Source organism: Actinoplanes sp. 13, assembly GCF_056134165.1.
Genome location: NZ_JBVYOQ010000005.1, coordinates 336,582 through 449,451, shown reverse-complemented (window position 1 = coordinate 449,451; position 112,870 = coordinate 336,582). Strand labels below are relative to the sequence as shown.

General features: G+C 70.3%; 103 protein-coding genes and 4 pseudogenes (2 of these 107 only partly in view). 46 read left to right on the top strand and 61 right to left on the bottom strand.

Going from position 1 to position 112,870, the window contains the following annotated elements; genetic code table 11:
* Nucleotides 1-876, bottom strand: the 5' portion of a protein-coding gene (locus tag AC0NH5_RS14600; RefSeq protein ID WP_474403763.1) for an NAD(P)H-binding protein. It extends 18 nt beyond the left edge of the window; only the first 876 of its 894 coding nucleotides appear in the window; it begins with the start codon at nt 874-876; the stop codon falls past the left edge of the window.
* A 668-nt stretch (nt 877-1,544) separates the two neighbouring features.
* Here AC0NH5_RS14600 and AC0NH5_RS14595 point away from each other — a divergent pair.
* From AC0NH5_RS14595 to AC0NH5_RS14580, 4 genes are all read left to right on the top strand, one after another.
* Nucleotides 1,545-2,201, top strand: a complete 657-nt coding sequence (locus tag AC0NH5_RS14595) for a hypothetical protein (protein WP_474403762.1) — start codon at nt 1,545-1,547, stop codon at nt 2,199-2,201.
* A gap of 535 nt (nt 2,202-2,736) precedes the next feature.
* Nucleotides 2,737-3,471 (top strand): hypothetical protein, encoded by a 735-nt coding sequence (locus AC0NH5_RS14590; RefSeq protein ID WP_474403760.1) that lies wholly within the window; start codon nt 2,737-2,739, stop codon nt 3,469-3,471.
* A gap of 411 nt (nt 3,472-3,882) precedes the next feature.
* The gene (locus AC0NH5_RS14585; protein ID WP_474403758.1) at nt 3,883-4,584 is read left to right on the top strand and encodes a hypothetical protein; all 702 of its coding nucleotides are present in this window, start codon (nt 3,883-3,885) and stop codon (nt 4,582-4,584) included.
* Nucleotides 4,585-4,697: 113 nt separating this feature from the next.
* On the top strand, nt 4,698-5,039 hold the full coding sequence (locus AC0NH5_RS14580; RefSeq protein WP_474403756.1) for a hypothetical protein: 342 nt from the start codon (nt 4,698-4,700) through the stop codon (nt 5,037-5,039).
* Nucleotides 5,040-5,155: 116 nt separating this feature from the next.
* Here the strand turns inward: AC0NH5_RS14580 and AC0NH5_RS14575 are convergent, their stop codons facing one another.
* Nucleotides 5,156-5,695: a hypothetical protein gene (locus AC0NH5_RS14575; protein WP_474403754.1), complete on the bottom strand. Its 540-nt coding sequence runs from the start codon at nt 5,693-5,695 to the stop codon at nt 5,156-5,158.
* A 144-nt stretch (nt 5,696-5,839) separates the two neighbouring features.
* The gene (locus AC0NH5_RS14570) at nt 5,840-6,499 is read right to left on the bottom strand and encodes an SMI1/KNR4 family protein (protein WP_474403786.1); all 660 of its coding nucleotides are present in this window, start codon (nt 6,497-6,499) and stop codon (nt 5,840-5,842) included.
* Nucleotides 6,500-6,650: 151 nt separating this feature from the next.
* On the opposite strand from AC0NH5_RS14570, the gene AC0NH5_RS14565 reads away from it, so the two are divergent.
* Nucleotides 6,651-7,532 (top strand): hypothetical protein, encoded by an 882-nt coding sequence (locus tag AC0NH5_RS14565; protein WP_474403752.1) that lies wholly within the window; start codon nt 6,651-6,653, stop codon nt 7,530-7,532.
* A 144-nt stretch (nt 7,533-7,676) separates the two neighbouring features.
* On the opposite strand, the gene AC0NH5_RS14560 is transcribed toward AC0NH5_RS14565, so the two are convergent.
* The 3 genes from AC0NH5_RS14560 to AC0NH5_RS14550 are packed head-to-tail and all read right to left on the bottom strand — an operon-like array spanning nt 7,677 to nt 9,757.
* The gene (locus AC0NH5_RS14560; protein WP_474403750.1) at nt 7,677-8,192 is read right to left on the bottom strand and encodes a transposase; all 516 of its coding nucleotides are present in this window, start codon (nt 8,190-8,192) and stop codon (nt 7,677-7,679) included.
* 19 nt (nt 8,193-8,211) lie between these two features.
* On the bottom strand, nt 8,212-8,769 hold the full coding sequence (locus AC0NH5_RS14555; RefSeq protein WP_474403748.1) for an IS110 family transposase: 558 nt from the start codon (nt 8,767-8,769) through the stop codon (nt 8,212-8,214).
* Complete coding sequence (locus AC0NH5_RS14550) at nt 8,729-9,757, bottom strand: ATP-dependent DNA ligase (protein ID WP_474403746.1); 1,029 nt, start codon at nt 9,755-9,757, stop codon at nt 8,729-8,731. The genes AC0NH5_RS14555 and AC0NH5_RS14550 overlap by 41 nt, the downstream gene beginning before the upstream one ends.
* A gap of 67 nt (nt 9,758-9,824) precedes the next feature.
* Between AC0NH5_RS14550 and AC0NH5_RS14545 the strand changes: the two genes are divergently transcribed.
* Both AC0NH5_RS14545 and AC0NH5_RS14540 read left to right on the top strand, forming a co-directional pair.
* Complete coding sequence (locus tag AC0NH5_RS14545) at nt 9,825-11,150, top strand: hypothetical protein (RefSeq protein ID WP_474403744.1); 1,326 nt, start codon at nt 9,825-9,827, stop codon at nt 11,148-11,150.
* A gap of 709 nt (nt 11,151-11,859) precedes the next feature.
* Complete coding sequence (locus AC0NH5_RS14540) at nt 11,860-12,624, top strand: DUF6042 family protein (protein ID WP_474403743.1); 765 nt, start codon at nt 11,860-11,862, stop codon at nt 12,622-12,624.
* Nucleotides 12,625-12,703: 79 nt separating this feature from the next.
* On the opposite strand, the gene AC0NH5_RS14535 is transcribed toward AC0NH5_RS14540, so the two are convergent.
* The 5 genes and pseudogenes from AC0NH5_RS14535 to AC0NH5_RS14515 form a co-directional block, all read right to left on the bottom strand.
* A complete protein-coding gene (locus tag AC0NH5_RS14535) occupies nt 12,704-13,708 on the bottom strand; it encodes a hypothetical protein (protein WP_474403740.1) in 1,005 nt (334 codons plus the stop codon).
* Nucleotides 13,705-14,262: an RNA polymerase sigma factor gene (locus AC0NH5_RS14530; protein WP_474403738.1), complete on the bottom strand. Its 558-nt coding sequence runs from the start codon at nt 14,260-14,262 to the stop codon at nt 13,705-13,707. The genes AC0NH5_RS14535 and AC0NH5_RS14530 overlap by 4 nt, the downstream gene beginning before the upstream one ends.
* A 524-nt stretch (nt 14,263-14,786) precedes the next feature.
* Nucleotides 14,787-14,984 (bottom strand): annotated as a pseudogene (locus AC0NH5_RS14525) (tyrosine-type recombinase/integrase); the annotation flags it as partial.
* Nucleotides 14,985-15,104: 120 nt separating this feature from the next.
* Nucleotides 15,105-16,337: a tyrosine-type recombinase/integrase gene (locus AC0NH5_RS14520; protein ID WP_474403736.1), complete on the bottom strand. Its 1,233-nt coding sequence runs from the start codon at nt 16,335-16,337 to the stop codon at nt 15,105-15,107.
* Complete coding sequence (locus AC0NH5_RS14515) at nt 16,334-17,626, bottom strand: pentapeptide repeat-containing protein (RefSeq protein ID WP_474403734.1); 1,293 nt, start codon at nt 17,624-17,626, stop codon at nt 16,334-16,336. Before AC0NH5_RS14515 ends, AC0NH5_RS14520 begins: the two co-directional genes overlap by 4 nt.
* A 109-nt stretch (nt 17,627-17,735) precedes the next feature.
* Here AC0NH5_RS14515 and AC0NH5_RS14510 point away from each other — a divergent pair, with 109 nt between their 5' ends.
* Nucleotides 17,736-18,824 (top strand): hypothetical protein, encoded by a 1,089-nt coding sequence (locus AC0NH5_RS14510; protein WP_474403732.1) that lies wholly within the window; start codon nt 17,736-17,738, stop codon nt 18,822-18,824.
* 403 nt (nt 18,825-19,227) lie between these two features.
* Nucleotides 19,228-19,521 (top strand): hypothetical protein, encoded by a 294-nt coding sequence (locus tag AC0NH5_RS14505; protein ID WP_474403730.1) that lies wholly within the window; start codon nt 19,228-19,230, stop codon nt 19,519-19,521.
* 133 nt (nt 19,522-19,654) lie between these two features.
* Here AC0NH5_RS14505 and AC0NH5_RS14500 read toward each other — a convergent pair whose 3' ends face one another.
* The 3 genes from AC0NH5_RS14500 to AC0NH5_RS14490 form a co-directional block, all read right to left on the bottom strand.
* The gene (locus AC0NH5_RS14500) at nt 19,655-22,654 is read right to left on the bottom strand and encodes a tetratricopeptide repeat protein (RefSeq protein ID WP_474403727.1); all 3,000 of its coding nucleotides are present in this window, start codon (nt 22,652-22,654) and stop codon (nt 19,655-19,657) included.
* 221 nt (nt 22,655-22,875) lie between these two features.
* Complete coding sequence (locus AC0NH5_RS14495; protein WP_474403725.1) at nt 22,876-23,373, bottom strand: WapI family immunity protein; 498 nt, start codon at nt 23,371-23,373, stop codon at nt 22,876-22,878.
* A 67-nt stretch (nt 23,374-23,440) separates the two neighbouring features.
* Nucleotides 23,441-24,418 carry a hypothetical protein gene (locus AC0NH5_RS14490; protein ID WP_474403723.1) on the bottom strand — a complete coding sequence of 326 codons (978 nt, stop codon included), beginning with the start codon at nt 24,416-24,418 and terminating at the stop codon, nt 23,441-23,443.
* 236 nt (nt 24,419-24,654) lie between these two features.
* Here AC0NH5_RS14490 and AC0NH5_RS14485 point away from each other — a divergent pair.
* Nucleotides 24,655-25,197 (top strand): annotated as a pseudogene (locus tag AC0NH5_RS14485) (transposase family protein); the annotation flags it as partial.
* A pseudogene (locus AC0NH5_RS14480) lies at nt 25,178-25,315 on the top strand (transposase); the annotation flags it as partial. The pseudogenes AC0NH5_RS14485 and AC0NH5_RS14480, both read left to right, overlap by 20 nt.
* On the opposite strand, the gene AC0NH5_RS14475 reads toward AC0NH5_RS14480, so the two are convergent.
* The 3 genes from AC0NH5_RS14475 to AC0NH5_RS14465 all read right to left on the bottom strand — a co-directional run bounded on the left by AC0NH5_RS14475 (nt 25,316) and on the right by AC0NH5_RS14465 (nt 30,402).
* Nucleotides 25,316-25,522, bottom strand: coding sequence for a hypothetical protein (locus AC0NH5_RS14475; protein WP_474403788.1), 207 nt, complete (start codon nt 25,520-25,522; stop codon nt 25,316-25,318). It abuts the pseudogene before it with no gap.
* Nucleotides 25,523-25,739: 217 nt separating this feature from the next.
* Complete coding sequence (locus AC0NH5_RS14470; protein WP_474403721.1) at nt 25,740-26,498, bottom strand: YfbU family protein; 759 nt, start codon at nt 26,496-26,498, stop codon at nt 25,740-25,742.
* 223 nt (nt 26,499-26,721) lie between these two features.
* On the bottom strand, nt 26,722-30,402 hold the full coding sequence (locus AC0NH5_RS14465; protein ID WP_474403719.1) for a WD40 repeat domain-containing protein: 3,681 nt from the start codon (nt 30,400-30,402) through the stop codon (nt 26,722-26,724).
* 143 nt (nt 30,403-30,545) lie between these two features.
* Between AC0NH5_RS14465 and AC0NH5_RS14460 the strand changes: the two genes are divergently transcribed.
* Complete coding sequence (locus AC0NH5_RS14460; protein ID WP_474403717.1) at nt 30,546-30,926, top strand: hypothetical protein; 381 nt, start codon at nt 30,546-30,548, stop codon at nt 30,924-30,926.
* Between the two features lie 216 nt (nt 30,927-31,142).
* Nucleotides 31,143-31,220: pseudogene (locus tag AC0NH5_RS14455) on the top strand (helix-turn-helix domain-containing protein); the annotation flags it as partial.
* Here the strand turns inward: AC0NH5_RS14455 and AC0NH5_RS14450 are convergent.
* The 4 genes from AC0NH5_RS14450 to AC0NH5_RS14435 all read right to left on the bottom strand — a co-directional run bounded on the left by AC0NH5_RS14450 (nt 31,190) and on the right by AC0NH5_RS14435 (nt 34,569).
* The gene (locus AC0NH5_RS14450) at nt 31,190-32,086 is read right to left on the bottom strand and encodes a hypothetical protein (RefSeq protein ID WP_474403715.1); all 897 of its coding nucleotides are present in this window, start codon (nt 32,084-32,086) and stop codon (nt 31,190-31,192) included. The pseudogene AC0NH5_RS14455 and the gene AC0NH5_RS14450 sit on opposite strands and share 31 nt — an antisense overlap.
* Before the next feature lie 75 nt (nt 32,087-32,161).
* Nucleotides 32,162-32,407, bottom strand: a complete 246-nt coding sequence (locus AC0NH5_RS14445; protein ID WP_474403712.1) for a TniQ family protein — start codon at nt 32,405-32,407, stop codon at nt 32,162-32,164.
* A gap of 84 nt (nt 32,408-32,491) precedes the next feature.
* On the bottom strand, nt 32,492-33,298 hold the full coding sequence (locus tag AC0NH5_RS14440) for a DUF4158 domain-containing protein (RefSeq protein WP_474403710.1): 807 nt from the start codon (nt 33,296-33,298) through the stop codon (nt 32,492-32,494).
* A gap of 821 nt (nt 33,299-34,119) precedes the next feature.
* On the bottom strand, nt 34,120-34,569 hold the full coding sequence (locus AC0NH5_RS14435) for a WD40 repeat domain-containing protein (protein WP_474403708.1): 450 nt from the start codon (nt 34,567-34,569) through the stop codon (nt 34,120-34,122).
* A gap of 17 nt (nt 34,570-34,586) precedes the next feature.
* Here AC0NH5_RS14435 and AC0NH5_RS14430 point away from each other — a divergent pair, with 17 nt between their 5' ends.
* Together AC0NH5_RS14430 and AC0NH5_RS14425 are read left to right on the top strand one after the other, a co-directional pair.
* Complete coding sequence (locus tag AC0NH5_RS14430; RefSeq protein ID WP_474403707.1) at nt 34,587-36,491, top strand: hypothetical protein; 1,905 nt, start codon at nt 34,587-34,589, stop codon at nt 36,489-36,491.
* A complete protein-coding gene (locus AC0NH5_RS14425) occupies nt 36,488-36,967 on the top strand; it encodes a hypothetical protein (RefSeq protein WP_474403705.1) in 480 nt (159 codons plus the stop codon). The genes AC0NH5_RS14430 and AC0NH5_RS14425 overlap by 4 nt, the downstream gene beginning before the upstream one ends.
* A gap of 135 nt (nt 36,968-37,102) precedes the next feature.
* On the opposite strand, the gene AC0NH5_RS14420 is transcribed toward AC0NH5_RS14425, so the two are convergent.
* The 3 genes from AC0NH5_RS14420 to AC0NH5_RS14410 all read right to left on the bottom strand — a co-directional run bounded on the left by AC0NH5_RS14420 (nt 37,103) and on the right by AC0NH5_RS14410 (nt 40,311).
* On the bottom strand, nt 37,103-37,564 hold the full coding sequence (locus AC0NH5_RS14420; RefSeq protein ID WP_474403703.1) for a hypothetical protein: 462 nt from the start codon (nt 37,562-37,564) through the stop codon (nt 37,103-37,105).
* A gap of 76 nt (nt 37,565-37,640) precedes the next feature.
* Complete coding sequence (locus tag AC0NH5_RS14415; RefSeq protein ID WP_474403701.1) at nt 37,641-37,886, bottom strand: hypothetical protein; 246 nt, start codon at nt 37,884-37,886, stop codon at nt 37,641-37,643.
* 904 nt (nt 37,887-38,790) lie between these two features.
* A complete protein-coding gene (locus AC0NH5_RS14410) occupies nt 38,791-40,311 on the bottom strand; it encodes a hypothetical protein (protein ID WP_474403699.1) in 1,521 nt (506 codons plus the stop codon).
* Nucleotides 40,312-40,839: 528 nt separating this feature from the next.
* Here AC0NH5_RS14410 and AC0NH5_RS14405 point away from each other — a divergent pair.
* A complete protein-coding gene (locus AC0NH5_RS14405) occupies nt 40,840-41,070 on the top strand; it encodes a hypothetical protein (protein ID WP_474403697.1) in 231 nt (76 codons plus the stop codon).
* A gap of 740 nt (nt 41,071-41,810) precedes the next feature.
* Here AC0NH5_RS14405 and AC0NH5_RS14400 read toward each other — a convergent pair.
* From AC0NH5_RS14400 to AC0NH5_RS14380, 5 genes are all read right to left on the bottom strand, one after another.
* On the bottom strand, nt 41,811-42,701 hold the full coding sequence (locus AC0NH5_RS14400) for an RNA polymerase sigma factor (protein WP_474403695.1): 891 nt from the start codon (nt 42,699-42,701) through the stop codon (nt 41,811-41,813).
* Nucleotides 42,698-42,892: a hypothetical protein gene (locus AC0NH5_RS14395; protein ID WP_474403693.1), complete on the bottom strand. Its 195-nt coding sequence runs from the start codon at nt 42,890-42,892 to the stop codon at nt 42,698-42,700. The genes AC0NH5_RS14400 and AC0NH5_RS14395 overlap by 4 nt, the downstream gene beginning before the upstream one ends.
* 593 nt (nt 42,893-43,485) lie before the next feature.
* Complete coding sequence (locus tag AC0NH5_RS14390) at nt 43,486-43,986, bottom strand: hypothetical protein (RefSeq protein ID WP_474403691.1); 501 nt, start codon at nt 43,984-43,986, stop codon at nt 43,486-43,488.
* Nucleotides 43,987-44,038: 52 nt separating this feature from the next.
* A complete protein-coding gene (locus AC0NH5_RS14385; RefSeq protein WP_474403689.1) occupies nt 44,039-44,797 on the bottom strand; it encodes a hypothetical protein in 759 nt (252 codons plus the stop codon).
* Between the two features lie 311 nt (nt 44,798-45,108).
* Nucleotides 45,109-48,912, bottom strand: coding sequence for a hypothetical protein (locus AC0NH5_RS14380; protein WP_474403687.1), 3,804 nt, complete (start codon nt 48,910-48,912; stop codon nt 45,109-45,111).
* 98 nt (nt 48,913-49,010) lie between these two features.
* Between AC0NH5_RS14380 and AC0NH5_RS14375 the strand changes: the two genes are divergently transcribed.
* The gene (locus AC0NH5_RS14375; RefSeq protein ID WP_474403685.1) at nt 49,011-49,151 is read left to right on the top strand and encodes a hypothetical protein; all 141 of its coding nucleotides are present in this window, start codon (nt 49,011-49,013) and stop codon (nt 49,149-49,151) included.
* Nucleotides 49,152-49,339: 188 nt separating this feature from the next.
* A complete protein-coding gene (locus AC0NH5_RS14370) occupies nt 49,340-49,594 on the top strand; it encodes a hypothetical protein (protein ID WP_474403683.1) in 255 nt (84 codons plus the stop codon).
* 67 nt (nt 49,595-49,661) lie between these two features.
* On the opposite strand, the gene AC0NH5_RS14365 is transcribed toward AC0NH5_RS14370, so the two are convergent.
* Nucleotides 49,662-49,967 (bottom strand): hypothetical protein, encoded by a 306-nt coding sequence (locus AC0NH5_RS14365; RefSeq protein WP_474403681.1) that lies wholly within the window; start codon nt 49,965-49,967, stop codon nt 49,662-49,664.
* 114 nt (nt 49,968-50,081) lie between these two features.
* Between AC0NH5_RS14365 and AC0NH5_RS14360 the strand changes: the two genes are divergently transcribed.
* Nucleotides 50,082-51,416: an AI-2E family transporter gene (locus AC0NH5_RS14360; RefSeq protein WP_474403678.1), complete on the top strand. Its 1,335-nt coding sequence runs from the start codon at nt 50,082-50,084 to the stop codon at nt 51,414-51,416.
* A gap of 7 nt (nt 51,417-51,423) precedes the next feature.
* Here AC0NH5_RS14360 and AC0NH5_RS14355 read toward each other — a convergent pair whose 3' ends face one another.
* Nucleotides 51,424-52,974 (bottom strand): beta-N-acetylhexosaminidase, encoded by a 1,551-nt coding sequence (locus AC0NH5_RS14355; RefSeq protein WP_474403676.1) that lies wholly within the window; start codon nt 52,972-52,974, stop codon nt 51,424-51,426.
* A 58-nt stretch (nt 52,975-53,032) separates the two neighbouring features.
* Nucleotides 53,033-53,335: a hypothetical protein gene (locus AC0NH5_RS14350; RefSeq protein WP_474403674.1), complete on the bottom strand. Its 303-nt coding sequence runs from the start codon at nt 53,333-53,335 to the stop codon at nt 53,033-53,035.
* Nucleotides 53,336-53,441: 106 nt separating this feature from the next.
* Here AC0NH5_RS14350 and AC0NH5_RS14345 point away from each other — a divergent pair, with 106 nt between their 5' ends.
* Both AC0NH5_RS14345 and AC0NH5_RS14340 read left to right on the top strand, forming a co-directional pair.
* On the top strand, nt 53,442-55,742 hold the full coding sequence (locus AC0NH5_RS14345) for a putative bifunctional diguanylate cyclase/phosphodiesterase (RefSeq protein ID WP_474403672.1): 2,301 nt from the start codon (nt 53,442-53,444) through the stop codon (nt 55,740-55,742).
* A gap of 118 nt (nt 55,743-55,860) precedes the next feature.
* Complete coding sequence (locus AC0NH5_RS14340) at nt 55,861-56,232, top strand: hypothetical protein (RefSeq protein WP_474403670.1); 372 nt, start codon at nt 55,861-55,863, stop codon at nt 56,230-56,232.
* Between the two features lie 33 nt (nt 56,233-56,265).
* On the opposite strand, the gene AC0NH5_RS14335 is transcribed toward AC0NH5_RS14340, so the two are convergent.
* Complete coding sequence (locus AC0NH5_RS14335) at nt 56,266-57,279, bottom strand: zinc-dependent alcohol dehydrogenase (protein ID WP_474403668.1); 1,014 nt, start codon at nt 57,277-57,279, stop codon at nt 56,266-56,268.
* Nucleotides 57,279-58,166 (bottom strand): SMP-30/gluconolactonase/LRE family protein, encoded by an 888-nt coding sequence (locus AC0NH5_RS14330; RefSeq protein ID WP_474403666.1) that lies wholly within the window; start codon nt 58,164-58,166, stop codon nt 57,279-57,281. The genes AC0NH5_RS14335 and AC0NH5_RS14330 overlap by 1 nt, the downstream gene beginning before the upstream one ends.
* 95 nt (nt 58,167-58,261) lie before the next feature.
* Here AC0NH5_RS14330 and AC0NH5_RS14325 point away from each other — a divergent pair, with 95 nt between their 5' ends.
* Together AC0NH5_RS14325 and AC0NH5_RS14320 are read left to right on the top strand one after the other, a co-directional pair.
* Nucleotides 58,262-59,977, top strand: coding sequence for an IlvD/Edd family dehydratase (locus tag AC0NH5_RS14325; RefSeq protein ID WP_474403665.1), 1,716 nt, complete (start codon nt 58,262-58,264; stop codon nt 59,975-59,977).
* Nucleotides 59,978-60,092: 115 nt separating this feature from the next.
* A complete protein-coding gene (locus AC0NH5_RS14320) occupies nt 60,093-60,836 on the top strand; it encodes an SDR family NAD(P)-dependent oxidoreductase (protein WP_474403663.1) in 744 nt (247 codons plus the stop codon).
* A 110-nt stretch (nt 60,837-60,946) separates the two neighbouring features.
* Here AC0NH5_RS14320 and AC0NH5_RS14315 read toward each other — a convergent pair whose 3' ends face one another.
* The 4 genes from AC0NH5_RS14315 to AC0NH5_RS14300 form a co-directional block, all read right to left on the bottom strand.
* Nucleotides 60,947-61,072 carry a hypothetical protein gene (locus AC0NH5_RS14315; protein ID WP_474403660.1) on the bottom strand — a complete coding sequence of 42 codons (126 nt, stop codon included), beginning with the start codon at nt 61,070-61,072 and terminating at the stop codon, nt 60,947-60,949.
* 34 nt (nt 61,073-61,106) lie between these two features.
* Nucleotides 61,107-62,276 carry a cellulose binding domain-containing protein gene (locus AC0NH5_RS14310; RefSeq protein WP_474403658.1) on the bottom strand — a complete coding sequence of 390 codons (1,170 nt, stop codon included), beginning with the start codon at nt 62,274-62,276 and terminating at the stop codon, nt 61,107-61,109.
* Nucleotides 62,277-62,339: 63 nt separating this feature from the next.
* On the bottom strand, nt 62,340-63,407 hold the full coding sequence (locus tag AC0NH5_RS14305) for an FAD-dependent oxidoreductase (RefSeq protein ID WP_474403656.1): 1,068 nt from the start codon (nt 63,405-63,407) through the stop codon (nt 62,340-62,342).
* A gap of 160 nt (nt 63,408-63,567) precedes the next feature.
* Complete coding sequence (locus AC0NH5_RS14300; protein WP_474403654.1) at nt 63,568-64,539, bottom strand: phosphotransferase family protein; 972 nt, start codon at nt 64,537-64,539, stop codon at nt 63,568-63,570.
* A gap of 114 nt (nt 64,540-64,653) precedes the next feature.
* On the opposite strand from AC0NH5_RS14300, the gene AC0NH5_RS14295 reads away from it, so the two are divergent.
* Nucleotides 64,654-65,343 (top strand): PilZ domain-containing protein, encoded by a 690-nt coding sequence (locus AC0NH5_RS14295; protein WP_474403653.1) that lies wholly within the window; start codon nt 64,654-64,656, stop codon nt 65,341-65,343.
* Here the strand turns inward: AC0NH5_RS14295 and AC0NH5_RS14290 are convergent.
* Nucleotides 65,309-68,059: an ATP-binding protein gene (locus AC0NH5_RS14290; RefSeq protein WP_474403651.1), complete on the bottom strand. Its 2,751-nt coding sequence runs from the start codon at nt 68,057-68,059 to the stop codon at nt 65,309-65,311. The two genes, AC0NH5_RS14295 and AC0NH5_RS14290, sit on opposite strands and share 35 nt — an antisense overlap.
* Before the next feature lie 117 nt (nt 68,060-68,176).
* Here AC0NH5_RS14290 and AC0NH5_RS14285 point away from each other — a divergent pair, with 117 nt between their 5' ends.
* Nucleotides 68,177-69,553 carry an MFS transporter gene (locus tag AC0NH5_RS14285; protein ID WP_474403649.1) on the top strand — a complete coding sequence of 459 codons (1,377 nt, stop codon included), beginning with the start codon at nt 68,177-68,179 and terminating at the stop codon, nt 69,551-69,553.
* Between the two features lie 354 nt (nt 69,554-69,907).
* Nucleotides 69,908-70,600: a S1 RNA-binding domain-containing protein gene (locus AC0NH5_RS14280; protein WP_474403647.1), complete on the top strand. Its 693-nt coding sequence runs from the start codon at nt 69,908-69,910 to the stop codon at nt 70,598-70,600.
* Between the two features lie 21 nt (nt 70,601-70,621).
* On the opposite strand, the gene AC0NH5_RS14275 is transcribed toward AC0NH5_RS14280, so the two are convergent.
* Complete coding sequence (locus tag AC0NH5_RS14275) at nt 70,622-70,933, bottom strand: hypothetical protein (RefSeq protein WP_474403645.1); 312 nt, start codon at nt 70,931-70,933, stop codon at nt 70,622-70,624.
* Nucleotides 70,934-71,104: 171 nt separating this feature from the next.
* Here AC0NH5_RS14275 and AC0NH5_RS14270 point away from each other — a divergent pair, with 171 nt between their 5' ends.
* Nucleotides 71,105-73,009: a discoidin domain-containing protein gene (locus AC0NH5_RS14270; protein WP_474403643.1), complete on the top strand. Its 1,905-nt coding sequence runs from the start codon at nt 71,105-71,107 to the stop codon at nt 73,007-73,009.
* A 75-nt stretch (nt 73,010-73,084) separates the two neighbouring features.
* Here the strand turns inward: AC0NH5_RS14270 and AC0NH5_RS14265 are convergent, their stop codons facing one another.
* On the bottom strand, nt 73,085-73,918 hold the full coding sequence (locus tag AC0NH5_RS14265; RefSeq protein WP_474403641.1) for an NmrA family NAD(P)-binding protein: 834 nt from the start codon (nt 73,916-73,918) through the stop codon (nt 73,085-73,087).
* Between the two features lie 170 nt (nt 73,919-74,088).
* On the opposite strand from AC0NH5_RS14265, the gene AC0NH5_RS14260 reads away from it, so the two are divergent.
* Together AC0NH5_RS14260 and AC0NH5_RS14255 are read left to right on the top strand one after the other, a co-directional pair.
* Nucleotides 74,089-74,652, top strand: a complete 564-nt coding sequence (locus AC0NH5_RS14260; RefSeq protein ID WP_474403639.1) for a dihydrofolate reductase family protein — start codon at nt 74,089-74,091, stop codon at nt 74,650-74,652.
* A gap of 102 nt (nt 74,653-74,754) precedes the next feature.
* Nucleotides 74,755-75,957: an MFS transporter gene (locus AC0NH5_RS14255; RefSeq protein WP_474403637.1), complete on the top strand. Its 1,203-nt coding sequence runs from the start codon at nt 74,755-74,757 to the stop codon at nt 75,955-75,957.
* A 46-nt stretch (nt 75,958-76,003) separates the two neighbouring features.
* On the opposite strand, the gene AC0NH5_RS14250 is transcribed toward AC0NH5_RS14255, so the two are convergent.
* On the bottom strand, nt 76,004-76,915 hold the full coding sequence (locus AC0NH5_RS14250) for a LysR family transcriptional regulator (protein ID WP_474403635.1): 912 nt from the start codon (nt 76,913-76,915) through the stop codon (nt 76,004-76,006).
* A 78-nt stretch (nt 76,916-76,993) separates the two neighbouring features.
* Here AC0NH5_RS14250 and AC0NH5_RS14245 point away from each other — a divergent pair, with 78 nt between their 5' ends.
* From AC0NH5_RS14245 to AC0NH5_RS14230, 4 genes are all read left to right on the top strand, one after another.
* A complete protein-coding gene (locus AC0NH5_RS14245; protein WP_474403633.1) occupies nt 76,994-77,401 on the top strand; it encodes a RidA family protein in 408 nt (135 codons plus the stop codon).
* Between the two features lie 83 nt (nt 77,402-77,484).
* The gene (locus tag AC0NH5_RS14240) at nt 77,485-78,918 is read left to right on the top strand and encodes an SMI1/KNR4 family protein (protein ID WP_474403631.1); all 1,434 of its coding nucleotides are present in this window, start codon (nt 77,485-77,487) and stop codon (nt 78,916-78,918) included.
* A gap of 68 nt (nt 78,919-78,986) precedes the next feature.
* Nucleotides 78,987-80,033, top strand: coding sequence for a glucose 1-dehydrogenase (locus AC0NH5_RS14235; RefSeq protein WP_474403629.1), 1,047 nt, complete (start codon nt 78,987-78,989; stop codon nt 80,031-80,033).
* A 7-nt stretch (nt 80,034-80,040) separates the two neighbouring features.
* Nucleotides 80,041-80,334 carry a hypothetical protein gene (locus tag AC0NH5_RS14230; RefSeq protein WP_474403627.1) on the top strand — a complete coding sequence of 98 codons (294 nt, stop codon included), beginning with the start codon at nt 80,041-80,043 and terminating at the stop codon, nt 80,332-80,334.
* Here the strand turns inward: AC0NH5_RS14230 and AC0NH5_RS14225 are convergent.
* The 4 genes from AC0NH5_RS14225 to AC0NH5_RS14210 form a co-directional block, all read right to left on the bottom strand.
* Nucleotides 80,256-81,479, bottom strand: coding sequence for an McrC family protein (locus AC0NH5_RS14225; RefSeq protein WP_474403625.1), 1,224 nt, complete (start codon nt 81,477-81,479; stop codon nt 80,256-80,258). The two genes, AC0NH5_RS14230 and AC0NH5_RS14225, sit on opposite strands and share 79 nt — an antisense overlap.
* Nucleotides 81,476-83,626 carry an McrB family protein gene (locus AC0NH5_RS14220; protein WP_474403623.1) on the bottom strand — a complete coding sequence of 717 codons (2,151 nt, stop codon included), beginning with the start codon at nt 83,624-83,626 and terminating at the stop codon, nt 81,476-81,478. The genes AC0NH5_RS14225 and AC0NH5_RS14220 overlap by 4 nt, the downstream gene beginning before the upstream one ends.
* A 19-nt stretch (nt 83,627-83,645) precedes the next feature.
* A complete protein-coding gene (locus AC0NH5_RS14215) occupies nt 83,646-84,872 on the bottom strand; it encodes a serpin family protein (protein ID WP_474403621.1) in 1,227 nt (408 codons plus the stop codon).
* Between the two features lie 74 nt (nt 84,873-84,946).
* Complete coding sequence (locus AC0NH5_RS14210) at nt 84,947-85,804, bottom strand: alpha/beta fold hydrolase (RefSeq protein ID WP_474403619.1); 858 nt, start codon at nt 85,802-85,804, stop codon at nt 84,947-84,949.
* Nucleotides 85,805-86,027: 223 nt separating this feature from the next.
* Between AC0NH5_RS14210 and AC0NH5_RS14205 the strand changes: the two genes are divergently transcribed.
* Genes AC0NH5_RS14205 through AC0NH5_RS14190 form a run of 4 tightly spaced genes read left to right on the top strand, consistent with a single transcriptional unit; the run spans nt 86,028 to nt 89,680 of the window.
* Nucleotides 86,028-87,425, top strand: coding sequence for a family 43 glycosylhydrolase (locus AC0NH5_RS14205; RefSeq protein ID WP_474403617.1), 1,398 nt, complete (start codon nt 86,028-86,030; stop codon nt 87,423-87,425).
* A gap of 35 nt (nt 87,426-87,460) precedes the next feature.
* Nucleotides 87,461-88,858 carry a glycoside hydrolase family 43 protein gene (locus tag AC0NH5_RS14200; RefSeq protein WP_474403615.1) on the top strand — a complete coding sequence of 466 codons (1,398 nt, stop codon included), beginning with the start codon at nt 87,461-87,463 and terminating at the stop codon, nt 88,856-88,858.
* Nucleotides 88,858-89,133 carry a hypothetical protein gene (locus tag AC0NH5_RS14195; protein ID WP_474403613.1) on the top strand — a complete coding sequence of 92 codons (276 nt, stop codon included), beginning with the start codon at nt 88,858-88,860 and terminating at the stop codon, nt 89,131-89,133. Before AC0NH5_RS14200 ends, AC0NH5_RS14195 begins: the two co-directional genes overlap by 1 nt.
* A complete protein-coding gene (locus AC0NH5_RS14190; protein ID WP_474403611.1) occupies nt 89,123-89,680 on the top strand; it encodes a hypothetical protein in 558 nt (185 codons plus the stop codon). The genes AC0NH5_RS14195 and AC0NH5_RS14190 overlap by 11 nt, the downstream gene beginning before the upstream one ends.
* Nucleotides 89,681-89,773: 93 nt before the next feature.
* Here AC0NH5_RS14190 and AC0NH5_RS14185 read toward each other — a convergent pair whose 3' ends face one another.
* Both AC0NH5_RS14185 and AC0NH5_RS14180 read right to left on the bottom strand, forming a co-directional pair.
* Nucleotides 89,774-90,835, bottom strand: coding sequence for a sensor histidine kinase (locus AC0NH5_RS14185; protein WP_474403609.1), 1,062 nt, complete (start codon nt 90,833-90,835; stop codon nt 89,774-89,776).
* Between the two features lie 4 nt (nt 90,836-90,839).
* The gene (locus AC0NH5_RS14180) at nt 90,840-91,499 is read right to left on the bottom strand and encodes a response regulator transcription factor (RefSeq protein ID WP_474403607.1); all 660 of its coding nucleotides are present in this window, start codon (nt 91,497-91,499) and stop codon (nt 90,840-90,842) included.
* 95 nt (nt 91,500-91,594) lie between these two features.
* Here AC0NH5_RS14180 and AC0NH5_RS14175 point away from each other — a divergent pair, with 95 nt between their 5' ends.
* The 3 genes from AC0NH5_RS14175 (at nt 91,595) to AC0NH5_RS14165 (ending at nt 96,203) form a co-directional block, all read left to right on the top strand.
* Entirely contained in the window at nt 91,595-92,794 is a 1,200-nt protein-coding gene (locus AC0NH5_RS14175; protein ID WP_474403605.1) for a mannosyltransferase family protein, read from the top strand.
* A gap of 86 nt (nt 92,795-92,880) precedes the next feature.
* Nucleotides 92,881-95,919 carry a glycoside hydrolase family 9 protein gene (locus AC0NH5_RS14170; protein WP_474403603.1) on the top strand — a complete coding sequence of 1,013 codons (3,039 nt, stop codon included), beginning with the start codon at nt 92,881-92,883 and terminating at the stop codon, nt 95,917-95,919.
* Between the two features lie 77 nt (nt 95,920-95,996).
* Nucleotides 95,997-96,203, top strand: a complete 207-nt coding sequence (locus AC0NH5_RS14165; protein ID WP_474403601.1) for a DUF1737 domain-containing protein — start codon at nt 95,997-95,999, stop codon at nt 96,201-96,203.
* Between the two features lie 50 nt (nt 96,204-96,253).
* Here the strand turns inward: AC0NH5_RS14165 and AC0NH5_RS14160 are convergent, their stop codons facing one another.
* On the bottom strand, nt 96,254-96,637 hold the full coding sequence (locus AC0NH5_RS14160) for a hypothetical protein (protein ID WP_474403599.1): 384 nt from the start codon (nt 96,635-96,637) through the stop codon (nt 96,254-96,256).
* Nucleotides 96,634-97,173 (bottom strand): PadR family transcriptional regulator, encoded by a 540-nt coding sequence (locus AC0NH5_RS14155; RefSeq protein WP_474403597.1) that lies wholly within the window; start codon nt 97,171-97,173, stop codon nt 96,634-96,636. The genes AC0NH5_RS14160 and AC0NH5_RS14155 overlap by 4 nt, the downstream gene beginning before the upstream one ends.
* A 171-nt stretch (nt 97,174-97,344) precedes the next feature.
* On the opposite strand from AC0NH5_RS14155, the gene AC0NH5_RS14150 reads away from it, so the two are divergent.
* Nucleotides 97,345-98,037 carry a hypothetical protein gene (locus AC0NH5_RS14150; protein ID WP_474403595.1) on the top strand — a complete coding sequence of 231 codons (693 nt, stop codon included), beginning with the start codon at nt 97,345-97,347 and terminating at the stop codon, nt 98,035-98,037.
* 37 nt (nt 98,038-98,074) lie between these two features.
* On the opposite strand, the gene AC0NH5_RS14145 is transcribed toward AC0NH5_RS14150, so the two are convergent.
* The gene (locus AC0NH5_RS14145) at nt 98,075-99,124 is read right to left on the bottom strand and encodes a hypothetical protein (RefSeq protein WP_474403593.1); all 1,050 of its coding nucleotides are present in this window, start codon (nt 99,122-99,124) and stop codon (nt 98,075-98,077) included.
* A 24-nt stretch (nt 99,125-99,148) separates the two neighbouring features.
* Nucleotides 99,149-100,177 (bottom strand): LCP family protein, encoded by a 1,029-nt coding sequence (locus AC0NH5_RS14140; RefSeq protein ID WP_474403784.1) that lies wholly within the window; start codon nt 100,175-100,177, stop codon nt 99,149-99,151.
* Between the two features lie 94 nt (nt 100,178-100,271).
* Between AC0NH5_RS14140 and AC0NH5_RS14135 the strand changes: the two genes are divergently transcribed.
* Together AC0NH5_RS14135 and AC0NH5_RS14130 are read left to right on the top strand one after the other, a co-directional pair.
* Nucleotides 100,272-101,030, top strand: coding sequence for an RlpA-like double-psi beta-barrel domain-containing protein (locus AC0NH5_RS14135; RefSeq protein ID WP_474403591.1), 759 nt, complete (start codon nt 100,272-100,274; stop codon nt 101,028-101,030).
* Between the two features lie 167 nt (nt 101,031-101,197).
* Nucleotides 101,198-101,788: a hypothetical protein gene (locus AC0NH5_RS14130; RefSeq protein ID WP_474403589.1), complete on the top strand. Its 591-nt coding sequence runs from the start codon at nt 101,198-101,200 to the stop codon at nt 101,786-101,788.
* 4 nt (nt 101,789-101,792) lie between these two features.
* Here AC0NH5_RS14130 and AC0NH5_RS14125 read toward each other — a convergent pair whose 3' ends face one another.
* Nucleotides 101,793-102,194 (bottom strand): hypothetical protein, encoded by a 402-nt coding sequence (locus AC0NH5_RS14125; RefSeq protein ID WP_474403587.1) that lies wholly within the window; start codon nt 102,192-102,194, stop codon nt 101,793-101,795.
* Between the two features lie 52 nt (nt 102,195-102,246).
* Here AC0NH5_RS14125 and AC0NH5_RS14120 point away from each other — a divergent pair, with 52 nt between their 5' ends.
* Nucleotides 102,247-102,681, top strand: a complete 435-nt coding sequence (locus AC0NH5_RS14120; RefSeq protein WP_474403585.1) for a MarR family winged helix-turn-helix transcriptional regulator — start codon at nt 102,247-102,249, stop codon at nt 102,679-102,681.
* 81 nt (nt 102,682-102,762) lie between these two features.
* Here the strand turns inward: AC0NH5_RS14120 and AC0NH5_RS14115 are convergent, their stop codons facing one another.
* The 5 genes from AC0NH5_RS14115 to AC0NH5_RS14095 all read right to left on the bottom strand — a co-directional run bounded on the left by AC0NH5_RS14115 (nt 102,763) and on the right by AC0NH5_RS14095 (nt 107,442).
* The gene (locus tag AC0NH5_RS14115) at nt 102,763-103,416 is read right to left on the bottom strand and encodes a lysophospholipid acyltransferase family protein (RefSeq protein WP_474403583.1); all 654 of its coding nucleotides are present in this window, start codon (nt 103,414-103,416) and stop codon (nt 102,763-102,765) included.
* A 145-nt stretch (nt 103,417-103,561) separates the two neighbouring features.
* Complete coding sequence (locus AC0NH5_RS14110; protein ID WP_474403581.1) at nt 103,562-103,759, bottom strand: hypothetical protein; 198 nt, start codon at nt 103,757-103,759, stop codon at nt 103,562-103,564.
* Nucleotides 103,760-103,863: 104 nt separating this feature from the next.
* A complete protein-coding gene (locus tag AC0NH5_RS14105) occupies nt 103,864-104,553 on the bottom strand; it encodes a nucleotidyltransferase family protein (RefSeq protein WP_474403579.1) in 690 nt (229 codons plus the stop codon).
* Nucleotides 104,534-107,281: an ATP-binding protein gene (locus AC0NH5_RS14100; RefSeq protein ID WP_474403578.1), complete on the bottom strand. Its 2,748-nt coding sequence runs from the start codon at nt 107,279-107,281 to the stop codon at nt 104,534-104,536. The genes AC0NH5_RS14105 and AC0NH5_RS14100 overlap by 20 nt, the downstream gene beginning before the upstream one ends.
* A complete protein-coding gene (locus tag AC0NH5_RS14095) occupies nt 107,248-107,442 on the bottom strand; it encodes a hypothetical protein (protein WP_474403576.1) in 195 nt (64 codons plus the stop codon). Before AC0NH5_RS14095 ends, AC0NH5_RS14100 begins: the two co-directional genes overlap by 34 nt.
* Nucleotides 107,443-107,694: 252 nt before the next feature.
* On the opposite strand from AC0NH5_RS14095, the gene AC0NH5_RS14090 reads away from it, so the two are divergent.
* Nucleotides 107,695-109,314, top strand: coding sequence for a GGDEF domain-containing protein (locus AC0NH5_RS14090; RefSeq protein ID WP_474403574.1), 1,620 nt, complete (start codon nt 107,695-107,697; stop codon nt 109,312-109,314).
* Nucleotides 109,315-109,443: 129 nt separating this feature from the next.
* Here AC0NH5_RS14090 and AC0NH5_RS14085 read toward each other — a convergent pair whose 3' ends face one another.
* On the bottom strand, nt 109,444-110,286 hold the full coding sequence (locus tag AC0NH5_RS14085; protein WP_474403572.1) for a helix-turn-helix transcriptional regulator: 843 nt from the start codon (nt 110,284-110,286) through the stop codon (nt 109,444-109,446).
* A gap of 102 nt (nt 110,287-110,388) precedes the next feature.
* On the opposite strand from AC0NH5_RS14085, the gene AC0NH5_RS14080 reads away from it, so the two are divergent.
* The gene (locus AC0NH5_RS14080) at nt 110,389-111,384 is read left to right on the top strand and encodes an aldo/keto reductase (RefSeq protein ID WP_474403570.1); all 996 of its coding nucleotides are present in this window, start codon (nt 110,389-110,391) and stop codon (nt 111,382-111,384) included.
* 149 nt (nt 111,385-111,533) lie between these two features.
* Here AC0NH5_RS14080 and AC0NH5_RS14075 read toward each other — a convergent pair whose 3' ends face one another.
* Nucleotides 111,534-112,694, bottom strand: coding sequence for an ROK family transcriptional regulator (locus tag AC0NH5_RS14075; protein WP_474403782.1), 1,161 nt, complete (start codon nt 112,692-112,694; stop codon nt 111,534-111,536).
* A 106-nt stretch (nt 112,695-112,800) separates the two neighbouring features.
* A protein-coding gene (locus AC0NH5_RS14070; RefSeq protein ID WP_474403568.1) for a glycoside hydrolase family 36 protein crosses the window boundary here: on the bottom strand, nt 112,801-112,870 show its end. Its footprint extends 1,427 nt past the window's final position; 70 of the gene's 1,497 nt are visible here — the last part of the coding sequence; the start codon falls outside the window, past its right edge — the gene reads right to left on this strand; the stop codon is at nt 112,801-112,803.

Below are 112,870 nucleotides of genomic sequence, written 5' to 3'. Positions count from 1 at the left end.
CCGGAAGTCGGCGGCGTGGTCGTGGGCCCACTGGGCGAACGTGCGCGGTGCTCGACCCGTCACCCGCAGGTAGGTGTCCGTCGGCGGCAACGCACCCGTCCCGTCGACCGCGTCGGCGAGCAGCGCGATCATCCAGTCGGCGGTCTCCTCGTCGAGCCCGTCGCGTAGGCACTGCCGGCGCGCCTCGGCCGGATCGAGCTCCTCGAACCGCACCTGCACGCCGATGGCGGCACCGATCGCGGCGGCCTGCTCCGCCTGCGAGACCTTCACCGGGCCGGTAACGGTGTACGCGGCACCGACATGGTCGTCGGTCAGCAACGCCGCAACCGCCACGTCGGCGACGTCGGCCTCGTGAACCACCGGGTAGCCGGCGGCCGCGTACGGCCCGCGGACCACCCGTCCGGTTCGGATCTGGTCGGCCCACTGCAGCGCGTTGGCGGCCAACAGGCCCGGCCGCACATGAGTCCATTCAGCGCCGGATGCCTCCACCAGCAGTTCCAACCCGCGGTGTGCTTCCCGTTCCTCGGTGAGGTGCCGCCCGAGCGCGCCGTCGCCTCCGGTGCCGGGTGCGAACCCGGCCGCCGCCGCGGAGTGCACCACGAACCGGGTCACGCCGGCCTTGACCGCCTCATCGACGAACCCACGGTCGGTCGCGGCGTACACGAAGGGAAACAGGTATACCGACCGCACTGCGTCCAGCACCGCCGGCCACGTGTCGGGACGTTCGAAGTCTCCCTGGACCACCTCGACACCGTCCGGCAGCCGACCTGGCTGCGGCCGCCGGGTCATCGCCCGCACCGGCTGCCCGGCCTCGGCCAGTCGGGCCACCACCTGGCGACCCACGTTCCCGGTCGCTCCGGTTACTAGGATTGTCACGTTGCTCCTTCTCGAATACCTGGAGTGGGGCAATAGACCGCCGCCGCGAATCCACGGCCAAATGGCGCGGCGGCGGTCACCACGCAGGCTAGGGCGAAAATCGAAAAGTCGCACATCGTACATATGTACGATGTGCGAGCGTCGCAGTTCCAGTCGGGTCGCTGTTCCGGATGGCGCGGCACACCCACGCACGGCGTTTCGCCTCGGACGTCGACGCACCCGATCGCTCAACCTCGACCCCCGGGGATGAGGCAACCGCAGGCCAAGAACACCTGACCGCGCGAAACCCAGCCCCATTCACGCCCAGCGAGCATCCGGATCTGCCGCAGAGAACGCGCGTTGGGTCCCGTCGTCGCCCGTGCCCAGCGGGCTGGGCGGCACGCACCGTAGTGACCCTTCATGACGCCGAGACCGCGGACTAGGCCGTGTGAGAAATTTCAGCCTGCTTAATCCCGAAAAGCAAGAAGTACAGATAGAACGAAAGCAAATCGAGCGCTACCGTGTGGTTCTCGTACCCGGCTCGAGCGGCGGGTAGCGGATCTGTCGGACATTCGACTGCGCATGGCCATCTGGTGGCGCTAACGTTCCCGCCGAACCAGTCAGCGCGATTCGCACCCGGAGCGACCATGCCGAGAATCAAACAGAAATTGATTGCCCCAGGTAGTGACATGGAGGGCGTCCTGGCAGACGTGAGAACGAGGTTCGTCGCGCAGTTGGGGCAGCCGGATCAATGCGATTTCACCACATTCGAGAAGTGGCTGCAGGCCTATGCGGGTCCCGGCGGAAAACTGCTCGGAAATTGCAACATCCGAGCCGATGGGTTGGCGCCTCTGCTGACCAAGGCCGGCGAGAACTCCGGCTGGCTCAAAAGCATGATGAACGCGCCAGGAAAGCCCATCGATCAGAAGTGGGCCGCGGTCGCGACCGCCTTGAACAAGGGACGGGCCCTCATCATCGAAGGCAGAGGCACCGAGATCAGCGGAGACCAGAGCAACTTCGCGGACAGCAAGACATTCCATGCCTTCGTTCTGCTGCAGTCGATCGAGGACCGGGACGGGAAGAAGTGGTTCATCGGCTTCGACCCGGACGTCAGCGCGACGACCGAGACCCGGACGCTGTGGAACAGCTTGATCAGGGCTGCCTTCCGGACCGAGGACGAACAACTCGCCTCATGGAACGAGAAGGTCAGGGATCTGAACGGCAACGCGTTGCACGAAATCTTGACGAAAATGATTCTCGGCACGATGCCCAACGGGTTCGGGCCGTTGGTCAGAGCATACGCAATCGACAGGACGAGAGGCCTGGTGCCACCTTTCCGCGGCTGACTCATCCGATCCAGGCCCGGCGCCTCCGTATATCAGTACTCCAACGACGCGCAGGGCCCCGGCAAAGTCCTAAATGAGGCTGCGAACAAGATCTCGCCCCTGGTCCAGCGGAACCAGATGAACGCGAAGGAATCGGTGCGGTCGGCGGCTTGGGCGCACCTGGTCGGCCAGCCCACCCCCGCCACGCCGTGGGGCCGGCAGGGCGACGCGTGGCCGGTCAAGTACGTCGACACCGCAGTGGTCGCCGGCGGCGACGTCGCCGTGCAGGACTCCGTGGGCGGGCCGCCGGGCCGTGCACCGCCGCAACGAGCGCCGATAGGTTCCAGATGCGCCATCCTCCCCAGGATGACGCTCGGTCACCGTCGGCCAGACCGGAGGTGGGCTCTACGAACGCGCTCAACTGCCGAGGAGAGTTCGTGGAAGGCGACGGCGTGGAAATGAATCTCACTTATTTCCGCTCGCTTCTGACTCCCGAATTTCCCCTTGCGGAGGGATGGCACCATGACTTTTTCTACGCAGCCTTAAGGTGGCGGACATGGAAGATCTTGCAGCACACCGCTCATTGACGGAGCTGAACTTTACGCAGCAGCGCACTGTTCGCCGTTCACCACTCTTTACCAGGCTTCCTTTAGCCATCATATGCTTGCTGGCCGGGAATGCCGCTTGGGAGATTGTCCGCATGAACGCAACTGCGATCCAGTTCTCCGTCATGGAGCGGTCTACATCCTTCGCTTTGATGGGCGTCGGCGCCGGCCTCCTCTTGACGCGTCTTCAATGGGCCAGAGCGATGCGCCCTGCTCTAGGGATTGCGATCGACCCGGAGGATGACCGCACTCGGGAACGGACTAGCAGGTGGATACTTCGTGTCGTAAACGCGGGGCCCGGAGTACCTGTGATCGAGAACTTTGACTATTTCGTTTCATTTGAGGATGCTGACCACTTACCCAACGAAGAAGATTTCGTTGACTTCTTACAGTTAACTCGACTCTTTGAAAAAAGGGGATTGAGAAGCGAAGTCGACTATTATATTAAGTATCTGACACGTGGGGGCCCACTACCAGTGAGCACCTACGCGGCAGGGACTGAAGTTTGCTGGTTCAAGAAGAGTATCCTCTATGATATCAAACGCCTCGATATTCGAGTGCGGGTCATCGATATTGCAGGCGACACGCATGAGCGTGTCTTTCCTTGCAAGTATTTCCTCGAAGGCGTGATGGTTCCTGCTAGCGGTCCGAACAGGCGACGCTTCTTAAGAGGCAGAGTGCGCTAACTCTTCTGCCGCGATCCGCGTGAGGGCTTGGACAGGGACGCCTGAGCGGCCGGTAACTCGGGCCCCGCCGAGGCGGGGTTGATGCTCATGGGTGTATGGACGTGCTGAGCGGAGGGGTTCCCGGCTTGCGACTGATCTTCAGGGCCGGGTAGTCGTAGGTAGATACGTCTTCTACCTGCCATCTTGTTGCTTCGAGAATCGTGTGGAGCGCTTTCGTCATCGCAGAGACGGCCTGATTGATCGCGGTCTGCCGCGAGTCGCGCGTTACGGAGGGTGATGTCTGGGCAAGGTGTCGGCCAAGGCAAGCTCGTGTCGATGGGCAGTGCACCTTCATCCAAATGAAGCTTCTCCGATGAACATTGGCATATTGACAACTTGAAAATCGGAGCCGTTGCATCCACAATCGCCAGTATGGCGAACTTCGACAGAGAAGACTATAGCGTCTCCGACCATAACGATTCGGCGCATCCAGGTGAACCGTACGACGGCACAGGAGGGAAGGACTGGTATGACTCATCTGACATTATTACAGATCAGTACTCGTCAGACGTCCTGGGCGATTCATCGGAGGCTGCAGAACTGCCAGCTGGGTCCGAATATGGGCGGAACTCGGGGGTCGATGCACCGGATAGCATGAAGCCCGGTGATGCTGAACGCAATTGGCTTGAACAAGTGCGGGCCGCGTATCGGAGCGATCCGGACAATGCTGTCATAACGCGAATGCTCGATGAGGCCGCTGCGCGCTACTACAAGGCTAAGGCTGCGGACAAGAGCGACGCTGACGCGGTTAGCCTAGCTGCAGAAGAAAATGCCAGAATACTGGAATCTGACGATACTCCTGCAGAGATTAAGAATCATTTGGTTTTCAGTGCCATCGTGCTCGCGGTAGCCGTCCTGTCGGGCGCGGCAGCAGGGGCCGCGGGGGCCGTAATAGTTAAGGAAGTCATCTCCAAAGAGATCATCAAGGGTGCCATCGCAGGCCTCATCACGACTACGGCCGCTATCGCTACGGATCACATCTTCCAACGGTCCGCGCATGAAGCACCAAGGGCATCGCCGGAATCGGATGACTCTGCGGTGGGGCGCAGTGGAAAAACGCGACGGGCAGATTAGCGTGCTCCATCAAAAAAAACCGCCACCCACGCGCCTGCTGATGGGTCGGAGCACTAATAGCTATAAGGTGGCGCACTGAACTGCCGCGGACAAGTAGCGGTAGCCTCCCCGGCATGGGCCTTGATGTTGAGCTCTTCACCTTCGAGCAGGAGGGCACGAGCCCACGGCGACGCCGGACTGTCGAGATGGCGATGGTCGGCGACACACATTTCCGGTTCGCGCAGGCTGTGGAACGTACGCAGCACCGCGGGTTGACGCCATTGCTTGACCGTATTGACCTGTACGGAACTTTAGAACTCTCCTGGGACGAGATGCCACAGTTCCTGAGCGAGCTGGATCAGACGCTTGCCTCAGCCGTTGACGACGGGGAGCGTCAGGTGATCAAGGCGGTATATGGCCTTGCAGAACGATGCCGCGCTGGCCGGCATCTGGCTCTGCGGCTGGTCGGCGACTGAGCCCATCCGGCGGTGCAGCCTCACTGAATTGTCCGCACTCAACTGCCGCCGTCCGTTCGCGTTGTAGCCGGAATCCTCTCGGAGCTGCGGTGGCTCACGGTGGGTCCGGTTGACGATCACACCAGTCGTGGTTTTATGGCGAGCCAAGCGCGGAGCTCGTGGCTCAAGACTGGATCGTTGAGGTCGGCCAGGTGTAATTCGGCAGCGTTGATCAGACTCCTGGCGCGCCGCGAATCAAGCAGAGCCTGGCGTTCCAGGGCGCGGACGTTCTTCCGATCGGTCAGCAGCGCGACCTGGTCGATGGGGACGGCTATGGCGTCCAGACAAGCCCGAACCACGGTGTCCGCTGATGGCAGAGCCGACTCCGCCATTCCGGCGTCGCGCATCTGCGAAACAAAATACGCCATTCGCTCCGCGACCTCGCCCTGGCCGAGTGCGGCACGGGCCTGCACCAGCACCCACATCTTCAGCTGAGTCCATGCGGCGCGCTCCGCCGCCCGGTTCTCCCATCGCTCATCTATCAGCAGTAGCAGGTGCAACCACCAGTTCGGCTCCTCGCCCACGGCCTGACGCCGAACCAGCCATCGCCTGCGCTCATCCTCGTTCGACTGCAACAGCCGATCGAGGCCCGCGCCGGAGATCGTCTCGTCTCGCACCCCGCCAACAGTGACGCCACCGGCGACGGTAATCAAGGATGCGACATCCCGATTTGCCGCAGTCCGCGCGACCGACGAACTCGGTTGATGGCGCCACAGCGGTACTCCTGTACGCGGTGTTCAGCGGGCGCGCGCTATCGGACTTCAGTCAGCGTTATGCGCGCCGGGCATCGGCGATTGCCATGTGAAGCGGTCGTCCTCAACTCCAGCGTGCCAGCCGTTGATGGCGGTGCCGTTGTTCAACGCGTCGGCGATGACGGCCAGCATGTTGGTCACACTCGGCCAACGCGGGCCGTCGAACCATATGTCCTCCTTCCGGTGCTCGCCGACGCAGCCGTGCCGCAGTCCGGGACGCAGGTCGAGGAAGAGGTAGCCGCCACCGAGGCTGTCGGCGATGGGAAACCAGCTCGGCAACCATCGACTGTCGGCCGGCGTTCCTGCAGGTTCCTGATCCAGCACAGGGGTGTTGGGCCAGTCGCGGGCGCTGTCCGCCAACATCCGGTAACTGATTAGCGCGTCGGCGATCGGGGTCGGATGGTAGGCCACAGGGATCAGACTGGGATACGGGAAGACGGTGCCGTCGCTGAGCCGCCACCACGCCAGCTGATCAAGAGGCACGGCCCTGCCGGTGGCCACCTCGACAGCGCGGATGTCTTCCTCTACTGCCGGGCCCCGAAATGACGGGCGTTCCTGCGGGCAGTGCTGCTCGAACCAGCCGAGAATCGGATCCCAGGAGTGCTCCACGGTGTCAACCACAACCCCAGCATCTCCCGAACACCGCAACTCCACGGCGCTTTCGACCATCACAGCTCACAGCATGCAGGTATCTCGCTGGGCATACTCATTTGCCGCCTGTCGTATGCGGTGGTTGGGCGAAGTTCTCATGTTCGATACGGCTCGGTTTCGGTTGCCGACCGAGCGCGGGCTGCCCAGATCAGGCTGCCATCATGACGGGGTGACGTCGGTGCCGGAGAGCATGCCGTTTCGGTGGGATCTGATCACGCAGGACCAGTTGGGATCGTTGCTCGACGGCACCGCGACGCCCGACCTGTGGTTCCTCGACGATCTCGTGGCGTGTACCGGGAAGGTGCTTGCCCGCAGCCGGAACGGGGATATGTTCTTCGTGGGTAGGTCCTTGGACTCGATGTTCGACCTGCTCGGTGGCGTGTTCACCCGCCCGGCCGGGGTGCAACGGCTCTACCGGTTGCCGTTGTCATTTCAACGTCCGGGGATCAGATCTGGTCGGCGCTGGCGGCGTCGTCCGTTGACATCTGCTGAGGTCGAGCAGGGCCGCCGGTTCCTCAAGACGGTCGGATTGACGCCGTACGCGCTAGCGCGCCGGGACCGCCCGGCGGTCCTGGTCGATGTCGTTTACGAGGGCGAGACGTTTGCCGAGTTGTTCACGCTGATGCGGGACTGGATCGAGCAGGAACGCGAGCCGTGGCCGGTCATCCGGCGCAAGCTGTCCTTCGTTGGGGTCACCATCCGCCGCAAGACCAGTCCGAACACCGACCGGTGGCAGCAGCACGCCGCCTGGACACGGACGCTGCCCGCCTCCGCGGTGGCCAACGTGTCACTCGACCCGAGAGTCTGGTCGTACTTCCGGGATCACCAAGTGAAGCTGACCCGATCGTTACGCCCTGACCGATGGACCGCCGCAGCTGAAGGCCCCGGCCGAGACGAACGCACGCGGCAGGCACTCGGCGAGGCAGCGGCCCTGGTCGCCTACGGTCGCAGCCCGGCCGGCCGGCAAGCCGTCGCCCGCGCCATCGGCCGCGACCCCGCACTCAGCCAATCGTGGCTACGTACCCTCGTCACCAGCCTGACCATAGGGTGAGTTCCGGCTACGCGCCCGGCGCCGTCGGCATCTGAAGGACACGCGGAATTGCCGCCAGTGCGAGCGCTCGACGCACCGAGCGGTGTCACGTCGCGCAACCGTCAGGCTGCATCGGTTCATGCACGCTCGTGGCACCCCTCTGTGTCAAGAGGCGGCGGCGAGGTCTGTTCTAAGGTGGGTTTTGGCGGGTCCGGGAAGTGACTTCTCCGAAGTGTCGATCATGGGGTTAAGGTCGGCCGCGCTGGATTGCAGAGTCGCCCCCACGTGTCCTCCCGGGCCCGTTTCGATCCTTCTGGCATCGGCGACCATGCGCTTGTAGACGATGTCGGACAGTCGGCGTTTCAATGCCCGCATGGCTTCCATCGAGGTTTTGCCGTCGGTGAGTTTGCGCCGGTAGTACCGGCGGCCTTCGGTGTCACGACGTAGCTGGACGACCGCCATGATGTGCAGAGCGCGGTTGATGCGCCGGTTCCCGGCGCGGGAGAGCCGGTGGCGGTTCTGGTCGCCGGAGGACGCGTCGATGGGTGCGGTGCCGTTCCAGGATGCGAAGTGGGCGCGGCTGGCGAACCGGGTGATGTCACCGATGTCGCCGATCAGGCGGGCGGCGCCGGACGGACCGATCCCGGTCAGTTCCTGCAGCGTGCTGCCCGTCGAAGCCACCAGGTCGATGAGCTCGGCTTTAGCGTTTGATCTTCTTGTCGATCGTGACCAGCTCGTGGATCAGCTCGGAAGCCAGCCAGCGGCGGGTCTTGCCGACCACGTCGCGCGGCCGGACGGTGTTCAGCAGCGCGCGTGCCTGCTGAGCGGACAGGAACTTCTTCGCCCCGCCCGGCACCAACTCGAGCAGCAGGTGATGCAACCGGGACACGACCTCGGTGCGAGTCCGGCCGAGTTGGTCACGGCGATCGACGAGTAGCCGCAGCGCCACCGTGGTGTCATCGGCTTGGACCTGTCGCAGGCCCGGCGTGCGCAGCGCGGCCACGGCAACGCTGTGGGCGTCGACCGGGTCGGTCTTGCGGCCCTGGCCGGTGGCGAACACCCTGGCCCGTGCGGACAACTTCGTCGGGACGTCCACGACGGTCTCGCCGTCGGCGAGCAGCCGCTGGGCGACGTGCCGGCCGATGCCGTTGCAGCCCTCGACCGCCAGAAGCCCTCCGGGTCGTGGTGTGGCTAACCCGTCACCGCGGTAAGGTCGGTCAGGCGGCCAAGATCTCCCGGTCCCACAACGGCAGATCATCCGGCCGCAGATCGAGCCGGCAGCGCAGATGGCGCGTCAGGTGCCGCGCGCGCCCGTGTTCGTAGGCGACGTCGGCGCGCACCTCAGCGACCACCCGAGGATCGACCGGCAGGTAATGCACCGGGGTTCCGTTGCCCGGCAGACCGGTCCACCCGGCCGGCAGCGGTACGGGCCAGACCGGCCGACCGGTGACGGGCTGGAGCAACCCGGCCAGTTCCTGCTGCTGATCGACCGTCAGCCGCATCGTCCGAGCGATGTAGTGCAGCCGTTCCCGTTCGTCGAGACGGCCGAGCAGCAGCGACTGCGGCGCCGCCAGACTGCCGGTCACTCCGCCGACGATCGCCTCCGTGGTGACGTGGATTTTGCATTTTTGCCAGCCGGTCCGGCCAGGCACGTATCGGCTGCTCAGGGGCTTGACCACGACACCTTCCACGCCCACCGCGGCCCAGTCCCGCATCCAGGTGCGGGCTTCCTCAACGTCGGTGGTCTGCGGGCACACCGGCACCTGGGCCGGGCCGCCGGCGAGCAGTTGCTCGAGCTGAGCGCGTCGCTCGGCCAGCGGCCGGTCGAGCAGGATCTCATCGCCGACGGCGAGCAGGTCGAACGCCACGAGATGGGCCGGATGGGCAGCCACCTCGGCAGCCAGTCCTCGGCCCGCCGTGATACGCCGCTGCAGCGCCGTGAACCGGGTACGTCCGGTCTGCTCGTCCCAGACGATCAACTCGCCGTCGAGGACCGTGCCGACCGGTAACCCGGATAGACAGGCCACCAGGTCAGGGAAGTACCGGGAAAGATCACGGCCGGGCCGACTTTGCAAGATCACCCGGTGCGGGAGCACCCACGCGCAGCACCGGAATCCGTCCCACTTCGGCTCGAAGATCACGGACGGGTGACCCCGCTGGCCGCCCGGCTCCGGCAACTCGGCGATCGGTGCCGCCCGCATCGGGTCGACCGGAGGACACAACCGGGCCGAGGGAGATCGGCTCACTCCATGACGCTAGGACCCCGGACCGTCGTGAACAGGGGAAACAGCGAAACCGTCAGGAGCGGACCCGGTGCCGGGCCGGGTGCAGCGCATGGCGTGGGCGGGACCGGGCGTGCGCGTGTGCATGGGTCTGGTCGCAGGGCTTCGAGCGGGATCGGCAAGGATGCCATCCGTGGCCGATGTGACGTCGTTGTTCGCCCAGGACAGTCTGGGAAAGCTGCTGCTCGACCGGACGGAGAAGGTCACCAGCCAGCTGCAGAACTGGAACGCCGACGCCTTGCTGGCCACGCCCGAGGCCGACGCCGCAGCAACGCTCGTGGCTACCGGCTCGGTGACGTGCCCGGTCCTGCGGCGGGACGACGCCTGGATGCTGCCGCCCTCCGAGGGGGTGCAGATCTGGCACAACTTCCGTGGACCCGTCGAACGGCGGGTTCCCCAGCTGATCCTCGTCGTGCCGTTCACCGGGGAGCGCGAGGTCTTCCTGCTCACCGCTCAGACGTACGGCATGAACAAGCCCCAGGTGGTCCAGCTCGGGGAGCAGGAGCTGCATCTGGCGGTGGAGAACCCCGACCCTGACCCCGCGAAGGTGCGTGCCCACCTCGACGCCCAGATCGACGGCATTGAGCGCCAGCTGGCCTGGTCGCGTCAGCAGATCGACGAGCACAACGACCGCATCCGGCGTGAGGTCCCGGGCATAGTCGCCACCCGACGCCAGCAGCTGCTCGCGATCCGCCACACGCAGGCCGGCATCGGCTACCCCATCCGGCGCCGCCAGGACGCCGCCGCGCACGCCGTGCCGGTGCGCCGCCGCACGATGCGCCCGACCCGGCCCGCCGAGGCCGCCCCCGCTTTCCAGCCCGAACCGGTGCTGTTGCACAGCGACTACATGGACGCGCTGGCGGTCCTGCGCAGCGCCCGCAACGCGCTGGAACGCACGCCGGGCGTGGCAGCGAAACTCGGTGAAGAGGAGATCCGGAATCTCCTGCTGGTCAGCCTCAACGCGCAGTTCCAAGGTGACGCCGGCGGTGAACTGTTCAATGGGGTAGGCAAGACCGACATCCTGATCCGGGTCGAGGACCGCAACGTCTTCATCGGCGAGTGCAAGATCTGGGACGGGCTGGCGAGCCTGCAGCAGGCCCTGGAGCAGATCTTGAAGTACCTGGTGTGGCGCGACACCAAGGCCGCCATCCTGCTGTTCATCCGCACCCGCGACGTCACCGCGGTGATCGCCAAAGCGATCGCGGCGATCGAGCAGCACCCTCACTACAAACGGCGTGGGCCCGAGAACAGCGACGACCAGATCGACTTCGTCATGCACGCCACCGGCGACCCGCAGCGCGAGATCCACCTGGCACTGCTGCCGTTCGCGCTTCCCGGTTCCAAGGGCACTCGATAGCCCGCGGGCCGGAGCCGGACCCTGACGCGGGCAAGCCGTCGAACGGACCCACCCCATACCGCGGCCGGGCTCGACTGCGAGACCTCGACGCGACCTGCCCCGTTCTGCTCGCCAGCGGACCGACCGCACCAGCGAGTCGGCTCGACCCTGTGACGCCGGCGAACGGAGCTTCTGATCATGACAGCCTTGCGCCTGTACACCTGCCTCGACGTGGCTGTGCCTCACCTCAACCTCGCGGCCGGTCGGACAAACCTGTGGATCACAGCGCTCGCCGCTCCGATGCCCTTCGGATGCTCGCGGAGCAAGGAATCGTCTACCGAGAAGAAACCTTCGGCGGTCCGGTCGGACCCGGCCCGGCAGCCACCGGCGTCCAGCGCGCAGGCCTGGCCGGCCAGGCCGCGGTGTACGCCTATCCGGTGCCGTGGGCGCCGGGCAGCCCGGTGGTGCGCATCGACACGCCTTCGTCCAGGCTGGTGGTCGCGACCATGGGCGAGGTCATGCCTCATCTCACGAATCCGTGAGCACGACCGGCGTCCCCTCGCGGTGGAAACGGCTCGAAACGCCTGACTCGTGCACGTCGGTCAGGCGCGGCACCCGGCATACTCTGGGCGCGGCAATCGTCGCCCGAGTGGTGTTCAGCAGGTTCCGACCTGGGACACCGGCCTGGCCATGAACGGCCGGCTGCGAGTGGACGAGGCGAGGATTGCTGATGGACGGCGCGGTCAACAACGAGTGGTTCACCTGCGGATGGCATCAGCTGCTGCCGCGCCAGGCGTTCCCGCTGCACATGTTGGTCGCCTCGGCGACGGTGCACGACCTCGACGGCGGCTTGGACTCGCTACTCGAGCAGATGCAGTTCGGCGCCAACTGGAACATGCTCTACGGCGGACTGGACGCCACGCCGCTCTGGACCCTGCCCGAGGACAAGGACGACCAGGAGCAGATCGAACTCGACACCACCTGGCAAGACCGATTCACGACCACGATGCACGCCGCCGGAAAACCGCTGCCCACCACCGTGCGAGACCTTGCCAGACTCATGGCAGAACTCGGCGTCTTCCAGCGGGAGACGACTGAAACCGGGGAGCGGTGGCGGTCGCCCGACGTACTGCCAGTCCCGGAGGACGTCCTGCCACTAGCACCAGATCTTGCTGCCGAGCTCGGCAGCTTGCGGTGGAACGACCGGATCGAACCCTACGTCCAGGAACTCATCGGTTTCCTGATCGAACTCGACGAGCCAGCGGAGTTGGCCACGTCGATACAGCGGCTGGCACGTGCCACCGACCTCGACGAGGAATCGGTACGGCACGGACTCGCAGGGCTCGTCGGCGCCGGTGACCTCCGAGTCGTCCGGGGCGAAGGATCCCAGGAGACGACCGTGGACCCTGAACGGCTCCCCGAACACGCCCGCTGCCGCCTGCTAATCGACTGGGAACATTTTCACTCACATCGGATCGGGCTCCGCAAGGCGTAGGTCTGCTGGCGTAGGTCTGCTGTCCCAGCGCCAGCGGCATGTACGGCATCGTCTACGGCGGGGCGGGAAACCGGAGGTGTTATCCATGGCAGGGGGCCGCGTTCGTCGCCCGGCCTGGAGCCACCTTGAAAGAGGCGAGGATTTGAACCTCTGGTGGCAGGTTGGTGATGCCCTGCTGCTGCCACTCCGCCCGGTCATCGTAAAGACTCTGTATGACCTCCTTCGGGGCGCTGGCGAACTCGAAGATTCTGCCCAGTGTCACTGAGGGCGGATGGTCGCCGAGGTCGTCGAAGTACGACCACTTTCCGTTCGCGTCGGCCCCGAAATCGATCGGGGTCCGGGTCAGGAAGCGGCCTGGTGCCGCGGGCTTTCCCTCCGTCGTGCACGTCTCGCGGTCCAGCCGAACCATAAGAATGAGCTTTTCTCGGTCCGCAGCCGGACCGATGACCTGTCCTTGCAGGCTGAACGGGCCGGTGATCGGCTCCTTACCGCCGTTGATCTGCGTCGGGCAGAAGGTGAGATTCCCCGCCTTTCGCGGATTCGGCATGGCCATGCTTGAGGAAGCAGGCAGCGGACAGCTGGCAATCCCAGAAGGAGGTGCCTGGTCAGCGATAAAGCCGTCATGGAGCGCGTTCGGGAGGCGGCTGATAGCCACTTGAGCTATCCCTGCGGTAAGAGCTAGGACAGTTGCGCTGACTGCGACGGCTACCGCTGGATCCATCCGATGGAAGCGGCGCACGAACTTATAGGTGACTGCCGATGCGGCAACGGCGACGACGGCAATGCTCACGCCGACAAAATGGGCGACCTCCACAGGACCAGTACTGCCGCTGAGAGCCGCTGAGGTCCCCAAGCTGGCGATTATGGCCACCGAGAGCGTCGCCACCGCGACCAAGGCTGGCTGCAGGCGTCGCGTGAGCTTGCCGCGGCGACGAGGGCTACGTGTGCCAGCCCGGGACATCCGTCGGTGAAGATCGGCTAGGCCCTGCTGCGAGTCGTGATGTACGGCATCGAGGAGAACTTGCTCAGCACGATTGGCGGCAGCCCGGCCAGCAGCGTCGCCGTTGTCGTCACGGCTGTTCATGAGGCCCCCTCCGGTTGCCGTCCTGCTTCAGTGTCTACTTCGACGAATAGAGAACGAAAGCGTTCCCGGAGTCGTTCAGTAATGCCTCGGACGGTCGAAGCGGGTATGCCCAGATCATCGGCGATCTGGACTGCCGACTTGTCCTGAAGCCAGGCCAACACGGCTACGGCGCGTTCCTTGGCGTCAGGGATGTCGGTGATCGCACGGACGATGTCGAGTCCCATCACCTCGTCCTCCACATGGGTGAAGGCACCGCTGTCTGATCTACCCACGACAACTCGGATCAGTTCGCGCCACCGTGTACTGCGACGATAGTCATCGATGCTGCGCCGTACTGCGATCGTGCGTAGCAATGCCACCTGGTCCTTGTCGGGCAGACCAAGCCAGGCCTGGTTGTCCCGCTTCCAGAGCTCCAGAAAAGCTTCCTGAGTGAACTCCTCGGCGGTGTGGACGTTCTTGGTGACCATGACGACTGCGGTGAAGACCCGCGGATAGTTTCGGCCGTAGGCAGCCGTGAACAGGAGTTCTAGTTGGTCGTCGTCACCTTGGGCCACGAGGGGAGCCCTTCTCACCCGGCCGGGATTCGATGGCCTCGTCGGGTGTAGCTGCGGCGGCTTCGGGCTGCTCCGCGACCGTGACGTCAACGGACCAACCAGCACCGTGTCGGAAGAGGAGCCGCATGCCCACACCCCCGATCTTCAGGATCCGTTCAATACCCCGCAGCTGAATGAATAGGCGCAGCATGACGACTACGCCTTGGCCAAGGATCGCCAATGCGATCAGTGCCTGAGTCACCCACTCGGTAGTCAAGGGCCCTCCCCGTCCCGGACGTGCGCCTATGACTACTCATCGGACGGGCGGCCTAAAACGTCCATCGCGAGGACCACAAGTTGTGCATGCTTGCCCCCGATGTCCGACCGCAGCCTCCTGACCTGCATCGGGGCCCCTGCGTGTAGCCGGGAGCGCTCACCGGCTGACTGGCTCGTCCTGTGTCTGCTCCCCCGTGCGAGACGGCACCGAATGAGCGGCCGGCCGTCGATGCCTTCCGAGAGGCCGCCGTCGCTCTGCATAGCATCGTCTACGACATGGTCCGGCGGGCCCTGTCGGCAGCGACGAGGTGCGCGGGATCGTGCCGCAGTGCGTCGCGTTGATGCTGGTAGCGGCGTGTGGTTCGCGGGTCGGCATGGCCCATCGAGACCTGCACTCGGGTGAGCGGCGCTCCGAGATCGTCGGCTTGGGTCGCGTACGCGTGCCGCAACGAGTGCGGGGACACCCTCCGCCGGAGGACGAAGGGGGTGGCCCACCAGCCAGCGAAACGGACTGCCCTTGAGTACGGGAAGCCGCGCCATCGCACGATGCTCGATGTGTTCAGACGGGACGCTGGGTTCGGCCGGCGTCAGCCAGAGCCGGTTTCGGTGTCTCCCCGCCGCCGGCGGCTGGCACGGCGGGCGCCGAGCAAATGGCCGGGGTGGCGTTCCAGGTTGTGCCGGTCGCGGTCGTAGCGGCGGGTGGTGCGCGGGTCAGCGTGGCCCATGGCGTCCTGGACGTCTTCCAGGGGGATACCTGCGGCGCGAGCGCTGGTGGCGAAGGTATGCCGTAGCGAGTGCGGCGACAGCTGGCCGGCGGAGGCGATGCCTGCGGCTGCCGCGAGGCGGCGCAGGGTGGTGAACACCTGCGGTTCGCCAAGCCGGCCCGGCTCGCCGGCGGCGCCGGCGGTGGCGAACAGCGGTCCGGTCAGCGCGTCGACGGCGACGCTGGCTGCGGCGGCGCGGGCGGTCAGGTAGTCGTCGAGGGCTTCCAAGGTGTGCGCCGGCAGCGGCTGTTCACGTGTGCGGCCGCCTTTGCCGACGAAGGTCAGGGTACGGTGCCCGGCGTTGTAGCCGAGGTCGGCCATGTCCCGGCCGATGGCTTCGCCGACGCGCAGGCCGAGGTCGGCGAGCAGCCGGATCAGTGCCCGGTCGCGCAGCGCGGCTAGGTGCCGGGCGGAATACCAGCCGGTGAGGTCGGCCCGCCCGGCGGGGGAGCGCTGCTCGGCTTCGTTGTCGGCTTGGGCGAGGAGCCGGTCGACCTCGTCCTCGGTGAGCCCGACGGTGTTGGAGGTATGGGCGTTGACGGGCGGGCGTTGCACAGCGGCGACCGGGTTTCGCGCGGCTGCCCCGTCGGTGTTGGCGACCAGGTGGGTGTACCAGCTGGAGACGGAGGCGAGGGCTCGGGCGACCGTGCTGGCCGCAGCGAGCCGGCCGTCGGCACCGCGCCGTTCCCGCCAGACCCGGAACTGGGCCAGGTCAGTGGGCCGAGCGGTGAGCGGATCGAGACGCTCGGCCACGCACCAGTGCAGGTAGGTGGACAGGTCGCGGCGGTGCGCGACCGCGGTGTGCGCCGAGTTGCCCCAGGCTTGCAGGTTCCAGGCCACGGTGAGCCGGCGCACGCTGTACCGGGTGCCGTCGTCGGCGGGCAGTGCGGGCAGGTCGGCCGCCCAGGCGGCGATCTGCCGAGTCGCGACGGTCAACGCGTCGCCGGTCGCGGTCGCGGAGGACTGGATCGCGCGGGGCGGATTCCCGGGGCACCTGGACGGCGGGGCGACCTCAGCGGCCGGGTCCTGGCTGTCGGCGGGGTAGGGAGTGCTCATTCGCGGGGCTCCGGTTGGCGAGGATCCAGGTTCGGCGGAACCTGAGTACGGGCGTCCATGTCGGCGTAGCTGAGCTGCTCGATGGTCAGTCCGTGCACCGCACGCAGGTCGACATGCCGCAGCCGGGTGGCGACCAGACTGGTCCCGGTCAGATCGACACCGTCCAGCTTCGTCGCGGGCAGATCGGCGGGAGCAGCCGGATCGACCAGGTCGAGGGCGCTCAGGCCCTCGTCGGGGCCAAGGTAGGCGTCAGCCAGCTGGGAAAAGCGGACCTTCGCCGCGGTCAGGTCCGCGCCGGCCAGGGTGGCGCCGCGGAGCGAGCAGCCGCTCAGGTGGGCACTGTGCAGGTTGGCGCGGGTCAGATTGGCCTGGTCGAGATCGCACGACATCACGCTGGTGCGCGTCAGCACAGTGTCGCGGAGTTCCGCGTGCTCCAGAGCTGTCTCGACCAGCTGCGCGTGGCAGAGATCGGCGGCGTACAAACTGGCCCATCGCAGATCCGTCTCGACGACTTCGGCGTTTCTCAGGTCCGCCCGCGCGAGGTTGGCCTGCCGTAGGTCGGCGTGGTGCAGCACCGCCTCACGTAGATCGGCCTCGCTCAAGTTCGCCTTAGCGAGTCGCAGGCCGGTCAGGTCGGCATGGCTCAGGCGAGCCCGTGAGAGGTCGAGAGGGCGGGTTTCCTCCCGCTGAGGGCGGCGGCCGAGCACGGTGAGCGCGGCCTGGACGTCAGCGGCGGGCCGCTGACCGGCCCCGGTGGCGGGCGGCGGCACGTCCGGGGCGGGGGGCAGGTCGCGGGTCTGCTCCCGGATGAACGCTGCCAGCACCTCGAGCACGGTGTGATGGTCGCGTTCGGACTCGACCATCAGGTGCTCAAGAGCGTAGATGCCGCCGAGTCGTTCGGTGAGCTTGTCCGAGGCGAGCAAACCGATGGCCTTGGTGTAGCGGTCGGTGAGCTGGGCCCGGCGGGTCAGGTGGAAGGTACGCGCGGTGTATCCGGCGCCGGTGAGCAGCACCAGGCCACCGACACCGGCGAGCAGCACCTGCCGGGTGGCGTTGCGGGCATCGGCCTTGTCCTTGCCCTGTAGATGCTTGGCCGGCGTGGCCCACCAGGCGACCGGGCCGAGCAGCAGCACGAGCAGTCCGACCGCGGCGACGACAGCTAGTGGCGCCCACACCGCAGGACGTTGCGCGAGACGGGAGGACCGGCGTCCGGCCGCCAAGAGGGCGCTCAGCGACGTCCCTACCGCCGGGCTCGCCAGCAGGCGCCGAGCGAAACGCCGAATACTCATTGATACAGGATAACAGCCATTATCCTATGCCACTACGGCGAACACTTAAGAGTAACGGATATCGAATGACGGTTTTTCGATATCGTCGCATCGGAAATAGGATGACGACGTGACGATCTCCGAAACGCCTGCCGCCCGGCCCGGCCGTGCCGGGCGCCGCCCGGTCGGCGAGCGCCCCTGCGGCTACACCGCTTGCCCCGACCCGCTACCGGTGCACGACGGCAACGGCCGCCCGCCGCGCTACCACCTCGACGCGCGCTGGCCCGGCGGCAAGACCTGCAAGCAGATGGCCGCCGCCGCCCGCAAGGCCGCCCAGGACGCCGGCGTCAGCGCCCTGGTCGACCTGCTCGACGACCGCGCCGAAACCCTCCTGGAGGGCCTGGCGCCGCTGTCCGACGACCTCACCGAGGTCCTCGACGCGCTGCGCGACCTGCGCGCCGGCCTGCGCGACGAGGTCGCCGAGGCCGACCGGGCCCGCGCCGCCGCCGAGCAGGCCGCCCGCGACGCGTCCGAGCGGGCCGAGCAGGCCCTGCGCGGCCAGCGCGCTGCCGAGACCGACGCCGCCGCCGAGCGCCAGCGGGCCCGCGACGCCGAGACCCGCGCCCGGCAGGCCACCGCCGCGGCCGACGCCCGGGTCCGCGAAGCCACCGACCGGCTCGCCGTCGTCGAACGCGAACGCGGCGAGGCGATCGCCGCCCGCGCCTACGCCGACCAGCAGACCCAGGACGCCACCGGCCGGGCGGAGAGGGCCGAACAGGACGCACGCACCGGCCGCGAGACCGCCGACGGGCTGCGCGACCAGCTCACCGCCGCCCGGCAGGATCTGGCCGACACCCGGACCCGGGCGCAGACCGCCGAGCACGAGGCCGCCGGCCACCAGCGCGCCCTGACCGAACTGACCGAGCGCACCGAGCAGGCCGCCACCGACGCCGCGACCGCGCTGGCCGCCATGACCCGCGACCGTGACCAGGCCACGGCGGCGATCAACGCGCTGGGCCGGCGGCTGCGTCACCTGGAACAGCAGGCCGCCGCTGCCGCCGAGCGGGCCGACGGCCTGCAGCGTGAACGCGACGACGCCCGCGCGGCCGCGGACCGAGACCGGGAACGCGCGGACACCGCCGAGGCGCACCTGACCGCGTTCACCACCGCCCTGGCCGCCGGCCACTTCCGGGCCGACCCGCCCGGCGACCCGGCCTGATCCGTTCTCCCTGCGACCCTTTAGGCACACCGGAGAAGGGGAAGCGACCCGATGACCACGATGGGGGGCCCAGCGCGGCGCCGCCGGGCCGGCCGCGGCCGCCGTGCTCGCACAGCTGTCCCTGCCGTTCCTCAACCGCGACGCGGTCGCCGCCCTGCTCGACGTTGAGCCCAAAACCATCTCGCAATACCTGGCCGAGTCCCGGACTGGCGGCCGCTACGAACGGCACCCGTTCCCCGCCTCCGACGGCCGGCTCGGCCGCGCCCCCCTGGTGGCACCCCGGACGCGCCGACGAGATCCGCGACTGGGGATGCCCGACGGCCGGGCCAGGGCGCCGGCGGCGGCGGCCGCCCCCGGGTCCCATAGCTGAAGTCCTTGCGCCAGCCATCAGGAGGGCAGATCCATGGGTAACGCCGAGTTCGACCGTTTCCGGGAGCAGTTCGAGGCCATCCTGAACGAAAACCCGACCTACCGGGCGATGAAGCCGGTCGACATGAGCTGGCTGGTCGGCTACCTCCGAGTGGACCCTGCCACGGGCATCGCCCCGGGCACGCTCAACGCCGGTGCCAGGGTGAAGATGGTCAAGGTCGCCGATGTGCGCGGCGGGGTACGGGTGTCCGCCACCAACCCGTGGACCGGTAAGACCGTCGACTACACCGTCAAGGCCTCCGGCAGGAAGGTCACCGTCCGAGGCTAACCCCCACGGTCAGTCCGCGAGCTGCACCCCGCAGACGACACCCGATGCCGGGTAGACGCACCCGCATACGCGCCGGGACCGTTCCACTCCTCGAAGTGGAACGGTCCAGTTCCATGGAAGTGGAACGACAGCGTCACTGATTCTGGGTCAGCGCAGCGAAGTTCTCACGAACGACTTTGGTCGTCGGGTGGTCGGCGCCGAGCACCCGCCGGCAGCCGGTCATGGCCTGCTCGTACAGCGGAACGGCCCGGGCCAGGTCCCCGGCCGACCGGTAGGCGCCGGCGAGGTTGTTCATCGAGGTCAGCGTTTGCGGGTGGTCGTCGCCGAGCACCCGCCGGCAGCCGGTCAGGGCCTGCTCGTACAGCGGAACGGCCCGGGCCAGGTCCCCGGCGGACTCGTAGGCGCCGGCGAGGTTGTTCACCGTGGTCAGCGTGTCCGGGTGGTCCTCGCCGAGCACCCGCCGACGGTCCGCCAAGGCCCGCTCGAACGACGGAACGGCCCGGGCAAGATCTCCGGCCGCCCGGTAGGCGTAAGCGAGGTTGTTCATCGAGGTCAGCGTTTGCGGGTGGTCGTCGCCGAGCACCCGCCGGCAGTCGGTCAGGGCCTGCTCGTACAGCGGAACGGCCCGGGCCAGGTCCCCGGCGGACTCGTAGGCGCCGGCGAGGTTGTTCACCGTGGTCAGCGTGTCCGGGTGGTCCTCGCCGAGCACCCGCCGACGGTCCGCCAAAGCATGCTCGAACAACGGAACGGCCCGCGCCAGGTCCCCGGCCGACTCGTAGGCGCCGGCGAGGTTGTTCATCGAGGTCAGCGTTTGCGGGTGGTCGTCGCCGAGCACCCGCCGGCAGTCGGTCAGGGCCTGCTCGTACAGCGGAACGGCCCGGGCCAGGTCCCCGGCGGACTCGTAGGCGCCGGCGAGGTTGTTCACCGTGGTCAGCGTTTGCGGGTGGTCCTCGCCGAGCACCCGCCGGCGGTCCGCCAAGGCCCGCTCGAACGACGGAACGGCCCGGGCAAGATCTCCGGCCGCCCGGTAGGCGTAAGCGAGGTTGTTCATCGAGGTCAGCGTTTGCGGGTGGTCGTCGCCGAGCACCCGCCGGCAGCCGGTCAGGGCCTGCTCGTACAGCGGAACGGCCCGGGCCAGGTCCCCGGCCGACTCGTAGGCGCCGGCGAGGTTGTTCACCGAAGTCAGCGTGTCCGGGTGGTCCTCGCCGAACACCCGCCGACGGTCCGCCAAAGCATGCTCGAACAACGGAACGGCCCGCGCCAGGTCCCCGGCCGACTCGTAGGCGTAGGCGAGGTTGTTCACCGAGGTCAGCGTTTGCGGGTGGTCCTCGCCGAGCACCCGCCGACGGTCCGCCAGGGCCTGCTCGTACAGCGGAACGGCCCGCGCCAGGTCCCCGGCCGCCCGGTAGGCGTAAGCGAGGTTGTTCATCGAGGTCAGCGTTTGCGGGTGGTCCTCGCCGAGCACCCGCCGGCAGCCGGTCAGGGCCTGCTCGAACAGCGGAACAGCCCGGGCGATGGCGCCCTGCCCCTGGAGGAAGGCTGCTGCCTGGCTGTACAGACGGCCGGCCGTCGCGTCGTCGTCCAAGCCGCGACTGTGCTGGGCGAGGGCCTCGACATGTGGTGTCAGCAGCCGCCAGCGCGGCCAGTCGCCCGGCATCCGCCAGTCGTCCGGCATGGCGGCTTGTAACTGAGTGATCGCCTGAACGCGGGCGGCGCGGATGTCCTCCGCCCGCCGGTGCGGGTCGGAGGGCCGGTGCGGGCCTTCAGGGTCCGGGGTACGGGCAACCGCTTGCACCAGCCGGTGCACCGTCAACGCGTCCTCATCGACGCCGATCATGCTATACGCGGCGAGCCGGCCGATCGCCCGAACGACCGCCGGCGGGCTAGCCAAAGCGTCGAGCACGCTACGCGGGATGCCGTCCGCGGCGTACCAGGCCACGACCCGCAGGATCTCGCCCGCCAGCGGAGTGTCTGTCAGCCGGTCCAGGGTGACCCGCCACACCCGGGCAACCGTGAGTTCACCGTCACCCTCACCACCATGGGCGAACACGTCGGCGGGATAGTCCTTCAGCAGGTCCAGGTAGCCGTCCGGCGACAGGCCCGTCTCGGCCAGATACGACGCGGCCTGCTTCACTGCCAGCGGCAGACACCCCAGCTCCCGGCACACCCGGGCCAGCGCGGCATCGTCATGGTCGCGGCCGCCGTGCGCCAGGACCTGGCGCATCAACTCCACGGCGTCGTCCAGGTCGAGGACGTCCACGCTGACCGGTGTGGCGATACCCGCCCAGCCGGTGGAGCGCCGGCTGGTCACCAGCACCCGCCCGACACCCAGCCGCCTCACCACCGCGGCGACATCCTGCGGATCCTCGACGTTGTCCAGCACCAGTAGCCACCCATCATGCGACGCCAGCCACTGCACCGCCCGTTCCCGCAGCACCTCCAACGGCAGCCCCGCCGTCGCCGCAGGCTGCAACACGGTCGCGAACGCCGCCAGACCGGCGTCGATACCCGCCGGGGTATCCGCCTCGATCCACCACACCGGCCGGTACCGCGCCCGGTGCCGCCACGCCCACGCGGCCGCGAGGGTGCTCTTACCCACCCCACCCAACCCGTGGACCGCCTGTACCACCACGGTTCCCGGCCGCTCCAGCACCGCATCAAGCTGCGCCAACTGTGCGGAACGGCCCACGAACACCCCCGGAGATGGCACGTTGATCAGCCCGCCCGGCACTGGCACCGCCGCCGGCGCCGCCAGCTCCGGCGGCGCGGCCTGCTGCACGACGGTCGCACCGTCGCCGATCACCACCGGCCCCGCAATGGCCGCACCGTCCCCGGTCATCACCGGACCGTGCAGGGTCTGCGCGCTCACCGCACACTCCGCCGGTGCCGGTGCCGGTTCATCAGCGGCTGCCTGCCGGTCCCGGCGTTGCCGCACCAACGTGACCACGATGGTCAGCACAGCGACCACCGCGAACGCCCCGCCCATCAACCGCAGGTCATGCGCCCACCTCCACGACTCCGGAAGCAGGCCCGTGAAGACGTTCGTCAACGCCGCCAGCACGACGAACAAGAACGCCTCCAACAGCGGCAACCGCCACCACGGACGTCGATGCCCGCCATCAGGACCAGTCATCGATCCATCTTGGCCTAACCCGACCACCACCGCGCTGTTCGGCCCTTGAGTCTGGTGAGACCGCCAAATCAACCGTCGCGTATTCCGGGTTGCGGAGCCCACAGGCTCGGTGGCCTGGCTACTCTTTGTGGTCGCCGGGAGCGGACCAAGTGGCGCCCGACTTCGGCGGCGCGGCCGGTCGTGGTGAGGTGGTGATAGCCGGGCGCGGTAGCGCCGGGGAGTTAGTCGGTGCTCGCGAACGTCCGGCTGGGGAGAGCGTCCAGTTCCTGGGTCCAGGCTGTCGCGGCAGTGAGCAACTCGTCGGATCGCAGGCGCAGTTCAACGGTGTACTGCGCGGAATGCGAATTTTCGACACGCAACCAAGGCGGCGCGGCCTCGGCGGTGAACTCGACGTTGAGCACGAGTTCGTCGTCGCGGTGCGCAGCGACGGAGAAGCCAAGTACCGGTTCCATGAACGAGAGCGACGGTTCTACCTGCTCGCTGGGCACCGCTCGGCTTGACGTTCTCCAGTCCTGCGCAGCGTTGCGCAACCAGATTGCCAGCTCGCGGGCCTCTTCGATGAGTAGACAGGAATCGATGAAAAACCAGGCTTTATCGCCGAGGTTAACGGTGCCGTCGATGACCAGCCATCGGTCGTCCCAGGGCCCGGCGTCAGGCGGGAACTGCCAGCGCACCGGGCGTAGGCCCATGGTGACGCCGTCATTCCCCTCGATCAGCACACTGCGACTTTAGATCGTCTCCGTGCATGCCTGTCACAGCGGTATAGGGCGATGAACGGGGGCTGGACTAGCGACTTCCGTGATCGCCGGGCGCATAGCTGGACCAGGTTGTGCCGGCCTCGCGAGCAAGGCGGGTGGTGGTGACGTGGTGGTAGCCGAAGGCGGTGGCGACGACGGGCGCGGGCATGTCGAGCACGTGCTGGCGGATCGCGGCGGCGCGGCCCGCGGTGGCCGGGATGCCGAGAGCGTTGATGAGTGCGGACAGGCTGCGGGGGTGGATCGGTTGGCCGGCGCGGCGGCCGGGGAACAGCCAGCGTGATTCGCGGTTCGTGGCGGTGTTCATGTTGCCTCGGTGGGTGAGGTGCTCGATCACCAGGGTGGCGATTGGAGTGGGCATCGGGGATGGCGGGTCGCCGAGCCGTAGCAGGACCTGGTCGCCGTCTCGGATCACGTCGTCGATGGTGAGTCGGGTGATCCGGCTGACGGGCTGGGCGTAGAGCAGCAGGATCGCTGCGGCGGCCCGAGTGGATAGCAGGCCGTGTTGGCTGGTGAGGACTTGGCCGAGCAAAGCGAAGCGGTCGCGCTCGAGTAAGGGCGCGCCGCCGCGGCGGGCGGTCTTGAGCAGAGTGAACCGGCGGGTCAGCCGGGTCTTGGCCGACCATTGCAGGAACGCTCGGATGTTTGCGTGGTCGCTGACGGTGCGCTCAACGCACCAGGTCTCGACGTAGGCCGGGGTGCATTCGGGGAGCGTGAGGCCGTGGTGGGCGAGCCAGGTCAGGAGTGCGGTGGCCTGGAGGATCTGCTCGCCGGCGTAGCGGCGCCCGGCGGGAGTGATCGGCCGTTTCTCGGCGCGACCGCGGAGCCGGGGTAGGACGTGCCAGGTCGCGAAGCGGCGCAGGACTTGGGCGTGGTCGGGGTTGGTGATGCCGGCGAGGTGCTCGTGCAGCCATCGCTCGAGCAACAGGATCTGCTTGTCGACGCCGGGCAGTAGGCCGCAGGCCATGAGCAACTCGCGCAGGTGCGCCGCGGCGCACCACGGCTGCACGCCGTGGAATGCCTCGTGAGTCGGGCGCGGTTGAGCCGGAGACGTGCGGTCACTTCTCACCGACATTGATCACGGCAAACGACTGATCTTGGTGTCAGAACTCGCGAACATCCGGTGCTGTTTCTCGGTTCTGTCCCATGTAGCGTGATTGATCTTGCGATCGATGTTCGTCATGTTCGTTCGTTGAGTGACGGTGTGACGAGGTCATCGGCAAACTTCTGCCACATCTTGAGCAAGTGACGGTCGAGGGGATCACGGAGGCCGCCGAGGGCGTTCGCCTGTGGGCCGCAGTTCGGGGATCGAGATCGCGATGCCCTCGGTGCTCGGACTGGTCAGGGAGGGTGCACTCGCGGTATCAGCGGTTCCTGGCTGACCTTCCGATCGCAGGTCGGCTGGTGGAGCTATGCCTGACGGTTCGCCGATTCTTCTGCGACAACGTCGCCTGCGAGTCGAAGACATTCGTCGAGCAGGTCGAAGGGCTGACGCGTCGGCGAACTCGCAGCAGCGAGCCACTACGGGCGATGCTGACGTCGATCGGGTTGGCACTGGCCGGCCGCGCGGGAGTCCGGCTGGCCGCGAAAATTGGGATCCGGGCGAGCCGGAACAGTCTGCTTCGGCTGATCAGGGCACTTCCTGACCCGGTGCTTAGACCGGCGACGGTACTGGGAGTCGATGACTTCGCCATCCGGCGAGGTCAGAACTATGGCACCGTCCTGGTCGACTGCGAGTCCCGGCGAGTGATCGATCTGCTTCCCGGACGTGACGCGGCACCGCTCACCGCATGGCTGCACGGCCCACGAGACTCCGGAGGTCATCTGCCGGGATCGGGCAAGCGCCTATGCCGAGGCCGCCAAGACCGCAGCGCCTGGAGCGGTGCAGGTCGCTGACCGGTTCCACCTATGGCAGAACCTCGCGACCGCCGTCGATCGTCTCGCGAGACGTCACCGAGCCTGCCTCATCGAACAGCCCTGCATCGCGGCCGACGGCGATGCCGCGACGGCCACGGAGCCGATCGGCGCGATGGCACAACGCCGCAAGGCGAACCATGCTCTGGTCCACGAGCTGATCGCCCAGGGCGCCGGCTTCCGCCAGATCGCCCGCCATCTGGGCTGGAGCCGGGGGTTGAGGAACATCGGAACGGAAAGTAACGCTAACGATGATCTTGAGTCGGGAGAGCTCCGAGCGGACACGTTCGGGGTGAACCTCTACAACGCGGCCGGGTCCCTTCTCGAAAGGAGCCCGGCCGTTCGCGTGGATGGAGCCGGCCGACTGTCACACCTAGCTCGTGGTGGGCTGCGTCGGGGCTGCACACCCCAGTTGGTTACGGCCGGTGCGAAGGGTGCACGCGTGCCGCGGCGACCTGCTGCAACTCGTCGAGCGTCAGCAGGTAGTCGGAGCGGCCGAATCCGCGCTTGCGGCTGTCCATAACGCGGCGGAACTCGGCCAGCATCCGCGTGTAGACCTCGAGCATCAGCGAGTGCGAGTTGCCCTGGTCGTTCCGCTCGACCTGCGGCTTGAGTTCCGCCCAACGGTTGTCCCGCATCTGGTACTCGACGTAGGTCGCCATGTGACCTTCGAGCGCGTCGTTGTGGTCGAAGCCGCGGAAATCGAGCTCAAACGCCAACTCCTCGTTGACGGGCGTGCCGGCCTTGGCGAGGTGCTCGATGCTGAACGTGAGGATGCGGAACATCTGCAGGATGTCGGACACGCGGCCGCAGTCGCGCTTCGACAGCTCGGTGCGGAGGCCGGTGAACTCCATCGAGTACTCGGCGGCGAATCCCTCTTCGAGGATCATCGCGCGCTCTAGCTGATACTTCAGGTCACCGTCTTCCCCGTTCGCGTCTTCGGGCAGCACGCGCGCGAGGATGCGGTGCAGCAGCGAGAGCACCTGCCGATCGATGGTCCGCATGCTCTCGGGTGCGGGTTCATCGCCGCGCTTCGCCTCAGGCGTGTACACGGGCACGACCGCCGCCAGCAGTAGATTCCGAACGTATTCGCTGAGGGTGAGGCCTTCGCCGTCCGCCATTTCCTTGAGCTGATCGCGGACATGATCGTCCACCCGCACATTCAGAACAGCCATGCCGCTCTCCTCTGATACTGTATGACGCAACTCGTAATACCGTCATACAGTACAGCAGTGTTGCAGGATGATGCACATGTCAGTGCGGCCACCATCGATCGCAGCTGTCGATGTCCGCAGCCGTCTGCACGGATGTCCGCAGTCCTCTGCACTGATCAGATGGGACCGCTCGCCCTCCGTTCACCGGAATCTCGCCTGAGCCGCGGTACCGCCGACGACAGACTCATGCAGTGCAGGCGTCACTCACCGCACGGCATAGCTTGTCCATCGCTGACGTGGGTGTGGTGGCCGACACCGGCCATATACGTATGACGTGGTCCGCGCCGCCTGTAGCCAGCGTGTCGCCCTCTGGGCTGAAGGCGATTGCCTTCACGTCGTCGGAGTGACCGGTGAAGGTTGTCCGCAGCTGACCGGAGGCGATGTCCCAGAGTCGGGCGGTGTGGTCATCCCCGGCCGTCGCCAGGATGTCGCCGCTGGGGTGGAACGCGACTGCGCGTACCACGCCGGTATGGCCGTACAGAGTTGTTTGCAGACGCCCGGTCTCGGTGTCCCACAGGCGCACGGTGTTGTCGCTGCTCGCTGCGGCCAGTAGACGTCCGTCGGGTCGGAAGGCGAGCGCATTAACGACCATCGGCGCGGAGAACGTTCGCCGAGGTGTTTCAATGGCGGCGGTGGTGTTCCAGAGCACTACCGTGCCGTCCACGCTCGCAGTGGCGACGGTGCGCCCGTCCGGGTGGAATTTGATCGCAGTCAACCACCGGGTGTGGCCGGTAAGGGTGGCGCCGGGCGCGCCGGTACGGGTGTCCCACAGCTGTCCGTGGATGTTTCCGGTGCCCGCGACGGCCGAGCCATCAGGACTGAAGTCCAAGGCGTTCAGAGTCTCGGCCGGAAGCCATGCGCGCCGGGTCCGGGTGACGGCATCCCATAGCTCGAGCTGAGCGGTGTCACCGCTTACGGCGATCGTCCGTCCGTCGGCGCTGAAGGCGACCGCCGAAACGGCTTTGTTGTCGTCGTGGTCGAGTAGCACCTTCCCTTGTCGGCGAGTCAGGTCCCACAACCGCGCCGTCCGATCGTCGCCGGTCAGCAGCGTGCGCCCGTCAGGGCCGAAGGTCACCGCGTTCACCGCAGCGGTGTGTCCCGCCAGCGTCGCCTGGGGCAGCCCTGCGGTGGCGTCCCACAAGCGAACGATTCCGTGCGGCGAGCCGACGCTGGCAGCGGTGGTAGTGGCAAACATCCGGCCGTCAGGACTGAACGCGAAGCTCTCCACACCGGTGCCGGGCAGTATGAGACGCGTTCGGCGGGTCTCGGTGTCCCAAAGCCGAAGGGTCCCGTCGAGGTCTGCCAACGCCAGCGTGCGGCCGTCTGGGCTGTACTCCACGCTGCTTACTTCTGGGACGGTGGCCTGAATCCGTCCAGTGGCAAGGTCGTGCAGGCGGGCGGCGGTTCCGTCCGCGGTGGCGACGACGCGGCCATCGGGCGCGATCACTCCGCAGTAGGCGGCACCATCGACTACGCGGCTACCGGCCGGGCCCCAGAGGCGCACGACGTTATCCCAGCCGCCGGTGACGACGGTCTGCCCGTCCGGCGCGAAGGTCACGCAGTTGACGGCGTCGGTATGACCGTGCAGAACGCTACGGGCGCGTCCGTCCGCTGCGTTCCATAGGCGCACGACGCCGTCGATGCCACCGGTGGCGACCGTGCGTCCGTCCGGGCTGAACTGCACGGCGTTTCCCCCGGCCAACGTCGCTCGCACCTGCCTGGTCTCGACGTCCCATAGGTGCGCCGTGTCGCCCTGGGAGGTGGTGGCCAGAGTCCGCCCGTCCGGGCTGAACGCCAAGGACCATCCGGACGACTCCTGCTCCGGCAAGGACGCCACCACCTGGCGGGTCGGCACGTCCCACAGCAGTACGGCGTTCTTATCACTCACCGTGGCCAGGGTGCGGTTGTCGGGGCTGAACGCGAGCGGCGACCCGCCCAGCGCGCTATCCGTCAGCCGCGCGAGAAGCGGGGATTGCGCCGCCGCGTACAACGCCCCGGTGGCCTCGGCGGTGGCGCTGGTCCGGTAGGCGCGCGCGGCCAGCACGGATGCCTGGTCGGGGTCGATATTGAACTGAGCCGTGGACTGAGCGGCCAGCTGGCGCGACAACGCTGTGCGCTGCGCATCGACGGCGCTCTGCCGTTGCCACAGGGCGACCGTCGCGGCGGTCACGGCCACCGTCAGCAGGGCCGCGAGCACGGTGGTCAGGCGCCGGGCGCGCCGCATCGCGGCGCGCTGCGCGTGCTGCGAGGCGGTCAGGAACTCGGCGAGATGCCGAGGCAGCCGCCGCTGCCGGGACCAGTCCAGCCCCTCCGCGAGGTCTGTGCCGTGCAGTAGGTCACCGCTGTCGCGCCGCTGCGACCAGTTCGCGTACCGCTCGCCGGCGCGCCGCAGCCAGTCCTGGAACCGGTGATCCTGCGCGACCCAATCGCGCAGGACCACCCACTCGCGGATCAGCGCCTCGTGCACCAGTTCCGCGACGGGCACCCCGCCCGTCGTCCCCGTCGTCACGATCCGGTGATCAGTGAGCACCGCGAGCACTTCATCAATGTTGCCGTCGTCCGCGACAAGGTCGCGCAGGTCCGCCAGGGGCACCTGCTGTCGTGTGGCTGGAACGCGCCGCGTCTCGTCAGCCGGCCGGACCAGGGCGGTCAGGACCTCCCGGACGGTCGGCCACTGCTCGGACGGCAACCGTTCGACGGCGGAGTCACACCACGTGGCGACGGCCCCAGCTACACCGCCGACGCGCTGGTAGGCGTCGTGAGTGAGCAGGCCATCGCTGCGCCGCTGCCACAGCTGGCCGAGGGTGAGTTCGAGCAGCGGCAGAACGGTGATCGGGGCGCGGCGGAGCCAGCCCGCGTCGGGCTCTGCGCCCAGTACGTCGGTGATGATGCGCTCGGCCAGCCCGTCCTCACAGCGCAGACCTACCGCTTCGGCGGGCTTGAGGATGATCTCGCGTAGTTCATCGACGTCCACCGTCGCCGGCACGTTGATCAGGCCTGGCATCAGCGCTTGCAGCAAAATCGGCGCCTCGGAAGCGAGTCGAGGATAGAAGTCGTCACGTAATACCAGGACCACGGTCAGGCCCGGCGTGCCGATGGCCGCCGTCAGCGGTGCCAGCTCCCCGGTCGCGGACGCCGGGCGGGTCAGCGCCTCCTCAAGCTGATCCACGACCAGCATCAGGCGCGTCCCGTCCGGCTCGGCCGCCAACCGGGCCGCCACCGCGTCCGGAACTACGCCGGGCAGCCCGGCACGATCCAACTCGGCGCCGAGATCCTTGCCGGGACGCACCAACACCGGCACCCATCGGTCACTTCCCGGCACTGTCCCCGCGGCGAGCGCTGGCATCACTCCGGCCTGGACCAGTGATGTCTTGCCGGCTCCTGACGGGCCGAGGATGAGCAGCCCTTTGCGGTACGCGATGAGGCCGGCGAGGACGTCCCGGACCGCTCCACCACGGCCGTGGAACCAGGGGCTGTGCTCAGCGGCGAAGGCCTCCAGCCCGCGATAGGGGCACCGGTCCGTGCGCACGACGCGACGGCGCCCTGCTCGCAGAGCGGCCAGCTCCCGCGTCATCTGCACGTGCCACTCGCGCCACGGCCGCAGATCCGGGTCACCGGTCGCGCCGGTGTGCAGGGCACACGCCCAAACGAACGCCTCTACGAACTCCCACGTCGGGACTGACCGTCCGGTGAGCTTGTCCTGCAGCGTTCCCCGCGTATACGGGGAACCGACCTTTGCGGTCAGCCGTACGAGGTCACGTATCGACGGAGTACCGGAGTCGGCCTGCAAGCGGCGGAGCCGCTCGGCGAAAACTCGGACGGGATCAGCGTGGTTCTCGGCGTGGACAGAGCTGTCAGTTTCCACCTCGTTGACCCTCCTCACGGTGCCGCGGCGTTGCCTCCTGTCTGGATGTCGTCCGGGAACATCGCCGGACGGCAGCTCGGACAGGTGTTGTGGGCCTACCACATCGGATCCTCTGGCAGGACCTACACAGGGAGGCAATTGTCATGGCGTGGCGTCTAGTTGCTGGACGAAAGGTCACAGTCAAAGAGGGAGACGGCCCGGTAAACACGGGCATGCAGGTAATCCAGGGCGACACACTGATCTTCAACGCTTCCGGCTCAATCTGGGCGGGCGTCTGGTTCACAGGTGAGAACGGCCCAGAAGGTTGGAGTAACCGCGACGGAAACCGCAAGTTCCTCCTTCCTGGAGCGCACCCTTACCAACTGCTGGGATTGCTGGACAACGGTCACTTCGAGATCGGCCGGTCGTTGCGTCTGGATGAAACGGCCAACCAGGGTCTGCTCCGACTGGAGATCAACGACGATGTGCATGGGAACGGCCACGGCGCCTTCCAGTGCACGATCCAGCACTACCGCAACGACTGATCGGCAGTGAATCGGCGCAAATCGACTTCTTGTAATGGTCGACTAGCGCGGCGAGTTGTGGGCAGACCAGGGTCGGAACCTCAACCGAGGTTCCGACCCTCCCGCGTCACCGCACAATGCTCAACTGATGGAGGCTCAGGACCGCAGTGGACGCCGCCGTGAGCCTCCGAGCAGGCGCAGCAGCTACGCGACCGGGTCGCCGCCGGCGAGAAGAAATCCGCCCTTGCCCGGGAGTTCGGCATCAGCCGCGAGACGGTCTACAGCTACCTCCGCCCTGCAGCCATCGCCGGCTGACCAGAGCCGAGCACCCTGTCGAGCTCGACGGCGTCCGGCAGAAGGTCGGCCGGGACGCCGTTGTCCTGCAAGAAGGCGATCTCTCGTTCCCATACTTCCCGGCGGCCGCTGCCCATCGTGAGCAGCCCCAGAAGCTGCCGGGCACCACCGGGTACGGTCCTGGCCTCATTGAGCGCGGCCTCCGCCGCGACGGTGAGGTCGGGCCACGCGGTGCCGTGTGGCGCCAGCGGGTCACCGGCATACGCCCACCGCGGCGGAGCCGGTCGGATTGCGGGTTCGAGGACGCCGCGAGCGGTGATCCGGCCGTCGGCGGCCAACTGCAACGCGACCGCCGCGGCGTTCAGCATCGTCTCCTGGGCGGGCCACTCCATCTGCTCGTACGGCTTCCAGGTGCCCATACCGGCTCGGACCGGTTGCCCGACGGTCTCCCAGATCAGTTTCAGCATGCGGCCTCCGACCTGGCCGGCGGTGCTCGGTGACAGGCTCACCTCGTGCAGCAGCGTGCGCAGCAGCCGGAACCACACGCCGACGTGGACGTCGCGACCCGGCAGGTTGACCCTGCCGGTAAGCAGCGCCTGCCGGGTGTAGCGGTCCAGGGCAGCCAGCGGCTCGGCCACTGGCATCGGGTCCGGCGGCCGACCGTGCAAGGCGATCGCGATGTCGACGGTAACGGCGTCCTCCGGCCTGCAACCGTGCTCGCCGCAACTGACATCAGCGGAAGCCGGCCGACCAGCGCCCGGCCTCGACCAGGCAGCACGGCGCAGATCGGGCAGGTCCGGTTCATCCAATGCCGTGGCAGCCACGGCCCACGCCAGAACCGGTACCTGCTCAGCCCGTTCCCGGTACTGGCGCGGCGCGAGCAGCACCGAGTGAGCTCGGACGTAGTTGTCGAACGAGGCCTGCCGGTCCGGCGCGTCCAGGGTGTCCAGCAGCCACGGCCGCTAGCCGGCCAGCGTCGTCGCCTGGATCTGGGCGAGGTCGACGCCGGTCCGCTCGGCCAGCGCGGTGAGCATGGCCGCGGGCGGGTCGTGGTCAAGGTCGTCGGGCACGGTGAAGCCGACCAGGCCGAGGTTGTCGGCGAGCAGGCGGGCCACTGGCAGGTGGTAGAGCTCGGCGAGGCGGGCAAGCCACGACGACAGCGCTTCCAGCGGGCCGGGCGGCGGGTGCAGCGGCCACCGCGGTGTCACACCAGTTCCCGCTCGAACAGCCGGCGCCGCTCGGTGGGCCCGAGGTATGAGGCCAGCAGCAGGGTGCGCTGGTTGATGGCCTCCTCACCGGAGTCGATCGCCGCGATCGCGGCGTCGGTGAGTAGCCTGGTCAGCTCGCCGATCGTGCCCTCGCTGCGGGTCAGCAGGTAGAGCGCCATCTCCTCGGTCGCGATCGGCGACGGCCGGCGCAGCGGGAACGAGGCGGCGAAGCTGGCCAGCAGCGAACACGGGTGCCGGCGCACGTAACCTCTCCAGCTGCGAAACCCGGGAGCCGTCAGGCACGTCAAGCAGGTCCTCCAGCAGCCGGGCCTGATCAGCTGACACCAGGGCGGACAGCCGCTCGTGGAGCCGGTCGGTTGCCTGCGCCACCAGCCGGGCCAGGGTGCTCACCGCAGGGAGCAGCACCTTGCGCTCACGCAGCCAGCCCACCGCCGCGTCGAAGATCGCCTTCGGCCCGTCCCCGGTGGTCCACGCCCGGTCGTCGATCCAGCGCGCCAGGTCCGGCTCCGCCGCAGCGAAATCGGTGTATCCGTACACCCGGGCGATCTCGCGCTGGTGTTCGAACCGAGTCGGCCGGCGCCGCAGATACTCCTTGGCCACCGACGGATCAGCCGCACCGACCTGCGCCGCGACATAGTCGACCGCCTCGGTCGGCACATCCAGCGGATCCTCCAGGAACAGGCCCAACGCCCGGACCGTGGCCACCTGCAACCCGAACCCGATCCGGTTCTCGTCCCGCCGGCGCTCGACGATCAGATCCCGGTCCGCGTCGTCGAGAAAGAAGAGGCCTTCCAACTCCGTCGGCGTCAGCCCGGCCGGAAACCGGCAGTACGCCGCGGCCTGCTCATCGGTAAGGAACTCAACCGGCACAGGCCGAAACGGTAGAAGAGATCGAACATGATCGAAGCCGGGTTAACGGTCAGTCGATCACGACAACCGACGTACCCCGAACGTGTCGAGCCGGAGCCCCGACCCAAGATCATCCTTAGCGTTACTTTCCGTTCCGATGTTCCTCAACGGCCTGCTCGCACAGCTGTCCCTGCTGCGCGCCCGGTTCACCCCCTACCGAGAAGGCCGCCTGCGCCCCGGCGCGACGATCCGGCGGGGGACTAGCGATGGCCGGCCCGCCGACCGACCCGGCGCGGCGGTGAGGAGCTGGTCGTACTTCTCCAGCGACGGCGGGCCCGGGCGCCGGTCCGGAGCAAGCCGGGCCAGGGTGGCGTCGAGCGCCGCCTGGCCGTCACCGGATGGGTCCCTGAACCAGCAGGGCGGTCCAGTACGGGTCGCCGACGCCGTCCTCGTCGTCTTCCCAGACGTCAACGGCCCGGCCGGTCAGGTCCGTGATGACGGCCGCGGCCGCCGTCTGGGCAGCCAGGATTGTGCGGCGCCGCCGGGCCGCTTCGGGGCGGGTAGTCGTCGACGCCGCGGTGCTCGCCCTGGACCACTACACCTACCAAGGGCTGACTACCGGCCGGGTGGGTCCGCCGGCCGCGACGTTCACGTCGGTCGCTGGTTCCGGCTGCTGCGGACCCTGCTCGCCGAGGGTCGGCGAGGCGCCCTCGCAGGTCGGTGCCCTCTCGGAGACCGGGGTTTTCCGTGGGAGGGCGCCCGGGAGTGTCAATCAATCTCGAACGAGATTCCTTAACACCACACCGCATTGCGGAGTCCGCTCGTCGTGCACGCAAGGCCCATCAACGGGTTGCTGGACATACCGGCGAACTGGTGTTCGCCGACGGCAAATATCTCTCACGTTCGGTCGGGGTGAGGTCACGCCGTAACCGGTCGCAGATGAATGCGACCATCTCCGACGAAGTCATCCCGGCACCCACCCACACCCGCACCGTGTTGTCGGCGCTGGCGCTGGCCAGCTGTCTGCCGTCCGGGCTGTACGCCACGTCGTACACCGCGTCGGTGTGGCCGGTGAGGGTGCGGGAGGCACCGGTGGCCAGGTCCCACACCCGCACCGTGCCGTCGGCGCTCGCGCTGGCCAGCTGTCTGCCGTCCGGGCTGTACGCCACGTCGTACACCACGTTGGTGTGGCCGGTGAGGGTGCGGGAGGTGCCGGTGGCCAGGTCCCACACCCGCACCGTGCCGTCGCGGCCGGCGCTGGCCAGCTGGTTACCATCCGGGCTGTACGCCACCGCGGACGCCGCTGCCGGTGGTGCAGGCCGCCACCGAGGAGGGGAAGCCCGTCGCGGCGCTGGCCACCGCCGTGACCAGTCCGGCCGCCGCCGCCGAGATCCAGCGGTACGCCGTCGACCAGCTCGAGAAGCGCGGTGGTCAGCGGCCCTACGACCTGGTCGAATCGCTGATCCAGGAAGGCCAGCGCGAAAGCACCATCGTGGTGCTGCAGCTGACCGAGCTCACCGGCGCCGACGGCGACTACCACACCTGGCGCGGTTTTCAGGTCACCGGCAACAACCGCGCGTATGCCCGGCTGTTCGGCGTGTTCGGGATCAACCCGGCCGACCTGCTGATCGGTGTGCCGCAGCGACTGATCCCGCTGCCCGGCGAGGGCGAGAACACCCACGCGCGGATCATCTCGCTGGCCGAAATCTTGCGGCGGGTCAGCGCCAGGCTCAACGCCGAGTACGACGACCCCGACCGCGACCCGGAGGGCCGTGCCGCCCGTGCCGCCCGGCTCGCCGACGTCGAGGCCCGGGTCGTGGTCGGCGTGCAGGACCCAGCGCATCTGGAGGCCGCGCTGCGCGACCTCAACGTGCACGAGCACTTGCGCGGCCAGCTCGCCTACGACGACGAGGACCGCGCCCTGGGGCTGTGGTCGACGGTGGTCAAGGCGTACCAAACGGCCGGCCGGCTCGCTGCGGCGCTGGCCGCAGACATCACCAAGGGGCGGGTCAGCGCCGCCGATCTCGACGAGGCCGGTATCGCCGACGCGCTGGTCGGCGCCGGTCCGCTCGACCCGCTCGCCGTGCTGTTGACACCGGGTGAGCCAGCCACCGCGATGGCGCTGCGCGACATGGCGATCCGCTGCGCGACCACACTGATGTTCCCGCCGGTCAAGGAGCCCGACGAGCGCAAGAGCTACCAGCGGGTCGATACCGGCCAGGACTGGCCGATCGTGCGGCGCACCTTGCAGGAGGCCAGCTGGAGCCAGCAGAACGGGGCGAAGGCGGTGCGCCGCACCGAGGTGTGGGCGGCCGTCGTCGCGCAGCACTTCGTGCACCGCGGGAACCTGCTGGCGATGCGCGGCGCGTTCGGTGCGCGGGACGTGCAGTACGGCGTCAGTGCCGATGCGCGGAGCCTGACCAACCTGATCAACGCATGCCGCGACGGCGTCAAGGGTGCTTGGGAGACGCTGGTGCAGCGGCACCTGCTGCCCGGGCTGGTCAACGCCCCGGAGCCGTTCATCACCGCCGGGCAGGGGTCCGAGGTCGGACCTAAGCGCAAAGGTGTGCGGCGTACGCCCGCCAGCGCCGTTGACGCTCTCGTGCACGCGTACAAGGAGCCGAACGCGAAGGTCAGCCGAGAGCTGCTGATCGCGTTCGCGATCAAAGTGCTCGAGGCGCCGGACGCCACGACCGGGATCAAGGGGATGCCGGGCACCTTCTGGGCGCCCGGCCTTGACGGTGAGCCGCGGACCGGTGTGCTGGCCGACAAGAACTGGTTCGACGCGACGTTCCCGCCGCCGACCGGCGCCAAGCCCAAGCCGACTGACGGCGACACCGAAGACAGCGGCGGTGACCAGGACGACAACGGCGGCGACGCAGGTGCCGAGGGCGGGAGCCAGCCGCCACCGGACACGATCACGACCGAGGACGAGATCGTCGAGGACGCCCTCACCCGCATGGTCCGGCTGCGCGGCGAGATCCCCCAGAAGATGAAGACGATCACGGCAGCAGCAGGCCAGCTGAAAGTCGACTTCGAGGAACTCGTCGAGGTGATCACCGAGGCAGCGGCGGCCCGGGTGGAGGCCGGGGCCATCGAGGTGCCGGTCGACGTGCAGAAGGCGCACACCGACGAGCTCAAGGAGATCAAGGCCAAGATCAACGAGGCCGTCGGAATGCTCGCCGAAGCGATCGTGGCGGTGACCGACCTGTGAGGGGCATCGACACCGAGCTGGTCGCCGGCCCGGCGGTCGACCGCACCTCGCTGCTGCTGCTGCGGTCTGCGCTGGGCATGCTAGCCTTCGCCGGGATGCCCCGGCGCTACCCACTTGGCCCGAACACCGGGCGGACCACACTGAGTGAACTGGCCGACGTGCCCAGCGGGCTGTATCTGGCCGTTGACGACGCCGACCGGGTGCGCTGGCTGGGTAAGGCCCGTCGGGCCGGCGGCGTCGGCGCTCGCCTCGGCGAGCACCTCGACCGCCCGGAACGCGCGGCCGCGTTCGCCGCGGTGTTCGTGGCCGAGGCCGACCCCTACATCAGCGGCCCGGCGATCGCCGCCGCAGAGGGTTACGCCGCCGACAGGCTGCAGCTGCGCGGCCGGCTCGGGCCGAGGACCTGGCCGTCCGCGCACAACTGGGCGGTCATCGTGGGCGCGGCCCGGCCGTCCGGGGCCCGGCCCCGGGCCTGACCGGTGTGGGAGGGTCTCGGCCGACTTAGCCGAGACCCTCCCACGGACCGGTGCCGGTACCCCGACCGAGCTCGCGACAGAGAGGTCCCCGAGTCGCCTGTGAGGGCGACACGGGGACCTCGTCGTCGAGCAGACTTAGCTGGCGGCGCGGAACCCACGTCGGCGGTACTTGGCCTCTACGTCGTCGTGCCACTGCCGGTGCACGTCTTCGTCGAGCACCGCACCGCCGCACTCAGGGCACTTGGTCGGTACGGCCAGCACGGGCGTGATGCTCTGGGCGACTTGCATGGCCCGCACGGTAGTGACCAATTTGCGCCACTTGTCGTGCCAGGTTGTGTCGATCTCAGTCTGGTCCACGCGGCAGAGCTGCAGGATCCGATTGATCATTTCCCAGTCAGGCACGCTCCCGCTGCCGTTGAGCAGGCGGTTGAGGCTGGCAATGGGAAGCCGTACCCCGCTGCTCGCCGCAGCCTGCTCTTGTAACCAGCGGTGGGTGATGTGCCGACCGGCGAGCTGGATCTCCTGCTTGAGTTCCGCGCCGAAAACCCTGAGCAGGACAGTCACACGCTCGTCGGTGACCTTCTTGTTGTTCACCATGTCCATCTCCTTGTCCGGAGCCCCGCCGGCCGTGTCCCGCTCACGCGGGGAACACGACCGGCGCCAGGCCGCTGGATCAGGCGGGAAGCGGCCGGTGGCCGGTCCCGCCGTCGATCCCGGAGTCCTGGGTGAGCACGAAGATGCCCACGATCAGGACCAAGGCCAGGAAGCTGCTCGCGGTCAGCGCCGTGGGCAGCTCGAAGCCGCGGTTGAGCAGGTCCTGCAGGACCTGCTCGGCGTATGCGGCGATGGACATCAGCGCCGTCACGCGGGCGGCGATGATGGCGGTGGAAGGGGGGTCGCCCTCTTCGGGCACTTTCACTGGGACCTACTTTCTCCACGACGAGTGTCGTGGCGTGTCCGCGACGAGGAGCGTCGCGGGCCATGGGCTGGCAAGCGGGCCTCTCCCGAACCGGAAGAGGTATTGCGGTGTCCGGGGTGACAAGTCCCGGACATCCCACTTTTACATGTGGCTAGAGATATCAGCGAGTGGGCGCCTCGATTTCGCTGTTCCAACTTTGCGAGGAACACGCGCCTTAGTTGATTCGCCCGAATTGCGCCGATGAAATACGGCACTAAACCGTAGCGAAATTTAAGTCGTACTGGAATTGAGATCAATTGATTTAGCAAGACCAATGCGTTGATGTAGATACCTTGATATGAAATTACGTACGGTGAGGACATTATTCCATCATCGGACGCGGGTCTCGGGTCCGACTGTGCTCACATCCCCATCTCGACGTATAACCCTCCGGGGTGGAAGGAAATGCGTTGATCTTCGCGGGTGAGCTTCAGCTAGGGACACGGACCGTCGCCAGGCTCCCGGGTCGGGACGGACGAGAGGGCGTCAGCCTTTACGTGACTCCCCGAGTTTCCGTCCCTCGGCCGGCGCTCATCGCCGCGGGCTGCTGGTCGAAGGAGGCCGGAGCATGCAGCGAGGCGGGACCCCTCGGGGATCCCGCCTCGACATTGATGAGGGAGCTCCGCCGGGAGTCAGCCGGCTTTGCTCCCTCGATCCCCGGAGGAAGCTCTCTTTCGCTTGCCAGCCCATGGCGTCACGTAAGAAGGTCCCGGGGAGTTCTGAGGTTTGCACTGTGGAGCGGTTTTGTTGTCAGTGGCCGCCTAGCTGTGGGGACCGCTACTGCGAGCATCGCCGTTGATGCCGAAAGTTTCCAGTAGAACAGCGATGCCAGACGAACCAGTCGCAACATATAGCGATCACGCCGCTACTCGCTGTCTCCGATTCTTACATCCGGACGAGCGTACCGCAGAGTACGGAGTGCTGCGGGTGGGTGTGATGCGCCAAGTGATCCCGGACTGCCGCGTCGGGTAGCTCGCGGCAATAGTCGAGAACGCCTGCGCTGACCGCAGTAGTCAGCGCAGGCCCTGGCCGCGCTGGCTGTGTAGGCCGTATGCACTGCCGCGCCGAACGCCTTCGAGAGGAGCGGGCCGGCCGGCCTTACGGCTGCGGTGTTGACGGTGCCAGCCAGCAGGCCGGTCAGGCTGCGGGGCCCAACTCGGCGGCGCCGCCAGGGTGTGGACACCGGCGCCCCGCGCGGTTGGCGTGTGGATTGGTTGCCCTGCTGCAGGATCACGCTCGGCCATGGCGAGATGCGCGGCATCGACATCTCCGCTGAGCTGACACGGTTGCGAGATGACCGCGGCTGCTCTGCAACCAGGGTTTCCCAAAACACCTGATCGGCCGGCCAATGGGACGTGACCGCGGAAGTGCTGCTTGGCGCGCTTGCGACGACGCGATGGCCGGCGAGGCGAGGGCTGCTGGCGCGGCGAAAGACAGCCGGGCCGTCTCTGCGACCGGAGAGCGTGGCGAACTCGAGCAGCCACGGGACCAATGTGGCGCCGCACTCCTGCTGGGCGAGGTCCCTCGGCAGGATCCGAGGCAATGCCGGAATAATCCGGCACGAATCGGTAAGCGGTTGTCGAACGGGGCCCCTGTCGTACACCAACTGCAGATAGCACAGGCAGGCCTTCCGGATTCCCTGCTCAGGGAAGCGACACGGCCGCGCTTCGCACTGCACCAGCGGGAAGGTAGCGGTGCGGCGGGAGATGGTCGCGACCCGCCTGGTTACGTGCGCATCATCGATCCACCAGTATTGGCTCCGCAGCGTGGAAAGCCGCTGCTGGCCATCAGTAACGGTCAACTGCCCATCGGCGCTCCAGGCCATCGGAGCGCTGCCGCCAGCGAGGCTGGCCGTGGCGATCGCGCTCGGGTACAGATCGTCGACATGCGGTTGCCGTAGCGCCCACGTGCCCGTCGGCGCAACGCCGCGAGGAATCCGGGCGGCTAACCCGGCCGTGACCTGCGCCTGGGTGGAAGCGAACACCCGGATCAGCGGGTAGCCTCGCACGGTTCCCGCTCGCCGTTCGGCCACGGCCCGCACAGAAGTTTCCGCAGCATTCCGCCAAGCGGTGAGCAGCCTTCGCAGCAACAACCTGTCGGTCACGGAACAGATCCCTTCCGAAGGGCCTTGATGGCCGTACCGTGCTGGCTGTGCCCCGACCTTCTTGTAAAACACCGGGGCGAACAGCGCGATCAGGTGAGGCAGCGCCCAGCCGTAGTCAAGGGAGTACATCGGATATGTGACCTTGGTCTGGAACTCATGGGTAAAGCCGCCGCTGCCGGCCGCATGGTCGCCCCTACCCCAATCGCCCGGTGCCCTCGAAGCAGAGACATCAATGACAATGTAGATCGGATGCAGCGACCAAACCACTTCGGGATTCGGCATAGTGCGCCCCTCCTCACTGACCTTGCCATGGGAACCTTCGGATAGCCTGCTGAGAGCTTCCGGCGCACCGTCCGGAATGCCTATATTGGGATTCGCTAGTGGCGCATTGCTCTGTCCTTCTTGTCGATCGAATGTAAGTCCATGGTGCCGGTGTCCGGCGGCAGATCCAACAGCAGAAAGCCGGATGGCAGAATACTTGGAACAGGGCGAAACACGATGGCGGCGTGAACTGCGAATCTCGCAGCATCAGACCCGTGAAGGTTGAAACGCGGAACGTGCTGGAACGTGCTGGAACGATGCGCTGCCAAGCATGCGATGAACGCCGTTTACGCAGGTCAAGCGGCTATTGCCGAGACTGTGGCAGGGAATCGCCGCTATTTCGTTACCGCCGGTGTACTTGAGACCCCGATTGTCGACGACGTATTCTTGAGCCTGCCGCCGCACCGAGCAAGTGCGCCTAGTCGACGGCGAGGTGCGCTTTGGGCAAGGAGTAAGCGCGTCGGCGCGAAAGGGTCAACCTCCGGCGGGTTGCAACTGCCCGAGCAACCCCGCGACCTCCTGGAAACGCACGCGGCTGCCCTCGATGAGGCGTGGCGCCAGATCGCGGCCGGGCCGTCCGCGGACATCGCGGCCCGGCGCGTCGACTACTCCACGGACCCCGAATCCGGGTTGCGCATCGACGGCGATACGGTGTGGATGAGCCTCGACTTCGACACCGAGGGCCGGATGAAGTCCGGCTGGGTCGAGGAGATCTGCTAAACCTCCTGGGAGGAGCGGGTCCTCGGAGACGACCACCCGGACACCCGGACCACCCGCAGCAACCTTGAAGCGGCGCGGCGGGCTAAGGCAGCTGACGGTGCGAAATAGGGTCCGAGCCCACGCGGGTACCGGCTCGTTGCAGTCCGGCCACAAGGCCCGACAACACCGCGTGACCTTCCTAAGAGGCAGCTCACGTTGTTTGCGGGCGGACGCTGGTCCTGCACTAAGTCCCAGATGAGCCATCTGCCGGTCATCGAGCGGGCTCAGCAATCAGGAAATTGCCGGTGCTGCACTTGACCTGCTGGCGTCAAGGCGCCCGGCCACCCCCCGTAGAGGGAGCCGGCTCGCCGGATGAGCGTCAGAAAGATCTTGCGGCCGGCACCAACTACAGAGCGCCGGGCCGATCAACATTCGATGGCGGCAGCTTGTCGCCACCGACAGCGTCGGCTTCCGCCACTTCCGCGACCGGCGCGAGCCGCGGGTAGGCGTCGGCCCCACCCGCAGCGGGTCGGTAGAGCCGGACCTTGTTGATCCGCTTGATCCGTGGGGGATCACCTCGTTTGCGGCTGGTGACATGGTCCTTACCGGCACCCCGACCTATCCGGCACGCCACCCAGCCGTTCCCCGAGTACGTCACCCGATCTTTAGACGGCAGTAGCAGCTGCGGCTGCGCGCACTGAAGCACATGCCTGCATCTGCGACGGCGCCGTCGATGCCCGGTGAGTGCCCGCCGACGGCTGTCATTCCAGGTCGTCGGCTTCGTCCTCACCCCATGTCTTTCGGTACAGGCGGTCGAGTTCGGCGCGTACGGCCCGAGTGGGTATTCGATCCAGTAGTTCCATCACTCTCTCGTAGCGGGCCTGGTCACGTTGCTGGCGTTGCAGTCGGCTAGAACTGATCCACCGTTGTGGGTCTTCGCCAGGTCCGCACGACGGGCACCAGACCCAGACGGAGGTTCCGAGGGACGAGCCAGCGACTTGACCATGGTGGAGCCTCGCCGCCAAGAAAGGAGTCGTACTGAAGCTGTCGCCATGGATGAAACTTCCGCCCCGGAAGAACACGTTACTTCCGCTACTTCTGACTCTGATACGCGTGCTCTCGCGGCCTTGCTTGACATGCGCGCCGACGGTGCCCAGCTTGATGCCGAGGCCCTCAGCGATCTCCCGATGAGTCCAGCCGGCCGCGGCGAGGGTGGTTACGATTCTGCGCTGGTCGGGCAGCTGCGCCATCGCGCGCAGGGTTGTTCGCAGACGCTCGGCCGCTTCAGGGTCGTGCTGCGGTGCCAGAGAGGTCCAGGTCACCCGGCGCGAATTGTCGATCAAATTCGTCTCATCGTCGCCGAGGAACAGCAGGTCACGGTCGACCGATGCCGCCTTGCGGGTGGCCACGTGGGTCAGCCAGCCGCCGGGTGCCCGAAGCCATCTGACTTTCCGCACGCGCAGGTCGTTGAAGGTGTCCTGGACGATGTCATCGGCGTCGGCGCGCTGACGGCCGCGGGACAGGACGTAGTGGAACAGGCGGCGGTGACGGGCCCGGTACCAGGCCTCGAAGTCAGTGAACAGCGGGCTGCGGCAGTCACTGCAGCGATCCCCTTCCGCGTAGACGCGCTCACCGGCGTCGGGCGCGGTCACCGTGCGCTCTCCGGGCGGTGCCGGGCGGACCAGCGACCCGCGGTGTCGCAGCCGCGCACCTGAGCGCCGGCAGGCAGCTGGGCGGTCGCGCGCACCAGCGCGGCGCGGCCGTGCAGCAGCACCCAGGCACGCAAGGCTTGGCTCAACAGCAGCATGGCCGGCGCGAGAGCGCCGACCAGCATCGCGGTCATGGGATCCATCATGGAGACTTTCCGCCTTTCCAGGTAGGGCCGCGTCCCGAGAGGGGAGGGCTGTCTACCGGTAACGGGGCGGATTCGGCGGGACTTCTTTACGCCCGTATCAAGATTTATTCGGCTTCTCAGGTTGCTGGCGCTGCGTGGGCCTGACGAGGGTGCGTGACGCTCGGGTGGCGAGGCTGCCCATCAGGCGCCGCGCTCGTCGCGGTTGGCGCCGATAACCCAAGTGAGGGGCAGGCCAGTGCCGGGCTGGGCGGGCTCAGGCCAGTCGGCCGGCCCGGCTGCTACGCCGTGGTGCTAGCCGGCGAGCTCAGCGCGGGCAGCGGCGAGCCGGGGGGATCGGCGTCCGGCACGTTCCGGCGCCGAGCCGGGCCGCGGGCGGCCGTGGCGGCGGCACGGCCTGCGCCGGCCTGCGCGGTGACGGCAGCCGCGGCGGTCTGCTCCCAACCGGCACGCAGCTGCTCGTGCGTCGCCGAAATGGGGCCAGCGTCAGCTGGTCCCATTTCTGTTTTGTGAGATCGTTCCTGCGAACCCCGTCGCTTCTGTATCCGTAGACCATCACAGCGAACAGGCGAGCAGAGTGGCGGCTATGGGCAGGGCGGATGATTTGCAATCCTCGTCGTCACGGCCGCGACTACGTCTTCTGTCTTTGCGCCCCAGACCGACTCAGGGCCGAATTTCCGCTGGATGAACCCACACTCTCTTGCGAACCTCTCTCGGGTTTCAACGCCGTCCCGCTCTTGATCGATGCTCAGCAAGATGGATCGATGCTGCGACGCAACGGCCTCGACGAGCGCCTGCAGAAGGCAGGTGCCGAGGCGAATGCCATGTCGAGTCACCACAATCAACCCGATCCAGAACGCGGGATCGGGCAGGACACCCCGAGGTAAGTATTGCTCCGCACTCACCGGGAATCCGTAGGCCATTCCGGTGACCTCATGCTTTTTAGGGTCTTCGCCTGTACCCGCCAGCGCCGCGAACCAGGTGGTGCCGGCGAAACCAGTCGACTCCTCGGGCCACCCAGCCTCGCAGAGGAACGCGCTGACGTCGTCTTCGAGGCCACCGTCGCCGCCCTGAACGATCTTCATCCTTCGGTCCTACAGCATCAGCCCGAGTCGGGAAGGCATCTTCTGAGCTAGTTCACTGCGTGGCAGCGGGAACGCGCATGGTGTCGAATGTTCGCATGACGAGGTCTGCCATCGAGAGCGCCAGCTCGAGCATCGGCGTCAGGTTCGGCAACGATGCCGTCACCCGAAGCTGCACGACCGTGTCGGTGGACGTCGCGAGCTCCTCCTGGTCCAGGAACGTCCGCGACGGCCAGGGGTCACCGTGCGCGAACGCGCTGCACGTCTTCCACAGGAACTCGGCAGTGGCTTCCGTACCGTCGTCGACTCCGAGCGACCGCACGATTCGCCGCCAATCGGCCCGCCGCTCCACGGCGCGCATCGTCAGCCCGTTACGGCCGGCGACCTGCCGGACCAGATCCAGCCGGCCATCTACGACCGTGGCACTGCGCCGCTGAGCCGCGGCCGCCAGGGCCTCGGCCTGCGTGAGGGCCTTCAGGTCGGCCGCCTGGAACTGCAGTTCGCGTAGCACCCGTTCCTTGGTGTCCTGCCCGCGCAGCAGCCACATCGCCGAGGCAAGGTTCTCCACAGCGGCCCGCAGCAGCGTGAACGCTCCGTAGGTGGGGATCGTACCGGCGTTGATGGCCAGCAGTTTGATGGCCATCAGGTGATCGATCGCGATGTCCAGGTGACGGTGGACGCCGTGCCCGACCTCGTAGGGCGTCGAAGCGGCGTTCGCGGCAGCCAGGACAGATCCAGGATGCACCGTGAATCCGCCATCGGCCTGACGCCGTCGCGTCAGGTGCTCGATCCGGTCGAAGAGAGCCCTCGGCATGCCGCGATCTTTCACCTGGGCACCTTATGCACCGCGGCGACGGGCCGGCGAACGAGTTTGTCCCTCATGCGAGGGCGTCCGGCCGTGCGTGCCCCGGCTGTGTCCTCCCAGCCCACGTTTCCCGGCCAGCCTCCCGGGGGCCGCAGGGCCGTCATGGTCACCTTCACCAGTCCGTCGATCAGGAGTTCCTGCACCTCAGTTCCCGCCTGCGGCTGCGCCTGCTCCGCCGACCCCGACCGCGTTGCGGACGAGGGCGTTGGGATCTTGGTCGCGGTTGAAACTCGTCCGTAGCCGATCCGCATCGCCGTGTATTACGAACATTCGTTGCCGGATAAGTCCCTAACACGCCGGAGCACCACCTGCGGCCAGTACTCGACCAGCACTGATAACGACTCTCGCCACGACGCCACCGCCAACACCGCGCCTAGAAGCCGACCAGCCCGATCGAGATCGCCGGCGGCTGCGCTCGCTCCGGCCACCACGGTGAGCGCCCGATTCTGCTCGTCTGGGTACTTGATCGATCGTGCCACGGTCACCGCCCGGCCGTGGTCGCCGGCGGCAGCGACCACTCTGGCTACTGCAGTCAGCGCCCGTGCCTGTTGGGTCGAGTCGGTGATCGAACGAGCGATGGTTTCGGCGCGACCGGGATCGTCAGCCGCAGCGATCGCCTCGGCCACCGCGGCTAGCGCTGGTGATTGGTGGTCCCGGGCGCCGAACCAACCGGGGACGATCTCACCTTGGCCGGAGTCGCCGGCGCCGGCAATCGAGCGTGCGATGATCTCAGCCCGGTCGTAGTCGCCGGTGGCGGCGATCGCCTCGGCCACCCTTGTTAGCACATGCGCCTGCTTGAGCACGTCGGTCATCGCGCGAGCCATGGTTTCGGCCTCTCCGGCGAGGTGCCGGGCCCGGTCGGAGTCGTCGGCGGCGATCGCCCTGGCCACCGCAGCCAACGCCCGTGCCTGCTCGGCCGGGGGGATGATCGAACGAGCGATGGTCTCGGCCCGGTCGTGGTCGCCGGCGGCGGCAATCGATTGAGCCACCGCGATCAGTGCCGATGCCTGAAAGCCTGGATACGCGATTGAACGGGCGATGGTCTCAGCGCGGTCGTGGTCGCCGGCTGCGGCGGTTGCCGCGGTGACCGCGGTCAGCGCCCGTAGCTGGGAGCTTTCGCGAGGGATCGATCGGGCGATGTTTTCAGCGCCGCCGGGGTCGCCAGCTGCGGCGATCCCCTCGGCCACCGCGGTCAGCGCCCGTGCCTGCTTGTCCGGGTCGATGATCCTTCGGGCGATGGCCTCCGCGCGGTCGGGGTCCCCGGCGGCGGTAATCGCCCGAGCCGCTGCGGTCAACGTCAACGCCTGCTTGCGCCGGTCGATGATCGCACGGGCCAAGGTTTCTGCTTGTCCGGTGATGTGCCGGGCCCGGTCGTGGTTGCCTGCGGCGGCGGTCGCCCAAGCCAACTCGACTAGCGCCTGTATTCGATAGGCCGGGTTGGTGATCGACCGGGCGATGGTCTCTGCCCGGCTGAGGTCACCCGCTGCGGCGATCGCTTTGGCCACCGTAGCTAGCGCCGGTGCCTGAGCGCCCGGGACAGTGATCGACCGGGCGATGGTCTCGGCACGGTCAGGGTCGCCGGCCGCGGCGATCGCCTCGGCAACCGCTTCCAGAGCTAATCCCACATCGGGGTCGGTGATCGCACGGGCCACGATCTCGGCCTGCTCGGCGAGGTGCCGAGCCAGACCGGGGTCGCCAGCGGCGACCGCTTTGGCTACTGCGGCCAACGCATGCGCCTGCCATCTCGGGTCGGTGATTGAGCGGGCGATGGTCTCGGCACGGTCAGGGTCGTTAGCGGCGGCGATCGCCTCGGCTACCCTGGTTAGCGCCCAAGCCTGCGGGTACGGTTCGGTGATCGCGCGGGCCATGGTTTCGGCCTGTTCGGCGAGGTGCCGAGCCAGGCCTGGGTCACCGGCGGCGGCGATCGCCTCGGCTACCCTGGATAGCGCCCAAGCCCGCGGGTACGGTTCGGTGATCTCGCGGGCCATGGTTTCGGCCTGTTCGGCGAGGTGCCGAGCCAAGCCAGGGTCACTGGCGGCGGCGACCGCTTTGGCTACTGCGGCCAACGCATGCGCCTGCCATCTCGGGTCGGTGATTGAGCGGGCGATGGTCTCGGCACGGTCAGAATCGCCAGCGACGGCGATCGCCCCGGCCACCTCGGCCAGCGCATGCGCCTGCAGGTATGGGTCGGGGATCGAACCAGCCACGATTTCGGCGTGGCCGGGGTCGCCAGCGACGGCGATTGCCCGGGCCACCGCGGTCAACGCCCGCGCCTGCTCTTCCGGGCTGCTGAGCGAACGAGCGAGGGCTTCGGCTCGGGTGTGTTGTCCGAGCGTGGCCCAGACGGCGGGCAGCCCAGTTGGGATGTGGCTGTTGCGGTCGGCAAGGTTGTTGCGGCGGATGCACAACCGCAGCATTGCATCGAGGTCGGGTTTGGAGCCGGCGAGCACAAGATCCTGGCATGTGGCGATCTCGGCGAGGGCCGCAGCATCGCCGCCGGTCACATCGAGCATCCAGTCGTGACGAGCCGGGTCGGTGACCAAGTCGACCAGCCGGGAGACATCACCGGCGGTGCTCAGCATCCGGGGGTAGCCGAGCAGCAGATACTCCGGCGTATTCAGTGGCCAGCGCAGATTGCCGTGGCTAGGGAGTCGGTAGCGGTCGGCCCAGTCGTGCAAGCGGTTGCGGTAGCCAGTCAGTCGAGTTTCGTTGAGGTACCGGCGGGCGGCGACGTCGAGTTCCTCGTGACCGAGCAGATACACCAACGGGCCAGCCTCACCGGCCCACTGCTGGGAGCGGTGGGTAAACGTGCGCCCGGCCACGGTGTGCAGCACCTCTTCAATCTCGATCAGCCCAGCCCCAGTCAATTCCTGCAGGTCGTCGCTGGACAAGCCACCGCGGGCAGCGGTCAGCATGCCGAGCAGATCCTGCTCGACTGGGCTGCCGGTGAGCAGCCGTTTGAGTTCAGTCTGTGCGAGCCGTTGCAGGTCACGGGCGTGCGGAGAATCCGTGAGCGGCTGGACGATGCTCCGTTCGCGTAGCGGGTGCCAGTCGGGCACATCGTCCGGCACGGGCGGATTGGGTCGGCCGGCCACGATGACCCGCATTCCAGCAGGTGGGACACCGGGCAGCAGCGCGGCGATGCTGCGCGCGTGCGGGCCGGTGGTGACCCCGCAATCTTCGTCAAGTCCGTCGACCAGCAGAACAAGCCGCATCCGTCGCTGCCGGCAAGCATCTGCGGCCTGGTTGAGCAGGTCCAGCAGCCACGCTTCCCGTAGCGATTCGTCGATCATCGCCGGGACCTGCCGGCCGGTCAACGCGGCCAACTGCTCGCCGACCACTGCGGTGAACGCCTGCCGGTTGTCCTGTGCCGCGAGCCGGGCGGTGATGAAGAACGCCACCACCTGCACTCGCGAGCGCACCGACTTGGGTGGCTGCAGCACGAACGTCGACAACAACGCCGACTTACCCGCCCACGGCCCCGCCTGCCACCACACATACGCACCGGCTTGCTCGTCCAGACAGAACCGGGCCAACTCCGCCAACTCCGCCTCGCGGCCCACCAACGCGGGCGGCGCGATGTGCCGGACCTGAGCCAGATACCCCGACCGCCGGGGCAGCAACGGCCCTGGCCCGGATGACCTCGAAAGCGATCGGATCAGCTCGGTGACCTGCGCGGCGATGGTGTATTCATCCTGACCGCAGGCCCGCGCCAGCGTCTGGGCGACCGCGCGGACATCAGCCAGCGACGCCGGCCCACCCCGGGAGATGATCCGGTGGATCGCGTCCTTCTTCGGTGAACCGTCGAGGCGGTCGTCGCCGGCGATCCGCTTCTCCAGGGCCTCAAGGGCGGGCCTGCCGGCTTCCTCGTGCAGGTCGTAAAGCAGATCGCGGACCTGCTGCTGCGGGCCGGCATCGAGCTCGGGCCGGGCCAGCTTTCGCGGCCGGCGCACCGTGGCGCGCTTGGCGGCCGCCGCGGGCGGGCGGCGCACTGGTCGGGACTTGTCGGCATCCATCGTCCGATCGATGATGCCCCACCGCTCCCCGTCGTGGATGCTCGACACCCATCGACACTCAGGTCGGCACTGTGACGGGGCCTGAGTCTGAGAACACAAGCCGGCGCCGGTTCCGCTTTCGTCTCAGACATTCAGGGAGCACCCCGATGACCTCATCCTCGCAGCACCCGCACGACCCCGAGCAGCGCCGCACCCGGATGTCCCTCGCCGTGGTCACCGGCATCTTCGCCGGCGCCACCCGCGCTCTGACCAGCTGGCTTCTCGATCACCTGACCATCGGCAACTAGCCGGCCTGGGCGGGATCCCGCTGTACCGACGGGATCCCGCCGTCCCCATCTCACACGTAACAGAGAATTACGGACATCTGACATCCGTGCAGACGATTCCGCACATCGACGGCTGCCACCCGAGTACCAGTTTTGGTGACAGCCGTGGTGAGAGATCAGCGCCGCCAACGAGGTGAGACCTTCTAGAGATGCCGCACCGTGCCACACCGGAGGCTGTCGTTACCGATCTGTCCGCCGTCGATCCGGCGGTTGTTACCGAGTTCTACCGGGAGGTCGAGGAAGCCCACCAGCTCGGCGGCAGCTCCAACGACCTGGTGCAGCTGCTTGACGACTGGTTCGTCGAGCAGGGTTTTCGGACCGTCCTGTATCGCTGGCCCGAATCGGGAACCCGGCGCGTGACCAAGGTCGGGTTGTGCCGTTCCCTCCCAGCGCCCACCCGCTGACCCGCTGTTGGCTGCGGGCTCAGGGGGCACCGACAACGGGAGGACTAGCACCATGCCGGACGCCACCTCAGGCGCACTGCCGTACGGCTACACCCTGGCCGAGCTGCAGGATCTCGCCCGCGCGGCGGCCAGCGACGAGCGCGAGCAGGACCTCGCCCTCGGCGCGATCACCGAAGCCCTTTACACGGCCGACGCCGCGCCGTCCCCGCACGTGGACCCGGCGCCCGGTAGGGCTGCTCCGGTCCGGAACCGTGTAGCGATCGCTGGGGAACGGCAGCAGGCCGGTCGCCGGTTGCGGGTCAGCGGCGACTGCGGCGGCCGGCGGCGTCACGACCAGCGCAGCGATGGCCAGAGATACGAGGTGGCGCATCATCGTCTATGTCTACGCCGGGTCGCGCACTCCGGCAATCGCCGCAGCATGCATGAATCACGGTGTTGGGGGGCAGTCTGCCGGTGACGATCGGGCACGTGGATTCTGGGAGCGCACATGGCATGGACACGAACGGTGCGGGAGCGGGCCCGGGCCCGCTTCACCGAGGCGGCCCGCCGCAACGTACCGCCGCCGTTCACCGCCGGGCCGGATCTGAGCATTCCCCCCACGCCACCGGTCGTGGTGGTGAACCGCAGGGACGACAGTGAGGTCCTGCCCCGCGCGGTGCGCACGGCCGGGGCGTGGGCCTGGCGCTTCATCCTGTTCGTCCTCGCCGGCTATCTGTTCCTGCGGGTCGTCGCCCTGCTCACCCTGGTGATCATCCCAGTGCTGGTGGCCGTCCTGCTGGCCGCTCTGTTCCAGCCGGCCAGTGCCGCGCTGACCCGGCGCGGCATGAACAACTCGCTGTCCGCGGGGCTGGTGCTGATCGCCGCGCTGGTGCTGGTCTTCGGCGGTCTCGGCCTGATCGTCCGCACCTTCATCGCCCAGCTCGACGACCTCTCCGCCCAGGTCAGCGACGGCATCCGGGAGGTGCAGACGTGGCTCGCGCAGAGCCCGCTGCACGTCACCGACCGGCAGCTCGACCAGTACGTCGACCAGGCGCGCGCGGCGATCACCGAGAACCAGGGCGCGGTCACCTCCGGCGCGCTGAGCACGGCCACCACGCTCGGCGAGGTGGTCACCGGATTCTTCCTGGTGCTGTTCACGCTCTTCTTCTTCCTGCGCGACGGCGGCCAGATCTGGTCGTTCCTGTGCCGGCTGCTGCCCCGCGAGGCCCGGCTGCCGATGGCGCGCGCCGGCCACTACTCGTGGCACACGCTCGTCTCCTATGTGCACGCCACCGTGCTGGTGGCCTTCGTGGACGCGCTCGGGATCGGGATCGGCCTGGTCATCCTGGGGATCCCGCTGGCGCTGCCGCTGGCCGCGCTGGTCTTCCTGGGCGCCTTCATCCCGGTGGTCGGCGCCACCATCGCCGGCGCGGCCGCCATCCTGGTGGCGCTGGTCGCCAACGGGCCGGTCAGCGCGCTGATCGTGCTGGCCATCGTGATCGGCGTGCAGCAGCTGGAGGGCCACGTCCTGCAGCCGCTGATCATGGGCCGGGCGGTGGCGCTGCACCCGCTCGCCGTGATCCTGGCGATCGCGGCCGGCATTGTGCTGGCCGGCATCGTCGGCGGCCTGATCGCGGTGCCGCTGCTGGCAGTGCTGAACACCGCCATCCGTTACCTGAACAGCCACCCCGAGGGAGAGCCCACCCCGGACCGGCAGCCGCCGGGCACCGAACCCACCGACGACGACCAGGCCGAGGCGGAGGATCAGCAGCGCGACGCCGGCCGGCAGGCCGATCCGGTGGACCCGCCGCCGGCCAGCACGTCGGTGGCGCCGGCCGGCTGAGCCCCGGTCACGGCGTCCAGGCGATCTGAGGCGAACGGTAGAAGTCGACGTCGCGGTGCGCCCAGCGCGGGCCGTGGGCGCCGATCCGGGTCCGGAAGGACTCCCAGTCGCGGGCCGGCGACCAGCCAAGCTCGGCGATCGCGGCGAGCCGGGGGAACGCCATGAACTCGATGTGGTCGAGCTCGCGCAGGGTCTCCGACCACAGCGGGGCCTCCACGCCGAGCACGGCGCTCTCCGGCACTCCGGCGACGTGCGTGCCCGGGTCCCAGTCGTACGCCGTCCGCACCTCGATGTAGCCCGCCCAGCTCAGCCCGAGCGGGGTGGCCGGGTCGTACTTCATGTCGAGGTAGGCGCGGTCGGCCGGCGACATGACCACCTTCGTGCCGCCGGCCACCGCGGCCGCCAGCGAGGCGTTCTCCCGTGCCTGACCCCAGTACTGGGCGATCGCCTGCCGGGCGGCGGGCGCCTGGGTGATCTCGTTCCAGCTGTACGCGGTCTTGCCGTACTCGGCCACCAGCGGCAGCACCCGCTGCTGGAACGCGACGTAGTCGGCGTCCGGGGTGGCGTGCGCCTCGTCGCCGCCGATGTGCAGGTACGGCCCCGGCGTGAGCGCCGCCAGCTCGCGGATCACGTCCTCGGCGAACCGGTAGGTGATCTCCTTGCCGATGCAGAGCGAGCTGTAACCGACCGCGGTGTCGGTGCGCGGCGGCGGCGCGACCCCGTCACAGGTCAGTTCCGGGTACGCCACCTGGGCGGCGTTCACGTGCCCCGGCATGTCGATCTCCGGGACGATCGTCACGTGCCGGTCCGCGGCGTAGCGGACCAGGTCCCGGTAGTCGGCCTTGGCCAGGAAGCCGCCACCGGCGCCGTCGACCCCGGTGCCCGGCGCGCCGCCGGCCGTGGTCAGCCGCGGCCACGAGTCGATCTGGATCCGCCAGCCCTGGTCGTCGGAGAGGTGCAGATGCAGGTGGTTCACCTTGAAGCGGCTGATCTCGTCGACGTACCGCTTGATCTCGGCCGGGGTGTGGAAGTGCCGGGCCACGTCGAGCATCGCCCCGCGGTAGGCGAACCGCGGGTAGTCGACGATCTCGCCGCCGGGCATCGTCCACCGGCCGCGCTGCACGGTGTTCGCGTCGATCGCCGGCGGGAGAAGCTGCAGCAGCGTCTGGACGCCGGCGAAGAGCCCGGCGTTCGTGCCGGCCCGCAGGGTGACCCCGGAGCGCTGCACGCGGAGCCGGTAGCCCTCGGCGCCGGGCGCCCGCCCGTACGCCAGGGAGATCGCCGGGGTGCCGCCGGCGGCCCGGTCGACCACCGGCAGCCGGTATCCGGTGGCCGGGCGCAGCGCCTCGGCGAGACGATCGGCAACGGCGCGCGCGGACCGGGGCGCCTCGATGACCGTGCGGCCGGTCAGCCGGAACGCGGAGCCGTGCGGGCGTACCTCGACCGGGGCGGGCACGACACTGCCGAGCGCGACTGCCGGTGGCGCCGCCTGCGCCGGGGCGGAGGCGGCCGTCAGCGAGAGGACACATGCGAGAAGGGCGGCCAGGCGGGTACGCATAGCCGGACCCTACATACACGCAATTCGATCTGTAAAGACTCCTTTTAAAGAGTCCGGGTCAGCTCGTACCCATCCTGATCAGCGCGTTCCCTCCGAGCAGCAGCACATCGGCACCCGCCACCAGAGCCATACTCATGTTCAGCCGGCGAGCCGCCACCTCCGGGTCCGCGCCGAACAACCCGCGCACCATCAAGACGATCGCCGCGCCGACCAACGGCAGTCCACCGATCAACAGATAACCGACTTGTGACGGCGTGTTCCCCCCGGCCACCAGCAGCGTGACCATCACCGCCGGCACGATCCCGAAGAACACCACCGCGAGTACGGCGTACCAGCGCAGCGGCCCGATCCCGTTCGTCATCCCGCACCCTTCGACCGCGGAATCCTAGCCCGTGACCCGAACGGGATCCCCGACGTGACCGGGCGCTTTCGCTCATCCGCGGGACTTCGCGGCCGATGAGGTCCTCGTGGAGACCGCGCCGAGCCGGGAGGTCCCGGACGCTGCCGTTCCGCCGTGGCGGCTGACGCGTACGCTGCTCGCGGCGATCGGCGTCGACGTCGTCGCCTGGGTCTGGTTCTCGATCGGCCTGAGCCGTCCCACCCCGCCGGCGGCCGGCTGGGCGCTGCTGATGGTCGCCGTCCCGATCGCGACCGTCGCGTCCTGGCGGGCCGGCCACGGCGGCCGCACCTTCTGGCGGTACGTCTCGGCCGGCATGGTCGGGCTGGGCCTGGCCTCGGCGGCCGCGGCCCGCGACTTCTTCAGCGGCGAGCAGACCGGCCAGCAGATCGGCGGCTTCACCGCCGTGCTCTACGTCGGCGGCCTGCTGTCGATGATGGTCGGCCTGCTGCGGATCCCCGGCGCCCAGCGCACCCGGATGGAGTGGACCAGGTTCGGCCTGGACGTCGCCACCATGATCGTCACCGTGCTGACCTTCACCTGGCTCCTGGTCGTGCCCCGCTGGGAGAGCTGGACCGACGGCAGCGCGGCCGGCACGGCCTCGGTGGTGGTCGTGGCCGCCGCCGCGATCATCGGCATGCTCGCCTTCGTCAAGGTGTCCTTCACCGGCACCGGCCCGATCGACCGCCGGGCCCTCTACATCCTCGCGCTGACCGGCGCGGTCGGCGCGGGCGGCGGGGCGATGGCGCCGCTGCTCGCCGAGCGGCCCTACCTGAACACCGGCCACGTGCTGCTGCCCACCACGTGCCTGCTGGTCTGCCTGGCCGCGGACCGCCAGCTGCGGGCCACCGTGGCGGGCCGGCCGGCGCCACGGCCGCTGTCGCGCCGGCCGAGCGTCATGCCGTACGCCGCGGTCCTGGCCACCGGCGCGCTGCTGCTGATCAGCGCCTCCGACGGGACCGGGAACCTGGTCGCGGTCGCGGCCGGCTCGGTCGTCGTCACCATGCTGGTCGCGGCGCGTCAGATCATCGCGCTGCGCGACAACGCCCGACTGCTCGACGCCCTCGACGCCCGCCAGCGCGAGCTCGCGTACCAGGCCGGCCACGACGGCCTCACCGGCCTGGCCAACCGCACCGTGCTGACCGGCGAGATCACCGCGGCGCTCGCCGCCGAGCCGTCCGACGTCAGCGTCGCCCTGATCGACCTCGACGACTTCAAGGAGATCAACGACGATCTCGGGCACACCGTGGGCGACGCGCTGCTGGCCGCAGTCGCGGAGCGGATCACCACCCAGCTGCCCGCCGGCTGCCTGGTGGCCCGGCTCGGCGGCGACGAGTACGCGCTGCTGCTGCGCGGCGACGCCGTGGCAATCCTCGCGTCGATCGCCGCGGAACTGCGCCGCCCGCTCGACGCCGGTGGCTACGAGCTGGTCGTCGAGGCGAGCATCGGGCTGGCCCCGGCCCGGTCCGGTGACACCGCCGCGGAACTGCTGCGCCGCGCCGACGTGGCGATGTACGAGGCGAAGAGTCAGGGCAAGGGCCGGCAGGTGACATACACCGAAGGCATGGACCAGCGCACCGCGGAACAGTCCCGGCTCGCCGCCGACCTGCGCAGCGCCCTCGACACCGACCAGCTGCACCTGCTGTACCAGCCGATCGTCGCGATGCCGGGCGGCGACCTGTTCGGCGTCGAGGCGCTGGTGCGCTGGACCCACCCGGAGCGCGGCCCGATCGGCCCCGGCCACTTCATCCCGGCCGCCGAACGCACCGGCCTGATCGTGCCGCTCGGCACCTGGATCCTCGAGGAGGCGTGCCGGCAGGCGGTGCGCTGGCAGCGGGAGCTGGGCGACGCCGCGCCGCGCACGGTCTCGGTCAACGTCTCGGCCCGGCAGCTGCGCGAGGCGGGTTTCGCCGCCGAGGTGGCCGCGGTGCTCCGGCGCACCGGCCTGCCGCCGCACATCCTGACCGTGGAGGTCACCGAGACCGCGGTGTTCGACGGCGGCACGGCCCTGGACGAACTGAAGGCCATCGCCGCGCTGGGCGTGAAGATCGCGCTGGACGACTTCGGCACCGGCCACTCGTCGCTCGGGCTGCTGCGCACCTGCCCCGCGGACATCCTCAAGGTCGACAAGTCGTTCGTCGACGACGTCACCGAGGGTGGCCACCAGGCGGTCATCGTGGCCGCGCTGATCGGCATCTGCGACGGGATGCACCTGCGCGCGGTCGCCGAGGGCGTCGAGACCGCCGAACAGGCCGCCGAGCTGCACCGTCTCGGATACCGGTACGCCCAGGGTTACCTCTACGGCCGGCCGATGCCGGCCGAGGCCGTCGCCACCTTCCACCCGGCCCACTCCGTCAGCGTCGCCGCCTGAGACCACACATCGACGGGTACGGGCCGACGCGATCCCGCCGCCTTCGAGTAAGCGCCCTTGCGCGCCCGCCGCCGGGAGGACGATTCGGCCGGGCCCGTAGGCGGGTACCCCCACACCCATGGCGAGATATGAGGTCAACGACGCCGCGGTGCGCAGAGCCCGGGAGCTCATCAAGTCGCGGCAATACGTGCTGGACAGTGACTGGAGCAGTGTCCAGCCCCGCGCGGACGCCGAGAACACCTACCTCGGCCGGCACACCTGGAACGAGTACGCCGAGTGGCACCTCGGGCTCACCGACGGCGCCACCGACGAGACCAAGGGGCGGTACGCGTTCGTCTACGGCGACTTCCGCCGCCTGCACCGCGCCGGCCTGATCGCCTGCGTGTACCGGGCGTCGGAGTGGCGCCACAAGGACATCGAGCTGGCCGCCCACGATCTGCTGCAGGAGTTGGACGCGGTGGCCGGGATCACGGGCGCCGCGTCACGCTGACATCCGGGCGATCAGGCACAGCCGGGGGCGGCCCTATCGGCTCGGCTCGACGAGGATCTTGGGCCCGGGGCCCGCTCCGGCGGGCCGTCGTCCGGCGAACACCTCGGCCACCTCGTCGAGGCCGACGGTGGCGGCGACCAGCGGCCGCGGATCCACCGACCCGTCGGCGTACGCGGCGATCGTGCCCGCCAGCCCGGCTGAGGCGCCCAGGATGCCCACCGCGGTGACGTCCTTCAGCACGGCTGCGCGGGTGTCGAGCAGGCTCGGGGTGCCGGACAGCCCGATCCAGACCACCCTGCGCCCCGGTTCGACCAGGTCCACGGCACGCGCCGGCGACTCGGCCCCGTTCGACGCGTCGACGACCGCGTCCCACGCCGGGCCGGGCAGCGTCCCGGCCGTCCACGCATGCTCGAAGCCCAGCCCGCGCACCAGGTCCAGGTCCTCCGGGCGGTGGCCCAGCACGTGCACCTCGGCGCCCCGCGCCCGGCCGAACATCGCGGCCAGCAACCCGATCGTCCCGGACCCGAGCACCAGCAGCCGTTCCCCGGCCGCCAGCCCGGCGGCCGCCACGCTGCGCAGCGAGTTCCCGCCCGGCTCCACCAGCGCGCCGAGCGTGGCGTCCACCGGCTTGGGCAGCGCCTTGAGGTACGACGCCGGAAAGGCCAGCCGCTCCGCGAGTGCGCCGGGCAGGCCGTCGGCGATGCCCAGCTCCCGCATCTCGGCGCAGACGTGGTGCCGGCCGCCGAGACAGCGACGGCAGTGCCCGCAGGCGATCATCGTGTCGCCGGTGACCCGCCGCCCGATCCACGCCGGGTCGGCGCCGGGGCCGGCCGCGGTCACCGTGCCCGACCACTCGTGGCCGGGGCGCAGGGGGTACGACGACCGCCCGGTGTGCAGGTAGCTCATGTGCCCGGTGAACAGCTCCACGTCGGTGCCGCACACCCCGACCCGCTCGACGTCGATGACCACCTGCCCCGGCCCGGCCACGGGCTCCGGCACCTCCTGGACCTCCGCCTTGCCCGGACCGGTGAAGACGAGCGCCCGCATCAGCCCTGCCAGTACGGCGTGGTGGTGCCGGCCGCACCGACCCGCGCGGTGAACAGCCGGCCCGAGTGCGGGTGCCGGGCCAGGTCGCCCGGGGAGAGATCCTGCCGGGCGGTGGTGATCACCAGCGTGTCCAGGTCCGGCCCGGCGAAGGCGGCACTGGAGGTGTGCGGGGCGTCGACCTCGACGATGGCCAGCAGCTCACCGGCGGGAGAGCGGCACTCGACGCGCCCGCCACCCCAGACCGCGATCCACAGGTTGCCGTCGGCATCGGCGCACATGCCGTCAGGGCTCCCGCCGGTCACCGAGAACGCCTTCCGCCGGGGCCCGGTCGCGCCGCCGGCCGGGTCGTAGTCACGGACCCAGACCGTGCCGGGGACCGTGTCGATGTTGTACAGCCGGGTGCCGTCGGGGCTCCACGCCAGCCCGTTGGAGAGATCGAGATCGTCGTCGAGCACCGTGCAGCGGCCACCGTCCACGCGGACCAGCACCTCCTCGCCGGTCCGGTCGTCCTCGGCGAGGCTGCCGACCAGGAACCGGCCGGCCGGGTCGACGGCGCCGTCGTTGAGACGGCTGGCGCGGTCCGGCGGCAGCACCCGGACCAGCGCCGTCCGCGCGCCGGTGGCACCGTCCACCCTGGTCACCGTGTGCCGTTCGGCGATGACCAGGTCGCCGTCCTCGGCGACGGCGACCGCGCCGACGGTGGACCCGTACGCCCGAGACCCGGTGACGGTGATCGTGCCGTCGGCGGTGTCCAGGCGCCCCTCGTGCACCGCACCGGCGACGATGTCGACCCAGAGCAGGCGCTGCCGGACGGTGTCCCAGACCGGGCCCTCGCCGAGGAAATAGCCGTCCGGAGTGGCCGGGCGGGCGATGTGGTGAGTGGTCATCTGGTCTCCGTGGCGCCGGTGGTGCGGTAATAGCATCGGATCACGTTTGCAGCACGCGAACCAGGATTTCCACTACTGGAATACCGGAGGGTGCGATGCCAGCACGACGAAGCGCGCAGTGGTACGCCGGGGACGACCGCAACAGCTACATGCACCGGGCCTGGATGCGCCGCGGCCTGCCGGACGACGCGTTCGACGGCCGTCCGCACATCGCCATCGCGAACACCGCCTCCGACCTCACGCCCTGCAACGCCCACCTGAACGAGGTGGCCCGCAGCGTCGCCGACGGCATCCACCGGGCCGGCGGCATCGCGCTGAACCTGCCGGTCGTGTCGCTCGGCGAGACGCAGGTCCGGCCCACCGCGATGCTGTGGCGCAACATGGCCGCGATGGCCATCGAGGAGATGCTGCGCGCCAACCCGATCGACGGCGTGGTGCTGCTCGGCGGCTGCGACAAGACCATCCCGGCCCTGCTGATGGGTGCCGCCTCGGTCGACCTGCCCGCCGTGGTCATGCCCGGCGGGCCGATGCTGACCGGCACCTTCCGCGGCGTCCCGCTCGGCTGCGGCACGGACGTGTGGAAGCTCAGCGAGGAGGTTCGCGCCGGCACGCTCAGCTCCGCCGAGTTCCAACGCTCCGAATCGTCCATGATCCGCAGCAAGGGGCACTGCAACACGATGGGTACGGCCTCCACGATGGGCCTGCTCGCCGAGGTCCTCGGGATGACGCTGCCCGGCGTGGCCGGCACCCCGGCGCCGGACAGCCGGCTGCTCGAGGCCGCGCACGCCACCGGCATCCTCGCGGTCGAGATGATCGACGCCGGCCGCACCCCGGGCGCCGTCCTCACCCGCGGGTCGTTCCTCAACGCCATCGTCGCGCTGGCCGCCCTCGGTGGCTCCACCAACGCGGTCGTGCACCTGCTCGCGATCGCCGGGCGGCTCGGCATCGAACTCACCCAGGACGACTTCGACCGCACCGGCGCCGGGGTGCCCCTGCTCGTCGACCTGCTGCCGGCCGGCCGGTTCCTGATGGACGACCTCTACCGGGCCGGCGGCCTGCACGCCGTCCTCACCGAGGTCCGCGACCTGCTCGACCCCACCGCGCTCACCGTCACCGGCCGGCCGCTGGTCGACCACCTCGACGGCGCCCGCGTCTACGACCGGGAGGTGATCCGGCCCCGCGAGCAGCCGCTGCAACCGCACGCGGGCATCGCCGTGCTCCGCGGCAACCTCGCCCCGCACGGCGCCGTGATCAAACCGGCCGCCGCCTCACCCGAACTGCTGCGGCACCGGGGGCCCGCCGTCGTCTTCGACTCGGTCGAGGACCTGCACGCCCGCCTCGACGACCCCGACCTGCCGGTCACCGCCGACTCGGTGCTGATCCTGCGCGGGTGCGGGCCACGGGGGTACCCCGGCATGCCCGAGGTCGCCAACATGCCACTCCCGGCCAAGCTGCTCGAGCAGGGCGTGCGCGACATGGTTCGGATCTGCGACGGACGGATGTCGGGTACGGCGTACGGCACCGTGGTCCTGCATGTCTCCCCGGAGGCCGCCGCCGGCGGACCGCTCGGCAAGGTCCGCACCGGTGACATGATCATCCTGGATGTTGCGAACCGGCGCCTCGACGTCGACCTGCCCGACGCCGAACTCGACGCCCGCGAGCCGGCGCCGGAGATGGTGAAGGCTTTCGCGACGCCGTCCCGGGGGTGGGAACGCCTCTACGTCGACACCGTCGGGCAGGCCGACACCGGCGCCGACCTCGACTTCCTGGTGGGCTCCAGCGGCGATCAGGTGTCTCGCGAATCCCACTGACCGAGTTTGGCCGGCTGAGAGGTCAGCGTTGCCGCTGACCTCTCAGCCGGCGCTGGTCTTTCAGCGCCGGCACTGACCTTTCGCGCATCCGGCTGACCTTTGGAAGGCTGGTGCGATGACCGACTTCAGTGGACTCCATGCCATCGTCACCGGCGGCGCCTCCGGCATCGGCCTGGCCACCGCCACGCTGCTGGCCGGCCGCGGCTGCGCGGTAGCCTGCCTGGACCTCAACACCGCCGTCGACGAGCCCCTGATCGGCATCCGCTGCGACGTCACCGACGACGCCTCCGTGCGAGCCGCCGTCACCGAGGCCGCCACCCGCCTCGGCGGCATCGACATCGTCGTCAACAACGCCGGCATCGGCGCCCAGGGCACCGTCGAGGACAACGACGACGCCGAGTGGGCGCACGTCTTCGACGTCAACGTGCAGGGCATGGTCCGGGTCAGCCGGGCCGCCCTGCCCCACCTGCGCGGATCCCGGCACGCCGCGATCGTCAACACCTGCTCCATCGCCGCCACGGCCGGCCTCCCACAACGCGCCCTCTACTCCGCCACCAAGGGCGCCGTGCTCTCACTGACCCTCGCGATGGCCGCCGACCACCTCGCCGAGGGCATCCGCGTCAACTGCGTCAACCCCGGCACCGCCGACACCCCGTGGATCGACCGGCTGCTCAGCAAGGCCCCCGACCCGGCTGCCGAACGCGCCGCCCTCAACGCCCGCCAGCCCAACGGCCGCCTCGTCCAGCCTGAGGAGATCGCCGCCGCCATCGCCTACCTGGCGGGCCCGCACTCCGCCGCCACCACCGGCACCAGCCTCGCCGTGGACGGCGGCATGCAAGGCCTCCGCCTCCGCAAATAGCCCACCCACAACTCCCCGGCCACCCACGACTCCCCGCCACCGGCCACTCGCCCCACCACCGCTCACCGCCACCGGCGACTCGCCCCACTCATCACGCTGCCGCCGGCCACTCACCCGATCACGGCCACGCCGGCCGGGGCGTGCCGGCCGGGGGTGCCGGCGTGGGCGCGACGGCCCAGCACGTCGGCGTGGGCGCGACGGCCCAGCACGTCGGCGTGGGCGCGCCGCCCCGGCACGTCGGCCGGGCACGCCGGCCTGAGCGCTGCTACGTCAGCCGGTGACGCAGGGCGACCCGTTGAGCGCGAAGCCCGCCGGCGCCTCCCCGCTCCCCGTCCACGACCCGACCACACCCACAGTCCGCGCAGCTCCCGGCGCGATCGACCCGTTCCACCCCACATTGCGCAACGTGACCGCCGCCCCGTCCTGCGTGTACCCGGCGTTCCAGACCGACGTGATCCGCTCTCCACCCGCGAACGCGAACGCGAGCGTCCACCCGTCGATCGGAGCCGCCCCGGTATTCGTGACCGTCACCGAGGCCACGAACCCGCCACCCCACCGTGCAGTGTGCTCGAAGCTGACCCGGCACACCGGCGCGGGCGGCGGCGTGCTGGGCGTAGGCGTGGTCGCCTCAACCGTCACCGTGTTCGAGGCGATCGACACGTTCCCCGCAGCGTCCCGCGCCCGCACGTAGAACACGTTCCGTCCGGCCGGCAGCGCCGCCCGGTACGACGTCCCACTCACCGTGGCCACCAGCCGCGATGTGAACCAGCCGTCGAACCAGTACACGTTGTAGCCGGTCACCGCGACGTCGTCGCCGGACGGCGACCAGCTCAGCACCGCCGCGCCCGGCGTCTCGCTGCTCACCGTCAGTCCCGCCGGCGCCTGCGGCGGTGTGGTGTCGGCCGCGCTGTCGGAGAGCGGCGTGACCACGGTGACCGCTTCGGACGACAGTGACCGGTGCCCCACGTCGTCGAACGCCGCGACCCGGAACGTGTACTGCGTCGCCGGCCGGATGTTGTCGGTGATCGTGTACGTGGTGACGTCACCGGCCTTGGCGAGCCGGTAGATGTCGTCGAACGCCTGGTTCCACGTCACGTCGTAACCCGCCACCCGGCAGCAGCCCGGCCGCGACGCCGTCCAGCTCAACGTCACCGAGGTGGACGTGACGGAGGTGGCGACGAGCCCGGTCGGCGCCGCCGGCGGCATCGGCGACTTGGACGGCGTCGGCGGCGTGACCACCGGAGGCAGGGAGGCGCCCGGAGGCAGGGAGGCGCCCGGAGGCAGGGAGGCGCCCGGAGGCAGGGAGGCGATCGATCCGGCGGCGCCCCGCGAGCCGGCGGATCCGGTGCTGCCCTGCGCCCCGGTGACGGTGAGAAGGCCGGCCAGGGTCATGGCGGCCGAGACGGTGGCGGCGGCCAGCAGCCGTCGTGAGTTCAGCATCCCCCCAGCATGGGAACGCCATTTACCCGAGTCAATGTAATCCCAGACCTGTGCTGATCCGCGTCACACGCGACTGACCTGCCGCAGGGCAGTCCGCTGCAGGCCGGCGACGGCTTCCCGGCCGGCCCGGTTCGCGCCGACAGTGGACTGCGACGGCCCGTACCCGATGAGGTGGATCCGTGGTTCCGCAGCGACCTGGGTTCCCCGCATCGGGATGCCGCCCAGCGGCCCCCGCAACCCCAGCGGCTCCAGGTGCCCGAGCGCGGCCCGGAACCCGGTCGCCCACAGGATCACGTCGACCCCGGTGTGCCCACCGTCCGCCTCCCGCACGCCGGACGGCTCGATCGCGGTGAACATCGGGCGCCGTTGCAGGGCGCCGCGCCGCTGGGCGGCACGGGCGTAATCGGTCCACCCCAGACCGGTGTACGAGACGATGCTGCCACTGGGTCGCCCCGCCTCCACGTCAGCGAGCACTTGGGCGATCGTGGCGCGCCCCTCGTGCTCGGACCGGAACTCGTCGATGAACACCGGTTCGCGCCGGGTGTACCAGAACGTGGTCGCCACCCGGGAGATCTCTTCGAGCAGCTGCACCGCCGAGATGCCGCCACCCACGATCGCCACCCGCTGCCCGGCGAACTCGGCGGCGTCCACATAGTCGACGGTGTGCAGTTGCCGGCCGAGGAAGGAGTCCCCGCCCGGATGGGCCGGCTGTACCGGATTGCCCCACGTCCCGGTCGCATTGATCACCGCCCGGGTGAGCCAGTCTCCCGCACTGGTCTCCACCAGCAGTTCGCTGTCCGGCGCGGCGTCCGTCCGCCGCACCGCGTGCACCCGCACCGGTCGTACGATCGGCAGCTCGAAAGCCCGCTCGTAGTCCGCGAAATATCGCGGGACCGCCGTGCTGCTCGGCTCCCGCGGGTCGACGTCGGGCCGCGGCATGCCCGGCAGGTCGAAGATGCCGTTGACCGTCTCCATCCGCAGTGACGCCCACCGGTGCTGCCACGCCCCACCCGGCGCCGCGTCGCCGTCGAGCACCACGAACGGCTCCACCCCGCGGCGCCGCAGATGATAGGCGGCGGAGAGCCCGGCCTGCCCCGCGCCGATCACGATCACCGTCGCCCGCCGCCGCATAGCCGTCTCCTCGGTAGATCTCCCGTCACCCGGGGCAACAACTTGCCGCCGCAAATAATCCGCCCGGCGACCCCCGTCACATCACGACGGCGTGGCCCGCACGTCGAGTGTGTGAAGTTCGGGCGCGTAGCGAACCCGAACTTCACACACCCGCAAGGCGTCAGAGCTGGGCCATCACCTCGGCCAGCTGGGCGCGCGTCCACTCCAGGTGTGCCGGGTCGGTGAAGTTCCGGTAGGCGCCCTCGATGACCATGATCAGCACCAGGTGCAGGCAGTACAGCCGCCGCCGCTGCCGTTCGCCCGGTGTCAGCTCCGGGTGGCCGTAACCGGCCATGAACGCGGTCGGGTCGCCGAACGCGGGCAGCACGCTACCGACGAAGCCCGCCTCCATCAGGAAGTCGCCGAACAGCGCGCGCTCGTGGTCGAGGATGCCGACGATCTCGCCGTCGCGGATCAGCACGTTCAGGGGCCACAGGTCCCACTCCACGAAGCGGGGCTCGGTCACCTCGTCAAGGCAGGGAGCTGCGGTGGCGACCGCGGCACGGACCGCCTCGTACGAGCAGCCCAGGTCGACGCCGCGCCGTTCGCCGTCGCGCAGCACGTCCTCGAGGATGCCGGTGAACACCACCCGCCAACTCGGATGGCCGGGCCCGGCGAGCGGGCCGAACGCGGCACCCCGGATCGAGTTCAGCTCGCGGTTGACGGCGCCGAGCGCCCGGCCGTACGCCGCCGCCTCGTCGCGCGGCAGCGAGTCGCGGACGACCCCGAAGTTGAGCGCGTCCACGAACTCCATGACGAACCAGTCGGCGTCGCACAGCTCGCGGCTGCGGTCGGCGAAGTCGACCCGCGGGACCGGCACCGACGTCCGTTCTCGGATCAGCGCGATGGCGGCCAGCTCGATGTCCATCGCCCCGCGCTCGTAGGTCATCACCTCGACGTGCGGCGGTGGCGCGATCTTCAGGACCTTCGCCGAGCCGTCGCGCAACCGGATCCGGTACGCCACGTTGAACCAGCCCTCGCCCAGCTCGTCGTACCAGTCGGCACCGTCGGGGACCTGCTCCCGGCCGTACGCCCGGGTGATCATCGCCTGTAGCGTCTCCACCGGCTGCCGGTTCTTGGTGATGCTCTCCATGCCCTCATGATCGCTGGTCCGCCGGCCCGGGGCGACTTCCCGGAAATCCTCACCCGCGGGGCTCGCCGGCCGATACTGACCGCCGCAGGAAGGTCCAGCAGGCGAGGGTGATGAATGATCAACGCAACGATTGCTCCGGAGTCGGCCGACGTCTCCGCTCGGCCGGCCGCCTCGGCGGAGCTGCCGGACGTCGGCTCCACGATTTTCCTCGTGCTCGGTGAGGGGGTGAACTTCCGGACGCGCGTCGAAGCCGTCGACGGCCGTGTCCTGCACGTGGCCGCCCCGTTGGAGACCACCGGACCCGCGGTGCTCCGGGCCGGCGACGAGTTCGACGTCTTCTGGGTGCCGCCGGGCACCCGCACCGTGATGCGCTGCCGGCTGACCGGGATCTCGGACGAGGCCCCGTTCCGGTGGGCGCTCACCCCGATCGGCGAGCCCCGGCAGAGCAACCGCCGCGAATATGTCCGTGGTGGTGGCGGCGCCGTGGTCCGCCTCGTGATCGAGTCGAGCCGCGAGCCGGTGGAGGGCGCTCTGCTGGACATCAGCGAGGGCGGCCTGCGGTGCTGGCTGGACGTGCCGGTCGCGGTCGCCGCGGGCGAGCTGACCTGGGCCACGGTCTGGCTCGGCGACCAGCAGGTGGAGTTGACCGGCACGGTCCACTCGGTGCGCGCGGCCCCGCACGGCGACCCGGGCCTGCACGTGATCCTCACCTTCGACACCGAGGAGAGCACCGCCCAGATGATCCGGCTCTACATCCTGGCCTGGGAGATCAGCGAGCGCCGCCTGCGCCGCCAGGGCGGCTGAGCGGGCCCGGCGGGGCGGCTGCGAGCTCCACGGACCGGGCGGCCTGATAGGGGCAGCCGGCCGCCTCGAGCTGTGCCGCCGTGGCCAGCACCCGGTCGCGGTCGCCCGCCAGCAGCGCGGCGGCCCGCGCGACGATCGCCGTGGCCACCGGATTGCCGGTGACGATCTGCCCGGCCGCGGTCACCCGGGCGACCGCGGCCGGGTGACCGGCCAGCACCGAGGCCTCGGCGCGCAGCGCCACGTACCAGTGCAGCCAGATCCACGTCACCCACTTCCACACCTCGTCCGGCTCGGGTTCGAGGCGGTCGAGCGCCGCCGCGGGATCGCCCTCGTGCAGCAGCAGGATGCCGTCGAAGACCGCGCCGTACGAGTGCAGCCGTCCCGGCGAGGCGCCCATCCGGTCCAGGACGTCCAGCCATTCCCGCCGTCGGGCGGTCTCGCCGCGCAGGCCGAACACCAGCGCCACGCCGGCCACCGCCGGTCCCAGATGGGCCCGCGCCGGCTGCCCGGCCCGCTCCCACGCGTCCCGGAACCGCACGCTGACGGCGAGCACCTCGTCCTCCTCGCCGGCCAGCGCCCCGGCCATCAGCAGCCAGTTCGTCGCCCGGTGGCCCACCTCCGCCAGCAGCGGGTGGTCGGCCAGCCGGCGCGCCCACTCCCGGGCCCGCCGCAGGTCACCGGCGCCGAGCCCGGCCTCGACCGCGTCACCGAGCGCGTCCAGCAGTTCATGGGTCGCGGACGGCGTCACCGGGAGACCGGTCAGCAGGGTCACCCGCCGGCGGGCCGTCGCCGCGGTCCCGAGCGTGTCCCCGGCCCAGCTCTGTGCCCCGGTCAGGGCGCCCAGCGCGGCCGACAGCGCGAGCGGATCACCGGCGTCCCGGGCCAGCGCCACCGCTTCGGACGACCGGGCCAGCGTGGCGGCCGTGTCGTTCTCCTCCGGCCCCAGCGGCGACCCGAACGCGTCGGCCAGCACGCCGGCCTCTGCCAGGGCCACGGCCGCGCGCGCCACCGGATCCGCGCCGGCCAGTGCCCGGGCCGCGTCGACCAGGGCCGCCGCCTCGGCCGGGGACGGCGGCCGCTCGAACTTGCCGGTGAACCGGAAGGCATTGGTGGCCGCAGTGGCGAGGAAGACAGCCGCGCCGGGGTCGTCGCCGGCCCGCCGGGCGGCCTCCGCCGCCGCGAGCTGCAGCTCGAACATGTCGTCGCCGCGCATCCGGCACCCGGCCGCCGCCGCGGCCTCCCGCAACATCAGGGCCGCGGCGGCCGGGTCCTCCGCCAGTGCCGCCGCCTGCGCAAAGCGTTGCTGAGCTTCCCCCACGTGGGTACGCGCAAACGACAGCTCCGCCAGCCGGCGCGCCAGCCGGTGCGCGTCCGCGCGCAGCTCCACCCGCCCGGCGGCCCAGCCCAGCGCCGCCCGCAGATCATCGGCCACCCGGTCGAAACGCGCCCGGAAGCCGGCCTGCCCCAGCGCCACGTCGAGTCCCAGACACCAGCGCAGATGCCCGTCCCGCGCCGCCTCCAGCTCGCCGGCCGCGCGCAGCCGCTCCGTCCCGTACTCCCGGATGGATTCCAGCGCCCGGTACTCCGTGCCGGTGCCCGCGGCGGTCACGGTCATCAGGCTGTGCTCGGCGAGCCGCGCCAGCCCGTCGGCGACGTCACCCAGGTCGCCATCGGTCACCTGCGCGGCCGCGGCGGCGGTGAACGGCGCCACGAACACCGACACCCGGCGCAGCAGTGCCTGGTCCTCGTCGGTGAGCAGGGCGTGGCTCCAGTCCAGGACCGCACGCAGCGACCGGTGCCGCTCGTCGGCGCGGGGCCCGCCGGCGAGCACCCGCAGCGGATCCGCGAGCCCGGCGGCGAGACCGTCCAGGCCGAGCGTGGCGTACCGCGCGGCGGCCAGCTCGATCGCCAGCGCCACCCCGTCGAGGCGGCGGCAGATCGCGGCGACCTGCTCGCGCAGCGCGGGCGGCGGAGGTTGCCCCACCGCGGCCGCCCGGTCCAGGAACAGCGCCACCGCGTCCGACTCGCTGTCGCCGTCCAGTGACAGCGGCGGCACCGGATAGACCCGTTCGAACGGCACCATCAGCCGGGCCTGGCTGGTGGCCAGCACCGACACCCGGGGGCAGGCCGCCAGCAGCCGCTCCAGCAGCGGCGCCACCCCGTCCCGGACGTGCTCGCAGTTGTCCAGCACCAGCAGCGCCCGCCGGTCGGCGAGGGCCGCGAACACCGACTCCGCCAGGTCCTGCCCCGGCTGCTCACCGATGCCCAGCGCGCCGGCCACCGCGGCCACGCAGCCCCGCGGATCGGTCACCGGCACCAGGTCGGCGAACCACACCCCGTCCGGGTAAGCCGCCGCGGCCTCTGCGGCGACCGCCAGCGCCAGCCGGGTCTTGCCCACCCCACCCGGGCCGACGGCGGTCACCTGCCGGTGCCCGCCGATCATCTCGGCGAGCGCGGCCCGCTCCGGCGCCCGGCCGACGAACGAGGTCAGCGGCGCCGGCAGCACCGGCGCCGGCCGGGCCGGGTCCGCACGCCGCACCTCGGCGGCCCGCTGCGCGAGCGCCCGCCTGTCCGGCAGCGCCAGCTTGCGCAGCAGGGCGGAGACGTGACTCTCCACGGTACGCACGGAGATGAACAACCGGGCCGCGATCTCGGCGTTGCTGAGGTGTTCGCCGAGCAGCTCCAGTACCTCGGCCTCCCGCGTCGAGATCTCCACCGGCCCATCTTCGCGCACCGGGTCCGTAGTGGTTTCCGTGGCTGCCACGGATGCGGCCCGGACCCGCCTCCGACGAGGCTGTGAGCAGCTCACCCGTACCAGCAAAGGGGTCTGATCGTGAATGTCGCCAGTCCTTATCGGCAGGTTCTGCGGCAGCCCGTGCTGCGCCGGGTCCTGCCCGGTGTGGCGGTGTCGTCGCTCGGTGACGGCATGACGATGGTCGCGGTGGCCTGGCTCGCCGTGCAGATCGCCCCCGCCGGGCAGGCCGCGGTCTGGACCGGGCTGGCAGTCGCCGCCTACAGCCTGCCCGCCACCGCCGGTGCCGCCCTGTTCGGCCGCCTGATGCGCCGCTTCACCGGTGCCCGGCTGGTCGCCGCCGACGCCACCGTGCGCGCCGTCACCCTCGGCGCCGTCGCCGTCCTCGCGGTGACCGGCCGCCTCGGCCCGGTCGGTTACGTGCTCCTGCTCGCCCTGTCGTCGCTGCTGCACGCGTGGGGGAGCGCCGGCGTCTACACGCTGGTCGCCGAGCATCTGCCGGACCGCGACCGGCTGGCGGGCAACGCGCTGATCTCGACGTTCCAGCAGGCCGCCTTCGTGATCGGGCCGGCGTTGGCGGGCGCGGTGGCGGCGCTCACCGGGCCGGGCTGGGTGATCGCCCTCGACGCCGCCAGCTTCGCCGTCCTCGCGGTGTGCTGCCGCGGCGTCACCGGCCACCCGGTCGCGGCCGAACCGTCCGCCGCGACCGGCGGCCGGCGAACGATCGCCACCCGGCCGCACCTGCTCGGCCTGCTGCTCGTCACCTGCGTCTTCTTCTTCCTGTACGGCCCGGTCGAGGTCGCCCTGCCGATCTACGTGGCCCACGACCTGCACGGCTCGGCGGCGCTGCTCGGCGCGTACTGGACCGCGTTCGGCGTCGGCGCGGTGGCCGGTGGCCTCGGCGCCGGAATGCTGCGCAGCCGGCGCCTGCCCGCGGTGATCGCGGCCATCATCGCCGGCTGGGGCGCCGCACTCCTGCCGCTGGCGCTGACCCACGCGGTGTGGGCCGGACTGGCCGGGCTCGCCCTCGGCGGCCTGATCTACGGCCCGTTCACCGCCCTCTGCGTCGCCCTGTTCCAGCAGGCCAGCCCGGCACACCTGCTCAGCCGGGTGCTCGCCACCCGCACCGCGCTCACCATCCCGTCCACCGCCCTCGGCACCCTGGCCGGCGGCCCGGCAGTGGCCGCGCTCGGCGCCCAGCCGACGCTGCTGCTGTCGGCGGTGCTGACCATCGCGCTGGGGGTGGCGGTCGCGGCGGTCCGCTGGCCTGCGCCGTCCGATCCGCCGGACGAGGCGCGTGAGGCCGGCCCGCCGCGCGGACAGCCCGGCCCTTCGGCCCGTGCGGTCAGCCGAGCCAGCCGCCCAGTAGGCCGCCCAGCAGGATGGGCGCCAGGCGGGTGGCGAGGTCGAGGAGAACGTCCCCGGTCCGGCGCGACCACGGCGGTGACACGGCGATGACGATCAGCACGGGCGGCCGGCGGTCGCCCCGCCGGGCGGCGACCCATGGTCGGGCGGCATGTTTGAGGAACCTGTGAGCACAGGGAACTCCCTCCGGGGACGGGGCGCCCTTTGTTCATCCGCCGTCCGGGGCGGCCGGCGGAGGGCTGACCAGGAGTTTGCTGGCGGTCCTGCCTGTGTTCGGCCCCTGCGGCAACGGTCCCGGCCGGAGTTCGAGTCCGGCCCTGTTCAGTGCCTCTTCCACCCGAAGGCGTTCACGGTCACGGGCCGGTCCGTCGAGCGGTGCCAGGTGCTCTTCGATGCCGAGCCGGCGGCTGGCCATGGTAAGCCTTGCGTCATAGTAGGCTCGCCGTCATGTCCGGTGAGGTGCGGACCGTGACCGTCACCGGCTACGACGGCCGGGACGTGCTCGTCGATGTGGACGGTGTGCCCGGCCGCATCCCCGGCCATGAACTCTCCCTTCGCCAGGTCGACGATCCGCGCGCGTTCATCGGTGTCGGCGAGACCCGCCCGGCCGAGGTGATCGGTGCGGTTCGGGGCGAGATCCTGGTGTCCGCCCGGGCGTGTGCGGACCCGGCCCTGCGGGCGTTCCTGCTCGGGATCCGGCGGGGCGACGTGGTGACCGGCACGGTGGCGAGCGTCCACAACTTCGGGGTCTTCGTCCATCTGGACGGGGAGCCCGGCGGGGAGGCGACCGGTTTCATCCGGGTTCCGGAGATCAGCTGGCGGCACCTCGGCCATCCCGCGGAGGCGGTCGCGGCGGGGGAGCGCATCGCCGCCGAGGTGATCGACGTCGACACGCGCAGGGGGCAGGTCGCGATCTCGTTGAAGGCGCTGCACCCGGATCCCATGATCGCAGTGGCGGAGCGGGTCGGTGAGACCGTGACCGGGCGGGTCGTCAAGGTCGTACCGTTCGGCGTGTTCGTGGAGGTCGTCGAAGGTCTGGCGGGCCTGCTGCGTGAGTCGGCCGTGGAGGGTGACGAGGTCACCGTCCGCATCACCGGGGTGGACCCGCAGCACCGCCGGATCTCGCTGGCGCGGTCCTGACAGTGGGGGCGTCGGCGCGCTTCACGGGGTGTGCCAGGTCATCGCCGCGACGGCGGCCCCGACCGAGCACAGCGCGAGGAACGGCCACACCCACCATCCGCGCCGCTCGATGCGGGTGATGGAGAGGGACCAGCTGATCAGCGAGAGCACGACCGCCGCACAGATCTCCAGCCACGCCCGCCGGCCGAGCATCTGGAAGCAGCCGATGACCTTCTTCGCGCAGTAGGCGACGGTGAGTTCCGGCGCCGACCAGAGCAGCAGGAATCCGAAGTAGCCGAGGCTCAGCACGACGGTCGTCCCGACCGCCGCCGCCAGCCACACCCGGAACCCCATGGCGGCTGATTATTTGCCTCCTTCCTTGTAGTTGGCTGTGGGCCGCCCAGGGTTGTTACATCTGTTTCTCCGGTTCCGGAACTCCGCTTGCTTGACCGGCGTGTTTCTCATCTGTTTCGCTGCGTGCAAGACGATAAATCTCTGTTTCATCTGTTTCACAAGGGGGACCGGATGCGACGCGGTGCAGCGGGACTGATCGGCATACTTCTCCTGGTCACCGGCGGGTCCGCTGCGGTGGCCGGGCCACGGGAGCCGGCCGCGCGGGTCTGGGTCACCACGGTCGACCGGTCCGAACTGCTGCACGAGCGGGCCCCGGTGACCTTCGGGCGCACCACGAGCCCGCACCAGACGATCGTGGTCAACCCCGAGCGGGCGTACCAGCGCATGGACGGCTTCGGCGCCTCCATCACCGACTCCGCGGCCGCTGTGCTCCACCGGCTGCCGCCCGCCGCGCGGGACCGGGCGATGCGCGACCTGTTCGACCCCCGCCACGGCATCGGCGTCAGCTTCCTGCGCCAGCCGATCGGCTCGTCGGACTTCACCGCCGCCGCCGAGCACTACTCCTACGACGACGTGCCGCCCGGGCAGACCGATTTCGCGCTGCGGCACTTCAGCATCGACCACGACCGGGCGCAGATCCTGCCGCTGCTGCGCCAGGCGAAGCGGCTCAACCCGGCGCTGAAGATCATGGGGAGCCCGTGGAGCCCGCCCGCCTGGATGAAGACCACCGACTCCCTGGAGGGCGGCCGGCTCAAGGACGACCCGAGGATCTATGACGCGTACGCCCGCTATCTCGTCAAGTTCGTCAAGGAGTACGCACGGGCCGGCGTGCGCATCGATTACCTCACCGTCCAGAACGAGCCGCAGAACCGGCACCTCGGCGGTTACCCCGGCGCCGCCATGCCGGTCCGCCAGCAGGCCGCGGTGATCGAACGGCTCGGCCCGCTGCTGCGCGGGACGAACGTCAGGATCCTGGGGTACGACCACAACTGGTCGACCCACCCCGGTGACGTCGAGACGACCCCGCCGGGGGAGGACCCCGAGACCGACTACCCGTACCAGCTGCTCGACAGCCCCGCCGCCAAGTGGCTGGCCGGCACCGCGTACCACTGCTACTCCGGTGCCCCCAGCGCGCAGACCGCTCTGCACGAGGCCCACCCCGACAAGGGCATCTGGTTCACCGAGTGCTCCGGCTCGCACGGCCCCGGCGACACCGACGAGCAGATCTTCCGCGGCACCCTCACCTGGCACGCCCGCAACCTCGTCATCGGCGTCACCCGCAACTGGGGCAAGTCGGTCGTCAACTGGAACATCGCCCTGGACAGCACCGGCGGACCGCATCTCGGCGGCTGCGGCACCTGCACCGGCCTGCTCACGCTGCTGCCGGACAACACGGTGCGCGCCGACGCGGAGTACTACACGATCGGCCACCTCGCCAAGTTCGTCCGTCCCGGCGCCGTCCGCATCGCCAGCACCTCGTTCGGCACCACCGGCTGGAACGGCCAGATCATGGACGTCGCCTTCCGCAACCCGGACGGCTCCACCGCCCTGATCGTGCACAACCAGAACGACGAGCCGCGCCCGTTCGCCGTCACCGTCGGCGACCGCACCTTCGAGTACACCCTGCCCGGCGGCGCGCTCGCCACCTTCGTCTGGCCCCGCTCGCACGACCTGGCCGCCCGACCCGGCGAACTCGACCTGACCGGCGCCACCGCCGTCGCCGAACCGGCCGGCGAAGGCGCTGCCCTGGCCGTCGACGGCGACGCTTCAACCCGTTGGTCCAGCGGCACGGCCCAGGCGGCCGGCCAGTACCTCCAGGTCGATCTCGGCCGGGCCCGCACCTTCCGGCGCGTCGCCGTCGACAGCGGCGGCAACGTCGGCGACTACGCCCGCGCCTGGACACTGTCGATCAGCCGCGACGGCCGTTCCTGGCACGACGTGGCCGCCGGCGCCGGCACCGGTCAGCTCACCACCGTCACGCTCCCGCCGACCCGGGCCCGCCACCTGCGGATCACCGCGACAGCCCCGGCGGCAAGCTGGTGGAGCATCGCCGACCTGCGTCTCTACGCACGCTGAGCGACGCTTCTTCTGGTACGCCCAAACGGGCCCCCGGGGCCACACCGCGAGTTCTGGCGGTCGTCACGCGGTCGTTCACCGGGACTTCGCCGGGCCGAAGGTGCGGAAGCGTTCCGCATGGTCGGCCACCCACTGCTCGAACGTTCGCGCCGGGCGGCCGGTCACCTGCTCGACGGTGTCCACCACGCTGGTGGACCTCTCGTCCGGAGCGGCGTACCACCCGACGACATACTCGGCGTCCGCCCGGGACACACCGGTGGCCGTCAGCCGGTCGACGGCCTGTTCATGGGTGATCGGGACGAAGGTGATATCACGGCCGACGGCCCGGGACAGGACGGCGATCCGCTCGCGCGGCGTCAGCGATTCCGGGCCGGTCAGGTTGTACGCACGCCCCGCGTGGCCGTCCTCGAGCAAAGCCGTCGCCGCGACCGCGCCGATGTCGGCCTCGTGGACCAGGGCGCTGGGAAAGTCGTACGGTTCCCGCACGACCCCTTCGCCCCGGACCGAGTCGATCCAGGTCAGCGTGTTGGACATGAACTCCTGCGGCTCCAGGCGGGTCCACTGGACGCCCGAGTCCGCCACCGCCTGCTCGGCCGGCCCCACCCAGCCGCCCCACACCACGGTGATGCGCCGCACGCCCGCGCCGACCGCCCGCCGGACCAGCTCGGGCCCGGCCTCGGCGAGCCCTGCCGTAACCGTGATGTGCAGCCGGTGGACGCCGTCCAGCGCGGCGTTCAGGGTCTCCGGCGCCGTATGCGTACCGGCCACCACATCCACCTCTGCCGGGAACCGTCCCGCGGCCGCAACCGGGTCGCGGGTGAGCGCCCGAACGTGTTCGCCTCGGCGGACCAACTCCGCCACCACGTGCCGACCGGTGTTCCCGGTCGCCCCCGTCACCAATGTCGTCACGGCGACTCCTCTCCTCCCCGGCGACTCTAAGAACTCAACCTCACTTGACATCAAGGGCGGAACGGCCACGATCCCGGCTCCCGGCCGGAGCGGGGCTGGAATCCGCCGGCGAGGGCCGCCGGCCGTTGCCCGGGTCACCTCCGGACTGCTGACCGGGCACAGTGGTCACCATGAGCCTCGTATCCGCCCAGCAATGGATCTCGCTCGACGGTTTTCTGGCCGGTCCGGCCGGCGAGTCGGACGTCTTCGCCGCCGTCGAGGACTTCGCCGCCTCGGAAGCGCACAACATCGCGCTGCTCGCGAAGGTGGACGAGGTGCTGCTCGGCCGGCGCACCTACGAGTCGTTCGCCGCGTTCTGGCCGGGCGCGGACGATCAACCCATGGCCCGGTTCGTCAACAGCCTGCCGAAGACCGTCTGCTCCACCACGGTGACCACGGCGCCGTGGGGTGATCACGCGCCGGCTCAGGTCGTACCCGATGCTGTCGCTCATGTCCGGGCCCACCGTGCCGGGGCCCGGCGCACGATCGTCTGGGGAAGCGTGTCCGTGATGCGGGCACTGCTCGCGGCGGGGGAGCTGGACGAGCTGGAGCTGTTCGTCGCCCCGGTCGCCCTCGGTGCCGGTGTGCCGCTGCTGGCCGCCGGCAGCCCGGCGCTGCCCTTGCGCCTGGAGGAGTCCGACGTCTGGCCGGGCGGCGTGATCCGCCTCCGCTACACAGTCGGACGCCGAAAATGAGTTGACGCCACCGATATTCTGATCCTCCGTATCTTCGGCGGCCCATCGGGCGGTCCGTGAGAGCCGGGAGGGGCCCTGTCCCTCCGCCTCACGGGAGACGCCATGCGCCGGGCACCCGCCCTCTCCTTCCTGCTCGTCACCGTCTTTCTGGACCTGCTCGGCCTCGGCCTGATCGTGCCGATCGTGCCCGCGCTGATGTCCACCGTCGCCGCCGACGCCGCCGGCGCGGTGTTCTGGTCCGGGGTGCTCGGGTCCACCTACGGCCTGCTGCAGTTCGTGGTCTCGCCGCTGCTCGGCCGGCTCGCCGACCGGTACGGCCGGCGGCCCGTGCTGCTCGTGTCGCTGGCCTGCCTCGGCGTCGACTGGCTGGCGCACGCGGCCTCGCCCGGTCCCTGGACGCTGCTGCTGTTCCACGCCCTCGCCGGTGCCTGCGCGGGCACCAACACGGTGGTCAACGCTTACGTCGCCGACGTGACGGCCCCACACGAACGAGCCCACGCCTACGCGCTGATCGGCTCGGCGTTCGGCCTCGGATTCGTCGCCGGCCCGGTCATCGGCGGCCTCCTCGGCGCGGTCGACGTGCGCCTGCCGTTCCTGGCCGCCGCCGTGTTGTGCTTCGTCAACGTCGCCTACGGCTGGTTCGTGCTGCCCGAATCCCGCCCCGGCGACCGCGCCACCCCGCTGACGCTGCGCACCGCCGACCCGATCGGTGCGCTCGTCGCGGTCCTGCGCCGGCCGGTGCTGGGGCGGCTCGCCCGTGCGCGTCTCTGCGCCGACGTGGCCCGCATGATCCATCAGTCGACGTGGGCCTTCTTCCTCGCGTACCACATGGGTTTCGACACCGCGCGGATCGGCACGCTGATGGCGGTCTCCGCGCTGGCCGGCGCGTTCTTCCAGGCCCGGGCCGTCGGCCCGCTGGTCCGCCGCCTGGGCGACAAGCCCGCCGCCGTCCTCGGCGCCCTGCTCAGCGCCGTCACGCTGGCCGGCACCGCGCTCGTCTCGACACCGTGGCCGCTCTACCTCCTGCAGGTGGTCGGCGTGCTGGCCGGCGTGGGTGGTGCCGCCGCCCAGTCCTGGATCTCCCGCAGCACCGGCGCGGACGAGCAGGGCACGGTGCAGGGCGCGCTGACCGGTCTCGGCGCGATCGCCGAGACCGTCGTCCCCTTCGTCGCGGGAGTGGCGTTCAGCTGGACCCTGGCGCACGCGTCGCCCGGCATGGTCCTCGCCGCCGCGGCCGTCTTCGCCGCGTGGTCCGCGCTCCTGCTCGCCACCACCCCACCCCCGAAGGCTCCTACCGGGCCGTAACGCCCACCCCGGTGTGTGAACTTGAGGCTCGTGTCGAGCCTCAAGTTCACACGCTGCTGGGGGCTTGGAGTTCTCGGGCGGCCTGCTCCAGGTGCTCCAGGAAACGGGTGACCGCGGGCGCCGTGCTGCGGCCGGCCACCGTGGCGGCGTAGACACGGCGCACCGACTCGTCGTCCGGGTGCAGGCGCAGCAGGGCGATGTCCGCGGGCGTCGCGCGGACGGCGAGGGCCGGGATCAGCGCGACGCCGAGTCCGGCCGCCACGCAGCCGAGCTTGCCGGTCCACTCGGCGACCACGATGTCGATTCGCGGGCGGAAACCCGCGGCGACGCTCGCGCCCAGCAGTGACCGATCGGCGTGCGGGGAGCCCGAGACGAACGGCTCGTCGGCGAGCTCGGCCAGGCGTACCGTGCGGCGGCGCGCCAGCCGGTGATCACGGGCGACCGCGACCAGCATCCGCTCGTCGAGCAGGTGGCGCAGCTCGAAGCGCGGATCCCCGGACGGCCCGGCCGGGGCCGAACTGATCACCGCGACGTCGGCGTCGCCACCGGCCAGCTGGTCGAGCAGGGCCGGGGTCAAGCCCTCCACCAGCGATAACGCGATCGCGGGAAAGGCCTGGCGGAACGACGCGAGGGCCCGTGGCACGAGCGCGGCCACGGCGGTCGGGAACGCGCCCACCCGCAGCCGCCCGGCGCCGAGCGCGTCCAGCTCGTCGACTGCCCGGCGGGCCGTGCTCAGCCTGTCGAGGACCGCGTCGGCGTGCGGCAGCAGCGCCCGGCCCTGCTCGGTGAGCGCGATGCCGCGGGGCAGCCGGTCCACCAGCCGGGCGCCGACCACCGTCTCCAGCGCCGCGATCTGCCGGGACACCGCGGACTGGGTGAAACGCAGGCTGCGGGCGGCGGCGGTGATCGAGCCGAGACGCGCGACGGTCCGGAACACCTCGAGCAGTCGCGTTTCCATCCCGTCATGTTATGCACGCATGTCAGCCATGCCAGATGCTCGTTTGTCGCATGGCGGCGCGCTCCCTAGCGTCGAGCCATGAAGCTCATCCTCGACAACCCGGCCGGTGTCGCCGCCCCGTACCGGGATCGCTTCTCCCATGTCGCCCGCCTGGACCTGCCCGGCGGATCGGTGCTCACCCTCTCCGGCCAGGTCGCGGTCGACGACCACGGCGCGGTCGTCGGCCCCGGTGACGCGGGTGTCCAGGCGAAGCGGACCTTCGAGCTCATCGGCGCGCTCCTCGCGGCGCACGGTGCGGGGTTCGGCGACGTGCTGCACATCCGGACCTACCTGCTCGACCTCGGCGACCTGCCGGCGTACGCCGCGGTGCGCCGCCGGATCTTTCCCGCCGATCCGCCGGCCAGCACGACCGTCCAGGTCAGCGGCCTCTTCCTGCCCGGACTGGTCCTGGAGGTGGAGGTGACCGCCGTGACCAGCCACGGCTGAGGCCGGACGCACCTGAAACCACCACGCAGGTCCCGAGTCGACCGCTGGGAGTCGCCACGGCGGTGGTGTCTACAGTGGTCGATGTGAACGGGGGCTGGCCGGGCCGGGGTCTGTGGATGGTCACCGCGACTGCGGTGGACGTCGACTGGCGTCTCGCCGTGGCCGCGTTCGCGGCGGCCGCCCAGGTGCCGGTCGCCGCCGTGGTCGTCGGCGCGGCGGTGCCGGCCGACGACCCGTCCCGGCCGCATCTGGCCGGGCTCGTCGAGCTGACCGGCGCCGCCCGTCTCACGCTGGCCCACGCGCGCGACCTCGTCCTGGCGACCGCCCGGGCGTACGACGTGGTGCTGCTCGCCGCGCCCGCCGGCCCGCTCGTCGCGATCGGCGAGGGCGACTGGACGCTCGCCGACCTGGCCGCCGAGGTGAACGCCCGGGCCCTCGTGGTGACCAGCGCCGGCCCCGACGCGGTCCACCACACCACGCTCGCGCTCGGCGCCCTCGCCGGGCACGGTATCTCCGGCTCGGTCGTGACGATCGGCGACGTCGACGACGCGGACCTTCCGGTCGAGCCGGCCGGCCGCATCCCCGCCGGCCCGCCCGTCGACCTGACCGACGCCGCCGACTGGTTCGACGAGAGGCTGCGCGAGACGGCGTCCGGCGGCCCGGGCGCCGAGCAGGTCGCCGGCCGCCGCCCGGCAGTCAGTGGCAAACGGGTCGTGCTGGCCCTGTTCGGCTTCTTCGTGGTCCTGGTCGTGCTGGTCTGCACCATCGCGTGGTGGGGCCGCCCGACCTTCGAGTTGGAGCAGGAGGCCACCCTGAGGCAGCCGGCCCCACACCTGTCCGCGCCGCTGGTGCCGCCGTCACGCCGCTTCACGCCGCCGCCCGCTCCTCGCCGGGCCGCCACCGACGTCTGCCCGCAGAACTCCGGCCACGTCACCGCGACCCGGCCGGACGCGAGGACCACGGCCCGGGTCGGCGCGGCCTGGCGCCGCATCGAGAGATGGCTCGCCCGCCGGGCCCCGGCCACCGCCCGGTCGCTGCGCCCGGGCGCCGGCGCCGCGCAGATCGACGCGCTGCAGCGCCGGATGTCGGTCGCCTTCCCACCCGACCTGGTCGCATCGCTGCGCCGCCACGACGGGGTCGATCAGGTGGGCCGGTTCGACTTCCCGCCGTTCTACGGCCCGCTGTCGCTGCGGGGCATCTTCGTGGACTGGGAGGTGACGTGCGGGGTGCTGGCCGGGGCCGAGGACTCCTGGGGCGGCGAACCCTGGTGGGACCCGGACTTCGTGCCGTTCGCGGAGGTCGGCGACGGCGGCAGCCTCCTCGTCGACCAGCGTCCGGGCGGTCACGGCCGGGTGGGTGAGTTCTACCCCGAGGACGGCACCGACTTCACCGAGTGGCCGGCCTCGGTGGCCGAGCTTCTGGAGCAGACCGCCGGGTGCCTGGAGACGGGACGGCCGTGCGGCGGACGTTACCGGGCCAGGGTCACCTCGGGCGGCGCGCTGGAGTGGGACTCCTGACTTTCGCGACCGGCCCGTTTTGACCGTTTCGGACGCTCACCGCTGGGTAGCCCGCCCGTGGAGGAATGATGCGTGCGCTGACGATTGAACCGCTCAAGCCGAACACCGCCGAAGTCCGGGACGTGCCGGACCCGGAGCCCGGACCGGGGGAGATGCTGGTCGAAGGGCTGGCGCTCGGCGTCTGCGGCACCGACCGGGAGATCGCCGCCGGCGAGTACGGCTGGGCGCCGCCCGGCCGCGACCGGCTGGTGCTCGGGCACGAGTCGCTGGGCCGGGTGCTGGCCGCCCCGCCGGACAGCGGGTTCACCGCCGGTGACCTCGTCGTGGGCGTGGTCCGCCGCCCCGACCCGGAGCCGTGCGGCGCCTGCGCGCGCGGCGAGTTCGACATGTGCCGCAACGGTGGATACACCGAGCGCGGCATCAAGGAGATCGACGGGTTCGGCAGCGGGCTGTGGACCGTGGAGACGGACTACGCGGTCGGCCTGGATCCCCGGCTGGCGGACGTCGGCGTGCTGATGGAGCCGGCCTCGGTCGTCGCCAAGGCCTGGGAACAGATCGAGAAGGTGGGCGGCCGGTCCTGGTTCGAGCCGGAACGGGTGCTGGTCACCGGCGCCGGCCCGATCGGCCTGCTGGCGGCGCTGCTCGGCATGCAGCGCGGGCTGGAGGTGCACGTGCTCGACGTGGCCACCGACGGACCGAAACCCGCCGTCGTCGAGGCGCTCGGCGCGCGGTACCACTCGGCCGGGATGGCGGAGGTCGCGGCCACGGTCAAACCGGACGTCGTCATCGAGGCGACCGGGGTACCGAGCGTGATCTTCGGAGCGATGACCGGCAGCGCGCCGTACGGCGTGGTCTGCCTGACCGGCGTCTCGGCCGGCCACCGCCTCACGGTCGACGTCGGCTCGGCGAACCGCGAGATCGTGCTGGAGAACGACGTGGTCGTCGGGTCGGTCAACGCCAACCTGCGGCACTTCACGGCCGCCGCCACCGCCCTCGCGGAAGCGGACCACGGCTGGCTGTCCCGGCTCATCACCCGGCGGATCCCGCTCGAACGTTTCGCCGAAAGCCTGGAGGCCGACCCCGACGACATCAAGGTGGTCCTGGATCTGACCTGAGGCGTCCATGGACCCTCGACTCACCGACCCCGGATTCACCGCCGTGTCCGGCGTCGACGTCTCGGCCGCGTTGATCGAGCGGGGCCGCCGCGCCCGGCCCGATCTGACCCTCGACCTGATCGAGTCGCCACCGGCCCTGCCGCACCCGGCGAACCGGTTCGACGTGGCGGCGCAGCCATCCAGATCCTGGCCCGCAAACGGTGACCGGCACGACGCATGCCTCTACGGGACGGTGGCCGACGGCACGTTCGTCCTCGACCGGGACCCGATCGCGACGTCGTCGGCGATCCGGTCGATCTGACGCCGGACGTCGTCGAGCGATGCCGCCAGATCAAGCCCGTGCGCTACGACCCGGACGCCGCTGCCGGTCAGCCGGTACTCCCGCCGGGGCGCATGGCCGGTGGCGTACACCAGATGGCCTTCGGACGTGCCGAGTGCCGTGCAGTAGGCGAGCATCTGGTACAGATCCGCGTTGGGCGGCGTGGCCTTGCTCGTCGTCTTGTACTTGGCGTCCACCACGCCCGCGCACCGCTCGTGCCGCCACCAGGTGATGTCCGGGTACATGCCGACCAGCGCGGTGTCGTCGAGGAACATCGGGTGCTGGGCGACCACGGCACCGCCGTGGCGGGCGGTGACGGCTGCGCGCAGGACGGCGGTGAGCCAGTCCTCGAAGACGGTGTTGAGGTCGACCGTGAACCCGCCGGCCGATGTGGTCCCGGCGTGGTGTTCGGTGCCGTGCCGGGCGAGCACCAGCCGGGCCAGGCGGAGCGCGGGACGGTACCGGGCGTTGAGCCTGGTCTCGGTGACAGCCGGCAGCGGTGTGCCCGGCGTCCACCGGGACACGTCGACCAGCGCCTGGACGAGCCGGTGCAGTCCCCGGCGGGCCGCGGCCGGCACGCCGGCAGTCCGGCGGAGCTGATCGCCGGCAGCGAGCAGGATCTGGTTCTCGGCGATGTCGGGGGAGTAGTCGTCGTACCGGACCTCCAGCGGCGGGGCCAGCCCGAGCCGGGCGCGCAGCTGATCGGCTTCGCGGAGCCGGCCGCGCAGCGTGGGCAACGCCTCCTCCGCCACCCGATAACCCTGCAGCACGCCGGCGGCGAGGGCCCGCGACGCCGCCGCGGTGAAGGCCACGGCGAGCGCCGGCATGAAGTCGTCGACGGTCTCCAGATCAGCGATCTCCGGCCGCCAGGCCCGGTCGTCGCGAGCGTGGCTCACCATCCAGAACAGCCGGTCGATCGGAAGCTTCGGCCGGACCCGGAGCTCGACGGTGTCGCCGCCGGCAGGGAACTGGAGCACCCCGACGGTCGAGGCCGCGGTCAGCCGCAGCCGGCCGTCGATGGTCAGGCCCACGGTCACCATGCCGGTTCGGGCGAGCAAGGGAGCCAGCAGCGCATCGCCGGGCTCGAAGTCCTTCGTCTGGTGCTCGTCGAGAACGAACTGTCTCATGGCGCCAGGCGCCGCCGGAGAACGCTCAACCCGTACCTGGCGCCGATGTCGACGCCATCACCGAGGTGTCGTTCCTCCAGCAGCGGTTCGATGGCCGTACGCCAGATCCGGGCCAGCCCTTTCTCGTCGGCGACGCGGGGGTTCATCAGGTACGACGGTCCGACGGCCGCGTCCCGGTCGCCGATGGCGCGGTTCAGCTCGTCCAGCAGGTCTGCCCGGTCCTCCGGGAGCTGGTTCGCCACCAGCCATCGCCGCAGCATGTCGCACAGCGGGGGCTCACCCGGGAACAACCCCTGGAACAGGAACCTGCGCCGCATCGCGGCATCGACCAGGGCGATGGACCGGTCGGCGGTGTTCATGGTGCCGATGATGAACACATTCGGGGGCAGCTCGAAGTCGTCCGTCGGGGAGTACTGCAGTTGTATCCGCCGGCCGCGGTACTCGAGCAGGAAGTACAGCTCACCGAAGACCTTCGCCAGGTTGGCCCGGTTGATCTCGTCGATGATCAGCACGTAGGGCTGGGCCGGATCCTTCCTGGCCTCGGTGACGAGCTGTTTGAACGGGCCCGGCTCCAGCGAGAACGCGATGCCGCCCGGCTGGTCGCCGCGGACCGGCCGGTAGCCCTCGAAGAAGTCCTCGTACGAGTACGAGGGATGGAACTGGACGAGCCGGTACGCGCCGTCGACGTCACCGGTGAGGTACTGCGCGAGTTCGTACGCCAGGAAGGTCTTCCCGGTGCCGGGTGGCCCGTACAAGATGATCTGCTTCTTCTCCCGGAGCAGGTCGACGGTGTCCAGCAGCCACTCGTGATCGATGAACAGCCGGTCGGCGAAGGCCGGTGTCGGGTCGTTGAGCTCGACGTCGGCCTCGGCCGTCGCTTCGTCCTCGATCGGGGCCAGGCCGGCCAGGGCGGCGAACTCGCTGGTGGCCGCCCCGAGGTCGCTGACCGTGAGCTGACCGGCGAGCTTGTTGCGGGCCATGGTCGACAGCTGGTCCTTGCTGATCGGCGCGTCCGGGTTGGCCCAGGCCACCGCCCGGCGCCGGTTGGCGATGTTGCCGGGGGCCGGCGTCCAGGTGACCGGCCCGGTCACCCGGCCGACGTAGATTCCCCGCCAGTCCAGGGTCACAACGACGTCACCCTCGCGCATGCGGTTGAGGAACCGGTCGAGGACGCCGACCCGAACGCTGCGCTGGGCGACGGAATATCCGGTCAGGCGTTCCCGGAAGACCTCGTCGAGGTCGGCTTTCGCGGTCCCCGGCTTGATCTCCGGGAATTCCGGAAACGCCACGGAGCAGAAACCTTCGGCGAGCCACTGGCTGATGAGATTCTGGCCGTGCACCTTCGCGCCGCGGACCAGCCAGCCTCGCGGGCCCGCTGCCTCTTCGGCGCCGGTTGCCCCGCGCCACTGATCGAGCAGCGGAGGCGCGTAGAACCGCACCGCTGTTCCGGTCTCGTCGCGGAGCCGGGTGACGATCGCATCCAGGTCCCGGTCGACGTCGCCGGTCGGCGCGGTGACACTGAACGCTTGGACGATCTGTTCCTTGTGCCTGCGCGAGACAACCGCCGGGAAGGTCTCCGGAAAGGCGAGGTTGAGCAGCACGTTGCGCTGGCTGTAGGCGCTGCCGATCGGCACCTCGTCCACGACGGCACGGAACAGCCAGGGGTCGTGCAGCGCCGCTTTCTGCCGGTCGGACGGCAGGCGCTTCCAGTTCTGCACGAACCTGACGAGGAACGCGATCTGCCGATCCCGCTGAGTCATGTATGCCGTGCCGGCGCGAACAAGCCCGCTGTCGAGCAGCCGATCGAGGTGGGCGGGGATCTCCGGTCGTGGATCCAGCAGGCTCAGCGCCCCGTCGACGACCGTTCGCTTGGCCGGTCCGCCGATGTCTTTCGGCAGCAGCAGGTGCAGATAGATCAACTCAGCCATCAGCTGAACCGCTTGCGGCGGAGCCGATGACAACTGGCCGCTGAGCTTCTGGACGAAGCTGCCGCTTCCGGTGTCGGGCTGCTGCACGAAGTTCGCGTCGAGCGTGTCCGCCGATGCCGCCGACCAGATCGCAGCGCCGGGAGTGAACAGCGAGCCGTCGCCGATCAGGCCCGCTTCCAGAATCCGCCGGGCAGCGGCGTAAACAGCCTCGTCGTCCACAGAGCTCACCATAGGGGTCTCAGGCGCGGGGGTCGGTCACCGCGCCGAGGAAGAGGATGGCGTTGGTGTCGCGGTCGGAGATGGTGAAGGCGAACGGGTGGTCGACCCGGAAGACCGTCTGACGCAGGGGGAGCGAGGTGACCATCGCGCCGCCGGAGACGGCAGCGGCTTCGGTGCCCTTCTCGTCGACGCGGAGGTACGTCTTGTGCGCCACCGTCGACAGGGCCGGCCCGGCCGGTGACATCGGCCGGAAGTCGGCGTCACTGGGAGTGAACGCTGTCGTCATGCCGAGCTTGCGCAGCGCGCCCGTCAGCTCACCCTGCCACCGCAGTTCGAAGCGTGGCAGCGCCAGCTCGTCGAGCGTCTGGTCGGCCAGGCTGTCCACCGCTGCCTGCCACGACCCGGCGTCCAGGGTGGCGAGCACGCTGTCCAGCCCGTCCGCCCGGTCCGGCAGCATGATCTCCATGCCGTACCGGCCGTCCTCACCGTACGGCAACCGCACCATCCGGTAACCATCACGCTGCGTGTAGCCGAACGTCTCGCCGCTCAGGTGCATCGTCGGCACTTCGGTGCCCGCGCCGCCGGGCACGGTGAAGCGCGCCGGGCGCGTCCGCGCCGGGTCGAACGGGGTGCGCCACTCGCCGAGGAAGTACACGGCGTTGAGCAGCGCGAGCGTGGCGGCCTGGTCGGGCAGGCCGAGGTCGCCGGCGATGCCGTCGATCAGGCCGTTAGTGTTCTGCCGCACCCATTCGTCGATCTTCCCGGCGGTCTCCGCCGCGCCGAGGTCGGCCTGCTCCGCGGTCGCCCCGAGCGTCCGACGGACGAATGACAGGTAGTCCTGCTCCAATGGGCTGTTCGGATCTGCCCATAGGGCGTTGGCGACCGACAGGGTGACCTCGTCGGTGTCGGCCACCTGCCGCAGCAGCGCGCCGACCCGTACGTCCCGGTGGTTCTTCAGATGCAGCACCTCGGCGATCTCGGCGGCCGTCGCCCCGTCGGCGCCGGCCAGCAGCAGCGCCAGCAGCGCGGTCATCGACAGCGGAGCGGTGATCGTGGTGCGGGGACCGCTGCGGACCTCGCGGAAGAGGTCGAACGCGAAGCCGTTGACTGCTGCGCTCACCGCGCGGGCGTCGGCCGGGGCCAGGTCGGCCACCAGCGCGGCGTCGATCCGGGCCGCGTCGCCGGGCGCGCTCGGTGCGCCGCAGCCGGCCAGGACCAGGGTCAACACGATCAAGAACGCCTGCATGCGTACGGGTGAACGCGCTCCGTTGCGAGCCATAGATGTTCGACGCCCGCCGCCCCGCGCCCGTTCCGTGCGTCCTACCGCAGAAATCCGTGCAGCGCCCCGACCACCGCAGCCGGGTTCTCCTCCGCCTGGTGGTGACCGGATTCGATCGGTTCCCCGCGGACGTCGGCAGCCCAGGCCCGCCAGATCGTCAGCGGATCGCCGTAGAGGTCTTCCATGTCGTCCCGCGTCGACCACAGGAACAGCACCGGGCATTCCACGACCCGTCCGGCCCGCCTGTCCGCCTCCTCGTGGTCCCGGTCGACGCCGAGGCCGGCCCGGTAGTCCTCGAGCATGGCCCGCACCGTGTCCGGGTCGCGGGTGGCGGCCCGGAACTCGCGGTGGTTCTCCGCGCCCATCGATTCCGGGTCGCCGCTGTACCACTTGCCGGGGTCGGCCAGGATCGCGCGTTCCGGCTTGTCCGGCTGGGCGAAGAAGAACCAGTGGTACCAGTCGTGGGCGAATTTCGCGTCGCACCGGGCGAGGGCTTCGCTGATCGGCACGCCGTCCATCACCACGAGGCGGCTCACCGCCCGCGGGTGGTCGAGGGCCAGGCGCAGGGCGACGTAGCAGCCCCGGTCGTGGCCCGCCACCGCGAACCGCGGATGCCCCAGGTGTTCCATCAGGCCGGCCAGGTCTGCGGCGACGGCACGCTTGGACTGCTGCGAGTGGTCGGCGAGGAGGGGCGCCTTGCTGGACGCGCCGTAGCCGCGCATGTCCGGGCAGACCACGGTGTAGCCGAGTTCGGCCAGCCGCGGTGCCACCCGGTGCCAGGTCGCGCCGGTGCGCGGGTGCCCGTGGATCAACAGCACCGGCGGGCCGTCGCCACCGTGCCGGACCCGCAGCCGTACGTCGCCCACCGTGATGTGCTCGTCCCGGAAGCCCTCGAACATGGTTGTCATCCTTACCCGGCCGCCCTCGCCGGGCATCCTGTTGTTAGCGGCAACATCTCTGGATCGCGAATGCGCTCGAAGAGCCGGCGGCTAGGTACACGCCTTGACAGTCATATATGTGAGCGATAACACTGCTGCGAAACGCCTTCGGAACACAGCGGCGATCCGGCCCCCACCGGTCGCCCGCTGAAGGACCCCCATCCGGCGAAGGAAGTGAAGCCCCATGTCCCCGTTCCGTCCCGGCCGCAGACTGGCGGCCCGCGCATCGACGGTGCTCATCGGCGCAGGCCTCGTCACGGTCATCGCGCCCACGCCCGCCTCCGCGGCGGAGATCCCCACCGGCGCCCGCTCGCTGCAGTCGGTCAACGTACCCGGCGCATATCTTCGGCACGCCGACTACCTCGGCTCCCTCGCCGCGGTCAACGCCGGCAGCTCCGCCCAGGCGCGCAGCGACGCGACCTTCACCGTGACCCCCGGCCTGGCCGGCGGGACCGGTTGCGTGTCGTTCCAGGCGGCCAACGGGATGTGGCTGCGCCACCGGGACTACCGGATCCGCCTGGAGGCCAACGCCGGAACCGCGGTGTTCCTGGCCGACGCCACCTTCTGCGTCCGGGACGGCTCCACCGCCGGATCGGTGCGGCTGGAGTCGTTCAACTTCCCGGGACGGTTTCTCCGGCACCGCGACAACCAGCTGTGGGTCGACCCCGCAACGACCAACCCGGGCACGTTCGCCGGGGACAGTTCGTTCCGGGTGACCGCGCCGTGGGTCGCCGGCCGGCGGAGCCCGGTGCTCAAAGGCCTGTACGCCGACCCGAACATCGCCCACCTCGCCGGGCGGTACTACCTGTACCCGACCACCGACGGGTACAACGGCTGGAGCGGGACGCGGTTCAAGGCGTTCTCCTCGACCGACCTGGTGAACTGGACCGACCACGGGACGATCCTGGATCTGGGCCCGCAGATCAGCTGGGCCGACGACCGGGCGTGGGCGCCGACGATCGCGTACCGCGACAACCGGTACTACTTCTACTTCAGCGCGGCGACCAGCATCGGCGTCGCCACGTCGAGCAGCCCGACAGGCCCGTTCACCGACCCGCTGGGCCGGCCGCTGGTGCCGGCCGGATTCCGCGGCGGCCAGATGATCGACCCGCACGTCTTCACCGACACCGACGGGCAGGCCTATCTGTACTGGGGGAACGGCTCGGCGTACGCGGTACGCCTGAACGCCGACATGATCTCCTTCGACGCCACCGCGGTCCGCACGTTCAGCCTGCCGAACTTCCGCGAGGCGCCGTTCGTGTTCAAGCGCAACGGCACGTACTACCTGACGTACTCGGTGGACGACACCCGGTCGGAGAACTACCACGTCGAGTACGCCACCGGCGCCTCGCCGTTCGGCCCGTGGACCCACCGCGGCACGATCCTGGCCAAGAACCTGAGCCTCGGCATCAAGGGGCCCGCGCACCAGTCGGTGGTGAAGGCCCCGGACAGCGACACGTGGTACATCGCCTACCACCGGTTCGCGATCCCGGCCGGTGACGGCACCAACCGCGAGGTGACCGTGGACCCGCTGCGGTTCAACGCCGACGGGACGATCCAGCCGGTCGTACCCACTCTCTGAGCACCGCCGCCTTCCCCCATCAGGCAGAAAGGTCCATGATTGTGCACCTGTCCCGACGCGAATTCACCCGCCTGGCCGCCCTGGGCGCGCTGACCACCGCCACCGGCGGGGCAGCGCTGCTCGGCGCGCCGTCGGCCGCCTCGGCCGCCAACACGGCGTACGTGTTCGGCTATTTCACGGAGACCCCGGACCAGAGCGGCGACAGTTACGCGCTGCACCTGGCGGTCAGCACCGACGGCCTGAACTGGCGGCCGCTGAACCAGAACAATCCGGTGGTGACGCCGACTGCCGGCACCCAGGGCCTGCGCGACCCGTTCATCCTGCGCAAGCAGGACGGCACGTTCGTCGTGCTCGCCACCGACCTGCGCGGGCGCATCTTCACCGAGAACAACCAGTACCTGCACGTGTGGGACTCCACCGATCTGCGCAGCTTCACCGGGTACCGCCGGATCCGGATGCACGGGCTGGCCACCCACACATGGGCTCCCACCGCGTTCTGGGTGGCCTCCCGCAACCAGTACGCCATCGTGTACTCCGCCAACAACGGCAACGACGTGTTCATGGTCAACTACACGTCGGACTTCCGGACGGTGAGCGCCAACCAGGTCTACTTCAGCCCCGGTCACCCGGTGCTGGACGCCGACATCGTGGCCGACGGATCGACGTTCTACATGTACTACAAGAACATGAGCGACGGCCTGATCTACGGCGCGCGTTCGTCGACCGGCAACCCGAACAGCTACAGCAACTACACCGGCGGGCTGCGGCAGGGCAACGCGATGGAGGCGCCGCTGCTGATCAAGAACAACACCGGCAGCGGCTGGCGGCTGTGGGGCGACTCGTTCAGCCCGGTCAACAACGACTACTACGCCTGGTCGACGTCGAATGTCGGCAGCAACGCGTGGACGCTGCTCAACCAGCGTGACTACACGCCGCCGCTGAACGCCAAGCACGGCTCGATCGTGGGCATCACCGCCGCGGAGCACGACGGCCTGGTGGCGCGCTGGGGCCTGCCCGGCTGGGTCCGCCTCAAGTCGTACAACTTCCCGGACCGGTACGTGCGGCACGCCGACAGCATCGGCCGGATCGACGCGTACCCGTTCGACCCGCACCAGGACCAGCTGTGGCGGATGGTGCCCGGCCTGGCCGACAGCGCCGGCGTCTCGTTCGAGTCGGTCAACTACCCGGGCCGGTTCCTGCGGCACAGCAATTACGCGATCCGGCTGGACGCCACCGACAACACCGCCGCCTTCCGCGCCGACGCCACCTTCACCCGGGTCGCCGGCCTGGCGGACGCGAGCTGGTCGTCGTTCCGGTCGTACAACTTCCCGGACCGATACCTGCGCCACTCCGGGTACGTCCTGCGCGTCGACCCGCTCAGCGCCGCCTCCAGCGCCGGCGACCGCCAGGACGCCACCTTCCGGGTCTCCTGATGACAACGGCGCCGAACGCGCTCGGCGACCGGAGCCCGGTGGCGGACATGTGGCGCACCACCGAGGACATCAGCGACACGAGGAGCTCCGGCTGCCGGGCCGACTGTTTCATGGGCGTCACCGAGATCCTCGACGTCCAGGCGCCGCTGCACCTGTGGTCCGGGCCGCAGAAGTGCGTGCGGGAACGCGGGCTCCCTCGCGGGAGGGAGAGGATCCCCCTGGAGGCGGGAGGTACACGGGCACGCTCGTTCCTAGCGTCGAAGCATGCCGACTGACCGTATACGTGCCGCGTGGCGCAGTGCCCACACCGCGGTTCCCGGCGTTCCCCGCTGGGCGCGGATCGCCGCCTTGACCATTCCGTTCATCGTTCTGCCGTCGGGGATCTGGCGGCTGCCGGCCGCGTTCCGGGACGGGCCGGACTTCGGGGAGCGGCTGTACATCGTCTGCCTGTCGGTGGTGGCGGAGGCGATAGCGTTCACGGCGGTCGGGTTGATCGCCGGCTGGGGCGAACGGTTCCCTCGGTGGATACCCGGCCTGCGCGGCCGCCGGGTGCCGACGGCGGCCGCCGTCGTTCCCGCGGCCCTTGGCGCGGTGTTCCTGACCCTCCTGTGGACAGCCGCCTTCTCCGGGATCCTCGCCGGTCGGACCTGGGGCGGCGAACCGCTGCCCGCAGAGTTCCCCACGCAGGGCGGCACGCTTGAAGCCGTGATCTTTTACGCGTGCTATCTGCCACTGCTGCTGTGGGGGCCGATGCTCGCCGCGGTCGCCTACGCCTACCATCGCCGTCGGCAGGTGCGTCCTGTCCCGATCCCGGGCACATGAGTTGGCCGGCGCGCGGAACCGTGCCCACACCCACTGCTGGTCGTTGTGGCGGTCATGGCCGGCCGGGTAGCAACGAATGATGTGGTCGGGACGCTAGGTGGACGAGGGCAGGCGGACCGTGACGCGCAGGCCGCCGTCCGGGTTCGGCACGGCGTCGAGGGTGCCGGCGTGCGACCGTACGATCGCGCGGGCGATGGCCAGGCCGAGGCCGCTGCCGCCGGTGTGGTCCAGGCGGTCGCCGTTGAGGCGGGTGAACGGCTCGAAGAGCCGGGGCACGTCCGACGCGGCGACCACCGGGCCGGTGTTGGTGACCGTGAGCGTGCCGTCGGGGCCGAGCGCGACCCCGACGGTGCCGCCCGGCCGGTTGTACTTGACGGCGTTGTGGACCAGGTTGCGGATCAGGCGTTCCAGCAGCACCCGGTCACCGTCGACGGTCCGGGGGAGCAGGTCGGTGGTGAGCGTGACCTCGGCGGACCGGTGCCCGGCGGCCACCTCGGCGGCGATCTCGGCGGCGATCTCGTCCAGGCGCTGCGGGGTGTGCGCGACGATGCCCTGCTCGGCCTGGCTCAGCGTGAGCAGGCCCTCGATGATGCGCTCGCTGCGTTCGTTGGCCTGCAGCAGTTGCCCGGCCACCTGGGCGGACTGGTCGCCGGCGAGCGGTTCCGCCATCGCCACCTCGATGATCATTCGCTGCAGGGCCAACGGCGTACGCAACTCGTGGCTGGCGTTCGCGGCGAAGGTGCGCTGGCCCTCGTAGCCGGCGGCGAGCCGGTCGAGCATGCCGTTCAGTGCGACGGTGAGCGCGGTGACCTCGTCGTGGCGGCCGCGGCCCGGCGGGATGCGCAGGCCCAGGTTCTGCGGGCCGACCTGGGTGACGAGCGGGATCAGGTCGCGCACCGGCGCCAGCACCCACCGGGACACCGGCCGGTACAGCGTGACGGCCGCGGTCAGCATGATCGCGTACAGGGTGAGGGAAGTGACCGGCTTGTTCCGGTCCAGCGTGCCGCAGAAGCCCTCGATGGCCTCCCGGCACGGCTCGTATTCGTAGGCAGGGAACCACTCGAGCCCGTACCAGTAGCGGTGGACCACCATCACCACGGTGATGGCGATCGCCAGGACCAGCAGGAGCCTCGCCCGGACGGTACGCAGGTGCATCCGTTCAGCCTCCGAGGCGGTAGCCCGCGCGGGGCACGGTGTGGATGACGGCCGGATCGCCCAGCTTGCGGCGCAGCTTGCGCATGGTGACCGGTACGACGTTCGTGAACGGGTCGATGTTCTCGTCCCACACCTGCTCCAGCAGGTCCTCGGCGCTCACCGCCTGTCCCTGCGCACGCATCAGCGCCCGCAGCAGGCCGAACTCCTTGGCGGTCAGCTCGAGGGGTCGCCCGTCGCGGGTGGCCGTGCGGGTGCCGGTGTCCAGCACGACGCCGTCGCGTTCGAGCACCGGCGGCAGCGCCGGTGCGGTGCGCCGGGCCAGCACCTCCAGCCGGGCGACCAGCTCGGCGAAGGCGAACGGCTTGGTCAGGTAGTCGTCGGCGCCGAGCCGCAGCCCGGCCACCCGGTCGTAGACGCTGCCGGCCGCGGTCAGCAGCAGCACCCGGGTGTCCAGGCCCTGCTCGCCCATCCAGCGGCACACCTCGTCGCCGGTCCGGCCGGGCATGTCCCGGTCGAGCACCGCCACGTCGTAGCGGTGCACGGCGAGCCGCTCGACCGCGGCGTCACCGTCGTAGCAGACGTCGACCGCCATCGCCTCGCGCCGCAGCCCGCGCGCCAGCAGGTCGACGTAGAGCCGCTCATCGTCCGCCACCAGCACCCGCATCTGCTTGAGTGTACGAAACGGCAGATAACCACCCGATAAATCGTCGATCTTGGATTTAGCCGGGGGTTATCAGCCCGTCCGTAGGTTCGGCGGCCATGTCGACACTGATCGCGCCGGCGCCCCGGACCGTCATCCCGGCACGGTTGCCCGAGCAGGCCACCAACCCTTGGCGTACGGCCTTGGCCGCGGCCGTGACGGTGTGGGCGGTGACCACCGTCGTCCGCCTGGCCGTCAGCGCGCTCGCCGCTCTGCCCCGCCGGGACGGCCGGGCTCCGGACCTGTCGGCGATCATGTGGGGCTGGAACCAGTGGGACGCCCAGCATTACGTGACGATCGCCGAGAGCGGCTATCACCAGGGGCCGGGCTACCCGGCGTTCTTCCCGTTGTACCCGCTGCTGATGCACCTGCTCGACCCGATGCTGCCCGGCGGCGCCCAGGTCGCCGCCCTGGTCATCGCGAACGCCGCCGGGATCGGCGCGCTGGCGGTGCTGCACCGGCTGGCCGGCCACGAGTTCGGCTCCCGGGTCGCCGGGCGCGCGACCTGGTACCTGGCCGCCACCCCGATGGGCTTCTTCCTGTTCATCGGGTACAACGAGTCGCTGTTCATCCTGCTGGCCGTCGGTGCGCTGTACGCCGGTCGTCGCGGGCACTGGTGGCCGGCCGGCACGCTCGCCGGCCTGTCGTCGGCGACCCGGCTGTTCGGCCTGCTGCTGGTCGTCCCGCTGGCCGTCGAATACCTGCGCCAGACCGGGTGGCGGCCCTCCCGGATCCGGCCCGACGTGCTCGGCCTGGCTCTCGTGCCGCTCGGTGTGGCCGCGTACAGCTTCTATTGCTGGGTGGAGCTGGGCGATCCGCTCGCCTTCAGCGCCGCGCAGGATGAGTGGAGCCGGCGTTACACGCTCCCCGGCGAGGCCTGGCTGATCACGGTCCGCCAGATGGGCGAGCAGGAACTGCTGGCGCCGCACACGCTGGCCGCCGTCCTGGACGCCGCCGCGATCCTGGTCGCGGTCGTGCTGCTCGTGTTGTGCGTGACCGGCCCCTACCGCTTCCGGCGCGATCAGGTCTATCTGGTGGTCCAGGGCGGGCTGACGCTCGTCATGCTGATGTCGACGGAGGTGGGCGGCCGGTCCATGCAGTCGGCGGCCCGGTACGCCATGGAGGCCGTCGCGATCTTCCTGGTGCTCGCCCGGATAGGGGCGAACGGAGTCGCCGATCGCGCGGTGCTGGTGGCCGGCATGGCCCTGCACGCGGTGTTCCTCGTCGTCTTCATGAGCGGGGCATTCCTGGTCGCCTGATTGACAGGCGTTAATCCAATGGCAACAATCGTGGTGACGTGGGAGCGCTCCCACCACTGGCCTGTGATGTCACTGGAAGGACCCCTGTGAAGCCACACCGACGTCGGCAGCTCACCGCGTCGCTCGCCGCGGCCACCCTCGCGCTGACCCTGCTCCCCACTGCACCGGCCGCCGCCGCGCCGGTCCAGCACATCCCCAACGGCGATTTCGCCTCGGGCACCACCGGCTGGTGGTCCACCGAGAACGCGCCCTTGTCGGTCGTCGACGGACGGCTCTGCGCTCAGGTCCCCGGCGGTACCACCAACGCCTGGGACGTCAGCCTCGGCCACAACGGCGTCCCGCTCATCGACGGCGCCGCGTACGCCCTGAGCTTCAGCGCGTCGGCCGGCGAAGCGGTCAGCGTCCGGGCCAACGTCCAGCTCAACGAGGAGCCGTACACCACGGCGCTGTCGCGTGCCGTCGCCCTCACGGCCGAGGCGCAGACCTTCGAGTACGAGTTCACCGCCGGGGTCGACTCGCCCAACGGCACGCTGACCTTCCAGCTCGGCGGCAGCGCCGAGGACTTCACCTTCTGCCTCGACGCCGTCAGCTTGACCAGCGACGAGGCCGCTCCGCCGCCGGGCGGCCCGGAGCAGCTCGAGAACGGGGACTTCGCCGACGGTACGGCGGGCTGGTACACGTACGGCACCACCTCCACCGGGGTGGACGACGGACAGCTGTGCTCCGCGGTGCCGGCCGGGCTGGCCAACCCCTGGGACGCCGGCATCGGGCAGAACGGGATCACTCTGGTCGCGGGCTCGTCGTACACGTTCTCGTTCGACGCCTCGGCCACGCCGGGAGCCACCGTCCGTGCGAACGTGCAGCTCGGGGCGGAGCCGTACACCTCGTTCCTGTCCCGTGAGGTCGCGCTCACCGCGGCCTCGCAGCACTTCGAGTACACCTTCACGGCCTCCGCGGACACCACCGCCGGCCAGGTCGCCTTCCAGGTGGGTGGCAGCACCGCGGCGTACACGATCTGCCTGGACAACGTCTCCCTGATCGGCGGGGAGGAGGAGCCGCCCTACGTGCCGGAGACCGGACCGCGGGTCCGGGTCAACCAGGTCGGCTACCTGCCCGCCGGGCCGAAGAACGCGACGCTCGTCACCGACGCCACCCAGGCGCTCGGCTGGCAGCTGAAGAACGCCGGCGGGGACGTGGTCGCCGACGGCACCAGCACACCGCGCGGAGTCGATGCCGCGTCCGGGCAGAACGTGCACAGCATCGACTTCAGCTCCTTCCGCACCGCCGGCTCCGGCTACACGCTGGTCGCGGACGGCCAGACCAGCCACCCGTTCGACATCTCCGGCACCGTCTACCAGCAGCTGCGCTCGGACGCCCTGCAGTTCTTCTACATCCAGCGCAGCGGCATCGAGATCGACGGCGACCTGGTCGGCGCAGAGTACGCCCGGCCCGCCGGGCATCTCGGCGTCGCGCCCAACCGTGGTGACACCGACGTGCCCTGCCGCGCCGGTGCCTGCGACTACCGGCTGGACGTCCGCGGCGGCTGGTACGACGCGGGGGACCACGGCAAGTACGTCGTCAACGGCGGCATCGCGGTGCAGCAGCTGATGAGCACCTTCGAACGCACCAAGACCGCGGCCACCGCCGCGCACGGTGCCGCGCTGGCGGACAGCACACTGCGGGTGCCCGAGCGCGGCAACAAGGTGCCGGACATCCTCGACGAGGCCCGCTGGGAGCTCGAGTTCCTGATGCGCATGCAGGTGCCGGCCGGCGAGCAGTTTGCCGGGATGGCCCACCACAAGATGCACGACGCCAACTGGACCGGCATCCCGATGCAGCCCGAGGACGACCCCGAGCAGCGCGAACTGCACCCGGTGTCGACGGCGGCCACGCTCAACCTGGCGGCGACCACGGCACAGTGCGCACGGCTGTACGCCCCCTACGACGCGGCCTTCGCCGGCCGGTGCCTCAGCGTGGCGCGTACGGCGTACGCCGCGGCGAAGGCAAACCCCGCCAAGATCGCTCAGGACCTCGGCGGCGGTGGCGGCGGATACGGCGACGGCGACGTCAGCGACGAGTTCTACTGGGCCGCCGCCGAGCTGTACCTGAGCACCGCCGAGCAGGCATATCTGATCGACGTGACGGCCAGCCCGCACCACACCGGCGACGTTTTCGCCGCCACCGGGTTCGGCTGGGGCAGCACCGCCGCACTGGGCCGGCTCGACCTCGCCACGGTGCCCAACCTGCTGCCGCAAGCCGACCGGCAGCGCGTCCGGCAGTCGGTGGCGGACGCCGCCGATCGATACCTGGCAACCCTGAAGGCGCAGGCGTACGGGCTGCCCATGCCGGGCAACGCGGGCAGTTACTTCTGGGGGGCGAACAGCAACATCCTCAACAACGTCCAGGTGCTGGCCACCGCGTACGACCTGACCGGTGACAGCAAGTACCGGGACGGCGCGCTGCAGGGCGTCGACTACATCTTCGGCCGCAACGCGCTGAACCAGTCGTACGTCACCGGCTGGGGCGAGAAGTCCTCGCAGAACCAGCACAGCCGCATCTTCGCCCACCAGGCGGACGCCAGTACGCCGCACCCGCCGGCGGGCTCCCTCGCCGGCGGCGCCAACGCGGGCCTCGACGACCCCTTCGCCAAGGACCTGCTGGAAGGCTGCAAGCCGATGTTCTGCTACGTCGACCACATCGAGTCGTACGCGACGAACGAGGTGGCGATCAACTGGAACTCGGCGCTCGCCTGGGTGTCCTCCTTCCTCGCCGACCAGGGCACCGGCCAACCGGCCGGCGGGGTGTCCTGCGACGCGACCTACACCGACTACGGCCCGTGGCAGGGCAACGGCGGCTTCACCGCCCAGGTCACCCTGACCAACACCGGCACCACCGTGATCGACGGATGGACCAGCCGGTTCGCGTTCCTCGGCGGCCAACGGGTGCGCGAGGCGTGGTCGGCAGCGGCCACCCAGGACGGCGCGACGGTGACCGCCAAGAACACCAGCACCAGCCGGCGGATCCAGCCGGGGCAGACGGTGTACTTCGGATTCAACGCCACCACTGCGGGTGGCCCGAATCCGGCACCGGAACTGATCACCCTCAACGGGTCAGCCTGCAGCTGAGGAAGTCACGAGAGGCCCGGCCGGCGTCAGCCGGCCGGGCCTTGGCATATGCCGGGGCGGACCGACAGAATCAGGCGGTGCCCGAACCCCTTCGCTACCGGCTCATCACCGGCCCGGACGACGCCGAGTTCTGCGCCCGCGTCAGCAGCCTCCTGAACCAGGGCTACCGCCTGCACGGTTCCCCCGCCGTGACGTTCGACGGCGCTCAGGTCATCGCCGCCCAAGCCCTGGTGCTCGCCGAGACGACGGACACCGGGACTACCGTGGGCGACGGGGTGCACTGATCCAGGCCGGCAATCGCTGATCGTTCGCGGCAGACCGCTCCCGGGACTGGTCAGGGCGCCGGCGCGCGGGCCGCGAGGAAACACAGCACCGCCAGCGTGGCCGCGAACGGCCCCCACAGGTACCGCTCCCAACTGCTCGGCGACGCCACGTTCATGACCGTGCCGAGCAGCAGCAGGCCCATCACGATCCAGGTGCCCCACTGCGCCACGGTCCACGGCAGCAGTTCCGTCAGGTGCCCGGCCCGGCGCAGCAGCACAACACCGGCGAGGACCCAGATCGCCGCGGCGACCAGGCTCGCCACCCGCAGCTGCCGGGGCAGCGTCCCGGCGTGGCTGCCGCCCCAGGCGGCCCGGCCCAACGGTGCGCCGGCCGCGAGCGCGACCTGGAACAGCACGATGATCCCGAATCCGATCGCCGCCAGTCGCGCCGTCATGCCTGCTCCATCTCGTCGAGCATCGGCAGGCAGGTGTCGGCCCACCCGATCGCCGCCGCGGCACTGTGCCGGCCGGCCAGGATCGTCATGCGGATGTACGGGCTGTCCGGCGTGCCCTCGGTGTCGTTGCCGGCCAGCAGCCGGTCGAACTCGGCGAGCCGGGCGACCGCGTCGGCTCGGGCGCCGGCGATCAGCTCGCGGCAGGCGGCGGAGCCCAGGGCACGGCCGAAGAAGAGTCGCAGCAGCAGCCCGTTGCGCGGCGCCACCTCGCGGACGGGCTCGGTGAGCAGCTCACGGAGGCGCTGCCGGCCGGTGTCCGTGACGGTGAACGTCGAGCCGCCGGCGCGGGCGGTGCCGGCGCGCGCGACGAGACCCTCCTGCTCCAGCGCCTTCAGCGTCGGATAGATCTGGCCGAAGCTCTCGCTCCAGAAGTGCCCGAGCACGTCGCGGATCGCCTCCCGCAACGCATAGCCCGACATCGGCTGGATGCTGAGCGCACCCAGAACCGCCATGTCGGTCTGGCTCGACCGTGCCACCGCGCCTCCAATATATCTGCCAGATATGTTGCGTCAGGGTAGCGTGGCGGTCAAGCCGCCGGGACCTTCCCTCCCTGCAGCACGGCGGGAAGTCTCAGGTACGTGTTTCGGCCGCCGATGACGCCTCGCATGAGAGCTCCCCGCCGTATGCGCTGGATGATTCTTGGCGTCATGGCCGGTGCGGCCGCCGGTTGGGTGCTCGCCGCGCGCAGACGCGACGACCGGCAGGCCGCACCGCAGAAGCCCGCTGTCCCGATTCCACCCGTGCCGGCCGCTACGCGCGAACCGGAGCCTGCGCGGTCACTCGCCCGGATGGCCGTCGGCTCCCTCATGGTCGTCGTGCTGGCGATCGCTGTCGTCGTCGCGACCAAACCATCCAACGGTGACGGACTGGTGACACCGCGCATGGTGACAACACCGAGCGCCGGCCCGAACGGTATGTACGTGCAGGTCACCGTACCCGGACCGGTCGGCCGAGATCAGCGCGTAGCCTTGACCGCCGACAACGGCGCCCGTGTCGAGGTCGGCGCCGAACTGCACCTCGAACAGCCCGATTTCGACAACCCGGACCAGCGGCTGGTCTTCTTCACCGTGCACGTCCACAACACCGGCACGGCGCCGATCGTCGCGCGTCTCACCTCGGACGCCTGGGTCCTCGACTCGGCCGGTGAAAGCCACCGGGGCGATCACATGCGGTCGGACATGGGGGAAGAGCTCACCGTGCCTCCGATGCTGCAACCGGGCTGGGAGGTCGACCTCACGGCCGGCTTCCCCGTTCCCGAGGACGCCGAACTGACCCGGTTGCACATCGCGCTTCCCGTCGGCGAAAGCACCCGCAGCGCGGAGTGGAACCTGCAGCGATAAGCCTGCTGAGCAGCGACGAGATGCCGATCGTCACCGCTCAGAAGGTGTAGTAGCTGTAGTAGTACGGCCGGCCCCGCTCGTAGATCGCGCGCAGCCAAGGCTGTCCGACCTCCGGCAGCCGTGCCAGGACGCTGAGGAAGATGCGGCCGTCCGGCTCGAGCCGGCAGTTGGGGAGCAGCGCGGGGAGGGCCTCCGGCAGCACGGGGACCGACCGCCCGACCGGTTTCGGGTCGCGGTGGAACGCGAGATGCCGCCAGGCGTCCCAGGCCAACGGGACCGGTTTCACCGGCCGGGCCGCCGGCCAGACCTCACCGGTCTGCGGATGCTCCGGGACGAGGGCCAGGTCGCCGGCGGCGGTCGGCAGTCCGGGCCCGGCCAGGGTCAGGATGCGCTCCCGCCCCGTGCCGGCCGGGAGGACGAGACGGTCGAGAGTGGGCCGGAAGATCTCGGCGACCCGGTGATCCGGGATCAGGATCGGGTCACCGTTCGAGACGGCCAGCAGACGCGCCAGCGCGGAGGCCGTGGCGGCCATCCACATGGGGTCCCAGCCGCCGTCCGGTTCGAGGGGCGGGACGCCGGGCCGCTGGTCGAGCAACTCCGTCCAGCCCAGCAACGGGTGCGGTCCGGAACCGTCCTCGATCACGTGGGTCGTCCGCGGGTCCAGCCACACTGCCTGCCGCAGGCCGCAGTCGTCGATCCGGGTGGCCACCGCGGTGCCGCAGGTGACGCAGACCATGTTGGGCTCGCTCCCGTCGAGGCCGCAGCATCCGAAGTCGCCGGCCAGCTTCGGGTCGATGACGGCGTTGCGGACGTCCCCCGGGCCGAGCAGGACCTGGCCGACCGGCCCGTCGGAGACGCTGTACCTGGGCGCGTACCAGCCGAGCGCCTCACCGGCTTCGACCTCCTCCCACCGCCGCCACGGCGGACCGGAAGGCAACGGGTTCACCGCGAAGGTGCCGGGCTCCAGCACCGGGTCGAGTGAGCCCGGCCCGTTCCCGTATTTCTGATGCGCGTGGACCGGAAGCGCGACCCGGGACACCGGGACCGTCAGGGCGGCTCCGCAGGTCCGGCAGCCATGAATGGTCACGTCATCAGTCTGACCGATCGTGACCTAGCCGTCGACGGTGACCACGCCGGGGTTGTCGATGAGGAACGGCGCCACCCGGTCCTGGGCCACGGCGGCGAAGAAGGTGCTGGCCGGGGCGGGGAGCTGCTCGCCGCGGTATCGACCGTCCTCGAAGAGCGCTCGGCCGGGCAGGCCGATCGTGGTCATCGTCGCCGGTGTCAGCGTCTTCAGCTCGGCAGCCCAGTCGGCGATGGAGTGCGGGCTGCCGGTGAAGGTCAGCGAGTTGCCGAGGGCGGTGATCACGGTCAGCAGCTTCGCCGGGTCGGTGACCACCTCCCGGTTGAGCGCCCGCCTCGTCATCGCCTTGATGAACTGCCGCTGGTGGCGCTGGCGGTCGTAGTCCGAGCCGGGCAGGCCGTAGCGCTGGCGGACGTAGTCGAGGGCCTCCCACGGCTGGAGGCGGACCGCGGTGTCGCCCTTCGGGTACACCTTCTGCGCGCCGGTGTACGGGCGCAGGCAGCGATGGTGGCCCTGGCATTCGGGCAGCCGGTCGCGCGGGGTGCCGTCGGGCTTGCGGTGCTCGGACACGACGTCCTGGTCGATGCGCATGCGGACGCCGCCCATCGCGCGGACGAGCTTGGTGAAGCCGCCGAAGGTGAGGATGGCGCCGGCGTCGAAGTGCGGGATGCCGGTGAGGTCGCCGACCGTCCGGGCGAGCAGCTGATATCCGCGGGCCGGGTCGTAGGTGTCGGCGCCGGTGCGGCTGCCCAGCGCCATCGCGGCGTTGATCTTGGCCTGCTGTGCCACCACGCCGGCGGCCGGGAAGTCGGGGATCCGCACGACCAGGTCGCGGGGGAGGGAGAAGAGATAGGCGCCGTGCCGGTCGGCCGGGATGTGCGCGACGACGATCGTGTCGGCGAGCGGGGCGACGTGCGAACCGCGCGGGTCGATGCCGACCAGCAGCACGTTCAGCGGGCCGTCCATGCTGCCGGGCGCGGCGCGGACCGCCTGGCCCACGACGAGCGCGGGAAGCAGCAGCAGAGATCCGACGACGGCGCTGAGCCGAGCCCACATCGGTGCGCGACGGTGCACGAACCTCTCCTCTCGATCACGGCAACGAGCGAATACTCGCATGATTTCGTACGATAAAAGCGTTTATGCTCGCTGAATGCCCGCTCGTCAGCTGCTCGCCGCGGTGATCCTCGCGTCGGTGGCCGGCTGCGGCACGTCGCGGGAGGCGCGGGTGGTGCCGCCCGCTCCCGCGCCGGTGATCTCCTCGGTGAAGGCGGCGCCGTCGGCAATTCCGGTTCCGATGCCCACCTTCACCTCGGCGCGGCCGCAGGGCACCTGGCGCCGGCCGGCACCCACCCGCGCCACCCGCGCCGGCCGGCTCAGCGAGGACTGGGAGATCACCGTCTACTACACGGCGGTCGAGCGGTTCCACGACGGCGAACCGACCGAGGTCACCGGCTGCCTGCGGCTCGAATGCTCGGACGGCGACGACAGCCTGGGGGAGTACCCGGCGGGCTTCGTCGACGCGGTGCAGGAGGAGGGCACCGGGCGTACCGCCTCCGGGCGCTACCTGAACTGGTCGTACGACATCGGCTTCTGGCTGGACTCGGCGCCCCGCAGCGCCGACGGCAACCGGCTCACCCCGTTCGTCTCGGCGGCCGCGGACCCGGAGGTGCTGCCGTACGGCACCCGTTTCACCATCGCCTCGTGCGGCCGGCAGGAGGACGGGTCGGCGCCGGCGGCGGCGGTGTGCGCCCGGCTGCGCGAGGCCGACTGGCGGATCACCGACGAGTTCACGCCGGGGCTGGGCGGGCCGAAGCACATCGACGTCTACATCGGGCCGGAGACCGGGCCGGGCTTCACCGACACCGCGTGGTACCTCTCGCTGATCGGCGCACAACTGACGATCAGCTGACCCGCCGCTCACCCGCTCCCGCGCCGACTCCCGCCCCCGCGCCGTCTCGGTCCCGCGCCGGCCCTCTGTCCGGCCGGCGTCCATCCCCGGCCGAGCCACTCGCCGGGAAGGCGGTGCGGCGGGGAATGGCGCCCGAGACAGCCGTCATACGCGATAAAGTCCGAAATATGATTACCGTTCCGGCGGGGAGCAGTCTCACGCTGCGCTCCCCGGGCACCCAGGACTCGGTTCTCGTCACGCTCGCCGAGGTGCGGGCGCCGTTCTTCACCGAGCTGCCGCCGATCCCGGTGCTCAGCCTGGACGCGCCCGGCGTCCGCCGTTACGGCATCGTCGAGCTGGTCACCAGCAGCGGCGTCACCTGGGCGGAGGCGGAGCTGCGCGACGGCCAGTTGCACGTCCTCGGTGACACGCCGACCGAGGTCGTCCAGCGCCGGGCGTCCGGCCGGCGGCCCGGCGCCTATCCGGCCACCGGCACCGCCCAGCTGGAACGTGTGGACGGCCGCCGCCTGGTCGCCGTTTCGGGGCATGTCGAGGACATCTCCACCGACGGTCTGCTGCTGCGGGCCACCGGTGACGACGGGGTGCCGTCCCTGCCGTACGGCATCGAACGGATTCTTCTGCACGTCGAGATGCCGTGGGGTGAGTTGACCGCGGCCGTCGCCACCGTCGACCAGCGGGCCGACCTGTTGCGCGGCACGTTCGACTGGATCGATCCGGCCAACGCCGAGGAACTGGTCCGGTTCTGCGGGACCCCCTGACAGCTCAGAGCAATGCTTCGGTACGCGCCAGCACGGTGTTCAGGACTCGTCCCGCGACGGCCAGCTCCGCCTCGGGCAGGTCCGCCCAGAGCCGGGCGGTGTCCCGGCCGATCGCCTGACGGATCCGGGTCCAGAGCGCGGTGCCCCGTTCGGTCGGCCCCGCTGCGTCGATCAAACCGGCCCGGATCAGTGCGGCGAGGTGTTCGCGGGCGGTCGCCTCGTCGACCTTGAGGGCTTCCCGGACGCGGTCCACCCGGGTCGCCCGGTCGGTGACCGTCAGGGTGAGCGCGACCCATCGGGGCTCGGTGAGATCGGTGCCGGCCAGGTGCCGGTCGAGGAGGACCTTGAGCGCCTTCTCGGTACGGCCGATGAGCTGACTGCCGAACGGCAGCAAATGATTAGTCACACTAACGAAGTTAAACCGTTAGTGTGACTAACGCAAGTGTTAGGGTGGGCCGGTGACCCAGCGGCTGGAACGTTCCCGGACCCGGCTGCTCTCGATGGTCGCCATGCGGTCGGACCGGCTCGTCAACGGGGCCCTCGCCCAGGCCGACGCCCGGAAGTGGCACTACGCCGTGCTGGCCACCCTGGAGGAGTTCGGGCCGGCGAGCCAGGCCGCGCTGAGCGAGCGGACCCGCATCTACCGCAGCGACCTGGTCGCCGTCATCACCGAGCTGACCGGGCGCGGGCAGGTGGAGCGGGCACCCGATCCGGCCGACCGGCGCCGCAACGTCGTCACGCTCACCGAGCTGGGCGTACAGCAGCTTCTCCGCCTGGACCGGATTCTCGCCTCGGTGGAGGAGGAACTGCTCGCGCCGTTGAGCGCGGCCGACCGCGAACAGCTCACCCGCCTGCTGACCGTGCTGGCCGCCCACGACCGGCCCCCGCGGTGATCGCCGCCGGGACCGGCCCCGGCGGTGATCAGGCTTTGAACGTGATGATCGGTCCCGGCGCCCGGTGTCGCACCGGTGGGGTCAGGGTCGCCGTCCCGCCGCTGCCACCGGGGCGACGGCGCGGAGTTCGGCGGTCAGCCTGGCGGCCAGGTCCAGCGCGGACTCGGACGGCGGCGACGGGGTGGGCTCGAAGAACGTCACCTTGAGCCGAGGGCGTCGCGGGAAACGGGCGATGTCCACGGTCCCGGAGACGGCCGCGCAGACGATGCGGGCCTGTGGCACGGCCTGGGCGAGGCGCCCGACACCGCTGCGGGCGCGCAGCTGCCGGCCCTGGGAGCGGGTGCCCTCCGGGAAGATGCCGAGGCAGCCGCCCGCGGCGAGGCACTGCACCGCGGCGTCCAGCGCGTCCATGTCGGCCTGTCCGCGCCGGACCGGGATCTGTCCCATCCCGTCGAGGACGCGGCGCAGCAGCGGGTTCTTCCAGAGTGACGCCTTGGCGAGGGCCTGGATCTGCCGGCGCCGGCGGCCGGCGAACGCGATGACCACCGGGTCCCACGCGCTGTCGTGGTTGGCCGCGACGATCGTCGCGCCGTGTGTCGGAAGGTTCTCCAGGCCGACCACCTCGAGACGGCCCCACCAGCGGACTATCGGCCCCGCTGCCGCCATCACGGCTCGATAGACCGGTGGGATGCGGCCGGTGTCGTTCGTTGCGGTGGCGGGACGGTCGGGCTCCATGGCTCACTCTCACTATCCGGACATGCCGTCCCGTTGCTGCCGGGACGGCGATTCACCGGCACTGTCTAACAGGCGCAGCGCCCCGCGGCAAAGCGGCGGACGGAGAGTCTCCGGCACGTCTCGTGCCGGAGACTCCCGCGCCGGGTCAGTCCGGCGGCACGGGGCTGTCGCCGACGCGCCGGCCGGAGTCGTCGACCAGGTCGGGGGCCATGCTGCCGCCGTGCGCCTCCTGCTCGGGGTGGAACTGCTCGGGGTGCTCCATGTCGTTCGGCTCGACGTCGGCCGAACCGGGGCCGTCCTGGGTCGCGAACTCGGCGAAGGCTTCAGGGTTCTGATCGCTCATGATCGTGGGCATACCCGCTCGCGGCCGGACGAAGCCGCGTGATCCCCAGGCGTTCGTGGGTGACAGCCACCGGACTGAGCCCGCCTGCGACATCGCCGATCGCCTCAGCCGGCGCGGTAACCCTCGAAGAGGGGCCCACCGGCCCCGGCCAGGACCTCCGCCGCCAGCGGCGCCGGATCGTCGCGGGCGGCCAGCCACCGCTGCGCCAACCCGGGGTCGAGCTCGCGCAACTCGCGGAGGAGCCATTTGCCCCGGCTGAGCCAGCGGCCCGCGAACGCCAGCGCCGCGCGGGCGGTCTCGGTCCAGAGGGCCGCGCCGATGACGACGTGTTCGCCCGGGTCGGTGGCGTGCTGGTGGTCGTCGAGCAGGTCGGTGAGGTGATAGCGGAAGCGGTCGCGGTCGGCGCGGCTCAACGGGGGCGGGCCCTGCGCCAGCACCCGGGCGCACTCCGCCGGCAGCTCACCGGGATCGCCCGTCAGCGGGACGCCGTGGGCGAGCATCCGGTGCGTGCTGGGTTTGCGGTCGGCCAGCTCCCGCGCCAGGATCCCGGCGAGACGCTCCGGGGTGTGGACGAACAGCTCCACCGGCCAGCCGTGGAAGCGCAGGCTTTCGCGGTGGCCGGTGCCGTTGTCCCGCAGCACCACGATGTCCAGGTCGGAACCGGCGGTGCGCTGCGGGCCGAGCACGCTGCCGGTGAGGATCGCCCAGCTCGCCTCGGGGAAGCGGTCGGTGACCAGGAGGCGGGCGACGGCCAGCGGATCCTCCCGGCCGGCGTCAGCTCTGCCGGCCGACAAGGTCGCCCACCTCCGTGCGGGACGAGACGCCCAGCTTGCGCAGGATGTTGGAGACGTGCACGGCGGCGGTCCGCGGCGAGATGTACAGCCGCCGGGCCAGCTCGGTGTTGGTCAGCCCGTCGCTGATCAGCACGGCCACCTCCCGTTCGCGGGGCGTCAGCGCGGCCGGGCCGGTGACGGCGGGCGGCGCGTCGGGCGGGGCCATGCCGAGCCGGGCGCGGACCTGGGCCAGCTGACGGACCCGCCAGCCACCCCACCGGGCCAGCAGGGGCACGGCCGCGTCGGCCTGTGCGGCAGCCTCCTCGCGCCGGTCGACGGCCAGCAGGCAGCGCGCCGCGCCGACGCGTCCGGTGCCGCGGGTGGCCGGGCCGAGCACGTGCGCCTCCACGATGGACAGATAGCCGGGCAGGGCCTCGGCGTGCCGGCCCCGCGCCTCGGCGAGCTGGGCGTCGACGAGGGTCCGGTAGGCGTCGTGCGCCTCGGGGTCGAGCAGCGCGGTGGCCAGACGGTGCAGCCGGTGCGCCGGCAGGCCGATCTCCAGGGCGGCCGAGATCAGGTCGTGGGCCTGTTCACCGCTGCGCCACTGCCCGGCCAGGGCGGCGATCAGCTCGTCCGCGGTGGACTCGGCCCGCGCCAGGTCGCCGCGCCGGCAGGCCAGGTGGAACGCCAGGCCGGGGATGGTGGTCGGCGGGTTGTTCGGCACCGCCGCCAGGTCGGTGATGAGCTCGTCGACCCGGTCCAGGTCGCCGGCCTCCAGATGCAGCCCGGCGAGGAAGACACCGTGATAGTCGGCCCACCGGCCCCACCGCCGGTACCCGCGGTCCTGCTCGCGTCCTTCCTCCAGCGCCGTGATCGCGGCGCTCAGGTCACCGGCCCGGACGGCGAGCCGGGCCCGGCCCTGGAAATAGCCGGCCACGGCGAGGGACTCGAAACCGGCCCGTTCGGCGTCGATCCGCATCCGTTCCAGGATCTCGGCGTGTTCCGCCGGCGAACTGGGCGAGCTGGGTGGCTCGCCGAGCGCCAGGATGTGCAGGGCGCGGGCGGCCAGCACCCATTCGCCCGCCTTCTCGGCCTCGTCGACGAGGGCGGACAGGACGGCGTGGCCGTCGTTGACGGTCTGCGGGCGCTCGGCGAGCGTCGAGCCTTTCTCCAGCAGTGCGGCCCGGCGGATCTCCGGCAGGTCGAACTCGTCGGCCAGTTCCAGCGCACGGTCCGTCCAGAGCAGCGCGGCGTTCAGGTCGTCACGCAGATAGGCCGACTGGGCGATCGCGGTCATCGCCCTGGCCTGGCCGGCGCCCGGCGGCAGCTGCGCGATCAGCGTCTCGATGTCCTGAGTCAGGCCGCGCATCTCGTCGGTGGCACGCGACTCCCAGGCGATCCGGACCAGCAGGTAGAGCGACTCGGCCCGGTCCGTCGCGGCGGTGGCGAGGTCCCGCCAGCGCCGCGCGTACCGCAGCGCGTCGTCCAGCAGCCCGGCCAGCCACGCCGCGCGGGCGGCGGAGGCGAGCAGCTCGGTGTCGTCGGGCACCTCGTCGAGGCCCATCTCGGCGAGCTGGAGAGCCTGATAGGCGGAGCCGATGGAGAGGTAGAGCGCGGCGCCACCGCGCGCGGCGGCGATCATGTCCTCGTAACGCCCGGCGCCGCGGGCGTGGTGCGCCACCATGGCCGGGTCGGAGGCGCCACCGGTCAGCAGCACGTCCAGCGCGGCCTCGTGCAGGCGGCGCCGCTGCCGGCCGAGCATCTGCTCGGCGATCGCCTCGCGCACCAGCGCGTGCCGGAACGCGAACTCGTCCTCGCCGGACTCCACCAGCACGCCCCGGGTGACCAGGTCGCGCAGGGCGGCGATGAGCTCGTCCTCGCCGGTGCCGGTCACCTCGGCCAGCAGGTCGAACGGGATGCGGTGGCCGAGCACGGTGGCCGCCTCGACGATCCGGTGCGCGGCCGGGTCCAGGTCGTCGACCTGGCGGCGCAGCACGTCGGCCAGGCTCCACGGCAGCGGCTGGTCGACCAGCGCCGCAAGGTCGTCGCCGGGCAGCGCGCGCAGCAGCTCCTCCAGGAAGAACGGATTGCCGCCGGTGCGCTGGTGCAGCGCGGTCGCGGCGCGCACCGGCGCCGGTGCGCCGGTCGCCGCGGCGAGCAACGCCGCGGTCTGCGCGGGGGTGAGGCGGTCCAGGCGTACGTACGTGACGGTGTGCCGGCGCTCCAGCTGGGCGAGCAGTCCCGCCACCGGCCGGCGGCGGGTCACCTCGTCCGGGCGGTACGTCCCGATCAGCAGTCGCGGGCCGCGGTGGTCGGCGATCCGTTCGAACAGCGCCGCGCTCTCCGAGTCGGCCCAGTGCAGGTCCTCGAAGACGACGACAGCGGGGGATTCGCCGATCAGCTCGTCCAGGATGGCCAGTCCGGTGTGCAGGCGCTCCACCGGGCTGCGTCCCGGGTCGGCGAGGGCGGCCAGCTGCTGCTCGTCGACCTCGGGGCGCCCGTCGACGGCGTCCAGGAGCACCTCGTACGGCCGGGAGAGGGAGCCGGGCTCGGCCTGGCCGACCAGCACGACCGTGCCCGCCGGCAGGGTGGTCAGGAGCTCGTGCACCAGCCGGGTCTTCCCGATGCCGGGCTCGCCGGCGATGATCGCCACCGCCGGCTCCCGCGCCGCGGCGAGCTGCGCCAGCCGGCGCAGCTCGCTCTCGCGCCCGATCATCACCGGGCCGGCACCACCGCGGCTGGTTCGCACGACGCCAGGGTACCGGCGGGCCGGCCGCGGGCGGCACCGGCTTTGCGGGCCCGGCGGGCCACCCGCGCCATCGACAGCAGCCGTTGCCGGTCCGCCTCGGCGATCAGCTCGCGACGGCGGTCGTTCGCCAGGCCCAGCATCATGTCCGGGTGCATCAACATGGTTCCTCCTCGTCGTGGTGATGTCTCCATCCTCGGTCGGCGCGCCTCCCCCCACATCGGGAGCGGTTACCTATATTCGCTGGTCAGAGCGACGTAGAAGGGGCTGTACGACGCGTCTACGCATACCTAGGCGCGCCGCCCCTCCGCGGAGTTCTCAGGACCGGGTGGAGCGGGTCGATGGACACGTAGCTCGACCGGCGGCCGTGCGGTCGCCGGTGCCAGGGAGGACGGCGCTTGACTACCGTTGACGTAGTGCGGGATCGGACTGTGCACGCCCTGCTCGCCCTCGCCGAACAGAAGCGGCTGGAGGGCGACTACCGGTCGGGCTGCGAGGCGGCGCAGCAGGCCGTCGACCTGGCGGCGCTGCTCGGCGACGCCGCCGGCGAGGCCGCCGCGTTGCGCTCCCTCGCCAATCAGCTGACGCGGGTGGGGCAGCAGGAGGAGGCGGTCGCCGCCTGCCGCCGGGCGGTGGTGCACCTGGAGTCGCTCGGCGACGCGGCGGGCCTCTGCGAGGTGCTCACCGTGCAGGCCATGCCGCTGGTCGACCTCGGCATGCACGAGGAGGCCCTCGACGTGCTGGCCGGCGCCCGCGACATCGCGCAGCGCCTGGACGACCGCCACCTGCTCTACTGGGTGCACAACCGCACCGGTGTGGTGCACGCCAGCCTCGGTGACCGTGAGCTCAGCACCGAGTGTCTGATGCGGGCGCTGAGCATGGTCGACGGGATGGACGACGAGGCACGGTTCTGCATCCTCAACAACGTCAGCGACAACGCGGTCTACGAGGTGGCCCGGCTGCGCGAGCTCGGCGACGCGGAGGCCGCCGGGCGCACGCTGACCGACGCGCTCGGTCACGTGGCGGAGGCGCTCCGGCTGGCCCGCGCCGCCCGCCACCCGTACCGCGAGTCGCTCAGCCTGGACAACTACGGCATGTTGCTGGCCCTGGCCGGTGACCTGGACACCGCGGCGTCGATGATCGAACAGGCCCGCCAGCTCTCGGTGCGGTCCGGTTATCGGACACTGGAGTCACAGGCATTGCAACATCAGGCGCGGGTACGGCTGATGCGCGGTCACCACGCCGAGGCGATCGACGGTCTGCTCCTGGCCCTGGACCGGGCCCGTCAGGCCGGCGAGAAGCCGATGTCGATGGAGATCCTGCGCGAGCTGTCCAGCGCGTACGAGCTGGCCGGTGACCTCGCCGCCGCGCTGCACCGGTACCGGGAGTTCCACGACCTGGAGCGCGAGCTGCACAGCCAGGTCGCCGCGGCCCGGGCCCGGATGGCGGCGCACCACTTCGAGCTGGACAACGCCCGGCTGGAGGCGGAGAACGCCCGCCTGGAGGCCGAGCTGCACCGGACCCGCAGCGCCGAGCTGGCCGCCGACAATCTGCTCTGGCAGCGCCAGGCGACCGAGGACGCGCTGACCGGCCTGCCGAACCGGCGCTCGGTCGACGAGCGGCTGCCGTCGCTGGCCGCGGACGGCGCCTGTGTGGCGGTGGCCGACGTGGACCTGTTCAAACGGGTCAACGACCAGTACGGCCACTTCGTCGGCGACGAGGTGCTGCGCCGGATCGCCGCGATCCTGCTCGACCACGTCCGGGACAGCGAACTGGTGGCCCGGATGGGGGGCGAGGAGTTCCTGATCGCGATGCGCGCCACCGAGTTGGCGGACGCGCACGCCCGCTGCGAACTGCTGCGGGCGGGCGTGGCGGCGTACCCCTGGGAGCAGGTCCATCCCGGCCTGGCCGTCACGATCAGCCTGGGTGTCGCCCGGGCCGACGGGCCGGCGTCGCTGGCCGACGCGATGAGCCGGGCCGACGAGCGTCTCTACGACGCGAAGCGCGGCGGCCGTAACCGGGTGCAGGCCGGCTGACGCCTCGGTCGGGCAAGGGCTCCGGCGCCTCAGCCGGGGAAGGACTCCGGGCCGAGGCGGCCCCACGCCACGAAGACGGTCAGGGCCCGGTAGACGAAGGCGTCGCCGGCCAGGCGGGGCTTTCTGACATCAGGTTGGGACGGGGAACTCCTCGACCCCGAGGACCCGCAGCAGAGCGAGGCGCTCGCGGCTCTCGTCGTCGGCCGGGGTGAACACCAGCAGCAGCTGCCGCTGGTCGGGCGTGCACAGGGTCTCGCAGTCCATCACGATCCGGCCCACCCGCGGATTCACCATCGTCTTGCGGTCGGAGCGCCGCACCGCGACCTCGTGCTCGGCCCAGAGCCGCCGGAAGTCGGGGCTCGCGGCCCGCAGACGCTCGATCAGCCCGGTGACCACCGGGTCGCCGGCCCGCCGCCCGGCGGTGGCGCGCAGGTCGGCGACCATCTGCCGGGCCTGGTGCTCGAACTCCTCGGGCGGGTGGATCGCGCGCACGGACGGGTCGGTGAAGTAGCGGTAGGGGAGGTAACGACGGTCGCCGGTGAAGCCGGTCAGGTCGCCGGTGAGCAGCACGCCCGCCCGGTTCTGCGCGAGCACCTCGCCCAGGTCGGAGAGCACCGCCGCCGGGGTGTCGCCGAGCAGGTCGAGCAGGCGCAGCAGGCCGGCGCGAGCCTGACGGGCGGTGCCGTCGGCGGGCGGTGGCTGGTGACCCGCCAGGTGGAACAGGTGGTCGCGCTCGTCGTCGGAGAGCCGCAGCGCCCGGGCCAGGGCGCTGAGCAGCTGCGCCGAGGGCTGGCTGCTGCGGCCCTGCTCCAGGCGGACGACGTAGTCGACGGACATGCCGGCGAGCAGGGCCACCTCCTCGCGGCGCAGCCCGCTGGTGCGGCGGCGCGGTCCGCCGGCGATGCCGACCTCGGCCGGGCGGATCGATTCGCGACGGCGGCGCAGGAAGTCGGCGAGCTGGTCACGCTGCATGTCCCCATGCTGCCCGTCGCCGCGCCGCCGATCCAGGGAGCGGCTCTCCCACGATGAACGCTCCGCTTCACGGCCGCGCGGCGACCGCGCAGGCTGACCGCCATGCAGACACGAACCTTGGGAACCACCGGCCCGGCCGTCTCCGCACTCGGCCTGGGCGCCATGGGCATGTCCGACGGCTACGGCACGGCCGACCGCGCGGAGAGCATCGCCACCGTGCACGCCGCCCTGGACGCCGGCGTCACGCTGATCGACACCGGCGACTTCTACGGCATGGGGCACAACGAGTTGCTGCTCGCCGAGGCGCTGCGCGGCCGGGACCGGGACAGCTATCAGCTGAGCGTCAAGTTCGGGGCGCTGCGCGGGGCCGACGGGTCGTGGGGCGGCGTGGACACCCGCCCCGTCGCGGTGAAGAACTTCCTGGCGTACTCGCTGAACCGGCTCGGCGTCGACCACATCGACATCTACCGGCCGGCCCGGCTCGACCCGGCGGTGCCGATCGAGGAGACGATCGGGGCGGTCAAGGAGATGGTCGACGCCGGGTACGTCCGGCACATCGGCCTCTCCGAGGTCGGCGCCGAGACGATCCGCCGGGCGCACGCGGTGCACCCGATCGCCGACCTCCAGGTCGAGTACTCACTGATCTCCCGCGCGGTGGAGGCCGAGGTGCTGCCGACGCTGCGGGAGCTGGGCATCGGGATGACGGCGTACGGCGTACTCAGTCGCGGTCTGATCTCCGGGCACTGGCGCGCCGGCCACTCCGCCGGTCCCGGCGACCTGCGCGCCTTCGTCCCGCGCTTCGCGGGCGGCAACGTGGAGCACAACCTCGCCCTGGTCGAGGTGTTGCGGGGGATCGCCGAGGCGCGCGGCGTCACCGTCGCCCAGCTGGCGATCGCCTGGGTGGCGGCGCGGGGCGCCGACATCGTGCCGCTGGTCGGCGCCCGCACCCGCGGGCGGCTGGCCGAGGCGCTGCCCGCGCTCGACGTCACACTGACCGCCGCCGACCTCGCCGAGATCGAGCGGGCGGTGCCGGCCGGCTCGGCCCGCGGCGACCGTTACCCGGCCGCGATGATGGCCCACGTCGGCGTCGGCAGCTGACCCACCCCACCGTGGGCCGCTTGCGTGGGGACTTCGGGTGCGGAGCGCACCCGAAGTCCCCACACACCGCCGCCCGCCACCCGCCGGCCGCGGGTGGGTCGCTTGCGTGGGGAGTTGAGGTGCGGAGCGCACCCGAAGTCCCCACACAGCTATTGGCGGCGGGGGGCGACCGGTGCGGACAGGCCGGCGCTGAAGAGCCGGTGGTCCACCTCGTTGAGCGACAACTTGAGCGCGCCGAGGGCGACCGAGTCCGCCCCGAGCGTGGAGGCGCGGACCTCGGGCATCCGCAGGCAGAGGCGTTCGAGCTCGCGGCGCAGCGGGTCGATCACCAGATCGGCCGAACGGGAGTAGCCGCCGCCGAAGACCACCACCTGCGGGTCGAGGGTCAGGACCAGGGCGGCGGCGCCGACGGCGAGGTCCTTGACGTAACGGTTGACGGCGTTGCGGGCCGCCTTGTGCCCTTCCCGGGCGGCGTTGAAGACCCAGGCGGCGACCTCGTCCGGGTCGACGGTGTCCGGGACGCCGGGACAGTTCTGCAGGTGTCCGGGGGCCCGCAGCCAGCGGACGTTCTCCAGCGCACCGATCTCGCCGGCCGCGCCCCCGAAGCCGCGGCGGAGCACGCCGTCGATGATCAGGCCGGCGCCGGTGCGCATGCCGGCCAGCAGATAGACGATGTCGTCGGCGTCGGTGGCGACGCCCTTCCATCGTTCGGCGAGGGCGGCGAGCTTGCAGTCGTTCTCCACGAGGATCGGGCAGGCGAACCGCCCGGCCAGGTGGGCGGTGAGGTCGACCGACTGCCAGCCGGGCAGCGGGGTGAAGAAGCGGGTCCGCCCGGTGGCGTCGACGGCGCCGGTGACGCCGATCGTGACGGCCCAGATGTCGGTCGGCGTCTTGCCGGCCTGCGTCAGGCAGGCGGTGATCACCTCGTCCAGCTCGGCGAGCCGCTCGTCCGGCCCGGCCTGCGCGTCGACGGCGTGCCGGACGGTCTGCACGATGTTGCCGTCGAGGTCGGCCAGCAGCGCGAGGATCTTGTGTGCGCCCACGTCGACGCCGAGCACGTGGCCGGCGCCGGCGCGGAACTGGTAACGGCGCGCCGGGCGGCCGACGGCACTGCTGGCGCCCGGCTCCAGCACGCTGGCCCAGCCGTCGGTGACCAGGCCCTGCGCGATGACGTCCACCGCGGGGCGGGAGAGGCCGGTGCGCCGGGACAACTCGGTGACGGTGGACGGCGGATGGTCGCGCAGCGCGCGCACGATGCTCAGCGAGTTGAGCTCGCGCAGCCGGGGCAGGTCCGCTCCGGTGATCGTCACCTCGGTCAAGTCTCATTCCTTCAGGGATGCGGCCGTGACCGCCAATACGCTTTGAGCTTTACAAAATGCCGGGGCGATCGCAAGCCGATCGCCCCGGCAGCGAGGGTCAGCTGATGGGGTACGCCTGAGCCGCCGGCGTGACAGCGGCGGTGAAGTCCGCCTCGCGACCGCCGACG

Bases quoted from the DNA above. Each gene is read 5' to 3' on its own strand.
- AC0NH5_RS14595 (WP_474403762.1), top strand. From the start codon at position 1,545: ATGGAGGGCGTCCTGGCAGACGTGAGAACGAGGTTCGTCGCGCAGTTG.
- AC0NH5_RS14590 (WP_474403760.1), top strand. From the start codon at position 2,737: ATGGAAGATCTTGCAGCACACCGCTCATTGACGGAGCTGAACTTTACG.
- AC0NH5_RS14585 (WP_474403758.1), top strand. From the start codon at position 3,883: ATGGCGAACTTCGACAGAGAAGACTATAGCGTCTCCGACCATAACGAT.
- AC0NH5_RS14580 (WP_474403756.1), top strand. From the start codon at position 4,698: ATGGGCCTTGATGTTGAGCTCTTCACCTTCGAGCAGGAGGGCACGAGC.
- AC0NH5_RS14570 (WP_474403786.1), bottom strand. From the start codon at position 6,499: ATGGTCGAAAGCGCCGTGGAGTTGCGGTGTTCGGGAGATGCTGGGGTT.
- AC0NH5_RS14555 (WP_474403748.1), bottom strand. From the start codon at position 8,769: ATGATCTGCCGTTGTGGGACCGGGAGATCTTGGCCGCCTGACCGACCT.
- AC0NH5_RS14540 (WP_474403743.1), top strand. From the start codon at position 11,860: ATGGACGGCGCGGTCAACAACGAGTGGTTCACCTGCGGATGGCATCAG.
- AC0NH5_RS14535 (WP_474403740.1), bottom strand. From the start codon at position 13,708: ATGAACAGCCGTGACGACAACGGCGACGCTGCTGGCCGGGCTGCCGCC.
- AC0NH5_RS14520 (WP_474403736.1), bottom strand. From the start codon at position 16,337: ATGAGCACTCCCTACCCCGCCGACAGCCAGGACCCGGCCGCTGAGGTC.
- AC0NH5_RS14515 (WP_474403734.1), bottom strand. From the start codon at position 17,626: ATGAGTATTCGGCGTTTCGCTCGGCGCCTGCTGGCGAGCCCGGCGGTA.
- AC0NH5_RS14505 (WP_474403730.1), top strand. From the start codon at position 19,228: ATGGGTAACGCCGAGTTCGACCGTTTCCGGGAGCAGTTCGAGGCCATC.
- AC0NH5_RS14500 (WP_474403727.1), bottom strand. From the start codon at position 22,654: ATGACTGGTCCTGATGGCGGGCATCGACGTCCGTGGTGGCGGTTGCCG.
- AC0NH5_RS14475 (WP_474403788.1), bottom strand. From the start codon at position 25,522: ATGGCGGGCGATCTGGCGGAAGCCGGCGCCCTGGGCGATCAGCTCGTG.
- AC0NH5_RS14470 (WP_474403721.1), bottom strand. From the start codon at position 26,498: ATGGCTGTTCTGAATGTGCGGGTGGACGATCATGTCCGCGATCAGCTC.
- AC0NH5_RS14460 (WP_474403717.1), top strand. From the start codon at position 30,546: ATGGCGTGGCGTCTAGTTGCTGGACGAAAGGTCACAGTCAAAGAGGGA.
- AC0NH5_RS14420 (WP_474403703.1), bottom strand. From the start codon at position 37,564: ATGGTGAACAACAAGAAGGTCACCGACGAGCGTGTGACTGTCCTGCTC.
- AC0NH5_RS14410 (WP_474403699.1), bottom strand. From the start codon at position 40,311: ATGCCGAATCCCGAAGTGGTTTGGTCGCTGCATCCGATCTACATTGTC.
- AC0NH5_RS14395 (WP_474403693.1), bottom strand. From the start codon at position 42,892: ATGACCGCGATGCTGGTCGGCGCTCTCGCGCCGGCCATGCTGCTGTTG.
- AC0NH5_RS14390 (WP_474403691.1), bottom strand. From the start codon at position 43,986: ATGAAGATCGTTCAGGGCGGCGACGGTGGCCTCGAAGACGACGTCAGC.
- AC0NH5_RS14385 (WP_474403689.1), bottom strand. From the start codon at position 44,797: ATGCCGAGGGCTCTCTTCGACCGGATCGAGCACCTGACGCGACGGCGT.
- AC0NH5_RS14375 (WP_474403685.1), top strand. From the start codon at position 49,011: ATGACCTCATCCTCGCAGCACCCGCACGACCCCGAGCAGCGCCGCACC.
- AC0NH5_RS14370 (WP_474403683.1), top strand. From the start codon at position 49,340: ATGCCGCACCGTGCCACACCGGAGGCTGTCGTTACCGATCTGTCCGCC.
- AC0NH5_RS14365 (WP_474403681.1), bottom strand. From the start codon at position 49,967: ATGATGCGCCACCTCGTATCTCTGGCCATCGCTGCGCTGGTCGTGACG.
- AC0NH5_RS14360 (WP_474403678.1), top strand. From the start codon at position 50,082: ATGGCATGGACACGAACGGTGCGGGAGCGGGCCCGGGCCCGCTTCACC.
- AC0NH5_RS14355 (WP_474403676.1), bottom strand. From the start codon at position 52,974: ATGCGTACCCGCCTGGCCGCCCTTCTCGCATGTGTCCTCTCGCTGACG.
- AC0NH5_RS14350 (WP_474403674.1), bottom strand. From the start codon at position 53,335: ATGACGAACGGGATCGGGCCGCTGCGCTGGTACGCCGTACTCGCGGTG.
- AC0NH5_RS14340 (WP_474403670.1), top strand. From the start codon at position 55,861: ATGGCGAGATATGAGGTCAACGACGCCGCGGTGCGCAGAGCCCGGGAG.
- AC0NH5_RS14335 (WP_474403668.1), bottom strand. From the start codon at position 57,279: ATGCGGGCGCTCGTCTTCACCGGTCCGGGCAAGGCGGAGGTCCAGGAG.
- AC0NH5_RS14330 (WP_474403666.1), bottom strand. From the start codon at position 58,166: ATGACCACTCACCACATCGCCCGCCCGGCCACTCCGGACGGCTATTTC.
- AC0NH5_RS14325 (WP_474403665.1), top strand. From the start codon at position 58,262: ATGCCAGCACGACGAAGCGCGCAGTGGTACGCCGGGGACGACCGCAAC.
- AC0NH5_RS14320 (WP_474403663.1), top strand. From the start codon at position 60,093: ATGACCGACTTCAGTGGACTCCATGCCATCGTCACCGGCGGCGCCTCC.
- AC0NH5_RS14310 (WP_474403658.1), bottom strand. From the start codon at position 62,276: ATGCTGAACTCACGACGGCTGCTGGCCGCCGCCACCGTCTCGGCCGCC.
- AC0NH5_RS14305 (WP_474403656.1), bottom strand. From the start codon at position 63,407: ATGCGGCGGCGGGCGACGGTGATCGTGATCGGCGCGGGGCAGGCCGGG.
- AC0NH5_RS14300 (WP_474403654.1), bottom strand. From the start codon at position 64,539: ATGGAGAGCATCACCAAGAACCGGCAGCCGGTGGAGACGCTACAGGCG.
- AC0NH5_RS14295 (WP_474403653.1), top strand. From the start codon at position 64,654: ATGATCAACGCAACGATTGCTCCGGAGTCGGCCGACGTCTCCGCTCGG.
- AC0NH5_RS14280 (WP_474403647.1), top strand. From the start codon at position 69,908: ATGTCCGGTGAGGTGCGGACCGTGACCGTCACCGGCTACGACGGCCGG.
- AC0NH5_RS14275 (WP_474403645.1), bottom strand. From the start codon at position 70,933: ATGGGGTTCCGGGTGTGGCTGGCGGCGGCGGTCGGGACGACCGTCGTG.
- AC0NH5_RS14270 (WP_474403643.1), top strand. From the start codon at position 71,105: ATGCGACGCGGTGCAGCGGGACTGATCGGCATACTTCTCCTGGTCACC.
- AC0NH5_RS14260 (WP_474403639.1), top strand. From the start codon at position 74,089: ATGAGCCTCGTATCCGCCCAGCAATGGATCTCGCTCGACGGTTTTCTG.
- AC0NH5_RS14255 (WP_474403637.1), top strand. From the start codon at position 74,755: ATGCGCCGGGCACCCGCCCTCTCCTTCCTGCTCGTCACCGTCTTTCTG.
- AC0NH5_RS14250 (WP_474403635.1), bottom strand. From the start codon at position 76,915: ATGGAAACGCGACTGCTCGAGGTGTTCCGGACCGTCGCGCGTCTCGGC.
- AC0NH5_RS14245 (WP_474403633.1), top strand. From the start codon at position 76,994: ATGAAGCTCATCCTCGACAACCCGGCCGGTGTCGCCGCCCCGTACCGG.
- AC0NH5_RS14235 (WP_474403629.1), top strand. From the start codon at position 78,987: ATGCGTGCGCTGACGATTGAACCGCTCAAGCCGAACACCGCCGAAGTC.
- AC0NH5_RS14230 (WP_474403627.1), top strand. From the start codon at position 80,041: ATGGACCCTCGACTCACCGACCCCGGATTCACCGCCGTGTCCGGCGTC.
- AC0NH5_RS14225 (WP_474403625.1), bottom strand. From the start codon at position 81,479: ATGAGACAGTTCGTTCTCGACGAGCACCAGACGAAGGACTTCGAGCCC.
- AC0NH5_RS14215 (WP_474403621.1), bottom strand. From the start codon at position 84,872: ATGCAGGCGTTCTTGATCGTGTTGACCCTGGTCCTGGCCGGCTGCGGC.
- AC0NH5_RS14210 (WP_474403619.1), bottom strand. From the start codon at position 85,804: ATGTTCGAGGGCTTCCGGGACGAGCACATCACGGTGGGCGACGTACGG.
- AC0NH5_RS14205 (WP_474403617.1), top strand. From the start codon at position 86,028: ATGTCCCCGTTCCGTCCCGGCCGCAGACTGGCGGCCCGCGCATCGACG.
- AC0NH5_RS14200 (WP_474403615.1), top strand. From the start codon at position 87,461: ATGATTGTGCACCTGTCCCGACGCGAATTCACCCGCCTGGCCGCCCTG.
- AC0NH5_RS14195 (WP_474403613.1), top strand. From the start codon at position 88,858: ATGACAACGGCGCCGAACGCGCTCGGCGACCGGAGCCCGGTGGCGGAC.
- AC0NH5_RS14190 (WP_474403611.1), top strand. From the start codon at position 89,123: ATGCCGACTGACCGTATACGTGCCGCGTGGCGCAGTGCCCACACCGCG.
- AC0NH5_RS14185 (WP_474403609.1), bottom strand. From the start codon at position 90,835: ATGCACCTGCGTACCGTCCGGGCGAGGCTCCTGCTGGTCCTGGCGATC.
- AC0NH5_RS14180 (WP_474403607.1), bottom strand. From the start codon at position 91,499: ATGCGGGTGCTGGTGGCGGACGATGAGCGGCTCTACGTCGACCTGCTG.
- AC0NH5_RS14175 (WP_474403605.1), top strand. From the start codon at position 91,595: ATGTCGACACTGATCGCGCCGGCGCCCCGGACCGTCATCCCGGCACGG.
- AC0NH5_RS14160 (WP_474403599.1), bottom strand. From the start codon at position 96,637: ATGACGGCGCGACTGGCGGCGATCGGATTCGGGATCATCGTGCTGTTC.
- AC0NH5_RS14150 (WP_474403595.1), top strand. From the start codon at position 97,345: ATGGCCGGTGCGGCCGCCGGTTGGGTGCTCGCCGCGCGCAGACGCGAC.
- AC0NH5_RS14140 (WP_474403784.1), bottom strand. From the start codon at position 100,177: ATGTGGGCTCGGCTCAGCGCCGTCGTCGGATCTCTGCTGCTGCTTCCC.
- AC0NH5_RS14135 (WP_474403591.1), top strand. From the start codon at position 100,272: ATGCCCGCTCGTCAGCTGCTCGCCGCGGTGATCCTCGCGTCGGTGGCC.
- AC0NH5_RS14130 (WP_474403589.1), top strand. From the start codon at position 101,198: ATGATTACCGTTCCGGCGGGGAGCAGTCTCACGCTGCGCTCCCCGGGC.
- AC0NH5_RS14115 (WP_474403583.1), bottom strand. From the start codon at position 103,416: ATGGAGCCCGACCGTCCCGCCACCGCAACGAACGACACCGGCCGCATC.
- AC0NH5_RS14110 (WP_474403581.1), bottom strand. From the start codon at position 103,759: ATGAGCGATCAGAACCCTGAAGCCTTCGCCGAGTTCGCGACCCAGGAC.
- AC0NH5_RS14095 (WP_474403576.1), bottom strand. From the start codon at position 107,442: ATGTTGATGCACCCGGACATGATGCTGGGCCTGGCGAACGACCGCCGT.
- AC0NH5_RS14085 (WP_474403572.1), bottom strand. From the start codon at position 110,286: ATGCAGCGTGACCAGCTCGCCGACTTCCTGCGCCGCCGTCGCGAATCG.
- AC0NH5_RS14080 (WP_474403570.1), top strand. From the start codon at position 110,389: ATGCAGACACGAACCTTGGGAACCACCGGCCCGGCCGTCTCCGCACTC.